The sequence below is a fragment of the Streptomyces sp. NPDC002773 genome, assembly GCF_040295605.1.
GTDB lineage: Bacteria > Actinomycetota > Actinomycetes > Streptomycetales > Streptomycetaceae > Streptomyces.
On sequence record NZ_JBEOVO010000010.1, the window covers coordinates 1 to 115,343 of the forward strand.

Below are 115,343 nucleotides of genomic sequence, written 5' to 3' on the forward strand. Positions count from 1 at the left end.
ATCCGACAGGATCAACTCGGCCTTCGGCCGCCCAGTACGTGCCACCGGCCAAGCTTATACATCTGAACAGAATTCCCGACTCAGAAGACTAGGGCGTGTCGAGGAGGTGGAGGCGGTGGGCCAGGGCGGCGGCCTCGCCGCGGCCGGAGACGCCCAGCTTGGCGAGGATGTTGGAGACGTGGACGCTGGCCGTCTTGGGTGAGATGAACAGTTCCTCGGCGATCTGGCGGTTGGTGCGGCCGGCCGCGACCAGGCCCAGGACGCCCTGTTCCCTGGGGGTGAGACCGAAGGTGTCGTCGGCGGGCTCGGCCGGGCCCTGAGGTTGCTTCTCGGGGGTCAGGGAGAGGCGGGCGCGGGCGGCGAGGAGTTCCACGTCCTCGCGGAGCGGGCGGGCGCCGAGGTCGCCGGCGGCGGCGTGGGCCTCGCGGAGCAGGGCCGTGGCCTCCTCGCGGCGGCCGCCCTCGACGAGCAGGGCGTCGGCGAGGCGGTGGCGGGCGCGGGCCAGCTGGGCGGGGCGTTCCAGCGGTTCGTAGGCGGCGACGACCTCGGCCCAGCCGGCGGCGGACTCGCGGCCCTCGGCGCGGGCGAGCTCCTCGGAGACCTGTCGGGCGTAGGCGGCCCAGACGGGGGCGGGGGCGGCGAGGCCGCGGACGCAGCGGCGGATCGCGGCGAGTGCCTCGGCGCGGCCCTCGTCGGCGGCGGGCAGCCCCCGGCTGTCGGCCTCGGCGGTGACGGCGGTGAGGACGAGCGGCCAGCCGTAGCGGTGGGTGCTGGGCGGGAAGCCGGCCTGTTCGGCGGCGGCCAGCTGGCTGCGGACGTCGGCGACGCGCCCCTCGGCGGCGGCCACGGCGATGTCGACCTGGCCCATGGGCAGGGTGTACTGCGGGATCGGGTCGCGGGTGCCGTAGACGGCGCGGGCGTCGGCGAGGTGGCGGCCGGCCGCGTCGAGTTCGCCGCGGGCGACGGCGAGTTGGGCGAGGCGGAGGGAGGCGGAGCCGCGGGGCTTGGGGCTGGTCGACGAGCGGAGCAGCCGTTCGGCGGCCTCCTCGGTCTCGTCCCAGCGGCCGAGGGAGAAGAGGGACTCGGCCCGGTTGGCCTCGATCCAGCCGACGCTTTCGACGAGGCCGTAGGAGCGGGCGAGGCGGATGCCGGTGTCGGAGAGTTCGACGGCCTCGCGGGAGCGGCCGAGGGCTTCCAGGGAGGAGGCGATGTTGATGTGGGCGCGGGCGGTCTCGGTGTACTGGCCGATGGCCTTGGTCCGTTCCCGTACCGCGTGCATCTCGGCGAGACCGGCCTCGGCGTCGCCCGCCCCGGCCATGAGGGTGCCGAGGGTGAGCCGGGCGTTGAGTTCGGTGGACTCGGCCTTGACGTGCCGGGCGTACTCGACGGCGCGTTCCGCGGCGGCGATGGCCTCGGGGCCGGGGTTGCGGAGCATGCCCCAGCCGGCGGCGCCGACGAGGACCCTGGCGTGGACGGCGGAGGGCGGAAGGCCCTTGACGAGTTCCTGGGCGCGGGCGATCTCCTGCCAGCCGTCGCCCCGGCCGAGGTTGGACTGGAGGCGGGCCTTCTCGGTCCAGAACCAGGCGGCGCGGAGGGGGTCGCTCTCCTCCGCGCTGCCGAGGCGGCGCAGCGCCGTCTTGCCTATCTTCAGGGCGCGTTCGCGGTCGCCGCTGAGGCGGGCGGCGACCGCGGCCTCGGCGAGCAGGTCGAGGTAGCTGAGGGCGGTGGTCTCGGGGTCGCAGCCGCAGGGAGGGTAGGCCTCGGCGTAGTCCATGGGCCGGAGCGAGCGGCGGGTCTCGGCGGGGGCCTCGTCCCAGAGTTCCATGGCCCGTTCGAGGAGGCGGAGCTGTTCGGCGTAGGCGTGGCGCTTGCGGGTCTCGACGGAGGCGCGGAGGACAGCGGGCAGGGCCTTGGCCGGGTCGTGCGCGTGGTACCAGTACGTGGCGAGCCGGGTGGCGCGCTCGTCGGCCCGGACGAGCCCCGGGTCGGCCTCCAGGGCTTCGGCGTAGCGCCGGTTGAGGCGGGAGCGTTCGCCGGGGAGCAGGTCGTCGCTGACGGCCTCGCGGACGAGGGAGTGGCGGAAGCGGTAGCCGTCGCCGTCGGGGACGGCGAGCAGGAGGTTGGCGCCGACGGCGGCCCGGAGCGCCTCGATCAGTTCGTCCTCGGTGAGCCGGGCGACGGCGGCGAGCAGGCCGTACTCGACGGTGGAGCCGCCTTCGGCGACGATCCTGGCGACCCGCTGGGCGTCTTCGGAAAGCATCTCGACCCGGACGAGCAGGAGGTCGCGCAGGGAGTCGCTGAGCTGGCCGGGGGCGCAGCCCGCCTCGTGGGAGACGACGAGTTCCTCGACGAAGAAGGCGTTGCCGTCGGAGCGCTCGAAGACCTCTTCGACGAGGCCCGGGTCGGGTTCGGCGGCGAGGATGCCGGTGAGCTGGCGGTGCACCTCGACGCGGGTGAAGCGGGCGAGTTCGATGCGGCGGATGGTGCGGAGCCGGTCGAGTTCGGCGAGGAGGGGGCGCAGCGGGTGGCGGCGGTGGATGTCGTCGGCGCGGTAGCTGGCGACGACCACGATCCGGCCGCGGCGGAGGGTGCGGAGGAGATAGGTGAGGAGGTGCCGGGTGGAGGCGTCGGCCCAGTGCAGGTCTTCGAGGACGAGCACGATCGTACGGTCGGCGGCGAGCCGTTCCAGGAGTCGTACGGTGAGTTCGAAGAGGCGGGCGGTGGAGTCCTCGTCGGAGGAGTCGTGGCTTCCGGGGTCGCCCAGTTCGGGCAGCAGGCGGGCGAGTTCGCCCTCCTGGCCGTCGGCGGCCTCGGTGAGTTCGTCGGGGAGCCGGCGGCGGAGCGAGCGCAGTGCGGTGGCGAAGGGGGCGAAGGGCAGCCCGTCGGCGCCGAGTTCGACGCAGCCGCCGAGGGCGACGACGGCGCCCCGGCCGTAGGCCGTGTCGAGGAACTCCTCGATCAGCCGGGTCTTGCCGACCCCGGCCTCACCGCCGACGAGCAGGGCCTGGGGCTCTCCCGCGGCCGCGCGGGAGAGCGCCTCGGTGAGGGCGGTGAGTTCGCCGGCGCGGCCGACGAACACGGGGCTGACTGACCTGGTCTCCACGGCGCCGAGCATCGCACAACCGTCCGTACGTTCGCTCATAAGGGGGTCACGCGGCCCGGACGAAACGGCCGCGGCCCTCGCCGCTCACCCGCCCCTCCGGGTCCTGGCTCCCGCTGCGGCGGCCGAAGCGGCGCAGGCCCCGGGCGGAGCCGGCCGACTCGGCGGCCTCGTGGGACAGACGCTGGGCGGCGGCCTCGCGGACGAGCTGGGCGTGGTTCATGCGGTGGAGTTCGTACTCGAACATCGGGATGCTCCCTGGTCTTCTCGGTTTCGGTATCGCTTCCTGCGATGCCTCTACTGTCGTTTCCCAGGGGGTGCGGCCACATCGGGCGAGTTCCGCATGTTCGGCGTACGGGGGGCCTTAGGCGGGGCCTAGGGGGTCCTTAGGCGGTCTCAGGATCCGGCGGTGGGGAGGCTCAGGAACAGGTCGAAGTAGGTACCCGCCGACAGGAGCAGTCCGAGGCCGCCCAGGACGGCGCCGGCGACGGCGACCGCGCGGACCCAGGCGGGGCGCCCAGGAAGGATGAGCACGAGGACGGCGACGAGCAGGGCGACGAGCGCGAAGACGCCGTTCACCAGGGCGGTGCTGTGCCAGGCGTCGCCGTAGATCTCGGAGATCTGCTGGGCCGGGGTGCCCGCTCCGGAGGTCTTGATCTGCCCGATGAGGGTCTCGCGCTCGGAGACGACCTTTCCGGTCCAGGTGCCGGTCAGTGCGACGGCCCCGAGGGCGGCGGAGACCACGGCCGCGGCGGCGCCGCCGATGCCGGCGGAAACGGGGGCGGCGGCCGCCTCCGCTTCCGCCGACAGCTCGTCCTCCGAGTCGTCCGCGTCCTCGTCCTCGTCCTCGTCCGCGTCCGCGTCCGCGTAAGTCTCGTCCGCGTGTGCCTCGTCCGCTCCGGCCGTACCGGGGGCGTCGAGCGGCTCCGCCGCGGTCCCGGCGTCCGCCCCGGCCGCGCTTTCCGCGCTGTCGGCGTTGGCCGCGCTCTCCGCGCTCTCCGCGCTGTCGGCGGGCTTCTCTGTCGTCGTCTTGGTGTCCATGCGGCGCACGCTAGGCGGCGCACATGAGAGGCGCCTTAAGACGCCTCGGCCTTCGCCGCGCGCCACTCCGGGGCGAGGACGGCCCAGAGTTCCGTGTCCGCGCGGGTGCCGCGGTGCGGGTAGTTCTCGCGCAGGACGCCCTCCCGCGTCATGCCCAGTCGGCGGGCGACGGCGATGCTCGGCTCGTTCTTCGCGGAGGCGCGCCATTCGACGCGGTGGATGCCGCGCTCCTCGACCGCCCAGTCGATGATGACCCGGCAGGCCCGGGTGATCAGGCCCTTCCCGGCGGCGGAGGGTTCCAGCCAGCAGCCCGCCTCCGCCCTCCCGGCCGCCACGTCCATGGTCCGGAAGAGGACGCCGCCGACGAGCGTGCCCCCGTCCCAGATGCCGTAGATGCGTCCGGTGTCGGTCGCGGCCTTCTCGGCGTACGAGCGGAGGAAGGAGCGGGCCGAGTCCAGGTCGGTGGCGTAGTCCGGCAGGACGATGTGCTGCCCGATGAAGTCCCGTCCCCGGTCCATGTGGGTCAGGAACTCCTCGGCCTGCCAGGGCTCCAGGGGCCTCAGCTCGGCGCCGTCGTCACCCAGCGGTATCGCGAACATCGTCGTTCCTCTCCTCCACGGCCGGTACCGTCACGCACTGCGTAGGGATCTTCGCACGCGCGTCGGCGGCCTCGCGGCTCTCGGGAGGTTCGATGCTGATCCGGGGCAGCAGCCGGTCGAGCCGGCGCGGCAGCCACCAGTTCGCGCCGCCGAGGAGGTGCATGAGCGCGGGGACGAGGAGGGTGCGGAGTACGAAGGCGTCGAGGGCGACGGCCGCCGCGAGCGCGATGCCGAACATCGCGATGACCCGGTCGCCGGAGAGGACGAAGGCGAGGAAGACGGCGATCATGATGACGGCGGCGGAGTTGATCACGCGGCTGGTCTCGGCCAGGCCGACCCGGACCGCCCGCCGGTTGTCGCCGGTCTCCAGCCACTCCTCGTACATCCGGCTGACCAGGAAGACCTGGTAGTCCATGGAGAGTCCGAAGAGGACGGAGACCATGATCACCGGCAGGAAGGGTTCGATCGGTCCGGCGCTGCCGAGGCCGAGGAGCTCGCTCCCCCAGCCCCACTGGAAGATCGCCACGACCACGCCGAAGGCCCCGGCGACGGCGAGGACGTTCATGGCGGCCGCCTTGAGCGGGATGCCGATCGAGCGGAAGGCGAGCAGGAGCAGCAGGCAGCCGAGTGCGATGACGACCCCGACGAAGAGCGGGAGCTTGCCGATGATGATCTCGGCGAAGTCGTCGTACGAGGCGGTGACGCCGCCGACGTGGACGTCGAGGGAGGTGCCGGCCTCGGCCTTCGGGAGGACGTCCGTACGGAGCCGGTCGACGAGCTCGCTGGTGGCCTTGGACTGGGGCGAGGAGTCGGGGACGACGGTGAGGACGGCGGTGTCGCCCGGGCTGTTGTAGGCGACCGGGGAGACGGAGGCGACCCCGCGGGTGGCGGCGAGCGCGGCCGGCAGCTGGTCGAGGGCGACCCGGTCGTCGGCGCCGTCGAGCCCGGCGACGAGGGTGAGGGGGCCGTTGACGCCGGGCCCGAAGCCGTCGGCGATCAGGTCGTACGCCTTCCGCGTGGTCGCGGTGGCCGGGTTGTTGCCCTGGTCGGAGGTGCCGAGGTGGAGCGAGAACGTGGGCAGCGCCAGGACGCCCATGACGACGACGGCGACAAGCCCGAGGAGCTTCGGGTGCCGCTCGACGAAGGCGGACCAGCGGGCGGCGAAGCCGGTGGGCAGCTCGGGCTGCGGCCCGTGCTCGGCGAGCGTCCGGCGTTCGCGCCGGGACAGGGCGCGCATGCCGATGAAGGAGAGCAGTGCCGGAAGGAAGGTGACGGAGGCGGCGACCGTGAGGACGACGGTGAGGGAGGCGGCGATGGCGACGCCGTTAAGGAAGCCGAGCCGCAGGATCAGCATGCCGAGGAGGGCGATGCAGACGGTGGCCCCGGCGAAGACGACGGCACGGCCGGTGGTGGCGACGGCGGTCTCTGCGGCCTCCGCGACGGACAGGCCGCGTTTCAGGCCTCTGCGGTGCCGGGTGACGATGAAGAGGGCGTAGTCGATGCCGACGCCGAGGCCGACGAGCATGCCCAGCATGGGGGCGAAGTCGGCGACGGTCATCAGATGGCCGAGGAGCACGATCCCGGAGTACGCGATGCCGACGCTGACGAGCGCGGTCGCGATCGGGAGCGCGGAGGCGGCGAGGGAGCCGAAGGCGAGGAAGAGGACGACGGCGGCGACGGCGACGCCGACGACTTCGGCGATGTGCCCGCCGGGGGCCTCGGTGAGGGCGACGGCGCTGCCGCCGAGCTCGACGGAGAGCCCCTCGGCCTCGTTCGCGGCGGCCTTGGCCGTGTCGACGAGGGCGCGTGCCTGCGCCTGGGGGATGTCGTCGGCCTGCTCGCGGAAGGCGACGGTGGCGTAGGCGGTGTGCCCGTCCTCGCTGATCCGGCCCTGGAGGTCGCCGTACGGCGAGACCACGGCGGCGATGCCGGGCAGCCCGGCGACCTCGTCGAGCATGGCGCTGGTCCGCTGCTCGACGGCGTCCGCGCGGACGCTGCCCCGGTCGGTGTGCCAGACGATGGTGACGCTGTCGCCGCCGAGGCCGTCGAAGCCGCGGTCGAGGAGGGCGGTGGCACGGCCGGACTCGGTGCCGGGGACCTCGTAGTCGTTGGAGTACGCGCTGCCGGCGACGGCCGCCGCGGTGCCGACCCCGACGAGGGCGACGAGCCACAGGAGGACGGCGACGAGGCGGTGCGTGACGCACCACCGTGCGATGGCTGCCAAAGGACGTGCTCCCTGGGTGGTTCGTGGCTCTTTCACGGGAACGGCCCGAAAAGAACGCATGACCTACATGGGGCCCACTGTGACAGCCGAACGTGATCGTTTGCCCGTTTCGTGTCGATACTCACAGGCATGCCCGGGGGTTCGGGACGGAAGTCCCGGCCCCCGGGCACAACAGCTCAGCCGGAGACGCTGGCGCGCCCGTTCTCGATGTGCCCCATGAGCCGGCGGCGGAAGCCGCCGGCCGCGGTCACCTCGACGTCGTACCAGCCGTGCGCGTCGGAGGCCGAGTGCACGACGGTACGGGTCTTCCCCGGCTTCACGGTGACGGTACGGGTCCAGTCGGCGAGGTCGTCCTCGTCCACGTACCCGAGCGGCCTCACCGTGAAGGCGAGCGGCGCGGATCCGGTGTTCCGTACGGTGAGATGCAGGTCACGGTCGTGGTGGTCGATCCGCGAGGCGAGCTCGGCGCCGCCCGTCGCGGGGCCCTCGAACTCGCGGCGGAAGCCGTTGGGGCCGGTGATCGTGAAGCGGTAGTGACCGCCCGGTACGGGGACGGTCCACTCCCCCGTACCCCTGACGTCCGTGTGCTGCGGGACGGCGAACTCGCCCGCGTACGGGTAGAGCGCGAAGTGCGCGCTCGCCTTCCCCCGGTTGCTGAGCGCGACCGTCACCGATCCGGCGCCGGTCGTCGCGGACGCGTCCGGCTGGTACGGCAGCGGGCGGGCGCGGCGGACGCCGGGCTCCTGCGCCGGCATCTGCTGGACGGCCGGGGGCTGGGGGCGCCAGCGGCCGGAGAAGGGCGGGATCGGGCCGGGCTGCTCGACCTCGGGCTGCCGGTGGCCGCGCTTGAAGTCGAAGGCGGAGGTGAGGTCGCCGGTGACGGCGCGGCGCCAGGGGGTGATGTTGGGCTCCTGGATGCCCGTGAGCTGCTCCAGGAAGCGGATCACCGAGGTGTGGTCGAAGGTCTCGGAGCAGACGTAGCCGCCGACGGACCAGGGGGAGACGACGAGCAGCGGGACGCGGATGCCGAGGCCGGTGGGCAGCCCCTTCCAGCGCTCGTCCGTGTTGTCCGCGGGCGGGACGGGCGGCGGCACGTGGTCGAAGAAGCCGTCGTTCTCGTCGTAGTTGATCAGGACGACGGTGTGCCGCCAGACGTCCGGGTGGGCGCCGAGGGCGTCGAGCACCTTGTAGACGAGGGTCGCGGAGGCGATCGGCGAGGAGGAGCCGGGGTGCTCGGAGTCGATCGCGGAGGGCACGAGGTACGAGACCTCGGGGAGGGTGCCGGCGGCGACGTCGGCGCGGAAGGCGTCGGCGAGGGTGCCGGACTCGACGCGGCGCAGTCCGCGCTCGAAGAGGGAGCGCTCGGCCTCCGTGAGGGTGGCGACGCCCTCCTCCAGGAGGCCGAGGAGGCGGGTGCGCTCGGCGGCGTCGTCGGTGTCGCGGACGGCGGCGTAGAAGGACTCCATGAAGGTGTGCCCGCCGGTCTTCGCGAGCGCCTTGCGGGCGATCTTCTTGAAGCTGGTGAAGAACTCGATGTTGTTGTCGGTGAAGTTCTCCCACTCCGTGTACGTCTTCCAGCTCCGCCCGGCGGCTTCGAGGCGCTCGGCGTAGGTGGGCCAGCCGTAGCCCGGGTGGGTGCCCTCGGCGTACGCGGCGTTGGTGACGGCCCGGCTGCCGTCGGCCTCGAAGCCGGTCCAGCCGGACCAGAGATGGTTGCGGTTGGGGCTCGTCGAGGTGTGGACGGACGAGTGGTAGGCGTCGCAGATCGTGAAGGTGTCGGCGAGCTCGTAGTGCAGGGGGATGTCCTGCCGGTCGTAGTACGCCATGGTGGCGGCGGTCTTGGCCGAGACCCATCCGTCCATCCAGCCGCCGCGCCAGGCCTTGCCGCCGCCGCTCCAGGAGTGGTCGAGGTCCCCGATGTACTGGAGGTCCTTCTTCTGCGTCTCGGCGGCGCCGCGGATCGGGAAGGGCAGCACGGTCCGGCCGAGCGCGGCGGGCTGCTCGAACACCGGCTTGCCAGAGGGGAGCTCGACGGCGTTGCGGTCGCCGAATCCGCGGACGCCGCGGAGGGTGCCGAAGTAGTGGTCGAAGGAACGGTTCTCCTGCATCAGGACCACCACGTGCCGGACCGCCGACATCCCCCCGGCCGGGGGCTCCGCGGCCATCGCGGCCTGCAACGACGGCGGCAGCAGCGAGCCGGCGGCGGCGACACCGAGGGCGCCTCCGCCCAGGGCGAGGAGCCTTCGGCGGGACAGCTCGGGGGGCAGCTCGCGGGACATCTCGGGGGACTTCGCGGGGGACAAGACCGACCTCCAGTCGACGGCCAATGGTTCGCCTTCGAGCCATTGGGTGGTACGCCGGGGACGGTAGTGAGGCCGGATGACGCGGGGAAGACCCGGTGCGGGCCGGGTGGTGAACGTCCAATACCCGGCGACGGGAGTCCAAGCGCGATCAAGCCGGGTCGATCTTGGTCACGTACCGTCGGTGCGGGTGGAGCTGGGTACCGTGGGAGTACGGAACGTCCCTTGGAGGCACCATGTCCGCCCGGCCCACCGAGCACTCCTCCCGCCCGGCCCAGAGCGGGGCGGACATGCCGCTGCGGACGCTGGGCGACATAAGAGCGGCGCTGCGGGCCGGGCGGGGCTTCCCGGGGGACCGCGAGGACTTCGAGCTCGACCTGACGCGGGCGCTTGAGAACTCGACGGAGACGGACCTCTCGGCGGTGGCGGCGGTGATGGTCGACTACCGGGGGCGGGTGCGGCTCTACTCGGACCCGGAGTTCGATCTGGCCATGCAGGAGGGCGTGGAGCTGGCCATGCGGATCAAGCGAGAGGCCGCCGAGTCGTGAGCGACATCCCTCCGATCGCCGTCGCGGTCGTCAGTCAGCGCGTCTCGGAACGCCTGAAGGAGCTGGGCCATGTGGCCGCCGCAGCGGTCGAAGACCTGCGGCGCGAACTCGAACAGGGCCCCCGGGTCGGGATCCGTCGCGACGGTCCGCAGAACCGCCACGGCGGCGTGGCCTACAAGACGTGGCTGGAGCCACGTCCGGGCATGCCAGGCCTGGCAGTCGCCTACGTCTATGTGGCGACCCCCCTCCCTCCCGTGATGGTCATCATCTCCGTCGTCCCCGACGACTCCCCGGAACCCGCCTGACACCAGGCCCCGCCCGCCCCCGAGCCCCGGTCGAACTCGCACCAGACGAGTTTGCCGGGGTTCCGCTCCCCCACGCCCCAGCGGTCCGCCAGGGCCGCGACGAGGAGGAGGCCGCGGCCGGACTCGTCGGCGGGTTCGCGCAGGGCCGGGACGCCGTCGCCGCTGTCGTGGACCTCGACGCGGAGACCTCCGGCGGTCCGGCAGAGGTGGAGCGCGTAGCCGCGGCCGGGCGGGACGCCGTGGAGAAGGGCGTTGGTGGCGAGCTCGCTCACGCACAGGAGCACGTCGTCCGCACGGGCGTCCAGGTCCCATGCGGCCAGGACCTTGCGCGTGAAGTCCCGGGCAAGTGGGACGGATCGCCGCTCACGACGGAAGAACGCCTGGTGACGGAAGGTGAGTTGATCGGTCATGGTGGCACGGGCCGAACTGCCCTTTCTCGCAATCCAGATCATCCCGAAGAAACGCACCACGCACGCCGGGCTCGACGGCCCCATGGTGCTCATCGAGACACCCGATCACACCCATCTCGCCTACATCGAGGGACAGCGCGTCAGCTTCCTCATCGACGACCCCGACGAGGTCGGCATCCTCCAGCGGAAGTATGGAATGCTGCGATCACAGGCCCTGACGCCGGAAGAGACCATGGGCCTGCTGGATCGTCTGGCAGGAGAGACATGAGCTCGACAGCACTTTCGTGGTTCAAGTCCAGCTACAGCGGCAGCGAGGGCGGCAACTGCCTCGAAGTCGCCTACGACTGGCGCAAGTCCAGCCACAGCGGCGACGAGGGCGGTGCCTGCGTCGAGGTCGCCGCCCACCCCGCCGCCGTGCACGTCCGCGACTCCAAGCTCGCCGACGGCAGCCCCGTCTTCGCCGTCTCCCCCACCGCCTGGAGCGCGTTCGTCGCGGAGGTCTCGTGATAGAGGAGTCGCTGACGGCCCTGGCCGCCGCCGGCGGCGGGGCCGTCGTCGCCGCCATGGCCACGGACGCCTGGCAGGTCACCCGGGACGGGGTCGTCCGGCTGTTCCGAGGGCGGGCCGAGGTCGAGGGGCGGCTCGACGAGGACGCCGCCCTCGTCGCCGGGGCCGAGGACACCGACGAGGCCCGGCAGGCGCTCGTGCCCGCATGGGCGCTGCGGCTGCGCGCCCTCCTCACCGAGCACCCGGAGTACGCCGACGAGCTGCGCGCGCTGATACGGGACACCCCGGGCGGACAGCACTCCGTGCAGCACAACACCGCCCACGACAACGGGCTCGTCTTCGGGGTCCAGCACGGGAACATCGTCTTCCACCAGAGCCCCGAGCCCCGCCCGGACGCGTAGGCCATGACCGCCGAGCAGCACGTCACCGCGCATTCCGGGTACGCGTACGGCGTCATCGGCGCCGACATCCACGTGTTCGGCGACGGTTCGCCGGTCTATCTGCTCCAGAACTGGCGCCGTGCGCCCGCCGCCGACCCGGAGTGGTTACGGGAGTTACCGAGCCGGATGCTCAACTCGCGTTTCGAGGTCGTGCCGTTCACGGGGCGCGATGCCGAGCTGGCCGAGTTACGCGCCTGGCGCGACCGGGGGCCCCGGCTCGCCGTCCGCTGGATGCACGCGCCCGGCGGACAGGGCAAGACGCGCCTCGCCGCCCGATTCGCGGACGAGACCGCCTCCAGGACCGAGGGCGGCGGCTGGAGGGTCGTCGCCGCGACGAACGGCCCCGGATCCGTGCAGCCGCCGCCCGGCAGCCAGGACCTGACGCTCGACGGCCGCGAGGGCGTCCTCCTGGTCGTCGACTACGCGGACCGCTGGCCGCTCACCCACCTCACCTGGCTCTTCAGCAACGCCCTGCTCCACCGGCCCGGGGTACGGGCGCGCGTGCTGCTGCTCGCCCGTACCGCCGACGCCTGGCCCGCCGTCCGCGCATCGCTCGCCAACCTCCAGGCCGGGACGAGCAGCATGCCCCTCGCGGACCTCCCCGACGGCGCCGAGATGTACGGGGCCGCCCGCGACGCCTTCGCCGTACGGTACGGAGTCCCCCCGACCGCGCCCGAGCCCCCGCCCCCGTACGGGCTGACCCTGGCCCTCCACATGGCCGCCCTCGTCTCCGTCGACGCGCAGGCGCACGGGCGCCGCCCGCCCACCGGTCTCGCCGGTCTGAGCGTCTATCTCCTCGACCGGGAACACCTGCACTGGGGCACGCTCTTCGCGCGCGGCGACGGGCGGTACGCGACTCCGCCGCCGGCCATGAACCGGACCGTCTTCGCCGCCGCGCTCACCGGGGCGCTCGACCGGTCCAGCGGGTCGGCCGTCGTGGCGGGACTCGGGACCGGCGAGTCCGCCGGGCCCTCCCCGGGGGCCTCCCCTGGCACCTCCCCCGAGCTCTCCCCCGGCCGGGTCCTCGACGACCACGCCTTCTGCTACCCGGCCGCCGAACCCGAGCGGGACACCGTCCTGGAGCCGCTCCTCCCCGACCGGCTCGCCGAGGACTTCCTCGCCCTCACGCTCCCGGGGCACGGCGCCGACTACCCCGCCATGGACTGGGCCCCGGACGTCACCGCCCGCCTGCTCGGGCCGCACGCCGAGCGCGCCGTCACCTTCCTGGCCGCCGCCGCGCAACGCTGGCCGCACCTCGGACCCCGGCACCTCTACCCGCTCCTCGCCGCCGAGCCCGGCCTCGCGCTCGCCGCCGGTGGTGCCGCCCTGAGCGCGCTCGCCACCCTGGACGACGTACCGATGCCACTCCTCACAGCCGTCGAGGCCCGCTTCCCGGTCCACCGCCAGGTGGACCTCGACGCGGGCATCGCCGCCGTCACGCGCCGGATCGTCGACGGACTGATCGCCCTCGACGACTCTCCCGGCACCCGAGCGACGGGGTACTACCGCCTCAGCTCCCGCCTCCTGAACGCCGGCCTCCTCGACCAGGCCCTGGCGGCGGCCGAACAGGCCCTCGCCGCGCACGAGGAACTCTCCGACGACGTTCCCGCGCTGGCCACCGCGCTCATGCGGTTCGGCCACTGCCTGGCCCTGACCGGGCGGCCCGAGGAGGCGGTGGCAGTGACCGAGGAGTCCGCCGCCCTGTTCGGGCGGCTCGCCGAGGCCGAGCCGGCGGGGTGGGAGGGGATGTACGCGGGGGCCCTCAACGACCTGGGCATCTGGCTGTCCATGCTCGGCCGGGACCACGAGGCCCTGGCCCTGGGCGAGCGGTCGGTCGCCGCCTGGCGCCGGATCGTCGCCGCCGACCCCGTACACGAGGAGCATCTGGCCGGCGCCCTGCACGGTCTCGGCAACTACCTCTCGACGCTCGGCCGTTGGCCGGAGGCCGCCGATGCCACCGGTGAGGCGGTGCGGATCCGGCTGCGGCTGGCCGAGCAGGACCCCGCCGCCCACCGGCCCGACCTCGCCCGCTCGCTCACCAATCACGCCAACCATCTGGCCGCCCAGGGGCGGCGGGCCGAAGCCCTTGAGCTGTCAGGGCAGGCGGTGACCGTCCTGCGCGCCCTCGCCCGCGTCAACGCCGCCGCGCACGAACCGGACCTCGCCCTCGCCCTGAACAGCCTGGGCGTCGACCTCGCGGAGGCCGGACGGATGCCCGAGGCCGTGGACGCGACGGCCGACGCCGTCGCGATCCTGCGCCGACTCGCCTCGGGCAACCTGGCCGCCCACTCCCGAGGGCTCGCGCAGTCGCTGTCGAACCTGGCCCATCTCCTGCTGGACGTGGGCCGCCCGGCCGAGGCCCTGGCCGCCGCCGAGGAGGCCGTCTCCCTCCGCGAGCACCTGTACGCCGAACGACCGGACCCGAACCGGGCGGATCTGGCCCAGACGCTCTCCAACCTGGGCATGTCCCTGGAGGCGGCCGGGCGGCGGGCCGAAGGGCTCGCCGCGACCCGGCGGTCCGTGGAGCTGTACCGCGCGGCGCTCGACGGCAACCCCGCCGCGTACGCCTTCGACCTGGCCCGGGTCCTCAACAACCTGGGACGTTTCCTCGCGCTCGACGGGCGCTGGGAGGAGGCGCTCGCGCCGGTCGTCGAGGCCATCGGCCTCGCCGAGCGGTCCGCCGCCGCCAACCCGCCCGCGTACGGAGAGCTCCTCACCCACCTGCGCCGCACCAGGGACGGCTGTCTGCGGATGCTGGGCCGTCCGGCGGCGCGTTGACCTGAGGCACCCCTGAACGGCAAGCTGACCGTCTGTCAATCACTGTGCCCGGGGGGGAACTTGAGCAACACGGCACACCACATCGGGCCCGACTCCGCTCCTGACCGGTACCGGCTCCTCCGGTCCATCGGCCGGGGCGGCGAGGCCGTGCTCTATCTCGCGGAGATCGAGCTGGCCGGCGGCACCGAACCCGTCGTCGTCAAGGTGCTCGACTCCAAGACGACGATCACGCCCGAGGTCTTCGAGCGGATCAGCCAGAAGTGGAACGAGCAGGCCGAGCTGCTGCGCTTCGTCCACCGGCCCGGCGTCGTCGGTGTACGCGAGCACTTCCAGGGGCCGCCGATCCACCGGCCCGGCGAGTCCGGGACCATCACCGGCCGCGCCCTCGTACTCGTCATGAACCACGTCGACGGACTCGACCTGCGCGACTGGCGGGCCGAACGCACCCTCGCCGCGCCCGGCGAGCGGCGCGAGGTGATGCGGACCCTGGAGCAGCTCGCGGACGTCCTGGACTGGCTGCACTCCGGCAAGGCCACCCCCTCCGGGCGGACCGTCGTCCACGGCGACCTCTCCCCCGGCAACGTCATGGTCGACGAGCACGGGCAGGCGACCCTCGTCGACTTCGGCCTGAGCAAGCTGACCGCCGACCACCAGACGGCCGAGGTGTGGTTCACCCCCGGCTACGCGGCCCCGGAGATCTTCGAGGGCAAGCGCACCCCGAGCACCGACCGCTACGCCTTCGGTGCCATCGCCTACTTCCTGCTCAGCGGGCAGTCCCCGCCGGCCGCGCCCGAGCAGCTGGTCGCCGCGTTCCGCGCGCTGCCGCAGATCGCGGGGCTTCCGGAGGAGCAGCGGGACCGGGTCCTGAGCATCGCCGCCGCCGACGCGGCCCGGCGGCCGCTGTCCCTGTCGGCCTGGGTGAAGGACGTGCGGCACGGGGTGGTGTCCACGACGACCTCGCGCCCGGCGTCCGTCAGGGACGCGGTGCCGCCGGCTCCGTCGGTCCCGCCCGCACAGCCCTCGGTGCCGCCGCGGCCCGCGACCCCGCCGCCTGCCCCGGTGGCGGCGCCGGTCGTGGCCGCGCCCGTCGTGGCACCTCCGGTGGCCGCGCCGCCGGTCGTGGCGCCCCAGCCGGCCACCGAGTCCCGGTCGGCCGCCGAGTCCCAGCCGGTGGCCCCGCCGCCGACCGTCGCCACGCCCGTCGCGGCCCCGGTCGGCGGCTTCGGTCCCCCGGCGTCGGATCCCGGCCGGACCGCTCCCGGCTCCTCCCCCGAGCGGCGCCGCCGCAAGGGCCCGCTGATCGGGGCCGTCGTCGGGATCGTCGTGATCGCCGTCCTCGCGGTGATCGGCGTCCAGCTGCTCGGCGACAAGAACGAGGGCGGGAAGGGAGGCGAGGCAGGGCCGCCCGCCACGAGCGCCTCCGTCGCGCCGGTGACGAACGAGCCCACCACCGACGCTCCGACGGAATCGACGGAGCCCACGGCCACACCGACGACCGACGAACCGACGGCGGAGCCGACCGACGCCCCGGCCACGGACCCGGGCGGGTCCGCGACCCCGACGGACGACCCCGGGACCGTACCGGACGCACCCACCGCCGACCTGACCACCCTCGCCTCCATCAGCGACCCCGACAGCTTCTCCGTCGGCACCGCGAAGATCGACACCAAGGAGTACGGGGCCGCCCTCATCGGCGACTGCTACAACGGCGCCTACGTCGAGTACGACCTCAACCGCGAGTGGACCTGGTTCGACTTCACCGCCGGCATCGACGACGGCTCGAACATCGAGACCGCCCGGATCATCGTCTCCGTGGACGACCAGCCCGCGCTCTTCAACGAGACCGTGGACCTCGGCACACCGATCACCAAGTCGTTGAAGATCGAGGGCGCGCTGCGGCTCCGCCTCAAGGTGGAGGAGACCTGCACCGACGAGGGCAGCGGCGTCATCGCCGCCCCCGTCCTCAGGCGCTGACCCCACCCGCGTACGCGAACGGCCCCGCACCGGAACTCCGGTGCGGGGCCGTCCCCATGACGTACGGGAAGAAGAGGCTCAGCCCTCGCTGACGCCCAGCTTCTCCAGGATCAGGTCCTTGACCTTCGCCGCGTCCGCCTGACCGCGGGTCGCCTTCATGACCGCGCCGACCAGGGCGCCGACCGCCGCGACCTTGCCGCCGCGGATCTTGTCGGCGATGGCCGCGTTGCCCGCGATGGCCTCCTCGACCGCCGCGCCGAGCGCGCCGTCGTCGGAGACGACCTTCAGTCCGCGCTTCTCGACGACCGCGTCCGGGGTGCCCTCGCCGGCGAGGACGCCCTCGATGACCTGACGGGCCAGCTTGTCGTTGAGGTCACCGGAGGCGACCAGGGCCGAGACCCGGGCCACGTCGGCCGGGGTGATGGCCAGCTCTTCGAGGGAGACGCCCTGCTCGTTGGCGTTACGGGCGAGCTCGCCCATCCACCACTTGCGGGCCGAGGCCGCGTCCGCGCCCGCCTCGATCGTGGCGACGATCGCCTCGACCGCGCCCGCGTTGAGGATGGACTGCATGTCCAGCTCGGACACGCCCCACTCCTCGCGCAGCCGGTTGCGGCGCACCCGCGGCAGCTCGGGAAGGCCCTTGCGGAGCTCCTCGACCCACTCGCGGGCAGGGGCCACCGGCACCAGGTCGGGCTCCGGGAAGTACCGGTAGTCCTCGGCGTTGTCCTTGATGCGGCCGGAGGTGGTGGAGCCGTCGTCCTCGTGGAAGTGACGGGTCTCCTGCACGATCGTGCCACCGGAGGAGAGCACGGCCGCGTGGCGCTGGATCTCGAAGCGCGCCGCCCGCTCCACCGAACGGAGCGAGTTGACGTTCTTCGTCTCCGAGCGGGTGCCGAACTTCTCCCGGCCGTGCGGCCGCAGCGACAGGTTCACGTCGCAGCGCATCTGGCCCTTGTCCATGCGCGCGTCGGAGACACCGAGGGCGCGGATCAGCTCGCGCAGCTCGGCGACGTACGCCTTGGCGACCTCGGGGGCCCGCTCGCCCGCGCCCTCGATCGGCTTGGTGACGATCTCGATGAGCGGGATGCCGGCCCGGTTGTAGTCCAGCAGGGAGTGGGACGCGCCGTGGATACGGCCGGTGGCGCCGCCGACGTGCAGCGACTTGCCGGTGTCCTCCTCCATGTGGGCGCGCTCGATCTCCACGCGGAAGATCTCGCCGTCCTCCAGCTGGACGTCCAGGTAGCCGTTGAAGGCGATCGGCTCGTCGTACTGGGAGGTCTGGAAGTTCTTCGGCATGTCCGGATAGAAGTAGTTCTTCCGGGCGAAGCGGCACCAGTCGGCGATCTCGCAGTGCAGCGCGAGGCCGATCTTGATGGCGGACTCGACGCCGATCGCGTTGACGACGGGCAGCGAGCCGGGCATGCCGAGGCAGGTCGGGCAGGTCTGCGAGTTCGGCTCCGCGCCCAGCTCGGTCGAGCAGCCGCAGAACATCTTCGTCTTGGTACCCAGCTCGACATGGACCTCGAGGCCCATGACGGGGTCGTACTCGGCGAGCGCCGCTTCGTACGACAGCAGTTCAGTGACAGTCACGGTGAGACTTTCCCTCTCAGCCCAGCAGGACGTCGTCGTCGCCCAGGCGCTTCAGCTCCCGGTAGAGGATCGCCAGGCCGGTCACGATGGCGGCGGCGGAGACCGCGGCGTCGACGAGCCGCAGCATGTCGCCGTCGCCGCGGGCCAGCTTCGCCTGCTTGGCGACGCTGACGGCGCCGAACGCGGTGGTCGCCAGCGACACGTACACGCCGGTCTTCGACTTCTTGAAGTTCTTGGCCTTCTTTGCCATGGCACTCACAGCGACGGAGCCTCCTCAAGCAGCGGGTGTCCCCACTTTTCCACGAAGGCGGCCTCGACGGCGGCGCCGACCTTGTAGAGCCGGTCGTCCTTCATGGCGGGGGCGATGATCTGCAGGCCGACCGGGAGACCGTCCTCGGGCGCGAGGCCGCAGGGCAGCGACATGGCGGCGTTGCCGGCCAGGTTGGTCGGGATCGTGCACAGGTCCGCGAGGTACATGGCCATCGGGTCGTCGGCGCGCTCGCCGATCGGGAAGGCGGTGGTGGGGGTCGTCGGGGAGACGATCACGTCCACCTGCTCGAAGGCCTGCTCGAACTCACGGGTGATGAGCGTACGGACCTTCTGCGCCGAGCCGTAGTACGCGTCGTAGTAGCCGGAGCTCAGCGCGTACGTACCGAGGATGATGCGGCGCTTGACCTCGTCGCCGAAGCCGGCCTCACGGGTGAGGGCGGTGACGTCCTCGGCCGACCGGGTGCCGTCGTCGCCGACGCGCAGGCCGTAGCGCATGGCGTCGAAGCGGGCCAGGTTGGAGGAGCACTCGGACGGCGCGATCAGGTAGTACGCCGAGAGGGCGAGGTCGAAGGTCGGGCAGTCCAGCTCGACGACCTCGGCGCCCAGCGACTTGAGCAGCTCGACGGACTCGTCGAAGCGCTGCACGACACCGGCCTGGTAGCCCTCGCCGCGGAACTGCTTGACGACGCCGACGCGCATGCCGGCGACCGAGCCGTTGCGCGCGGCCTCGACGACCGGCGGGACCGGGGCGTCGATGGAGGTCGAGTCCAGCGGGTCGTGCCCGGCGATGGCCTCGTGGAGGAGGGCCGCGTCCAGGACCGTACGGGCGCAGGGGCCGCCCTGGTCGAGGGAGGAGGAGAAGGCCACCATGCCGTAGCGGGAGACACCGCCGTAGGTCGGCTTGACGCCGACGGTGCCGGTGACGGCCGCGGGCTGGCGGATGGAGCCGCCGGTGTCCGTGCCGATGGCGAGGGGCGCCTCGTACGCGGCGAGGGCGGCGGACGAGCCGCCGCCGGAGCCGCCGGGGATCCGGGTCAGGTCCCAGGGGTTGCCGGTCGGGCCGTACGCGCTGTTCTCCGTGGAGGAGCCCATCGCGAACTCGTCCATGTTGGTCTTGCCGAGGATGACGACGTCGGCGGCCTTCAGGTTCTTGACCAGGGTCGCGTCGTACGGCGGGATCCAGCCCTCGAGGATCTTCGAGCCCACGGTCGTCGGCATGCCGGCCGTGGTGAAGATGTCCTTGAGCGCGAGCGGCACTCCGGCGAGCGGGCCGAGCTTCTCGCCGCGGGCGCGCTTCTCGTCGACGGCGCGGGCCTGGGCGAGCGCGCCCTCACGGTCGACGTGCAGGAAGGCGTGGACCTTCTCGTCGACGGCCTCGATGCGGGCGAGGTGGGCCTCCGTGACCTCGACGGCGGTCAGTTCGCCGGCGGCGATCTTCCCGGCGATCTCGGCCGCGGTGAGCTTGATGATGTTGTCCGTCATGACTGTTGGTCCTCCCCCAGGATCTGCGGCACCTTGAAACGCTGCTGCTCCTGGGCCGGGGCGCCGGAGAGCGCCTGCTCGGGGGTGAGCGACGGACGGACCTCGTCCGCGCGCATGACATTGGTCAGCGGCAGCGGGTGGGAGGTCGGCGGTACGTCTTGGTCGGCGACCTCGGAGACGCGGGCGACCGCGCCGATGATGTCGTCGAGCTGGCCGGCGAAGTGATCGAGTTCTTCGCCCTTCAGCTCCAGACGCGCCAGCCGTGCGAGGTGGGCGACCTCCTCGCGCGTGATGCCAGGCATGCGGATCCTCACGGGGTGAGCTTGATGGTGTGGCCCCATCCTATGGGGCCGGTGGCGCTGCCCGTGAAACGGTTTGCCCGGCGTCCGGCGCGCGCTACTGGACGACCTGTCCGGAGGGGTGGTCCAGGTCCAGTTCGGCCGCGAGGTCGGCGGGGCGGCGCCAGCCGTGCTCGCCGCGGGCCAGGAGCCAGGCGGTCGCCTCGGCGGGCGGCATCGCGGCGGCCACCAGCCAGCCCTGGACGGCGTCGCAGCCCAGGTCGCGCAGGCGCTCCCAGGTCTCGTCGTCCTCCACGCCCTCGGCGACGACGAGGAGGCCGAGGGAGTGGGCGAGGTCGACCGTGCAGCGGACGATCTCGGCGTCCTCGGTGTCGACGGCGAGCCGGGCGACGAAGGAGCGGTCGATCTTCAGTTCGCTGACGGGCAGCCGGCGCAGATGGACGAGGGAGGAGTAGCCGGTGCCGAAGTCGTCGAGGGACATCTTGACGCCGTGGCCGGTGAGGCCGTTGAGCGTGTCGGCGGCCCGCTGCGGGTCCTCCAGGAGGACGTGCTCCGTTATCTCCAGTTGGAGCGCTCCGGCCGGGACGCCGTGGCGGGCGAGGCGGGCGGCGACGGCGCCCGCGAAGCCGGGGGTGTGCACGTCGCGCGGCGAGACGTTGACGGCGACGGGGACGTCGAGGCCCTGGGCGCGCCAGCGGGCGACCTGGGCGAGGGCGGTCTCCAGGACGTACTCGGTGAGGTGGGGCATCAGGCCGGAGGACTCGGCGATGGCGATGAACTCGTCCGGCGGGACCTTTCCGCGCTCGGGGTGCACCCAGCGGACGAGCGCTTCGAGGCCGGCGACCTGGCCGTCGAACTGGACCTTGGGCTGGTAGTGGAGTTCGACGTCGCCGGCGTCGAGGGCGCGGCGCAGGTCGCCGAGGAGCCCGAGCCGGTCGGGCGTGTTGGAGTCGCGCTTGGACTCGTAGACCTCGACGCCGGTGCGGTCCCGCTTGGCCTGGTACATGGCGACGTCGGCGCGGCGCAGCAGCCCTTCGGCGTCGAGGGCGTGGTCGGGGAAGACGGCGACGCCGGCGCTGGCCTCCAGGACGAGGGTGAGTCCGTCGAGGTCGAGCGGCGAGGAGAGTTCGGCGACGAGGTGGCGGGCGACCCGCTGGGCGCTGGTGGTGGAGTCGGCGATGGGCAGCAGGACGGCGAACTCGTCGCCGCCGAGCCGGGCGGCCTCGGCGCCGCGGGGCAGCGCGAGGCGGAGCCGGTCGGCGATCTGGAGGAGCAGCCGGTCTCCGGCGAGGTGACCGAGGGTGTCGTTGACCGATCGGAAACGGTCGAGGTCGATCAGGACGAGGGCGGCGCGGGCGCCCTCCCCCTCGGCCTCCTCCAGGGCGGTCCAGGCCCGCTCCAGGAGCCACTGGCGGTTGGGGAGCCCGGTGAGCGGGTCGCGCAGCTGCTCCTCGGCGCGGGCGCGGGCGATCCAGAGGGTGGAGTCGAGGGCGATGAGGGGGACGGCGAAGAGCGGCAGCAGGACCGGCCGGGTGGCGGCGACGACGCAGATCAGCGGGGCGATGCCGAGCAGGGCGACGGCGACGAGGCCCTGCCGGAGGAGGGCGGTGCGGGCGATGGTGGGCAGACCGCGGCCCTGGGGGGCGAGCGTGTACCACAGGAGGATGCGGGTCACCACGAGATAGGCCCCCGCGGCGAGCACGACTTCCGGGAGGTCCCCGATGGTCCAGTCGAGGGGCTGCCAGGGCTGTTCGACGGTGGGTACGTCTCCGAAGAGGGCGAGCACGAGGGCGGCGGCGGCGACTCCGATGACGTCGGCGGCGCCGTGCAGCAGGCCCTGCCGCCAGCGGTGCCGGCGGGCGGCGCCGACGAGGGCGACCACGGTCAGCGAGACGAGCCCGGCGGGCACCCAGCCGTACAGGAGCAGCACGGCGAGGGTGAGGGCGGCGCCGGAGCCGGTGCCGCCCCACCAGCGGTCGCGGCCGAGGGCGACCAGATGGCCGACGATGAGGCCGGTGAGGACGGCGAGGGCCCCGCCGGCGACGCCGCCGGGGAAGAGGCCGTGGCCGGTGCTCAGGGCTTGCTGGAGCCCTGCGACGAGCACGACGGCGGCGATGCCCACCACGGCTGCGGGCAGCCGGGAGGTGAAGCCCAGGGGGACCGCACGGCCGGTTGGCCGTGGGACCGGGGCGGCGCTCTCGGTCGGTTCCATTCCCGTCCCTCTCACAGGCGGCGGTGCCGTCGGTGTGCGACGGCCGCGGTGGCGCGGCCGTCCGTCGTCCGGCCGTCCGTCGCACGGCCGCCGTCGGGCGGTCGTGTCTCGTGTCGACGCGGCCTTCGTCCTGTCGACGGGGCCGTTGTCCTGGCGCCACGACCGGCAGGGCCCTCGGGCGGCCGTGCAGGACGAGACGCACGGTCACCACACTAGGCCGCCGAGGGCTTCGACGGGCAGCGCTCTCCTTGTCTTGCCCGAATGCGACCCGGCCACCCGTAACGATCTGGTATGCGCCGAACGGGTGACCTTCGCGGGGAGTCCGGGCTCCTAGCCGGCGACCGGGACGGCGACCTCCCGGGCGGCCTCGGGTCCCTGTTCGAGCAGGACCGCGAAGCCGTCCTCGTCCAGAACCGGAACCTTCAGCTGCATCGCCTTGTCGTACTTCGAACCAGGGTTCTCACCGACCACCACGAAGGCGGTCTTCTTCGAAACGGAACCGGTCACCTTCGCTCCGAGCCGCTGAAGGGACTCTTTTGCGCCATCCCTGGTGAACTTCTCCAGGGTGCCGGTCACCACGACCGTGAGACCTTCCAGCGGACGCGGCCCCACGTCCTCCCCGGCGCCCTCGTCCTCCAGGCTGACCCCGGCCGCACGCCACTTGCGCACGATCTCCCGGTGCCACTCCTCGGCGAACCACTGCTTCACCGCGGTCGCGATGATCCCGCCGACCCCGTCGACGGCCGCCAGCTCCTCCTCGCTCGCCTGCTCGATCCGCTCCAGGGAGCGGAACTCACGGGCCAGCGCCTCGGCCGCGACCGGTCCCACGTGCCGGATCGACAGCCCGTTGATGAAGCGGGCCAGCGGGCGCTCCTTGGCCGCCGCGATGTTCTCCAGCATGGCGAGCGCGTTCTTCTTCGGCTCGCCCTTCTGGTTGGCGAAGACCGTGACGATCTTCTCCTCGCCGGTCTTGGGGTCCCGCTTGGGCAGCCCGCTGCTCGGGTCGAGGACGTACGCCCTGATCGGGAGGAGCCGCTCGATGGTGAGGTCGAAGAGGTCGCCCTCGTCCACGAGCGGGGGCTCGGACGGCTCCAGGGGGCGGGTCAGCGCCGCCGCGGCCACCATCCCGAAGTTCTCGATGTCCAGGCACTGGCGCCCGGCCAGGAAGAAGAGCCGCTCGCGCAGCTGCGCCGGGCAGGTCCGGGCGTTCGGACAGCGGAGGTCGATGTCGCCCTCCTTCATCGGCTTCAGCGCCGTGCCGCACTCCGGGCACTCGGCGGGCATCACGAACTCCCGCTCGCTGCCGTCCCGCAGGTCCGCGACCGGCCCGAGGATCTCCGGGATGACGTCACCGGCCTTGCGCAGCACGACCGTGTCGCCGATCAGGACGCCCTTGGCCTTCACCACCTCCTGGTTGTGGAGGGTGGCGAACTCGACCTCGGAACCGGCCACGGTCACCGGCTCCACCTGCGCGTACGGCGTGACGCGACCGGTCCTGCCGACGCCGACCTTGATGTCGAGCAGCTTGGTGTTGACCTCCTCCGGCGCGTACTTCCAGGCGATGGCCCAGCGCGGGGCGCGCGCGGTGGAGCCGAGCCGGCCCTGGAGCGGGATCTCGTCGAGCTTGACGACGACCCCGTCGATCTCGTGCTCCACGGAGTGCCGGTTCTCCCCGAAGTACGCGATGAACTCCCGTACCTCGTCGAGCGAGCCGACCACCTTGTTGTGCCGGGCGGTGGGCAGGCCCCAGGCGCGCAGCAGCTCGTACGTCTCTGAGAGCAGGCTGATCTCGAAGCCCTCGCGGGCGCCGATGCCGTGCACCACCATGTGGAGCGGACGGGAGGCGGTGACCTTGGGGTCCTTCTGGCGGAGCGAACCCGCCGCCGCGTTCCGCGGGTTGGCGAAGGGCTTGTCGCCGGCCTCCACCAGCCGGGCGTTGAGCTCCTCGAAGGCCTCCATCGGGAAGTAGACCTCGCCGCGGATCTCCACGAGGTCCGGGACGCGGTCCCCGCGCAGCCGGTCCGGGATGTCGGCGATCGTCCGGACGTTGGGCGTGATGTCCTCGCCGGAGCGGCCGTCGCCGCGGGTGGCGGCCCGGACCAGCCGCCCGTGCTCGTACGTGAGGTTGACCGCGAGGCCGTCGACCTTCAGCTCGCACAGGTAGTGGAAGTCGGGGGTGCCGACGTCCCGCGCGATCCGCTCGGCCCAGGCGGCCAGCTCCTCGTCGTCGAAGGCGTTGTCGAGGGAGAGCATCCGCTCGCGGTGCTCGACGGAGGTGAACTCGGTCTCGTACTGTCCCGCGACCTTCTGGGTCGGGGAGTCCGGCGTCCGCAGCTCCGGGTACTCCTCCTCCAGCGCCTCCAGGGCGCGCAGGAGCGTGTCGAACTCGCCGTCGCTGATGACCGGCTGGTCCTTCACGTAGTACCGGAAGCGGTGCTCCTCGACCCGCTCGGCCAGATCGGCGTGCTTCTCCCGTGCCTCGGCGGGCAGGGCCCCCTGTTCGACTGCCACCTTCGTCCGTCCTCCCGTGCCTCTGAACCCGGTCACTCTGGGTTGTCCGCGAGCGATCTCGCCGCCCGGACGCAGTGGGCGAGCGCCGCGCGGGCGTAGGCAGGCGAAGTGCCCGCCAGCCCGCACGTGGGAGTGATGACCACGGACTCCGCGAGAGTCCCCGGATTCAGCCCCAGCCTGCGCCACAACGACCTGACACCCATGACGCTACCGCCCGGGTCTGACAACGGGCCGTCGGTGGACGGCACCACACCGGCGAAGAGCTTGGTGCCGGCCTCCACGGCCTCACCGATCGGCTCCTCGTCACGCTCGGTGAGCAGCCCGAAGTCGAACGAGACGCCGGCGACTCCCGCCCTTCGCAGCAGGGCGAACGGGACGTCCGGGGCACAGGCGTGGACGATCACCGGCCCGTCGTGGACCGCGATCACCTCCCGCAGGGCGCTCTCCACGACCTGCCGGTCGACGGCCCGGTAGGTGCGGTAGCCGCTGGCGGTACGGACGTGGCCGCGCAGGACCGCGGTGAGCGAGGGCTCGTCGAGCTGGAGGACGACCCTGGCCCCCGGGATCCGCTTGCGCACCTCCGCGAGGTGCTCGTGGAGCCCCTCGGCGAGCGAGCCGACCAGGTCGCGGCAGGCGCCCGGGTCCCCGAGCGCCGCTTCGCCGCCGCGCAGCTCCAGGGCGCCGGCGAGCGTCCACGGGCCGACGGCCTGCACCTTGACCGGGCCCTCGTACCCCTGGGTGAACTCCTCCAGGGCGTCCAGGTCCTCGCCCATCCAGGAGCGGGCCCGCTTGGTGTCCCGGCCGGGCCGGTCGCTGATCCGCCAGCCGCTCGGCTCCACGTGCGCGTACATCTCGACGAGCATCCCGAGGGTCCGGCCGATCATGTCGGCGCCGGGGCCGCGGGCGGGCAACTCGGCCAGGAACGGGAAGTCCTCGAAGGACCCGGTGGCGGCCTTGGCGGCCTCACGGGCGTCGCCGCCGGGCAGGGAACCGACGCCGGTGGCGGGGCCCCAGAGCTTCGTGTCGTTCATGTCTACCGCCCCGGACGGACGGTGAGGTCGTTGATCTCGGCGTCGCGCGGCAGGTCGATCGCCGTGAGGATCGCCGTCGCCACCGATTCGGGGTCGATCCACCGGGACGGGTCGTACTCCTTGCCCTCCTGCTGGTGCACCTTGGCCTGCATGGGACTGGCGGTACGGCCCGGGTAGACCGAGGTCACCCGGACCCCATGGGCGTGCTCCTCGTGGCGCAGGGCGTCGGCGAGCGCCTTGAGCCCGTGCTTGGAGGCGGCGTACGCGGCCCACTCGGCGTGTGCGTTGAGCCCGGCGCCCGAGTTCACGAAGACGACGTGGCCCTGCGAGACCCGCAGCTGGGGAAGCAGGTGCCGGGTCAGTTCGGCCGGGGCGACCAGGTTGACGTTCAGCTGGTGGTGCCAGGTCTTCGGGGTGAGGTCCCCGACCGGCCCGAGGTCGACGACGCCCGCGACGTGCAGCAGGCTGTCCACCCGCTCGGGCATGCTCTGGTGCGAGAACGCCCAGGAGAGCCGGTCCGGGTCCGCCAGGTCCCCGACGAGCGTCCGGGCCCCCGGGAACTCCGCGGCGAGCTCCTTGGCCCGCCCCGCGTCGCGCGCGTGCAGCACGAGCTCGTCCCCGCGCGCGTGGAGGCGGCGCGCGACGGCCGCGCCGATGCCGGAACCGGCGCCGGTGATCACATGTGTAGGCATGGGAGCCATGCTCGCATCAGCGGGAGCCGATGTTCTCCTCCAGGTGGGCGAGGGCCGTCGGGGCGTCGTCCGCGAAGAAGACGAGGTCGGTGAGCGGGAGGGGGAGGAAGCCCTCCTCGTTCATGCGGCGGAACTGGGTCTTCAGGCCGTCGTAGAAGCCGGCCGTGTTGAGCAGGACCACCGGCTTGGTGTGCCTGCCGTGCTTCTTCAGCTCCAGGATCTCGGTGGCCTCGTCGAGGGTGCCGGTGCCGCCGACCATGATCACGATCGCATCGGACGTGGCGAGGAGGAGCGCCTTGCGTGCGGCCAGGTCCTTGGTGAAGACCATCTCGTCGGCGTTCGGGCGGGCCTTGTGGGCGAGGAAGTCGACGGAGACGCCGACGAGTCGGCCGCCGGCCTCCTCGACGCCGTCCGCGACGACCTTCATCAGGCCGGTGTCGGAGCCGCCCCAGACCAGGGTGTGGCCCGCCTTGCCGAGGAGACGGGCGAAGTCGCGGGCGGGCGCCGTGTAGCGCTCGTCGAGGTCGGCCGCGGAGAGGAAGACGCAGATGTTCATGCGCTCCACCGTAGGCCCTGACCAGCGGCTTCCAAGTTTCTTACGGAAATCCCGTCCCCCCGCGATGAGTTCCGGTGACGGCCCCGGTCTGCACTGCCATGGACGAGGTGGAGACCGCACTGAGCAGGGTCCGGGGACGGGTCGCGTCACGGGACGGGACGCCGATCGCGTACGAGCGGTACGGGGACGGGCCGCCGCTCGTCCTGGTGAGCGGCGCCCCGGGGACGGCCGCGACCGAGCGGCCGCTCGGCCTGCTGCTCGCCCGGCGCTTCTCGGTGGTGGCGTACGACCGCAGGGGGCTCGGCGGGAGCGGCGACACCGGGCCGTACGCGGTGGAGCGGGAGATCGAGGACCTGGCGGCGGTGGTCGCGGAGGCGGGGGCCGGTGGCGCCCCGCATGAGGGCGTGGCCCTGCACGGGACGGGCACCGGGGGCGTACTCGCGCTCGCCGCCGTGGCCGCCGGGCTGCCGGTGGGGCACCTGTCGGTGTACGAGCCGCCGTACTCCGTGGAGACGGTCCCGGAGGGGCTCCTCGCCGGGGTCCACGCGCGCGTACTGGTGGTCGACGGGGGCGCGAGCCCGGCGGGGACCCGCCGAGCGGCTCGCGCCCTCACGGCGGCCCTCCCCCGCGCCCGGCACCGCACCCTGACGGGCCAGACGCACGAGGTCGCCCCGCATGTGCTCGCCCCGGTCCTGGAGGAGTTCCTGTCCGAGGACCGGGAGACCGTGGAGGCGGCTTGAGGAGGCGTGCGGCTTACGCCCAGGCCTACGCCGTGGCCTCCGCCGTGGCCGTCGTGCGGCGGGTCGTCGTCGCGATCGTGGCCGAGCCCACCACGCGCGTGCCGTCGTACAGGACGATCGCCTGGCCCGGGGCCACGCCCCGGACCGGCTCGTCGAAGGTGACCGTGAGCTCGCCGTCCGCCAGGGACGCCTTCACCTCGGTCTCGCCGCCGTGGGCGCGGAGCTGCGCGGTGTAGCGGCCGGAGCCCTCCGGGGCGGTGCCGCACCAGCGGGGCTTGATCGCGGTCAGGGCCGTGACGTCCAGGGCCTCGACGGGGCCCACCGTGACCGTGTTGTTCACCGGCGAGATGTCGAGGACGTAGCGGGGCTTGCCGTCCGCGGCCGGGTGCCCGATCCGCAGGCCCTTGCGCTGGCCGATGGTGAAGCCGTACGCGCCCTCGTGGGTGCCGACCTTCGTACCGGCCTCGTCGACGATGTCACCGTCCGCCTTGCCCAGACGGGAGGCGAGGAAGCCCTGGGTGTCGCCGTCGGCGATGAAGCAGATGTCGTGGCTGTCGGGCTTCTTCGCGACCGCGAGCCCGCGCCGCTCGGCCTCCGCCCGGATCTCGTCCTTGGTGGTGAGCGTGTCGCCCAGCGGGAACATGGCGTGCGCGAGCTGCTTCTCGTCCAGGACCCCGAGGACGTACGACTGGTCCTTGGCCATGTCGGAGGCCCGGTGGAGCTCCCGGGTGCCGTCCTCCTTCAGGACGACCGTCGCGTAGTGGCCGGTGCAGACCGCGTCGAAGCCGAGGGCGAGCGCCTTGTCGAGCAGCGCCGCGAACTTGATCTTCTCGTTGCAGCGCAGGCACGGGTTGGGGGTGCGGCCGGCCTCGTACTCCGCGACGAAGTCGTCGACGACGTCCTCACGGAACCGCTCGGCGAGGTCCCACACGTAGAACGGGATGCCGATGACGTCGGCGGCCCGGCGGGCGTCCCGGGAGTCCTCGATCGTGCAGCAGCCACGCGCGCCCGTACGGAAGGACTGCGGGTTCGCGGAGAGGGCGAGGTGCACGCCGGTGACGTCGTGACCGGCTTCGGCGGCACGGGCGGCGGCGACGGCGGAGTCCACGCCGCCGGACATGGCGGCAAGTACCCGGAGGGGGCGGGTGTGGGGGCGCGGGGGCGGAGTCTGAGTCATAGCCCTACCAGGGTACGGGTCGGCGGGAACCACGGTCGCGGTAGTAAGCGTTCTCGGTGGCATGGGGAGCAAGCCGAACAAGAAGGTGGGGCGGCGCGCCGTCCTGCTCGGGGGCGGGGTCGCCGTGCTGGGCACGGCGGCGCTGGCCGGGGACGAGCTGGCGCGCGCGTGGTGGCGGCTGCCGGGGATGCAGAAGAAGCGGGTCGAGGGTGAGCTGGACCACCGGGCCGCCGAGTGGACGTCGGCGGCGCGGGCGAACTGGCGGCGGGCCGACCGGCCCGACGACTACCGGATCGACCGGGTCGTGATCCATGTCGTCCAGGGCAGCTACGCGACCGCGCTCAAGGTCTTCAAGAACCCGGGGCACGGGGCCGCCACGCATTACGTCGTCCGCAAGGACGGGCATGTGGCGCAGATGATCCGGGAGCTCGACGTCGGCTTCCACGCCGGGAACCGCGACATGAACGAGCGGAGCATCGGCATCGAGCACGAGGGCTTCGTCGACCGGCCGCAGGACTTCACGGCGGCGATGTACGCGGGGTCGGCGCGGCTCACGGCCGACATATGCGCGCGGTACGGGATACCCGTGGACCGGGAGCACATCATCGGGCACGTGGAGGTCGAGGGTACGGACCACACGGATCCGGGCCCGCACTGGGACTGGGACCGGTATCTGAAGCTGGTGCGGGAGGCGTCGAAGAAGCTCGTGTGAGCGGCTCGGCCGGCCTCAGCTGAGGCCGGCGGTCCTCGCGCGTTCGACGGCAGGGCCGATCGCGGCCGCCACCGCGGCGACGTCCTCCCTGGTGGAGGTGTGGCCCAGGGAGAAGCGCAGGGTGCCCCTGGCCAGGTCCGGATCGGTGCCGGTGGCGAGGAGGACGTGGCTCGGCTGGGCGATGCCGGCGGTGCAGGCGGAGCCGGTGGAGCAGGCGATGCCGGCGGCGTCCAGCAGCAGGAGCAGGGAGTCGCCCTCGCAGCCGGGGAAGGTGAAGTGGGCGTTGGCGGGGAGGCGCTCGACGGGGTCGCCGCCGAGGAGCGCGTCGGGGACGGCTGTACGGACGGCGGTGACGAGTTCGTCGCGCAGCGCGCCGACCTCTCGGGCGAACTCCTCGCGCCGCTCGGCCGCGAGCTGGGCGGCTACGGCGAACGCGGCGACGGCCGGTACGTCGAGGGTGCCGGAGCGGACGTGCCGCTCCTGGCCTCCGCCGTGCAGCACGGGTACGGGGGTGTGCTCGCGGCCCAGGAGCAGGGCGCCGATGCCGTAGGGGCCGCCGATCTTGTGGCCGGAGACGGTCATCGCGGCGAGTCCGGACGCGGCGAAGTCGACCGGGACCTGGCCGACGGCCTGGACGGCGTCGGCGTGCAGCGGCACGCCGAACTCGGCGGCGACGTCGGCGAGTTCACGGACCGGCATGATCGTGCCGATCTCGTTGTTCGCCCACATGACGGTGGCCAGGGCGACGGATTCGGGGTCGCGGGCGATGGCCTCGCGCAGGGCGTCGTGGTGGACGCGGCCGTGGCGGTCGACAGGGAGGTACTCGACGGTGGCGCCCTCGTGGGTGGCGAGCCAGTCGACGGCGTCGAGCACGGCGTGGTGCTCCACCGGGCTGGCCAGGACGCGGGTGCGGCGGGGGTCGGCGTCGCGCCGGGCCCAGTAGAGGCCCTTCACCGCGAGGTTGTCGGCCTCGGTGCCGCCGGAGGTGAAGACGACCTCGCTCGGCCGGGCGCCGAGCGCGGCGGCGAGCGTCTCGCGCCCCTCCTCGACGGTCCGCCGGGCCCGCCGTCCGGGGGCATGCAGAGAGGAGGCGTTGCCCGTGACGGCGAGCTGGGCGGTCATCGCCTCGATCGCCTCGGGCAGCATGGGCGTGGTCGCGGCGTGGTCGAGGTAAGCCATGGTGGATCGATTCTACGAGCCCGCGGCGGCGGGCCCGGCGGGTGGCCGGTTTACGGCGGGGGGAGGGTGCGCCTGGCCGCGCGGGGCGGCGGGGTCGGTGGGGCCGGGGCGCCTGGGCCCGGGCGCCTGGGACCCCGGCGGGCGCCAGGACCGGGAGACCGGCCGACCCGGGAGTCGGCGGACCCGCAAGGGCGGGAGGCCCGCAGGCCCGGGAGTCGGCGGACGCGCAAGACCGACAGGTGCGGGAGTACGGCCGACCCGGGAAACCGCCAGGTCCCGGAGGCCCGCAGGCCCGGGAGGTCGCCTCGCCCGCCTTTTCCTCAGGTGCGTGGTGCGCGGGCCAGTTGGCGGGATTGGGCTACCAGGCGGTCGGCGCTGTCCCAGATTTCCGCGTCCTCCTCCAGGAAACCGCCCGCGAGGTTGCGGGTGGTGATGGAGACCCGCAGCGGGCCCGGGGCCGGGCGGCAGCGGACGTGGGTGGTGAGCTCGACGGTGGGGGTCCAGCCCTTGAGGCCCAGCTCGAAGGAGGTCGGCGGCAGGGCGTCGACCGTCAGGAGCAGCGACAGCGCGTCGGGCTCCCGGCCGTCGGCGAGGCCGAACCAGGCCCGCATCTCACCCTTGCCCGAGGGCGCTCCGACCGCCCAGCCGACGCACGCCGGGTCGAGGCGGAGGTCCAGCCGGTCGGCGATCGCGGAGGAGCCGGGGATCCTCGGAGCCGGGTTGTCGGCGGCACTGAAGCAGTTCTCGATCGGCGCCATCGCCGGCGGCGTCGCCGTGGTGCGGACGTCGTCCGGGAGCGTGTCGAGGTCTCCGTACGAGGCGAGGACCCTGATCCGCTCGACCTCCGTGCCGTCCTCCGCGTACTGGAAGAGCGAGGCCTGTCCCGTGGACAGCGTCCGGCCCGTGCGGACCGTCTCCGTCCTGATCACCGCGGGGCCCGGCACGGACGGCGTGAGGTAGTGCGCCGAGATCGTGAACGGGTCGGGGTGCGGGAGGTGCTCGCCGAGCGCGCGGCCGAGCAGAGCGAGGAGGTAGCCGCCGTTGACCGCGTGGATGATCGTCCAGCCGGCGGAGAGCTCGGCGTCGTACACGCCGGGCTCGCGGACGGTGAGGGCGGTGTCGCGGTCGAACTCGCTCGTCGCGAGGTCCGTCGCCGTGCTCGTCTCGGTGCTCGTGCTCATGTTTTCGACGGTACCCCAGCTTACTACTGAGCGGTAGCTTTTTCCGGTTCCTCGCGGGCGGACGAGCGCCGGTTCCACGCGCGGGGCGCGCGCCAGTGGTAGCGCAGGGCGAGCAGTCGGAGCGCGAAGGCGGTGAGGGCGGCCGCGCCGCTGGTGAACGGATTCAGCATGTCGAAACGGATGCAGAGCACCACCATCGCCGCCCCGACGATCGCCGGGACCGCGTACAGGTCGCGGTCCCAGCGCAGCAGCGACGGCACCTCGTTGGCGAGCACGTCACGCAGGACGCCGCCGCCGACGGCGGTCGCGAGACCGAGCGCGGCGGAGGAGGTGAGGCCGAGGCCGTAGTCGTACGCCTTCGTCGTGCCGGTCACGCAGAAGAGGCCGAGGCCGGCGGCGTCGAAGACGTTGACGGCCCTCTGGGTGCGTTCGACCTGCGGGTGGAGGAAGAAGACGAGGACCGTCGCGATCAGGGGCATGAGGAAGTAGCCGAGATCGGTGAAGGCGGCGGGGGGTACGGCGCCGATGATCAGGTCGCGGAAGAGGCCGCCGCCGAGGGCGGTGACCTCGGCGAGGACGGCGATGCCGAAGACGTCGAAGTTCTTGCGGACGGCGAGGAGGGCGCCGGAGATGGCGAAGACGAAGATGCCGACGAGGTCCAGGGCGTGCTGGACGTCGGGGCTGAACAGGTTGTGGAGCACCGGGTCATTGTCCCGGTCCCCGGGGGGCGCGGGATGCGCCGGGGCGGCGCCCCCGCCGTGTGGGCAATCGTCCCGCAGGGCGTGGGGGTCCCCCGGACGGAGTCTGGGGGACCCCCACGCCCCAGTGGAACAGTTGCCCACAACGAGGGTGGCGGGAGGGGGCGCCCACAGCTGACGTCAGCCCGCGCCCCCGTCGTCCTACGCCTCCGGCTTCCTCGTCAGTGTGAGGTCTGCCGACTCCCTCGCCCCCGGCACCGTCAGGGACTCCGCGTTCTCCGGGTGGTGGCAGGCCACCCGCTGGCCCGGGCGGAGTTCCACCAGGGGCGGTTCCTGGGTGCGGCAGACGTCCGTCGCCTTCCAGCAGCGGGTGTTGAAACGGCAGCCCGGCGGCGGGGCGATCGGGGACGGGACGTCGCCGGTCAGGAGGATGCGGTCGCTCTTCGCGCCCCGCCGGCGCGGGTCCGGGATCGGGACCGCGGACATCAGGGCCCGGGTGTACGGGTGCATCGGGTTCTCGTACAGGGACTTGCGGTCCGCCAGTTCGACGATCTTGCCCAGGTACATGACCGCGATGCGGTCCGAGACGTGCCGGATGACCGATAGGTCGTGGGCGATGATCACGTACGTGAGGCCCAGCTCCTGCTGGAGGTCGTCCAGGAGGTTGACCACCTGCGCCTGGATGGAGACGTCCAGGGCGGAGACCGGCTCGTCCGCGACGACCAGCTTCGGCTTGAGGGCGAGCGCGCGGGCGATGCCGATGCGCTGGCGCTGACCGCCGGAGAACTCGTGCGGGTAGCGGTTGTAGTGCTCGGGGTTGAGGCCCACCAGGCCGAGGAGCCGCTGGACCTCCTTCTTCACACCGCCCTCGGGCTCGACGCCCTGGAGCTTGAAGGGCGCCGAGACGATCGTGCCGACCGTGTGGCGCGGGTTCAGCGACCCGTACGGGTCCTGGAAGATCATCTGGATGTCCCGGCGGAACGGACGCATGCCCGCCACCCCGAGGTGGGAGATGTCCTTGCCCTGGAACTCGACCGTGCCGTCGGTCGGTTCGAGCAGCCGGGTGATGAGCCGGCCCATCGTGGACTTGCCGCAGCCGGACTCGCCGACGACGCCGAGGGTCTCACCGGGCAGGACCTCGAAGTCGATCCCGTCGACCGCCTTGACGGCGCCGGTCTGGCGCTGGAGCAGCCCCTTCTTGATGGGGAAGTGCTTCTTCAGGCCGGTGACCTTGAGCAGAGGTTCCGTGGTGTCGCTCATGTCGCTCACAGTTTCGGCGCAATCTCTTCGGTCCAGATGCGGGTCCGCTCCTCCTGCGGCATGTGGCACGCCGAGAAGTGGCGGTCCCCGGCCGGCGTCAGCTCCGGCCGCTGGGTGCGCGTGACGCCGCCCTTGGGGACGTCCGCGTACGGGCAGCGGGGGTTGAAGGCGCAGCCGCTCGGGATGTTGATGAGGCTGGGCGGGTTGCCCTTGACCGGGATGAGCCGCTCGGTCTGGTCGCGGTCGATCCTCGGCATCGAGCCGAGCAGGCCCCAGGTGTAGGGGTGCTGCGGCTCGTAGAAGACGGACTCGGCCGGTCCGCGCTCGACGCAGCGCCCGCCGTACATCACGAGGATGTCGTCGGCGAGCTCGGCGACGACGCCGAGGTCGTGGGTGATGATGACGACCGCCGAGCCGAACTCCTTCTGGAGGTCCCGCATCAGGTCGAGGATCTGGGCCTGCACGGTGACGTCGAGCGCCGTCGTCGGCTCGTCGGCGATGAGCAGCGACGGGTTGTTGACGAGCGACATGGCGATCATCGCGCGCTGGCGCATGCCGCCGGAGAACTCGTGCGGGTAGTTGTCGAACCGCTTGGCGGGCTCGGGGATGCCGACCCGGTCGAGGAGTTCGACGGCCCGCTTGCGCGCCGTCTTCTTGTCGACGTCGTTGTGGACGCGGTACGCCTCCACGATCTGCTGGCCGACCGTGTAGTACGGGTGCATCGCGGACAGCGGGTCCTGGAAGATCATCGCCATCTCGCGGCCGCGCATCCGGCGGACCTCGTCCGGGTCGGCGGAGAGCAGCTCGCGGCCGTTCAGCCAGATCTCACCGGAGATCTTCGCCTTCTGGCGGCCGTACTGGCCGACCGTGTGCAGGCCCATGATGCCGAGCGAGGTGACCGACTTGCCGGAGCCGGACTCGCCCACGATGCCGAGGGTCTTCCCCTTCTCCAGCTGGAAGCTGAGACCGTCGACCGACTTGACCAGACCGTCGTCGGTCGGGAAGTGGATCTTCAGGTCGCGTACGTCGAGGAAGGCGTCGGACGGGGCGTCCTTCGAGGACGCGACGGGTTCTCCCACCGCCGCGCCGGTCTTCGTCAGCTTGTCCGTCATGCGAGCCTCACTCGGGGGTCGATCACCGCGTACAGCAGGTCCACCACGAGGTTGGCGATGACGACGCACGCGGCGGTGATGAGCGTGACGGCCAGGATGAGCGGCAGGTCGCGCTCGTTGACGCCCCGGATGGCCAGGGCGCCCAGTCCGTGGAGGCTGAACGCGGTCTCGGTCAGGATCGCGCCGCCGACGAGGGCGCCGAGGTCCATGCCAAAGATGGTCAGGATGGGGGTCATGGTGGAGCGCATGGCGTGCTTGCCGAGCACGACCGACTCCGGCAGGCCCTTGGCCCGGGCCGTGCGGATGTAGTCCTCGCCGAGGACCTCCAGCATGGTGGCGCGGGTGAGCCGCGCGTACATCGCCGCGTACAGGAAGGCGAGCGTCACCCAGGGCAGCAGCAGGCCGCCGAACCAGCCGCCGAAGGACTCGGAGAGCGGCACGTACGTGGCGTCGACCCAGCCCAGTTGGGTGCGGAAGACCAGCATCGCCAGCATGGCGGTGAAGAAGATGGGGAGCGAGACGCCCGAGAGCGCCGTGATCATCGCCACGCGGTCGATGATCGTGCCCCGCTTGAGCGCGGAGACGACACCCGTGGAGACGCCCAGGACCAGCCACAGCACGGCGGCGCCGACGACCATGGAGAGGGTGATGGGGAAGGCCTCGACCAGCATCGACCAGACGTCCTGCTCACTGCGGAACGAGTAGCCGAAGCAGGGCGCCGCGCAGTGGATGGTGTCGCCACCACCGGTGTAGTCACGGCCGACGAAGATGCCGGAGACGAAGTGCCAGAACTGCACCAGGAGCGGCTCGTCCAGACCCAGCTTCTGCCGGACGGCCTCGATGGCAGCCGGATCCGCCTGCTTGCCGACGAACATCGCGGCAGGGTCACTGCCGGTCATCTTGGGGATGAGGAAGAAGATGCTGAGCGTCACGAGGGTGACGACGAGCAGCATCGCGACGACTGCGAAGAGCCGTCGGACTATGTATGCAAGCATGCGGTCGGCCGGTCGGCGGCCGGGGGTCCCGATCGGGTCCCCCGGCCGCCGCCCTCGGCCATCACCTGCCCTTCGGACCTGGCGGCGGGTGCTGCGCCGGTGAAGCGGAGCGGATTACTTGACGACGCCGAGCGACGCGTAGTCGTAGCGGCCGTTGTAGGCGTCCGCCGTGTAGACGTTGGTCAGCCGGGAGCTGCGCCAGATGATGTTCTTCTCGTGGGTGAAGGGCAGGTAGACCGCGGCCTCCGAGACCTTGGTGTTGATCTGCTTGTAGAGCTCGCCGGCCTTGACCGGGTCGGTCTCCTTCAGCGCCTGGTCGAACAGGCCGTTGACGGCCTTGTCGTTCAGCTCGGAGAAGTTGTTGTTACCGCTCTGGAGGATGAAGCGGCCGTCGACCAGCGGCTGGAGGAAGCCCTGGCCCGACGGGAAGTCGGCGCCCCAGCCCATGATGATGATGCCGTAGCCCTTGTCCTTGACGACCTTCGGCGAACCGATGATGCCGGAGGTCTGGGCGCCGTCGAACTGGTCGATCTGGGCGTCGATGCCGACGGCCTTCAGCGACTGCTGGAGGGACTCGGCGGTCGCGATCTCGATCTTCTTGTTGTTGCGGACCGCGATGGTGGTCTTGAAGCCGTTCGGCTTACCGCACTTCTTCAGCGCTTCCTTCGCCTTGGCGAGGTCCGGCGCGCCGGCCAGCTTGCCGTACGGGTCGGCCTTCGGGTCGGCACCCTTGACCGCCGGCGGCAGCATGTTGGAGGCGATGTCGCCACCGGCCTGCGGGCCACCACGGGCGGTCTGCAGGGACTTCGAGTCGGCCGCGTAGATGATGGCCTTGCGGCACTCGATGTTGGGGATCACCGTCTGCGGGAAGACCGCGTAGCGGATGAAGCCCGTCTGCGGGTTGTCGACGTTGCCCTTGTGCTTCTGGAGCACCTTCTGGCGGGCGGCGGCGCCGATGCCCGTCGCGTTGATGTCGAGGTCGTACTCGCCCTCGACCAGACGGTTGTCCATGTCGTCGGCGTTCGTGGTGAACGTGACGCTGATCTTGTCCGGCAGCGCCTTGCGGACGGTGTCCGTCTTCGCGTCCCACTTGTCGTTGCGGACGAGCTTGAGGGACTTGTTGGGAGTGTAGGACTCCCACTTGTACGGGCCGGACGAGAACGGCTTCAGGGTGTACTTGGCCTTGGTGTCCTTGTCCTGGCGGACCGGGGAGGCGGCGGGCATGGCCAGCATCTGCAGGAAGTCACCGTTGGCGACCGGCAGCTTGAAGATGATGGTCTTGTCGTCCGGGGTCTCGATCGCCTTCAGGCCGAGCTTGTCCGGGGAGGTGTCCTTGTACGGGCCCTTGTACTCAGCCTTGGGGTCGAGGACCTGCTGGAGGTAGATCGGGCCGCCGGAGAGGACGTCCTGGGCCCAGATGCGCTCGATGCCGTACTTGATGTCCTTGGAGGTGATCGGCTTGCCGTCCTCCCAGGTCACCCCGTCCTTCAGCGTGAAGGTGTAGGTGAGGCCGTCGGCCGAGACCTTGCCGGTGTCGGTGGCGAGGTCGGAGACGAGCTCCGTGGACGCCGCGCCGGGCTCCGCCTTGAAGGTCACCAGCTGGCGCGTGTAGTAGCGGGAGAAGTCCCACATGAAGCCGTAGTAGCCGCGCTGCGGGTCCCAGAAGTCCGCGTCCTGCGAGCCGATGAACTTCAGCTCGCCGCCCTTCTTGTCGGAGGGGTTGGCGATCTTGTTCACCGCGGCGTTGAAGCCGGCCGCGCCGCCCTTGGTCTTGTCACCGTCGTTGCCGGTGCCGCCGCCGCAGGCGGTGGTGACGACCATCGTGGCCGCCGCGAGCAGCGCGCCTGCGGCGATCCTGCGCCTCTGAGAGCTCATCAGACTCATGGGTCTCGCAACCTCCGGGTAGTGGCGGCCGATACGGCGGTCCGCCGATTGGGGTAAGCCTCCTGTCGCCAGCGGCAGGGGCGGGTCTTGCGTGTCGTCGGCGAACGGTCAGCGGGAGCCCTTCGGGTCGAGCGCGTCACGCACGCCGTCGCCGAAGAGGTTGAACGCCAGAACGGTGATGAAGATCGCGAGGCCGGGGATCACCATGAAGAGCGGGTCCGCCTCGTAGGTGGTGATGGCCGTCGACAGCATCTGACCCCAGGAAGCGGTCGGAGGCTTCACACCCGCGCCGAGGAAGCTGAGCGCCGCTTCGGTGAGGATGTTGGTGGGGATCATGAGGGTCGCGTAGACCGTGATCGGGGCGATCAGGTTGGGCAGCAGCTCCCGGCGCAGGATGTAGAGCCGGCCGGCGCCGAGGCTCTGGGCGGCCTCGACGTACTCGCGGTTGCGCAGCGAGAGGGTCTGGCCGCGGACGATGCGGCCCACGTACGGCCAGCCGAAGAAGCCGATGACGACGACGAGGGCGGCGATGCGGACGCCGGAGCCGTCGAGTCCGAGGAGCTCGTTCGGCAGGACGGAGACCAGGGCGATCGTGAAGAGCAGCTGCGGGAAGGCGAGCATCACGTCCATGACCCGGCTGAGGGCCGCGTCGATCCAGCCGCCGAAGTAGCCCGCGATGATGCCGAGGACCGTGCCGAGGACGACGGCGAAGACCGCCGCCAGGAAGGCGACGAGCAGCGAGATCCGGGCGCCGTAGACGATCCGGCTGAAGACGTCGCGGCCGTTGACGGGCTCGACGCCGAAGAGGAACTCGGAGCTGACGCCGCCCCAGGAACCGATGGGGGTGCCGAACAGCGGGTCGATCTGGTCCTCGTGGAACTCGTCCGGCGGGTGGCCGAGGAGTCCGACGATGACCGGCGCGAAGACCGCGACCAGGACCAGGAAGAGGACGACGAAGGCGCCCGCGAGGGCCAGTTTGTCGCGCTTGAGGCGGGTCCAGGCGATCTTCCAGGGCGAGCGGCCCTCGATCGCCTTGCCGGAGGCGCCGGAAGCGCCGGAGTTGTCCGGAGTGCCGGGTGCGTCGGGCGCGGCGTCGGCGGTGGCGGTCGACTCGACCGCACTCGCCTTGTGCAGTGGTGCCGTCATCGTGGTGAGGACCCCTCTCGGCCGCCGGTAGCCGGCCCTTGCCCGCCGCGGGTAGCGGCTCGGTGGAACAACCTGCTGGGCACCGGCTCGATAGGAGCCGAACGCCCGGTGTTCCGGGGAGTCTTCAATGCGCTTGTGATCACCCGCCAGCCCTGACGGGGAATGTTTGCTCAAACGTGATGCGGTGCTGCGACTTCCGTTATCCGGACGCCACGATCACGTGAGCGGACCATCTCGGGGCCTCTGCCCCCTAATCGGACATGTCCCTCAACTGGGCGTTCCGACGTCGGTATTGGGACGAACGACGGCCTCCGGAGCGGACTCCGGAGGCCGGTGGGGCGGTACGCGAGAAGAGGGGCGTCTCAGTATCCGGACGGCGCGGGCGGCGGGTAGCCGTACCCGGGGACGGGCGCGGAGCCGCGCCCCGCGTGCGCCTCGCGGTCGTAGAAGGGCCGCCCGTTCGCCCGCAGCCACAGGGCCACCGGGTCGTACGCGTCCGAGAGGGCGACCGTCGAGACGGGCAGCCCGTCGGGTACGGCTCCGATCGACTGGCGCATCATCGCCCGGACCGTGTCCACGGCCGCGGGGGAGGTGTCGTACAGGTCGAGACCGATGGCGAGGTAGGGGGAGCCGAGCGCGGGCTGCACCCAGCCGCGGCGCAGCGCCCGGACGGCCGGGGTGCGGTGCGCGTTCTGTGTGAGCAGGGCGTAGAACTGCGGGATCTCCAGGGCGGGCTCGGTGACCCGCAGCGGACCCGCGGGCATCCGGTCGAGGCCGGTGGCGATCCGGCGCAGGTCGGCCCAGGGGATGCCGACGCCGCCGCCTGGGGCGTGCGGATTCAGCCAGACGCCCCAGCGGTCGGGGTAGAGGGCGCGGGCGATCTCGCGGCCCGTGACGAGCTCGTGGGCGCGGGTCCAGCCGGAGGCGGAGAGTTCCTGCGCGGAGGTCACACAGGGCGCGTAGCCGAAGCCGTCGACCTCCATGTTCCCGTACTGGGCGTCGGACGCGCCGGGAGAGCCGTGCCAGAGCAGCATCCACAGCTCGCCGTCGGCGAGGGCGTGCAGGAGCTGCTCGTACGCGTCGTAGCGTCCGGGTGCCACCTGGCGCAGCATGTGCTCGACCTGACCAGCCGCAGCAGTGCCTGACGCGCTCACCCTGGGTCCCGCCCCTCTTCCGTTCACCACGTTCGTCCCGCCGATGATTCAGTTCAGCTTAAGCAGGGGGCCGGTCACCCGGCGGCACGCTGGTAGAAGGGGCGCACCCGCTCCAGCATCCAGTCGCCGACCGGGTCCTGCGCCATGTCGAGCAGGATGAGGTTGACCGGCCAGGCGACCTCGACCCGGCCCAGGGCGCGGCCGAGGGCGTCCAGGGGCGCGTTGCGGTCGACGCCGTCCCAGGCGGCGAGCTGGACGCCGACGAAGAGGGCGGGTTCGGTGCCCTCGACGCTGGCGAGGGCACGGCGGGCGCTGGTCACGACACCGGTGGCCTCGAACTCGGCTGAGGCGGCGGCGAGGAAGTCGACGGGGTCGTCCTGCCAGTCGGGCTCGAAGAGGCGGACGCGGCCGCCGGTCGCGGGGCCGTCGAGCGGGGTGCGGCCGACGCGGCAGAGTTCGGCGACGGCGGGCGGGGGCAGCGGGACGCCGACGGTGCCGCCGGGGTTCACGGCGATCCCGAGCTGCGGGGGCAGGCCGCGGGCGAAGTCGCGGGCGGGCGCGACGGCGAAGGACATGTGGGTGCCGACGCAGGCGAGGAACTGCTGCTCGGAGCTGAAGACGGGGACGTAGGCCGCGCCGTCGAGCTCCATGGTGGCGAGGTCGAGGTCGGGGCTCTCGGGTCCGCCGCCGTTGGGCAGCGGGACCCAGACGGGGCTGCGCCCGAGCACCTCGACCAGGCGGCCGCCGGCCGCCGGGTTGCCGAGTGAGGCGGCGAGTACCTCTTCGAGCTCGTTGCTCGGCCACGTCACGTCCACGGTCCCGTATCCCCTTCTCGCACGGCCTGCCGCACCGGCCGCCCGGCAGAACCCTAACGCCGCCTCGGCGCCGCCGTGGCGAAAAGGGTACGGAAGCGAGGGAGCGCCGGGTCGGGCGTGTCCGTCAGGCGGTCTCCCGGAACTCGATCCTCCGCAGGGCGTCCGCCGCGTCCCGGTCGAGCAGGGTGGCGGAGGCGCAGCCGTGCGGGAGGCGGCCGGACTCGGCGGCCTCGACGAGCCGGCCGACGGCCCGCCGGTGCCGGGCGAAGGCATAGGCGGAGACGCCCCGGCCGCGGGCCCGCTGGCCCTCGCGCGCGGTGTCCGGGGGGACGTCGAGGAGGAGCAGGTGCAGGGCGCGGCCGCGCCGGCGGGCCTCGCGGGCGAGCCAGCCGCGCACCCAGGACTGGGTGCCGCAGTCGTGCACGATCACCCCGGCGCCCGAGCGCAGGGCGCGGCGAAGACCGGCGTAGTGCGCGAGCCGGACCAGGGGCCGGTAGAGGGCGTACGGCAGGAGGCGGGGCATGCGGGCCTCCCAGCGCTCGCGGGCGTCCTGGGAGTCGATGCCGGCGCCCGCGGCGGCGCGCTTCATGAGGGTCGACTTGCCGCTGCCGGGCAGTCCTGAGACCACGACGAGGTCGCCGGCCGCGAAGGTGAGGGCGCGGGGGCCCCGGCCGCCGCGCTCGCGGAGGTCCCGCAGGAGCCGGCCGCGGCCGCGGGTCCTGGCGCGGGCCCGCTGGGACGGTATGCCCGTACTCGGCGCGCACGCGCCGCTGTGCTGGATCCTCATCGCTTCTCCCCCTGCCGGGCCTCGGGAGACCCTTGCCCACAAAGTGTAAAGAAACGGTAATGGGACACAAGCGATATGCCCCGCCGAGCTCGCGTGCAATGATGTGCCCGCCAGGCGCGCACAGTCGCCACACAATCGCATATTGGCCGCTCGAATCCGCGCGGGAGAGTTCCGGACCGCCCCGCGTGTCCGGACGCCGAAGGAGCAAGACCCTCCCTTGAATCTCTCAGGCCCCGTACCGCGCGGATGAGGCAGATCTGAAAAGCGGGACACCCTGCTGTGTCCCCACCCAAGGTGCAAGCCGAACTCCCGGCGCCGATCTCCCGGCGACGAGATGCTCTCGGTGAACCTCTCAGGTTCCATGACAGATGGGGAGGACGTCCTCGCCGTCATGTGTTTCGTCACCGATCACGCCCTTGGGACCCGGGAGCCACCCCATGAGCACTGCCCCCCGCCTCACCGCCCTCGATGCCCTGCATCGTTCCCTGGGCGCGACCATGACCGACTTCGCCGGCTGGGACATGCCGCTGCGGTACGGCAGCGAGCGCGACGAGCACGTCGCCGTCCGCACCCGGGCGGGTCTCTTCGACCTCTCCCACATGGGTGAGATCACCGTCACCGGCCCGCAGGCGGTCGAGCTCCTCGACCACGCCCTCGTCGGCAACATCTCCACCGTGGGCAACGGCCGCGCCCGCTACACGATGATCTGCCAGGAGGACGGCGGCATCCTCGACGACCTGATCGTGTACCGGCTCGGCGAGACCGACTACATGGTCGTCGCCAACGCCTCCAACGCCCAGATCGTCCTGGACGCGCTGACCGAGCGCGCGGCCGGCTTCGACGCCGAGGTGCGCGACGACCGTGACGCGTACGCCCTGCTCGCCGTCCAGGGCCCGGAGTCCCCCGGCATCCTGAAGTCGCTCACCGACGCCGACCTGGACGGCCTCAAGTACTACGCCGGCCTGCCCGGCACGGTCGCGGGCGTGCCCGCGCTGATCGCCCGTACCGGCTACACCGGCGAGGACGGCTTCGAGCTGTTCCTGAAGCCCGAGCACGCCGAGGGCGTCTGGAAGGCGCTGACCGAGGCGGGCGAGGGCGTCGGCCTGATCCCCTGCGGTCTGTCCTGCCGCGACACGCTCCGCCTGGAGGCGGGCATGCCGCTGTACGGCCACGAGCTGACCACCGCCCTCACCCCCTTCGACGCGGGCCTCGGCCGGGTCGTGAAGTTCGAGAAGACGACCAACGACGGCGGCTTCGTCGGCCGCAAGGCGCTGGAGGCCGCCGCCGAGCGCGCGGCGACCAACCCGCCGCGCAAGCTCGTCGGCCTGGTCGCCGAGGGCCGCCGGGTCCCCCGCGCGGGCTTCTCCGTCGTCAAGGACGGCGCGGTGATCGGCGAGGTCACCTCCGGCGCCCCGTCGCCGACCCTCGGAAAGCCGATCGCGATGGCGTACGTGGACGCGGCGCACGCCGAGCCCGGCACCCAGGGTGTAGGTGTGGACATCCGCGGCACCCACGAGCCGTACGAGGTCGTCGCGCTGCCCTTCTACAAGCGCCAGAAGTGACGCATCCGTCTCACATCGCGTCTCATCCCGCAAGACCCACGTTCATCAGCACTCCCCCGATCCAGGAGAATCAGGCCATGAGCAACCCCCAGCAGCTGCGTTACACCAAGGAGCACGAGTGGCTGTCGGACGCCGAGGACGGCGTCGCGACCGTCGGCATCACGGAGTACGCGGCCAACGCGCTCGGTGACGTCGTCTTCGCCCAGCTCCCCGCCGTCGGCGACACCGTCACCGCGGGCGAGACCTGCGGCGAGCTGGAGTCGACGAAGTCCGTGAGCGACCTGTACTCCCCCGTCACGGGTGAGATCGTCGCCGCGAACCAGGACGTGGTGGACGACCCGTCCCTGGTGAACACGGCTCCGTTCGAGGGTGGCTGGCTGTTCAAGGTACGTGTCACGGACGAGCCGGACGATCTGCTCTCCGCCGACGCGTACGCCGAGTTCTCCGCCTCCGGGAACTGAGACCGGGCCCGAGACCCCTTAGGGATCGATTCATGTCGCTTCTGAACACTCCCCTCCACGAGCTGGACCCGGACGTCGCCGCCGCCGTCGACGCCGAGCTCCGCCGTCAGCAGTCCACCCTCGAGATGATCGCCTCGGAGAACTTCGCTCCGGTCGCCGTCATGGAGGCGCAGGGCTCCGTCCTCACCAACAAGTACGCCGAGGGCTACCCGGGCCGCCGCTACTACGGTGGCTGCGAGCACGTCGACGTCGCCGAGCAGATCGCGATCGACCGGATCAAGGACCTGTTCGGCGCCGAGTACGCCAACGTCCAGCCGCACTCCGGCGCCTCCGCGAACCAGGCCGCCCTCTTCGCGATCGCCCAGCCCGGCGACACGATCCTGGGCCTCGACCTGGCGCACGGCGGTCACCTCACCCACGGCATGCGCCTGAACTTCTCCGGCAAGCAGTTCAACGTGGTCGCGTACCACGTGGACGAGGCCGGTCTGGTCGACATGGCCGAGGTCGAGCGCCTCGCCAAGGAGCACCGTCCGAAGGTGATCATCGCGGGCTGGTCCGCCTACCCGCGCCAGCTGGACTTCGCCGAGTTCCGCCGGATCGCCGACGAGGTCGAGGCCAAGCTGTGGGTCGACATGGCCCACTTCGCGGGCCTGGTCGCCGCCGGCCTGCACCCGAACCCGGTCGAGTACGCGGACGTGGTGACCTCCACCACGCACAAGACGCTCGGCGGCCCCCGCGGCGGCATCATCCTCGCGAAGAAGGAGTTCGCGAAGAAGCTGAACTCCTCGGTCTTCCCCGGCTTCCAGGGCGGCCCGCTCGAGCACGTGATCGCGGCCAAGGCCGTCTCCTTCAAGGTCGCGGCCACGGAGGAGTTCAAGGAGCGCCAGCAGCGCACCCTGGACGGCGCCCGCATCATCGCCGAGCGCCTGGTCCAGGACGACGTCACCGCCCACGGCGTCTCCGTCCTGTCCGGCGGTACGGACGTCCACCTGCTCCTCGTCGACCTGCGCGACAGCGAGCTGGACGGCCAGCAGGCCGAGGACCGTCTGCACGAGGTCGGCATCACGGTCAACCGCAACGCCGTCCCGAACGACCCGCGCCCGCCGATGGTCACCTCGGGTCTGCGCATCGGTACGCCGGCGCTCGCGACCCGCGGTTTCCAGGCCGAGGACTTCACCGAGGTCGGCGACATCATCGCGGAGACCCTGAAGCCCGGCTTCGACGCCGACAAGGCCGCATCGCTGAAGGCCCGGGTGACGGCGCTCGCCGACAAGCACCCGCTGTACCCCGGCCTGAAGTAGTTTCGTACGATTTAGTTCCGGTTTCGTTCGTACGACACCTCCGGGGCATCGCGCACACTGGACAGTGAGCGCGGTGCCCCACCCCATGTCATCGCGCGGTTCCGCCCGCTTGCCTTCACGCTTTTCTGCTCCACCCCGGCAGACAACGGCGTCTAGCCCCCCACAAGGAGTTCTCCGTGGCCATCTCGGTCTTCGACCTGTTCTCGATCGGCATCGGCCCGTCGAGCTCCCACACGGTGGGCCCGATGCGCGCGGCCCGGATGTTCGCCCGCCGGCTGAAGAACGAGGGCCTGCTCGCCCACACCGCGAAGGTCCGGGCGGAGCTGTACGGCTCGCTCGGCGCCACCGGCCACGGCCACGGCACCCCGAAGGCGGTCCTGCTCGGCCTTGAGGGCAGCTCGCCCCGCACGGTGAACGTGGAGACCGCCGACGACGAGGTCGAGCGGATCAAGTCGAGCGGCCGGATCAACCTCCTCGGCGCCCACGAGATCCCCTTCGACTTCGACGCCGACCTGATACTGCACCGGCGCAAGGCGCTGCCGTACCACGCCAACGGGATGACGATCTTCGCGTACGACGCGGAGGGCGGCCTCGTCCTGGAGAAGACGTACTACTCGGTCGGCGGCGGCTTCGTCGTCGACGAGGACGCGGTCGCCGGCGAGAACCCGATCGTCCCCGACGACACGGCCCTGAAGTACCCCTTCCGTACGGGCGACGAGCTGCTGCGCCTGGCGAAGGAGACGGGCCTTTCGATCTCCGCGATGATGCTGGAGAACGAGAAGGCCTGGCGCACCGAGGACGAGATCCGCGCGGGCCTCCTGGAGATCTGGCGGGTCATGCAGTCCTGCGTCTCGCGCGGCATGTCCCGCGAGGGCATCCTGCCCGGCGGCCTGAAGGTCCGCCGCCGCGCCGCGACCTCCGCCCGCAAGCTCCGCTCCGAGGGCGACCCGGCGGCGCACGCGATGGAGTGGATCACGCTCTACGCGATGGCCGTGAACGAGGAGAACGCGGCGGGCGGCCGGGTGGTCACCGCCCCGACGAACGGCGCGGCCGGCATCATCCCCGCGGTCCTGCACTACTACATGAACTTCGTCCCCGGCGCCGACGACGAGGGCATCGTCCGCTTCATGCTCGCGGCCGGCGCGGTCGGCATGCTCTTCAAGGAGAACGCCTCGATCTCCGGCGCCGAGGTCGGCTGCCAGGGCGAGGTCGGCTCGGCCTGCTCGATGGCGGCGGGCGCCCTCGCCGAGGTCCTCGGCGGCACCCCCGAGCAGGTGGAGAACGCGGCCGAGATCGGCATGGAACACAACCTGGGCCTGACCTGTGACCCGGTCGGCGGCCTGGTCCAGATCCCGTGCATCGAGCGGAACGGCATGGCGGCGGTCAAGGCGGTCACGGCGGCGAAGATGGCGATGCGCGGCGACGGCAGCCACCTGGTCTCCCTCGACAAGGTCATCAAGACGATGAAGGAGACCGGCGCGGACATGAGCGTCAAGTACAAGGAGACGGCGCGCGGCGGCCTCGCGGTGAACATCATCGAGTGCTGAGGTTCTAGGCCCTGACCAGCGCGTTTGTGTCGTTCAGCGAGCGATTCCGCCCTGTGGCCGGGGTCGCGCGTCCCCTCACCCGGCACGTTTGCCGTCCAGGGGCTGGCTCAGGGGCCGATGCCGTGCGGGTCCGGCACCACCGTGAGGAGTGCCGAGACGACGACGATCGCCGCGAGGACGGACACCTCCACGCGCGCGGGTGCCTCGGCGTTCCCGGCGGACATCATCCGCCCCCGGGCGGCGAGCGCGAGCAGGCTCGCCCCGCCGAACAGGACCAGCTTCACCAGGAGGATCCGGCCGTACGCGGTGCTCATGACGGCGTCGAGCGGCAGCTTGCGCAGGGTCGAGACCGTGCCGGTGACCGCGAGAGCGGCGTACACCCAGGCGGCCATCCGGGCGTACCGGGCGAGGACGTCCCGGCCGCCGCCCCGCAGCCGCATGGTGCGGAGCACGTACAGGAGGGTGCCGGCCCAGAGCGAGGCGGCGGTGAGGTGGACGACCGTGAGGGACGTGCCGACAACCGGTTGGTACGTCTCCGGGTGGGCGCGCATCGCCTCGGCACCGACGGCGAGGGCGAGCGGCAGGGCGGCGAGCGCGGGGCGCCGGGAGGCGGCGCAGAGGGCGGCCACGACGAAGGCGTCGGCCGTGACGAGCAGGAGGCGGCCCTCGCGGAGCCCGTACACGACGGTCGGGCCGAGTCCGCTGACCGCTCCGAAGAGCAGCAGGAGCCCGGCCGAGGCGGCCGCGGCGAGGAGGGCGGCGGGGGCGGACCAGGCGCGGGGCCGTGGCCCGTCGCGCGCGAGGCGGCGGCCGGCGAGTTCACCGACGTGTACGGCCAGACCGGTGAAGACCAGCAGCCGCAGCAGCGTGGTGGTGCCGGCCGCGGGTATTCGGAGCTCGCCCGTGCCCGTCTGGGCGAGGCCGCCGCCCAGCAGGGCGACGACCAGGACCGCGACGACGGCGAGGACCGCCGCCGTCAGACGGCTCGGGGTACCGAAGGGTCCGGGAAGCGTCACCGGACGATCGTCACCGAGCCCCGGACGGGCGGCAACTCAGGGTCGCTCCGCCCGTCCGGCCCGGCGGCTCAGGCCTTGCTGTAGTGCGCCCAGAACTCGTCCCACGAGAGGACGCCGTCACCGTTGGCGTCACGCTGCTTGATGAGCACCTCGGCGACCGACTCGGTGACGTTGAAGTCGCCGTGCTGCGCCATGAGGCTCTTGTACTCCGCGGCGGTGATGAAGCCGTCGCCGTCCACGTCGAAATTGTTGAATGCCGTGCGTGCCGACTCGATGTCCGCCACTGCTTCCGCCCCTTCTCGGTGCTTCTCTGACGGGGGTCAGATTAGCTGGCCCGGCGCGGCCGGCCGCGAGCGGTCTCAGGGGCGGGCTACCGGAAGATGCCCGTGTGCCCGAGGGAGTAGCGGCCCGGCTGGGGGTAGACGGCGAGGCCGTGGGGGCCGCCGCCGACCGGGATGCGGGCGAGCTGCTTCCCGGTGGTGGTGTCGATGGCGTACACCTCGGAGTCGTAGCGGCCGGAGAGCCACAGGACCTTGCCGTCGGCGGAGACGCCTCCCATGTCGGGGGAGCCGCCGTCCGGCAGCCACCACTTCTTGGTGAGCTTGTTCTTGGCGAAGTCGAAGACGGAGACGGAGCCCTCGCCGCGGTTGGGAACGTACATCTCGCGTGAGTCCCGGCTGATGTAGAGGCCGTGGCAGCCCTTGCCGGTGGGCAGCAGGGTGGGGGTGGTGAACTTCTCGCCGTCGAGGACCCACATGCCGTGGGCCATCATGTCGGCGACGTAGAACGTCTTGCCGTCGGGGGAGATCTTCACGTCCTGCGGCATGGCGCCTTCGAGGGGCAGTTTCTGCTGGCCGATCACCTCCATCTTCTCGGTGTCGACCTTGAGCAGTTCGCCGGAGAACTCGCAGGAGACGACGAAGTACCGTCCGTCGGCGGAGAAGTCGGCGTGGTTGACGCCGTAGCAGCTGACGGGGACGGTCTTCTTCCGCTCCATGGTGTGGGGGTCGCGGAAGACGAGTTCGCGGTCGAGGGAGGCCATCACGACGGCGTACTTGCCGTTGGGCGTGAAGTAGAGGTTGTAGGGGTCGTGGACCTCGACGGGTTTGCCCGCGACGCCGGTGGCGGGGTCGATGGGGGTGAGCGTGTGGCCCCGGTTGTTGTTGACCCAGAGGGTCTTCATGTCCCAGGAGGGCACGACGTGCTGGGGCTGGATACCGACGGGGATGGTCTCCACGACCTGGTAGGTGGCCGGGTCGATGACGGAGACGGTGTTGGAGTTGGTGTTGGGGACGTAGACGCGGGAGGGGAAGTCCTTGACGACCGGGGAGAGTTTGTTCGGCCGGTCGGCGGCGTAGACGTCGTTCGGGTCGAGCAGCGGCGGCATGCCGGGGAGCCCGGGGGGCGCGGCGGCCGGCTTCTTGACGGGGGCGGCCTTCTTCACGGGGGCGGCTCCGCCCCCGGGGTCGCCGGTGCCGCAGCCGGCGAGGGCGGCGAGGACGGCGGCGGCGAGGAGAAGGGTCCTGGTGCGCTTCGTGGGGTGTGCCATCAGGTCAGCAGCTCCGTGGTGGTGACCGCGCGCAGCCCGCGGCGGTCGAGGTCGGCGAGGAGGAGGGGCAGGGCGACGGCGGTGACCGGGTAGCCGAAGTGCAGGCTGACGACGGAGCCGGCGCGGGCCGTGCCGGTGACGTTGCGGACGACGGCGGCGGCGTCGTGGGTGGTGAAGTCGAGGGAGTCGACGTCGTACGAGAGGACGTGCGGGTATCCGGCGCGGTGGGCGGCGCGCAGGACGGCGGGGGCGGCGTGCTGGGTGCGGGAGGGCCGGAACCAGGTGCCGATGGAGCCGGTGAGCCGGCGGAGCCTGGTGGCGCAGGCCTCGATCTCGGCGTGGGCCCCGGCTTCGGTGAGGGCGTTGACGTCGGTGTGGTGCTGGGTGTGGTTGCCGAGGTCGTGTCCGCCGTCGAGGACGCGCCGGGCCATGTCGGGGTGGGCGTCGAGCCAGCTGCCGACGGCGAGGACGGTGACGCGGGCTCCGGCCTTCTCGGCCTGGGCGAGGAGCGTCCGGGCGAGGGCGGGGTCGCCCTCGCCGTGGAAGGTGAGGGCGACGCGGGGCCGGTCGCGCGGGCCGTGGGCGATCTCCGCGGGCTGTCCGGGGAGGCGCCGGGGGGCGGGTGCCGCCTGGGGCGCGGGGGCGGGACGCCGCGGGGCGGCGGGAGCGGCCGGGCGCTGTGGAGCGGGGGCGGCGGGGCGGGGCTCCGTGCCGCAGGCGGTGGCGAGGGCTCCCGCGAGGGTGGCGGCCGCACCGGCTCGGAGGGCGCTGCGGCGGTCGGTCGGCTTCACGCGACCATTTAAAGGCGCTACCGCCCGATTTATTACGATTGGGCCAATTCAGGACGTTTACGACCCCTGAAGTGGCGTCCAGCATGCGGACGAGCCCGGGAAACAATCGATGAACCGCATAGTCATTCACTGTTTACAAGGCGGGTGCTTCACGTCACCAACGATTCATTCTCCAACTGTCCCGCTTTGCCCCAGATTGCCCCGCTAGGGACTTTTGGCGGCAAGGCCCCCTGTCTGCCATAGTCGGAGCCACGACCCCCATTGACCCGGGCCAGGTCGACCTAGCGGCCGTGGATACACCCCCCCCTTGTCCACGGCGCTCCACACGGAAGCCCCCACGCGCCCCACCACGGCGCACGGGGGCTTCCGTGCGTCCGGGGCGCCGGCGCGGGGTCAGCGGTCGGAGACCCGCATCTCGAACCAGGTCGTCTTGCCGCGCGGCGCCAGGTCCACGCCCCAGCGGTCCGAGAGCTTGTCGACGAGGAAGAGCCCCCGGCCGCTCGTGTCGAGCTCGTGCACCGGCATCAGACAGGGCAGCCCGCGCGAGGGGTCCCGCACCTCGACGCGGATCCAGCCGCGCCGCCGCTGTAACCGCAGTGCGAAGACCCGGGCGCCGGTGTGCCGGACCGCGTTCCCGACGAGTTCGGAGACGAGCAGGACCGCGTGCTCGGCGATCTGCGGGCCGAGCCCCCACTGCCGCAGTACGACGTGCTCGGTGAGTCGGCGGGCCACCCACGCGGACTCGGGGCGGGACGGCAGCCGTACGTCCTCGTCCGCCGGATTACCGTACAACTCCATTGCCCCGGCGGCCTGTTCGTCGTCCGCGGCCGGTGACCACCGCGCTGCGGCCGCGCTTGCGCGCTGCCACGGCTGCTCCCTACCCTCCAGGCCCGCCATGCCCCCCATCATGGCCGTACGGAGGCGTCCGCGGGGGCCGTTCCGACGGAATCGGCCCCCGGAACAACCCGTCAGGCGAACTTCGCCTTGCCCGGGCCCTCTTCGACGAAGCTGCGCATCCCGCGCTCGCGGTCCTCGGTCGCGAACAGAGCCGCGAACCAGGTCCGCTCGATCGCGAGACCGGTGTCGATGTCGGCCTCGAGCCCCTGGTCGATCGCCTCCTTCGCGGCCCGCAGGGCGACCGCCGGGCCCTGCGCCAGCTTCGCGGCCCAGGCGTGCGCCTGCTCGTACACCTCGGCGGCCGGGACGACCCGGTCGACCAGGCCAAGCGTCAGGGCCTCGTCGGCCTTCACCATCCGGCCGGTGAAGATGAGGTCCTTGGCCTTGGAGGGGCCGACCAGGCGGGACAGGCGCTGGGTGCCGCCCGCGCCCGGGATCAGACCGAGCAGGATCTCCGGCTGGCCCAGCCGCGCGTTGTCGGCGGCGATCCGGTAGTCGGCGCAGAGCGCCAGCTCGCAGCCGCCGCCGAGGGCGTACCCGGTGATCGCGGCGACGACGGGCTTGGGGATGCGGGCGACGGCGGTGAAGGAGTCCTGGAGCGCGCGGGACCGCTTGACCATGGCCACGTGGTCCATGACCTGCATCTCCTTGATGTCCGCGCCGGCCGCGAACACCCGCTCGCCGCCGTAGAGGACGACGGCCCGCACGTCGTCGCGGTCGGTCGCCTCCTGGGCCAGCTCGCGCAGCCGGTCCTGGGTGGCGATGTCCAGGGCGTTCATCGGAGGGCGGTCGAGGCGGATCGTGCCGACGCCTTCGGCGACTTCGAGATTCACAGTCATGGGAGGAAGGTTAGTGTCCGTTAACTGGAAAAGGCCCGGTGCTGTTGCTCACAGCACCGGGCCCTCTCACGGGAGATCTAGGCGATCCACTCCGACCAGTCCATGTTCCAGCCGTTGAGGCCGTTCTCCGGCTTGATCTGCTTGTCCTTCGAGTTCTTCACGACGACCACGTCACCGATGATCGAGCGGTCGTAGAACCAGGCGGCCGGCATGGAGCTGTCGCCCGCGCCCCGCGCGTCCTGGAGGCCGACGCAGCCGTGGCTGACGTTGGAGGAGCCGAAGGTGCTCTTCGGGGCCCAGTAGTTGCCGTGCACGAAGGTGCCCGAGGTGGACAGGCGCATGGCGTGCGGCACGTCCTTGATGTCGTACTCGCCGCCGAAGCCGACCGTGGCCCCGTTCATGCGGGTCACCTTGAACTTCTCGCTGATGACCATCTGACCGTTGTACGTGGTCGTCGACGGGGCGCCCGCGGTGATCGGGATCGTCTTGATGATCTTGCCGTCGCGCTCGATCTTCATCGTCTTGGCGCTCGCGTCGACCGTGGAGACCTGACGGCGGCCGATGGTGAAGGTGACCTTCTTCTTCTGCTTGCCGTAGACGCCCGGGCGGCCCTCGACGCCGTCCAGGTTGAGTTCGACGGTCACCTTGGTGCCGGCGGCCCAGTAGTTCTCCGGGCGGAAGTCGAGGCGGTCGTTGCCGAACCAGTGGCCCTCGATCCGTACGGCCGGCACGGCCGTCACCTTGATGGCCTTCTCGACGGCCTCGGGGTCGGTGATGCCCCGGGTGAAGTTGATGGACACCGGCATGCCGACGCCGACGGTCGAACCGTGCTCCGGCGTGTAGTGGCCGATGAAGGTGTTCTTCGGGACCAGGGTGGTGAAGGTGGTGTCCTTCGCCGACTCGCGGCCCTCGGCGTCCTTCGCGACGGCGTGGACCTTGTACTGGGTGCCGCCGGCCAGGTGGGCGGTGGGCGACCAGCTGGCGCCGTCCGCCGCGATCTTGCCCTCGACCGCGGTGCCCTTGGAGTCGGCGACCGTGACCGTGGTCAGCTTGCCCTGCGCCGCGGTGACCTTGAGGGCCCCGCTGGTGGCGACCGAGTCGGCGCCGTCCTTCGGAAGGATCGTCACGACCGCCTGCGAGGCCGCGTTACCCTGCTGGCCGCCGCCCTGGGCCGCGGGCCCCTGTCCCCCCGTACCGCCGCTGCCGCCGGCCGGCTCGCCGCCGCCGCAGGCGGTGAGCACCAGGAGCATCGCTCCCGCCGCCAGGGCCTGCAGCCGGACGCCCCCGCGTCGTCGGCCGCGCCGCCCCCTGGCCCCTACCGATGTCCCCGATATCGGCTGCCCGTTCACTGTGGTCGTCTCCCCTCGCACGGCCTGGCACCGCCACGGCCCCACCCCCGTGCGCATTCACTCGCGCACACGGCGCTAGATAATCACACCGGAGGACACGAAAGATCCTCGTGAATGTCACCGTTCAGTCCCGATCGACCTGGTAGGACGACGGAAGTTCCGGGTGGTGCGGGGGCGACGAGGGGTCAGTGCAGGGCGGAGCCTGCCTTCCATCCGTTCCACTCCATGTTCCAGCCGCCGAGGCCGTTGTCGGGAGCGACCTTCCGGTCCCGGGAGTTGACCACTTCCACCACGTCGCCGATGAGCGTCCGGTCGAAGAACCAGCCCGCGGGCGACTCGGCGCTGCCGCCCTTCTCGTCCCGCAGCCCCACGCAGCCGTGGCTGACGTTGGCGGTGCCGAACGTGCCGGGCGAGGCCCAGTAGTTCCCGTGCAGGAAGGTCCCCGATTCGGTGAGCCGCATGGCGTGCGGCACGTCCTTGATGTCGTACTCGCCGCCGAAGCCGACCGTGCGCCCGTCCATCCGCGTCACGTCGTACAGCTCGGTGACGACCATCTTCCCGTTGTACGTGGTGGTCTTCGGCGCCCCCGCGGTGATCGGCAGGGTCGCCAGGACCGCGCCGTCCCGCCTGACCTCCATGGTGTGCGCGGCGGCGTCGACCAGGGAGACCTGGGAGCGGCCGACGGTGAAGCCGACCGTCTTGCGCTGGATGCCGTACACGCCGGGCGCCCCCTCCACGTCCCGCAGGCCGAGCCGGACGGTGACGCGGGTGCCCGGCTGCCAGTACGCGGCGGGGCGGAAGTCGAGCCGCTCCTTGCCGAACCAGTGGCCGACCACCTCCACGGGCGGCACCGAGGTGATCCGGATGGCCCGTTCGACCGCGGCGCGGTTCTCGATCGGCCTGTTGAAGCCGAAGGAGACGATCATGCCGGTGCCGACGGTGGAACGGTTCTCCGGTTTGAAGTAGCCGATGAAGCGGCTCTCCGGCACCACGGTGGTGAAGGTGGTGTGCCGGGCGGAGCGGCGCCCGTGCGCGTCGAGCGCGACCGCGTCCACGCTGTACTTCGCGGCCAGCGCGAGCCGCGCGTCCGGCCGGGGCCGCCAGCGCAGCCCGTCCGCGGAGATCTCGCCCGCGACCTCGGTCCGCTGGGCGTCCTCGACCTGGACGACGGTCACCCGTTCGAGCCGTCCGCTGTCCACCCTCACCTCGACCGGCCCTTCGGCCTTCACACCCCGGGTGCCGTCCTCCGGGCTGATCCGGATGACGTCACCGGGGGCCCGCGCCTTGCCCGGCAGGGAGAGGTCGATGCCCCGTCCGCCGCCGTCCGCCGTGCAGCCCACGAGGCCCGCCATCAGTCCCGCCACCGCCAGGGCGTACCTCGCCCGCTTCCATACGTGTGTCACGCTCGGCCCAACGACGGCCACCCTCCAGGGGAAACGTGCGTACGGGTCATGTTGGGAGCGGGGCCGTGCGGGCAGAACAGGAGGAGGACACGCGCGGGAGCGGCGGCCGGGACGCCGTCGCTGCCCCGGGCGCGGGCCCGACGAGCCGCGGGAGGCCGGGACGGTGGCGAGCGCAACCGAGCAGGAGGCGGTACCGGAGCATGCCCCGGAGCGGGCCGGACCCCCGGTGTGGCCGGGGGCCCCGACACCCCTGGGCGCCCGCTGCCGGGTCGGCCCCGACGGGGTGGCGGGCACGAACTTCGCGCTGTGGGCGGGTGGGGCGGAGGCGGTGGAGCTGTGCCTCTTCGCGCCGGACGGTACGGAACGCCGGCTGCCCCTCACGGAGCTGACCCACGAGATCTGGCACGGCTTCGTGCCCGGGGTCGAGGCCGGGCAGCGGTACGGCTACCGGGTGCACGGCCGCTGGGACCCGTGGACGGGCGCCCGGTGGAACCCGGCGAAGCTGCTCCTCGACCCGTACGCGCGGGCCGTGGACGGCGACTTCGAGCTGCCTCCCGAGGTGTACGGGCACGTGCGGGACTGGCCGCAGCAGCACGTCGCCGACACCGTGCGCGACGAGCGGGACTCCGCGCCGTACGTCCCGAAGGGGGTCGTCGTCCAGGACGACGACGACTGGGCCGACGACCGCAGACCCAAGACGCCCTGGCAGGACTCCGTCATCTACGAGCTCCACGTCAAGGGCTTCACGCGACTCCACCCGGGCATCCCCGAACGCCTGCGGGGCACGTACGCGGGCCTGGCCCACCCGGCGGCGATCGAGCACCTCGTACAGCTCGGGGTGACGGCGGTGGAACTCCTCCCCGTGCACCAGTTCGCGCACGAGGACCATCTCCTCCGGCGCGGCCTGCGCAACCACTGGGGCTACAACTCGATCGGCTACTTCGCCCCGCACGCCGGCTACTCCTCCTCGGGGACGACCGGGCAGCAGGTCGGCGAGTTCAAGCGGATGGTGCGGGCGCTGCACGCGGCCGGGATCGAGGTCATCCTCGACGTCGTCTACAACCACACGGCGGAGGCGGGCGAACTCGGCCCCACCCTGTCCCTGAAGGGCATCGACAACCGCGGCTACTACCGGCTCCAGTCCGACGCCCGCCGGTACGCCGACTACACGGGCTGCGGCAACACCCTGCACGTCGTGCAGCCGCAGGTCCTGCGCCTCATCACCGACAGCCTCCGCTACTGGGTCACGGAGATGGGTGTGGACGGCTTCCGGTTCGACCTGGCGGCGGCGCTCGCCCGCTCGATGCACGACGTCGACATGCTCTCCCCGTTCCTCGCGGTGATCGCCCAGGACCCGGTGCTCCGCCGGGTCAAACTCATCGCCGAGCCCTGGGACGTGGGCAACGGCGGCTACCAGGTCGGCGCGTTCCCGCCGCTGTGGACCGAGTGGAACGACCGCTACCGGGACGCCGTACGGGACTTCTGGCGCGGGGCCCTGCACGACGTACGGGACCTCGGCTACCGTCTCTCCGGCTCCAGCGACCTGTACGCCTGGGGCGGGCGCCGGCCGTACGCCTCCGTCAACTTCGTCACCGCCCACGACGGCTTCACCCTCCGCGACCTCGTCACGTACGAGCGCAAGCACAACGAGGCCAACGGCGAGGGCAACCGGGACGGCACGAACGACAACCGGTCCTGGAACTGCGGGACGGAGGGCGAGACCGACGACCCCGGGATCACCGCCCTGCGCCTGCGCCAGCAGCGCAACCTCCTCACCACCCTCCTCCTCTCCACCGGCGTCCCGATGCTCGTCGCCGGCGACGAGATGGGCCGCACGCAGGGCGGCAACAACAACGCGTACTGCCAGGACAACGAGACCGGCTGGGTCGACTGGACCCTCCCCGACGACCCCGGCCGGGCCCAACTCCTCGCCCTGACCCGCCGCCTGCTCGCCCTCCGCAACCACCACCCGGTGCTGCGCCGCCGGGCCTTCTTCTCGGGCCGCCCGCAGGGGGCGGACGGGCTGCGGGACCTGGCCTGGTTCACGGCGGACGGCGCCGAGATGACGGAACCCGACTGGTACGCGCCCACGGCCACCCTCGGCCTCTACCTCTCGGGCCGTGACATCCCGGGCCGGGACGAGCGCGGGGAGCAGATCGCCGACGACAGCTTCCTCGCGGTCCTCCACGCGGGCCCGCACCCGCTCGACTTCCGCCTCCCGGGCCCGCCCTGGGCGGAGACGTACGAACTGGTGGTGGACACCTCGCGGGAGGACCAGTCGGGCCCCCCGGGCACGGTCCACCGGGGCGGCGGGACGCTCACGGTCGGGGCCAGGTCGGTGGTGCTGCTGCGGGTCGAGACGACCGGTTGACCAGCTGGGTGCTGCGGAAAAACCGGATGAGGTGTGTCAGTGGTGAACCGTATGGTCGGCCCTGATGCCCGAGAAACCTGTCGCCCCAGAGCCCCCCGTTCCAGACGCCTCCGACCGCTCCGCGGTCCGGACACTGCTCCGTCTCTGGCCGTACGTGCGGCCCGTGCGCGGACGCCTGTTCACGGCCGCGTTCGTCGCGATCGTCGCGTCCTGTCTGTCGCTCGTCATCCCGCTCGTCCTGAAGTGGCTGGTGGACGGGCCCGTGGCGGACCGGGACCCGGGCGGGGTGTGGCTGGGGGCGCTGTACCTGCTGCTGCTCGGGTTCGCCGAGGCGGTGCTCTTCGGGTACCGGCGCTGGCTGGTGGCGCGGCCGCTGTCCGGGGTCGAGGCGCGGATGCGGGCCGACCTGTACGGCAGGCTCCAGCGGCTGCCGATCGCCTTCCACGACCGGTGGGCGTCCGGGCAGCTGCTCTCGCGCGGCACGACCGACCTGATGCTGGTCCGGATGTTCCTGGCCTTCCCGCTGACGTTCCTCCTGGTCAACGGCGTGACGATCCTCGCGGGTTACGTCCTGCTGCTCGCCCAGGACTGGTCCCTCGGCCTGATCCTCCTGACCCCGGTCATCCCCCTGGTGCTGGTCTGCTCGGTCTTCGAGGGCCGGTACGGGGTGGTCGCGCGGCGCGCGCAGGACCAGGTGGGCGATCTGACGACGGTCGTCGAGGAGAGCGTCCTCGGCATCCGGATCATCAAGGGCTTCGGCCGGAACCGCAGCCAGGCCAGGGCCTTCCGTGAGCTCGCCGGCCACCTCCGCGGCACGGAGCTGGTCAAGGCCCGGCTGCTCGCGATGATCTGGGCGGTCATCACCGTCGTACCGGAACTGGCCATCGGGGCGGCGCTCGTCCTCGGCACGGTGCAGGTGGCGGACGGGGACCTGTCGGCGGGCACGCTCGTCGCGTTCCTGTCGACGGCCCTGGCGCTGCGCTGGCCGGTGGAGTCGATCGGCTTCCTGCTCGCGATGAGCCAGGAGGCGGCGACCGCGACGGAACGGTACTTCGAGGTGATGGACACCGAAGAGGAACCGGACAACCCTGGGGTCCCGGGGGCGGACGGCCCCGACGGAGTCCGCTTCGAAGACGTCACGTTCCACTACCCGGACGCCCCCGCGGACTCCCCGCCCGTCCTGGACGGCATCGACCTGCACATCCGCCCCGGCGAGACCCTGGCCCTGGTCGGCGGAACGGGTTCCGGCAAGACCACGCTCACCGCGCTCGTACCGCGGCTGCACGAGGCGTCCGGCGGCCGCATCCTCCTCGACGGCGAGGACATCGCCCTGATGGAACGGGAGCGGCTGCGGGCCCTGGTGTCGATGGCGTTCGAGGAGCCGACGCTGTTCTCGGCGAGCGTCGGCGAGAACGTCCTGATGGGCGCGGGTGACGGGGCCGGGGAACCGGAGCTGCGGCGCGCGCTCGGCGTGGCGCAGGCGGACGGCTTCGTGGACCGACTGCCCGAGGGCACCAAGACCCAGGTCGGCGAGCAGGGCCTGAGCCTCTCCGGCGGTCAGCGGCAGCGGCTCGCCCTGGCGCGGGCGGTCGTCGGCCGCCCCCGTTTCCTGGTCCTCGACGACCCGCTGTCGGCGCTCGACGTGCACACGGAGGCGCGGGTCGAGGCGGCCCTGCGGGAGGTGCTGCGGGAGACGACGGCCCTGGTGGTGGCGCACCGCCCGTCGACGGTGATGCTGGCCGACCGGGTGGCGCTGCTGTCCCGGGGCCGGATCGCGGCCGTGGGCACGCACCAGGAACTGCTGCGTACCAGCGAGGAGTACGCCTGGCTGATGTCCGGCGAAGGCAAGGACGAGGACCGATGAAGGACACCGCACCCACCGAGGAACGTGCCCCGGCCGGGGACCCCTTCGACCGCGACGACCTGCCGGCCCCGCCCGGGGCGACGGGCGCGCTGCTCCGCTCGCTCCTCACGGCACACCGCATCCGCGTCGTGTTCGCCGCGCTGGTCATCCTGGTCAAGGAGGCCGCGATCCAGGCGGGTCCGCTGCTCGTCGCGTACGCCATCGACCGGGGCGTCCCCGCGTTCCGCGAGGGGAACCACGGACCGGTGATCGCGGTCGCGGTGGGCTACGCCCTCTGCGCGACGCTGTCCGGCGCGCTCCAGTACGTCTTCGTACGGGGAGCGGCCCGGATCAACCAGGACGTCCTGCTCGACCTGCGCGGCCGGATCTTCCGCCACGCCCAGGTGCTGAGCGTCGACTTCCACGAGCGCTACACCTCGGGCCGTCTGATCTCCCGCTCGACGACCGACGTCGAATCCCTCCAGGAACTCCTCTCCGAGGGCCTCCAGGAACTGATAGGCGTGGTCCTCTCGTTCCTCTCGATCTCCCTCATCCTCCTCTGGCTGGACCTGGGCATCGGAGCGCTGGCGGTAGCGTCTTTCCTCCCCCTCCACCTCCTCATCCGCCTCTACCGCCGGCGCGCCGGCCGGGTCTACTCGGAACGCTCGACGGCGATCGCGGGCGTGATCGTGAAGTTCGCGGAGACGATGAACGGCATCCGTCCCGTACGGGCGTTCCGCCGGGAGGAGATCAACGACACGGAGTTCGCGGCCCTCAACCACCGCCACGAGCGAAGCAACGGCGACGCGCTCCTGGAGATGGCCCGCTACGTGGTCGGCTCGCGCCTCGTGGCGAACACGGCCGTGGCCGGAATGTGCCTGTGGGGCGCCTACCGAGTGGCCGGGGGCTCCCTCGAACTGGGCGTCCTGGCGGCGGCGGTCCTCTACATGCGCCGCCTGTACGACCCGATCGACCGCCTGGGCATGTTCCTCAACTCGTACGAGTCAGCAGCGGCGTCTCTCACGAAGATCGCGGGCCTACTGGCCCAGGAACCGGGCGTACCGGAAACCACGACTCCCCACCACCTCCCACCCCGCGAGGGCACCCAGGGCCGCGAAGTGACCTTCGACAAGGTCCGCTTCGCCTACCGGACGGGCGGCGAGATCCTGCCCCCCTTCGACCTGACGATCCCACCCGGCCAGACAGTGGCAGTGGTAGGAGCGACGGGCGCGGGCAAATCAACCCTGGCGAAACTCCTGGCCCGCTTCTACGACCCCACGGACGGAGCGGTAAGCCTGGACGGCGTAGACCTCCGAAATCTGGCCACCCCGGAACTCCGCCGAGGAATCGTCATGGTGACGCAGGAGGCGTTCCTCTTCTCGGGCACGGTCGCCGAGAACATCGCCATCGGCCGCCCGGACGCGACCCGCGCACAGATCGAGGAGGCGGCCCGCGCCATCGGGGCGCACGAGTTCATCGCGGGTCTCCCGGACGGCTACGACACGGACGTACGCAAGCGCGGCGGCCGGATCTCGGCGGGCCAGCGCCAACTGGTCGCCTTCGCCCGCGCCCTCCTGGCGGACCCGGCGGTCCTGATCCTCGACGAGGCGACCAGCTCCCTGGACGTACCGGGCGAGCGGGCGGTGCAGCGGGCGATGGACACGATCCTGAAGGGCCGTACAGCCGTAGTGATCGCCCACCGCCTGTCCACGGTCGAAGTGGCGGACCGGGTCCTCGTCATGGAGTCGGGCCGGATCGTCGAGGACGGCACACCCTCAGCCCTGGTCACAGGCGAGGGCCGCTACGCGAACCTCCACCGCGCCTGGCGCGAGAGCCTGGTCGGCTGAGAACGAGACGGCAGTGGGGGACGTGGAGGGGGTCGCGTTCGGGACGTAAAGCGTGATTTGCGGCGCACAAGAGACGCCGCGCTACCAAGGAACCCGCAAGCGCCGTAAATCATGCAGTCCCGAATGCGACCCCCGGAACGGCCCCCACGGACCCCCCACGGGTGTCACCCCCGCGACGCCCCCCGCAGCAGAGCGACAGCAACCCCAGCCGCGACAAGCATCAGCAGGCAGGCCCCGACAGCGGCCCCACCCATGGCCTCGACGAAGGCACCGCGGGCGGCGTCGAGCACGTCCGGGGGCGCCCCCAGCGCGCCCCCCAGCGTCTCCCGGGCGGCGGCCGGCGCGGACGCGGGCATCGCGGCGCTGTACACGGCGGCGCCGATCGACCCGAGGACCGCCATCCCGAGCGCCCCGCCGAGCTCCTGCCCCGATTCGAGGACGGCGGCGGCGGACCCCGCGCGCTCGGGCGGGGCGGCGCCGAGGGCGAGTTCGGTCGCGAGGGTCATCGCGGAGACGAGCCCGGCGGCGTAGACGCAGCCGCCGACGAGGACGACCCACAGCGGCGTGGCGCGGTCGGTCCCGGCGAGCCAGCCGAAGCCGACGGCGGCGACGAGGAACCCGCCGCCCATGATGTACGCCCGGTCGACCCGCCGGGCGAGCGCGGCGGCCGCGGGCGCGGCGACGAGGACGCCGCCTGTGGGGGCGAGGCTCCAGAGCGCGGCTTCGAAGGGGCTCTGGCCGAGGACGGACTGCAGGTACTGGGTGAGGAAGACGGCGAAGCCGACGGTAGCGACCATGGCGAGCAGGTTGACGAGAACGGAGCCGCCGTAGGCCCGCTGCCGGATCAGACCAAGGTCGACCATCGGTTGGCCGAGAAGCGCCTGCCGACGTACGAAAAGGACAGCGAGAAGCACCCCGCCACCGACGCCGAACCCGGCCGACAGATTCCAACCGTCCCCGGCGAGCGACTTGATGCCGTGGATGAGGGGCAGCAGCGCGGCCAGCGAGAGAAGGGAACTGAAGAGATCGAACCGCCCACCGCCCACCCCCTTGGACTCGGGAAGCAAAAGCGGCCCGAGGGCCAGGAGCAACCCCATCGCCGGCAGGTTGACAAGAAAAACGGAGCCCCACCAGAAGTGTTCGAGGAGCGCGCCGCTGACGACGGGCCCGAGCGAGATGCCACTCGCCATGACGGCGGTCCACAGGGTGACGGCCCGGGCGCGCTGGGCGGGGTCGTGGAACAGGTTGCGGATGAGGGCGAGGGTGGACGGCATGAGGCAGGCGCCGGCGACGCCGAGGAGCGCGCGGGCGCCGATGAGGGTGCCGGGGCTGTGGGCGTAGGCGGCGGCGACGGAGGCGAGGCCGAAGAGGGCGGCGCCGCCGAGGAGGAGCCGGCGGCGGCCGACGCGGTCGCCGAGGGCGCCCATGGTGATGAGGAGCCCGGCGAGGACGAAGCCGTACATGTCGAGGATCCACAGCTGCTCGGTGGCGTCGGGGCGCAGGTCGGCGGCGATGGAGGGGATGGCGAAGTAGAGGACGGAGACGTCCATGGAGACGAGGAGCAGGGGCAGCATGAGGACGCCGAGGGCGGCCCATTCGCGGCGGCCGGCTCGGGCGGGTCCTGCGTCGGGTCCTGCGCCGGGTCCGGCGCCGTGCCCGGGGTTCTCGGTGAGTGTCATGCGGGGAGGGAAGCAGGGGAGTCGTGTACGCCGCCACGCGGGCCCTAGTACGCCTGGGCGGCATGCCCCTGAAACCTTGTGTCACCCCCGTGTACGGCGTCCTGGTGCACTAGTACACTCGCCGCCGTGACGAACCGGCCGCCCTACCTCGCCATCGCCGCCGAACTCCGCCGCCGCATCAGGTCGGGCGAGCTAGCCCCGGGCGACCGGGTGCCGTCGACGCGGGCCATCACCCGGGAGTGGGGCGTGGCGATGGCGACGGCCACGAAGGCGCTGGGGGTGCTGCGTCAGGAGGGCCTGGTGCGGGCCGAGCCGGGGGTGGGCACGGTGGTCGTCGCCCCTGCGGGTCCGGACGCGGAGCCGCTGTCGCGGGAGCGGCTGGTGGAGGCGGCGCTGGAACTGGCCGACGCGGAGGGGCTGCACGCGCTGACGATGCGCCGGGCCGCGACGGCGCTCGGGGTGTCGACGATGGCGCTGTACCGCCATGTGCCGGGGAAGGCGGAGCTGGTGCGCCTGATGGCGGACGCGGCGTGCGGGGAGGTGCCGTTGGGGCCGGTGCCGGCGCAGTGGCGGACGGGGCTTGAGCAGGGGGCGCGCTGGCTGCGCGGGGTGTACTCCCGGCACCGGTGGATGGCGCACGCGATGGCCTCGTTCACGCGGCCGGTCGCGACGCCGAACGCGCTGGCGTATCTGGAGTGGGTGCTGAGGTCGCTGCGGGGGACGCCGTTGACGTACGAGGAGAAGCTCCACACGCATCTGCTGGTCTTCGCCTACGTCCAGGGGTTGTCGATGGCCGACGATCTGGAGGAGCAGGCGCGCCAGGACACGGGGATCTCCGACGGCGAGTGGATGGCACAGAACGAGCCACGGCTCGACGCACTCCAGGCGAGTGGCTCGTACACCGAGTTGGACTCGGTGACCAGCGGTGGCGACTTCGGTCTGGACCTGGAAGCGCTCTTCGAATTCGGGCTCAGGCGAATGCTGGACGGTATCGCATCCATGATCGGCGAAACGTCCGGTTAACGAACACCAACGCACGGGCAGCGGACGAATTCCAGCCAACTTCTCGCCACACCCCTGACAGGTCCCCGTCATTCCTGTCAGTCTCTCCCCGGTTCCTCGCATCACCGTTCGCCGCTTCACCCGAACGAGTACCACGTCATCCGAACGTGCTCCACAGCTCTGCTTGCTCCGCCCGGACGGGCCCACCCAGTCCGCCGGTACCCCCCTCGCAAGAAGGAGTCTGCGTGAGATCCACGCCCAGCCGTCGCGCCACCGCGACCGGCGCTCTGATCGCGGCCGCCGCCATGCTCGCCGTGAGCGTCCAGACCGGATCCGCGACCGCGGCCGACGATCCCTGGACCATCGCCCCGAAGGCCCAGCAGGGCACGTCGGCGAACCCCGGCAAGCTCCCGGCCGACCTCACCCCCGCCGAGCGCACCGCGCTCATCAAGGCGGCGGACGCCGACAAGGCCGCCAAGGCCAAGGAACTCGGCCTCGGCGCCCAGGAGAAGCTGGTCGTCCGTGACGTCGTGCAGGACCGCGACGGCACGACCCACACCCGCTACGAGCGCACCTACGCCGGGCTGCCCGTCCTGGGCGGCGACCTGATCGTCGCCGAGAGCAAGGCCGGCGCCACCACGGGCGTCACCAAGTCCTCCCGCGCGGAGCTGAAGAACGTCGACCTCGCGGCCGCCGTCGCCCCGGCCGCCGCCGAGAAGCAGGCCGTCGGCCTCGCCCAGGCGGACGGCTCGAAGAAGACCGCCGCCGAGCGCGCCCCGCGCAAGGTCGTCTGGATGGCCTCGGGCGCCCCCGTCCTCGCGTACGAGACCGTCGTCGGCGGCCTCCAGCACGACGGCACCCCGAACGAGCTGCACGTCGTGACGGACGCGAAGACCGGCGCGAAGCTGTACGAGTGGCAGGCCGTGCACAACGGCACCGGCAACACGCAGTACAGCGGCACGGTCACCCTCGGCACCGCGCCCTCGTACACGCTGACCGACACGGCCCGCGGCAACCACAAGACGTACAACCTCAACCGGGGTACGTCCGGCACCGGGACGCTGTTCTCCGGCCCCGACGACGTCTGGGGCAACGGCACCCCGTCGAACCTGGAGACGGCCGGCGCCGACGCGCACTACGGCGCCGCCCTCACCTGGGACTACTTCAAGAACGTGCACGGCCGCTCCGGCATCCGGGGCGACGGCGTCGGCGCGTACTCCCGGGTCCACTACGGCAACGCGTACGTCAACGCCTTCTGGCAGGACTCCTGCTTCTGCATGACGTACGGCGACGGCGCGGCCAACGCCAAGCCGCTCACCTCCATCGACGTGGCCGCGCACGAGATGACGCACGGCCTGACCTCCGCCACCGCCGGTCTGGTCTACAGCGGCGAGTCCGGCGGCCTCAACGAGGCCACGTCGGACATCATCGCGGCGGCCGTCGAGTTCTACGCCAACAACGCCCAGGACCAGGGCGACTACCTCGTCGGCGAGAAGATCGACATCCGCGGCAACGGCACCCCGCTGCGCTACATGGACAAGCCCAGCAAGGACGGCTCGTCCAAGGACTACTGGTACTCCGGCATCGGCAGCGTCGACGTCCACTACTCCTCGGGCCCGGCCAACCACTGGTACTACCTGCTCTCCGAGGGCAGCGGCACCAAGACCGTCAACGGCGTGAACTACGACTCGCCGACCTCCGACGGTCTGCCCGTCACCGGCATAGGCAGGGACAAGGCCTCGCTGATCTGGTTCAAGGCGCTCACCACCAAGTTCAACTCCTCGACCAACTACGCCGGCGCCCGCACGGGCACCGTCGCGGTGGCCACGGAGCTGTACGGCGCCGGCAGCCCCGAGGTCCTCGCCGTCCAGCACGCCTGGGCCGGCGTCAACGTCGGAACCCGCCCCGGCGGCACCGAGCCGCCCGTGGGCAAGGTCTTCGAGAACACGGCCGACGTGGCCATCCCGGACAACGGCGCCGCGGTGACCTCCACGGTCGACGTCACCGGCATCACCGGCAACGCGCCCTCCACCCTCAAGGTGGACGTGGACATCGTCCACCCCTACAAGGGTGACCTCGTGGTCGACCTCGTCGCCCCCGACGGGTCGGTCTACAACCTGCACAACCGGTCCGGCGGCAGCGCCGACAACATCCTCCAGACCTACACCGTGAACGCCTCGTCCGAGGTCGCCAACGGTGCCTGGAAGCTCCGCGCGCAGGACAAGGCCTCGGCCGACGTCGGCCGCATCAACGCCTTCAAGCTGACCTTCCCGTAAGGCCGGCACGAAGCACACCGGGCGCCCGGAGGGAACGTTCCCTCCGGGCGCCCGCGCGTCCGCGCTCCCCTCCGTAGGCTGGACCGCATGATCAGGGTGCTGCTCGCCGACGACGAGACGATGATCCGCGCCGGGGTGCGGGCCATCCTCACCACCGACCCCGGGATCGAGGTGGTCGCCGAGGCGGGCGACGGCCACGAGGCCGTGGAGCTCGCCCGCAAGCACCGGCCCGACGTCGTCCTCCTGGACATCCGGATGCCCCGGCTCGACGGACTCGGCGCGGCCGAGGAGCTGCGCGGGACCGTGCCGGACGCGGCCGTCGTCATGCTCACCACCTTCTCCGAGGACACGTACATCGCCCGCGCCCTCGGCAGCGGCGTCAGCGGCTTCCTGCTCAAATCCGGTGACCCGCGTGAACTGATCGCGGGCGTCAGGGCCGTGGCCGGGGGCGGCGCGGCCCTCTCCCCCACCGTCGCCCGCCGGGTCATCGACACCCTCGGCGGCGAGCGGTTCACCCGCGCCGCCGACGCGCGGGCCCGCCTCGAACCGCTCACCGGCCGGGAGCGGGAGGTCGTCGCGCTCCTCGGCGCCGGGCTCTCCAACCAGGAGATCGCGGACCGCATGCACGTCGTCGAGGGAACCGTGAAGGCGCATGTGAGCGCCGTCCTCGGCCGCCTCGGCCTGCGCAACCGGGTCCAGCTCGCGGTCCTCGCGTACGAGGCGGGCCTGGTCCCCGGTGCGTGAGCGGCTCTTCGACCTGGGCCTCTGGCTGCTGCTCTGCGTGCCCGTCCTGCTGAGGTCGGACCCGAACGACGGCGGCAGCTGGCTCCAGGTCGCCGTCGGCGTGGCGGTCCTCGCCGGCTGTGTCGCGGTCAGCCGGCGGTGGCCGCTCGTCGCGCTCGGCGCCACGGTCGCGGCGAGCCTGCCCGCGAGCCTGGAGCTGTTCACCCCCTCGTACAGCCTGGCCCTGGTCGCCTTCGGGTACCTCGCGGGCCGGCGCCAGGAGCACACCCGGGCGGCGCTCTGGCTGTTCGGCGCGGTGGCGGGGACGGGCCTCCTGCTCACCTGGGTGACCCGGACGTCCCTCGGGCAGTGGTTCACGCTGCTGCTCGCGCTGGCCCTCGCCGTGGTCGCGCCCTGGCTGATCGGCCGTTACGTACGCCAGTACGACCGGCTCGTGCGCAGCGGGTGGGACCTGGCCGACCGGATGGAACGCGAACAGGCGGTCGTCGCGGACCGGGAGCGGCTGCGGGAACGGTCGCGGATCGCGGGCGACATGCACGACTCCCTCGGCCACGACCTGGCTCTGATCGCGGTCCGCGCCGGCGCTCTTGAGGTCTCCCCCGACCTGGGCCCCGAGCAGCAGCGGGCGGCCGGCGAACTGCGCCGGGCGGCGGCGGACGCGACGGCCCGGCTGCGGGACATCATCGGCGTGCTGCGCGAGGACGACGCCGCCGCCCCCACGAGCCCGCCCGGTGAGACGGTCGAGGAGCTGGCCGCCCGCGCCCGCGCGTCGGGCCTCGCGGTCACGCTGGCCCCGACCCCCGTGCCCACGCTGCCGGGGATGTCGGGCCTCGCGCTGCACCGGGTCGTGCAGGAGGGGCTCACCAACGCGGCGAAGCACGCGCCGGGCGCCGCCGTCTCGGTGACCGTCACCCAGGACCCGGCGGACGTCCGGGTCAGCGTGGTCAGCGGCCCCGGCGCCACCACGGGCGGAGGCACCGGCACCGGCACCGGGCTCGTGGGCCTCGGCGAGCGGGTACGGCTCGCGGGCGGCACCCTCGGTCACCGGGTCACCGCCGACGGCGGCTTCGCCCTGACCGCCGTACTGCCCCGGAATCCCCCCGCGCCGCTGCCCGCCGCGCCCACCTCGGCCCGGGAGCTGGACCGGGCCCGGCGTGAGGTGCGCAAGGGCCTGGCGCGGGCGATCTGGATCCCGCTCGCGCTCCTCGGAGCCCTGGGTGTGCTGATGGCCGGGGTCGCCCTGTGGACGCAGGCCCGGTCGTATCTGGAGCCCGCGGACTACGCCAGGCTCCAGGTCGGGCAGACGCTCACGGAGATCGACGAGGACGCCGAGGACTGGCCCGACCACCCGCTGGACGGCCCCCCGCAGGCGGTGCCGGCCGAGCCGCCCGGGATGGACGAGTGCCGGTACTACCGGTCGACGATGCTCGCCGCGATCCCGGTGTACCGGCTCTGCTTCGTCGGCGGGCACCTCGCCGACAAGGCCGAGGTGCCCTAGGGACCGGCCCCTCTACCTCAGCAGCACCCCCGCCCCCTCCCCCGTCGTCTCCTCCGGCACGGCCACCAGGCCCAGTTCGGCCGGGTGGGCGAGCAGCGGGTGGGAGGGGCGGACGCGGACCGTGCAGCCGAAGGAGCCGGTGCGGTCGAGTTCCAGGGTGCCCGCGTAGGTGAGCCTGCCCTCCAGGTCCGGGCCGCCCGCCGGCTTCAGCGGGACGGCACGGGGGTCGGTGAGGGTGTCGTCGGCGTCGACCCGGCCGGTGACGGCCTGCACCTCGACGTCGTCGGGGCCGAGCGCGCCGAGCGCCACCCGGACCCGGACCACGGGGGTCGCGCCGAGCTCCGCGTCCGCGAGGTCGTCCGCGAGCCCGTCACCCACCTCGACGTGGTCGACGGTCACCTTCGGCCAGGCCTCCCTGACCCGGGCCTTCCAGTCGGCGAGGTCGCGGGCGCGGGCCGGGGTGAGGGCCCGGCGGGCGGTGGCGGCGGGGACGTACAACCGCTCCACGTACTCGCCGACCATGCGGTCGGCGAGCACCTTGGGGCCGAGGTCGGTGAGGGTGCGCCGGACCATCGCCGTCCAGTCGGCGGGCACCCCGTCGGGGCCCCGGTCGTAGAAACGGGGGGCGACCCGGCGTTCGATCAGTTCGTAGAGGGCGGCGGCCTCCAGGTCGTCGCGGCGGTCCTCGTCGGCGGCGGCCGCGCCGTCGGCGGTGGGGATCGCCCAGCCGAAGTCGGGCTCGAACCACTCGTCCCACCAGCCGTCGAGGACGGAGAGGTTGAGGCAGCCGTTGAGGGCGGCCTTCATCCCGCTCGTACCGCAGGCCTCCAGGGGGCGCAGCGGGTTGTTGAGCCAGACGTCGCAGCCGGGGTAGAGCCCGCGGGCCATCGCCATGCCGTAGTCGGGCAGGAAGACGATCCGGTGCCGGACCCGGGGGTCGTCGGCGAAGCGGACGAGTTCCCGCACGAGCCGCTTCCCGCCGTCGTCGGCGGGGTGGGCCTTGCCGGCGACGACGAGCTGCACCGGCCGCTCGGGGTGGAGGAGCAGGGCCCGCAGCCGGTCCTTGTCGCGGAGCATCAGGGTGAGGCGCTTGTACGAGGGGACCCGGCGGGCGAAGCCGATGGTGAGGACGTCGGGGTCGAGGACGGAGTCGGTCCAGCCGAGTTCCGCGTCGGCGGCCCCGCGCTGCCGCCAGGAGGCCCGGAGGCGTTCCCGTACGTCGGTGACGAGCCGTTCGCGGAGGGTGCGGCGCAGCTCCCACAGCTCCCGGTCGGCCGGGTCGGGACCGAGTCGGCCGACCTCGGGGGCGACCCAGGTGGGGGCGTGGACGCCGTTGGTGATGGAGGTGATCGGCACTTCGTCGGCGTCGAAGCCCGGCCAGAGTCCGGCGAACATGGCCCGGCTGACGGCCCCGTGGAGGGTGGAGACTCCGTTGGCGCGCTGGGCGAGGCGCAGTCCCATGGCGGCCATGTTGAAGAGGCCGGGTTCGCCGCCGAGCGGGGTCTCGTCGCCGAGGGCGAGGATCCGGGCGGTGTCGACGCCGGGCAGTTCCCCGTCCTCGCCGAGGTGGCGGGCGACGAGGCTCCGGTCGAAGCGGTCGATGCCGGCCGGGACGGGGGTGTGGGTGGTGAAGACGGTGCCGGCCCTGACGGTCTCCAGGGCGGCGGCGAAGTCGAGCCCCTCGCCCTGGAGTTCGCGGATGCGTTCGAGGCCGAGGAAGCCGGCGTGGCCCTCGTTGGTGTGGAAGACCTCGGGGTCGGGGGTGCCGGTGAGCCGGGTGTACGTACGGACGGCGCGGACGCCGCCGATGCCGAGCAGCATCTCCTGGAGGAGCCGGTGCTCGCTGCCGCCGCCGTACAGCCGGTCGGTGACGCTCCGTTCGCCGGGGGCGTTCTCCTCGACGTCGGAGTCGAGCATGAGGAGCGGGACGCGGCCGACCCGGGCGATCCACAGGTGGGCGTGGAGGCTGCGGCCGCCGGGCAGGGCGAGGGTGATCCGGGCGGGCGCGCCGTCGGCCTCGCGGAGCAGGCTGACCGGCAGCTCGCCGGGGTCGAGGACGGGGTACTGCTCCTGCTGCCAGCCGTCGCGGCCGAGGGACTGCCGGAAGTAGCCGTGCCGGTAGAGCAGGCCGACGCCGATCAGGGGGACGCCGAGGTCGCTCGCGGACTTGAGGTGGTCGCCGGCGAGGATGCCGAGGCCGCCGGAGTACTGGGGGAGGGCGGCGGTGACGCCGAACTCGGGTGAGAAGTAGGCGACGGCGGCCGGGAGGTCGCCGGACTGCCGCTGGTACCAGCGGGGGGCGTGCAGATAGCTGTCGAGGTCCTCGGCGGCGGTGCGCAGCCGGGCCAGGAAGTCCTGGTCGGCGGCGAGCGCGGCGAGCCGGGACGCTTCGAGGGTGCCGAGGGTCCGTACGGGGTCGGCGCCGGGCGCCCCCTCGGGGTCGAGGGAGTCGAAGAGGGCGCGGGTGGGCTCGTGCCAGGACCAGCGCAGGTTGTGCGCGAGGTCGGCGAGGGGTCGAAGGGTGTCGGGGAGGACGGGACGCACGGTGAATCGACGGATTGCCTTCACGTGTTCCACCTTCGCAGGCGAGTACGGAGCGGAGTGGACGCACCACGCTGTGCGTCCGTCGTTCCGCTCCGACGTTAGGGCACGGGCCGCCGCGGGGCCACGGCGCGCGGGGGGCGCGGCGGCGCGGTCAGCCGGTGGCGCGGTCAGCCGGTGGCGGGGAGCGGCACCTCGTACGGGGAGCCCTGGTTCACGGTCCTCGGGTCGAAGGCGCCCGTGGCGGCGTACCGGCCCGCTATGGCGGCGAGTTCCTCGGCGGGGATGACCTCGTGGATGTCGGTGAAGCCCTGCGGGGCGCGCGCGTGCGCGAGGTCGATGACGACCTCGGGTCCGCGCTCCCGGTTGGCGCGTTGGAGCGCGGTGGTGACGGGCCTGCGCTCCCGCTCGTACGCGGCGAGTCCCTCGGCGGGGTCGGGGTGCCGGGCGAGGGCGTGGGCGAGGGCGCGGGCGTCGACGATCGACTGGGTCGCGCCGTTGGAGCCGACGGGGTACATGGCGTGGGCGGCGTCGCCGATGAGGGTGGTGCGGCCGTGGGTCCAGCGGTCGAGGGGCTCGCGGTCGACCATCGGGTACTCGTGCGCGGTGTCGGCGGCGCGCAGGATGTCGGGGACGCTGACGCCGTCGAACTCCCAGCCCGCGTAGTACGGGAGGAACGCCTCCACGGGCACGGGCCGGTTCCAGTCCCCCCGGAGCCGCTCCTCCGGCGAGGCGCAGGTGGGCTCCGCGGGCCTGGCGAGCGCCCAGTTGACCAGGACCTCCCGGGTCTGTCCGGTCGGCCGGCCCATCGGGTACACGACGGCCTTCTGCCGGTCGTCGCCCGCGATGAGCATGAACGCGCCCACGGCCCGCGCCGGCATCCGGGACACCCCGCGCCACACCAGCATCCCGTTCCACGGCGGTCCACCCTCCCCCGGGTGCAGCGCCGCCCGCACCGCCGACCGGATGCCGTCCGCGCCCACCAGGACGTCCGGTTCGAGCGAGGCCCGGCCCCGGACGGCGCCCTCCCGGTGCTCGAGACGCAGCCGCGGCCTGCCGTCGGGGAGCAGTTCCACCCCGCTCACCCGGACCCCGGTGACGAGGGCCGCCGGGCCGAGCCTGGCCCGTACCGCCCCCGCGAGGACCTGCTGGAGGTGCCCGCGGTGGATCGACAGCTGCGGCCAGCGGTAGCCGGCGCCGAGTCCGCGCGGCTCCCTGGATATGAGGCCGCCCGAGCGGTGGTAGTAGCGCAGCTCGCGGGTGCGCAGGGCGCCCGCCTCCAGGGCGTCGAGCAGGCCGAGGGCGTCCAGTTCGCGGACCGCGTTCGGCATGAGGTTGAGTCCGGCGCCGACCGGGCGGATCGCGGGCGCCGCCTCGACGACCGTCACCCGCTCGAAACCGGCGGCGTGCAGGGCGAGCGCGGCGGTGAGTCCTGCGACGCCGCCGCCGGCGATCACCACGTGCGGGCTCTGCCCGTAGCCGGACGGGAAGCCCTGTCCGTACGGGCCGGGGGTGGGGAGGGACATCTCGATTGCTCCTTCGGCGCCGCTACGCGGCCGACGGCCCGACGGGGGCCCCTGCGGGACGGCGCTGCACGGTCGCGCGGCGCACCATGGTCTCGTTCTCCCTGGTCAGGTCCAGGACCGAACGCAGCAGCGCGACCGGGGCCCCGCCGCTGCCCTCCTCGTACAGGCGCACCTCCTCGCTGTACGCCTTGCGGGCGATGCCGAGGTGGCGGGCGCGGAAGGTCTTCAGGAGGCGCAGCACCCGGCCGAGCGCCTCCGCCGAGGCGGTGAGCGCGGGCGGCAGCCGGTCGGCGCCCTCCCAGCTCACGGCCGCCGACAGTTTGCTGACCGCCGACACCCCGCCGCGGTGCCGGGCGCGGAACGCGCGCCAGGCCGGCAGCGCGTACGGCACCGACTCGTCCAGGAAGGCGTCGTAGGCGGGGTCCGGGCGGTCGCACTGCCAGAGGGTCAGGTCGACCAGCCAGAGCGGGACCTGCGCGGCGGCCGGGCCGAGGTAGTCGTGGCCGCCGACCTCGACCTCCTCGAAGTACGGGCGCAGGGTGACCGCGAAGTACTCGGGTGACACCCGCGCCACGGTGAGGTCGATGGAGTCGACCATCGCGCGCACGTGGCGGGCCACCCGGTCGAGGGCCGTGGCGAAGCCCGGGTCGTACGGTTCGAGGCGGGCGAGCCGTCCGCAGTCGTCGAGCGCGGCGACGAGACCGGGGAACACCATCCGTACGGCTTCCTGGAGCAGGGCCTCCGTCGGGTGGCCGGTGTACGAGCGGCGGCGGGCGCCCACCGGGTTCCAGGTCGTGTAGTGGTGGACGGTGTCCCGGGGCACCATGTCGGTGCGGCGGCCCAGGAGTTCGAGGACGGGGAGCGCCTCCGGTACGGCGGCGAGCGGCTGCACGCCGTGACGTTTCAGCGAACCGAGCAGGATGCCGAGGTCCCGCATCGCCGCGAGGGCCCCGTCGACGCTCCACTCGGCCGCCCGGTCCAGGTCCGGCACCAGGGCGCGCAGCGCGACGGTCAGCGCGGCCACGTCGGCGTCCGCGTTCATCGCGGGCACGGCGGCGAGCAGGGCGTCGGCGCCGAGGGGGTCGGCCGCGCGTATGTCCTCGGTCGTGTGAAGCACATCGCCGAACAACAACGGACGCTCCTCTTCTTTTGGGGCTCGGTTCGCCGGAAACACGGCTCACCTGCCGGTGGTCGTGGGCATCGTGCGGTAGGGGTGCGGGGCGGCGTCAGCGCCGGTGCGGGATCCGGTCGTCGGGGGACGGGGACGGGGCCGGGCCCGGTCTCGGCGGGTGGAGGCGTACGGAGAGGAGGGCGGCCGCGGCGGCGAAGGCGGCGCCCGTGAGCAGGGCGGCGCGGTGGCCGGCCGTCTCGGCGGCGGCGCGGGCCGCGTCCACGCTCTCGGTACGGGTGGTGGCGACGGCCACCAGGACGGCGAGGCCGAGGACGGAGCCGAACTGCTGGCTGGTGTTGACGAGTCCGGAGGCGAGTCCGGTCTCCTCGGGCGCGGCCTCCGCCGTCGCCGCCACGTTCGTGGTGACCATGACCAGGGGCAGGGCGGCGCCGATGAGGAGGCTGGGGCCGAGGACGGTGCTCGCGAAGGTGCCGTCGGGGGTGAGCGCGAGGCCGAGCCACAGGGTGCCGGCGCACAGCAGGACGAAGCCGAGGGTCATGGTCCGGTGCAGGCCGATCCGGAAGATGATCCGGCCGGTCTGCGGGGCGACCGCGACGACGACCAGCGAGAGCGGAAGCAGCCCGAGGCCGCCGCCGAGGGGCCCGTATCCGAGGACGCTCTGGAGGTAGAGGCTGACCAGGAAGAACATCGGGAAGAGCGTCGTCTGGGCGAGCGCGGCCAGGACGTTGGCCAGGCGGAGCGCGGGGCGGGCGAGCACCGGGGGCGGGACGAGCGGCGCGGCGGCCCGGGTCTCGACGGCGGCGAAGGCGAGCAGCAGCGCCAGTCCCGCTCCTCCGGCGCCGAGCGTACGGGCGGACAGCCACCCGGCTTCCGCGGCGCCGACGAGCGCGTAGGCGACGAGCCCGAGTCCGGCGGTCGCGGTGAGCGCCCCGGCGAGGTCGAAGCCGCCGTGGCGGGGACGGCCGGTGCGGTCGTCGAGGACCCGGAGGGCGAGGGCGGCGAGCACCGCGGCGAGCAGCACGTTCAGCCAGAACGTGGAGCGCCAGCCGAGGAGGTCGGTGAGGACGCCGCCGAGGACCGTGCCCAGGACTCCGCCGAGGCCGCCCATCGCCGCGAACGCGCCGAGCGCCTTGTGCCGGGCGGGGCCGTCGGGGAAGAGCAGGAGCAGCAGGGCGAAGGCGGAGGCCGCGGCGAGGGCGGCGCCGACGCCCTGGGCGGCGCGGGCGGCGACGAGGACGTCGGCGCCGGGGGCGAGACCACCGGCGGCGGAGGCGGTGGCGAGGAGGCCGAGGCCGCCGAGGAAGACCCGCCGGTGGCCGAGGAGGTCGGCGACGCGGCCGCCGAGGAGGAGCAGGCCGCCGAAGGTGATGAGGTAGGCGTTGGCGACCCAGGAGAGGCCGGCGGAGCCGGAGCCGAGGTCGTCGCCGACGGAGGGCAGCGCCACGTTGACGATCGCGGTGTCCGTGATCAGCAGGAGCTGGGTGGAGGCGAGCAGCGCGAGCGCCCCGCGCCGGGGCCCCGGTGGTGGTGCGGTCACCGGGTCGTCCCCAGGTCGTAGCCGTCGAGGCAGGCCTGCGCGAGGCTCTCGCAGGTCCCGGCGGCCCCGGCCCAGGTCTGCATGGTCAGGTAGACGTGGGGGGCGCCGTGGTAGAAGCGCTCGTACTGCTCGTGGCGTCCCGCGAACTCGGAACCGAGGGCGTCCCAGGCGAGTTTGAGCAGTTTGATCCGGTCCTCCGCGGGGTGGCCGGTGGTGGAGAAGTAGCGGCGGACCAGCGGCCCGAGGTCGGGGTGGAGGAGGTCCCGGCCGCTGGCGGGGAGCTGGACGAGGGCGCCGCCCGCGAGGAGCTTGATGTCCTGGACGGCGCGGGGGTAGAGCTCGCCGGCCATGATCCGCTGGGCGAAGGAGATCTCCTGCCCGGGGCGTACGCCGCCGCGCCCGCCGTCGACCTCCTCGTACGAGGCCTCGGCGGCGAGGACGAACGCCTTGGCCTGGGCGGCCATGCCGAGGAGCCGGCCGACGGCCTGGGTGACGGGCGGCAGTTTCTCCGTGCCGTGGGAGCGGGTGAGGAGGATCGCGAGTCCGGTGAGGAACTCCAGCTTGGTCCAGAAGCGGGTGGCGGACTGGTGGACGAAGTTCAGATAGGCGGGGGTCCCCCACCAGATCGCGCCGGTGGTGGCCGGATCCCGGTAGGTGAGGACCCGTTCCCAGGGCACGAAGACGTTCTCGCAGACCAGCATCGCGTCGTTCTCGTCGTACCGGCTGGAGAGCGGGTGGTCGAAGACGGACCGGGAGCGCCCCTCGTAGGAGGTGCGGGAGATCAGTCTCAGGCCGGGGGTGTCGAGGCGCAGGGAGAAGGTCAGGGCGTGCCCGGTGTCGTCGGCGGCGAGCGGTTCGATGGTGCCGACGAGGATCTCGTCGGCGAAGACCGCGCCGGTGCCGATGGTCTTGGCGCCGCTGACGACGATCCCGCCGTCCCGTTCGGCGACGACCCGCAGGGTGAGGTCGTCGCCGCCGTGGCCGGGGGCGGGGTTGGTGAGGGTGAAGGCGGTGTGCAGGTCGCCCTCGGCGAGCCGGCGGTGGAAGGCGAGGGCGTGCTCGGCGCCGTCGAAGGCCTCGCCGGTGAAGACGGCGGGCGCGGCGGCGAATCCGGCCGCGCCGGCGGCCATGTAGTCGGGGGTACGGCCCAGGAAGCCGTAACTCGCCTCGGCCGTGGTCCGGAAGGCGCGGCGGCGGGCGACGAGGTCCTCGTAGGAGCGGGGTACGGCGTAGGCGCGGCGGACCCCGCCCTGGACGAGGACGGGGTGGTGGACGGGGTCGTCGGCGAGGTCGTAGAGCCCGGCGAAGGAGGCCGCGGTGGCCCGGAAGGCGGGGTGGGCGGTGACGTCCTTGACCCGTTCCCCGTCGAGCCAGATCTCGCGCCCGTCGCGCAGTCCCTCCAGATACTCCTGCCCGGACCTCGTCACCGGTGTATCGCCTCTCCTCGGGTGTCACGGCTTGTGCCGGTCCCGAGACTGTCCGGCGCCACCCGGTCCGGACAATGAACGTCCGTCCAGGGGTCCTTAAGAACCGTCCAGGCGGCCCCGAAGATGTCAGGTCGGTCGACCTGGAGCCGTTCAGGCCGCCCGGGCGCCTCCCGCGCGGTACTCCCCCGGGGTCACCCCGAACCACTTGCGGAAGGCGAGGTGGAAGCCGACGGCGCTCTGGTAGCCGACGCGCGCGGGCACCGCCGACTGCGGGAGGGAGGTCTCGCTGAGCAGCCGTCCCGCCTCCTGCATCCGGCGGGCGGCGAGGTAGCGGGCGGGTGACTCGCCGACCAGGTCGCGGAAGGCGGCGGTGAAAGCGGAGCGGGACATGCCGACCTCGCGGGCGAGGCAGTCGATCGTCCACGGTTCGGCGAACCGGGTCGCCATCATGACGACCGCCCTGCTGATCCCGGGGTGCTGGAGCAGGGGCAGGGAGGCCGGGTTGCCGGCGAGTTCGCGGAGCAGCGGGCGGAGCGCGAGGACGAGGGCCATCTCGAAGGCCCGCAGGGTGATGAGCCGGTCTCCGGGGCCGACGGGCCGGTCGGGGGCGGCGAGCAGCCGGAGGGTGTCGCGGAGCAGCGGCTCGCGGTCGACCTGGGCGCCGTCGAGGACGAGCGCCCAGGGCAGCGAGGTGTAGAGGCCGGTGGCGGCGCTGGCGTCGTAGTGGAGCCCGGCGCAGAGCAGCCGGCTCTCGGGGCCGCTGCCGCCGATGACGATCTCGCCCGAGGTGCCGGGCTGCCGCTCGGGCAGGACGGCCTTGAGCGGGACGCCCTGGCGTTCGGGCCGGTCGGAGAGGCGGTGGGCCGCGCCGGTGGGGAAGACGACGAGGTCTCCGGCGAGCAGGTGGACGGGGGGTTCGTCGTCGGTGGTGATCCAGCAGTCGCCCTCGACGACGTAGTGGAGGACGGCGCAGCTGCGTTCGGCGTCGCCCTCGATGGCCCAGGGTGCGCGGACGTGCCAGCGGCTGTCGAACACCCCGGTGAGCCGGAGGGGTTTGAGCAGTTCGCTCAGCAGGTCTTCCTGCTCGTCGTGCGGTGCGTGACGGTCGGTTCCCACGGTGTCCATGGACGATCCTTCAACTTCCGCCCCGGTTTGTTAATTGAACGGCCAAAGCCGCTCCGGCGAGCCTGGAGGACGCCGACACGGCAGCGGTGACAGCCTATCGAAGGGCCTCAGACACACATGTCCAGTGAGATTCCGATGCGGGTGGCGGTCGTGGGCGCGACCGGGTTCCAGGGCGGCGCGGTGGCCCGCCTGCTGGCCGAGCGGCAGCATCGGGTGCGGACCCTGACCAGGCGGCCCGCGGCCGACCGGCCGCCGCTGCCCGGCGCGTTCTTCGTCGCCGGCGATCTGGGGCGGCCGGAGGACGTGCGGCGGCTCTTCGAGGGGACGACGCACGGGTTCGTCACGATGCCGCTGGTGTACGGGGCCGAGCGGGTGGAGGCGTACGCGCGGAACGTCGCGGAGGCGGCCCTGGAGGCGGGGACGGTCCGTCTGGTCTTCAACGCCAACACCCGGATCCCGCTGAGCCCGACGGAGGTGGCGGCGTTCGAGACGCGGCGGCTCGCCGAGCGGGTGCTGCGGGACAGCGGGGTACCGCTGGTGGTGATCCGGCCGCCGGTGTACCTGGACAACCTGTTCTCGCCGTGGAACGGCCCCGCCCTGGTGGAGGAGGGCGTGCTCGCCTATCCGCTGCCGTCGTCCGCGCGGACGGCGTGGCTCTCGCACCGGGGCCTCGCGGAGGCGGCGCTCGCGGCGCTCACCCGGGAGGGCCTGGAGGGGAGGACCTTCGACATCGGCGGGGACCGCTCCCTGACGGGCGGTGAGCTCGCGGCGGCATTCGGCCGGGGCCTGGGGCGCCCGGTGCGGTACGAGGAGCTGGATCCGGCCGCTTTCGAGCGCGGGCTGGCGCAGCTTCTGGGGCCGGAGACGGCGGCGGGGGTGGCCGGGATCTACCACTACATGGCGAGTGGTGCCGATCCGCTCCTGATGGCGGACGACGACGGGGTGTCGACGGAGGTCCTGGCCCTGGAACCGGCCCCGGTGGAGGAGTGGGTGGCCCGCCAGCCCTGGCAGGTCTGGTCGACGGACGCGGACGAACCGGACGCGGCACCCCAGCGCTGACCGACGGAATCAGGCCCCGCCCCACAAGGGCGGGGTTTCTTCTTGTGCCGGGTCACCGGCTTGCCCGTGGGGCTACGCCCTAGTAGTTAACAAAGAGTCTGGATTGCCCACCCGGGAACCGGGGGAAGGCTCCTGCGGTACGGCCCCGAACCCGTCTCCCCGTGCCCCTTCTTCATCCCTCTGAACCCGCCATCCGAGTGAACGCGGACAGGAGCGGCCATGCCCGCAACCCGCCGGCCGTCGTCGGAGCTAGAAAGAGCGCACCACCACCCGCACCCCCGTAACCCGTCAGGTGATGCTGTGAATCCGCTCATGGGACGCATTCCCGTACTGGACGTCCGCCCGCTGGTCGACTGCGGTCGGCGCCCCGCGAAGGCGGTGGCCGGAGAGTCCTTCGAGGTGACGGCGACCGTCTTCCGCGAGGGCCACGACGCGGTCGCCGCCAATGTCGTGCTGCGCGGCCCCTCGGGCCGCCCCGGCCCCTGGACCCCGATGCGCGAACTGGCGCCGGGCACCGACCGGTGGGGCGCCGTGGTCACCCCCGGGTCCGAGGGCCTCTGGACGTACACCGTCGAGGCGTGGAGCGACCCGGTGGCCACCTGGCGCCACACGGCGAGGATCAAGATCCCGGCCGGGATCGACTCCGAACTGGTCCTCGCCGAGGGCGCCGAGCTGCACGAACGGGCCGCCAAGGGCGTCCCGAAGAAGGGCGGCGGCCGGGAGTCCGTGCTCGCCGCCGCCGACGCGCTGCGCGACACGTCCCGGTCGGCCGCGGCCCGGCTCGCGGCGGCGCTCACGCCCCGGGTCGTCGAGGTCCTCGACCGCCACCCGCTGCGCGAACTCCTTTCCGCGTCCCCCGCGTTGCCGCTCCAGGTGGAGCGGGAGCGCGCCCTGTTCGGCTCCTGGTACGAGTTCTTCCCGCGCTCGGAGGGCGTACGGAAGGTGAAGGGCCGTACGGTTCCGGGGAACTTCCGTACGGCCGCCGAGCGGCTTCCGGCGGTCGCGGCGATGGGCTTCGACGTGGTGTACCTGCCGCCGGTGCACCCGATCGGCGAGACCCACCGCAAGGGCCCCAACAACTCCCTCTCGGCCTCGCCGAGCGATGTGGGCGTGCCGTGGGCGATCGGCTCGCCGGAGGGCGGGCACGACGCTCTCCACCCGGACCTCGGCACCTTCGAGGACTTCGACGCCTTCGTGGCGCGGGCCCGGGAGCTGCGTCTGGAGATCGCCCTGGACTTCGCGCTCCAGTGCTCCCCGGACCACCCGTGGGTGGAGAAGCACCCGGAGTGGTTCCACCACCGTCCGGACGGTTCGATCGCGTACGCGGAGAACCCGCCGAAGAAGTACCAGGACATCTATCCGATCGCGTTCGACAACGACATGGACGGGATCGTCACGGAGACCGTGCGGGTGCTTCGGCACTGGATGGGCCACGGGGTCCGGATCTTCCGGGTCGACAACCCGCACACCAAGCCGGTGGTGTTCTGGGAGCGGGTGATCGGGGAGATCAACCGGGCCGATCCGGACGTGATCTTCCTGGCGGAGGCGTTCACCCGGCCCGCGATGATGCGGACGCTCGGCGCGATCGGTTTCCAGCAGTCGTACACGTACTTCACCTGGCGGAACACCAAGGAGGAGCTCACGGAGTACCTGACGGAGCTGTCCGGGGAGACGGCGGCGCAGATGCGGCCGAACTTCTTCGTGAACACCCCGGACATCCTGCACGCCTACCTCCAGGAGGGCGGGCGTCCGGCGTTCGAGGTGCGGGCGGTGCTCGCGGCGACGCTCTCGCCGACCTGGGGTGTGTACGCCGGGTACGAGCTGTGCGAGAACACCCCGCTGCGGGTCGGCAGCGAGGAGTACCTCGACTCGGAGAAGTACCAACTGCGTCCGCGTGACTGGGAGTCGGCGGAGCGGTCGGGGAAGACGATCACTCCGCTCATCACCGCCCTGAACCGGATCAGGCGCCGTCACCCGGCCCTGCGCCGGTTGCGGAACCTGAGCTTCCACGACACGGACAACGCGCAGGTGATCGCGTACAGCAAGCGCTCCGGTTCGAACACCGTTCTGGTGGTCGTCAACCTCGACCCGCACCACACCCAGGAGGCGACGGTCTCGTTGAACATGCCGGAACTCGGCCTCGACTGGCACGAGACCGTGCCGGTGCGCGACGAGCTCACCGGCGAGACCTATCACTGGGGCAGGGCCAGTTACGTGCGCCTAGAGCCGGGTGTCACGCCCGCGCACGTCCTCGTCCTGCGACCGTCCCCGCAGACCGGAGGGTCACCCACATCATGACTGTCAACGAGCCCGTCCCCGACACCTTCGAGGACACCCCAGCCAAGGACCGTGATCCCGACTGGTTCAAGCGGGCGGTCTTCTACGAGGTCCTCGTCCGGTCCTTCCAGGACAGCAACGGGGACGGCGTCGGAGACCTGAAGGGCATCACGTCCAAACTGGACTACCTCCAGTGGCTGGGCGTGGACTGCCTCTGGCTGCCGCCGTTCTTCAAGTCCCCGCTGCGGGACGGCGGCTACGACGTCGCCGACTACACGTCGGTGCTCCCCGAGTTCGGCGACCTGGCGGACTTCGTCGAGTTCGTCGACTCGGCCCACCAGCGCGGGATGCGCGTGGTCATCGACTTCGTCATGAACCACACGAGCGACCAGCACCCGTGGTTCCAGGAGTCGCGGCGCGACCCGGAAGGCCCGTACGGCGACTACTACGTCTGGGCCGACGACGACAAGCAGTACGCGGACGCCCGGATCATCTTCGTCGACACCGAGTCCTCGAACTGGACCTTCGACCCGGTCCGCAAGCAGTACTACTGGCACCGGTTCTTCTCGCACCAGCCCGACCTCAACTACGAGAACCCGGCCGTGCAGGAGGAGATCCTCTCCGCGCTGAAGTTCTGGCTGGACCTGGGGATCGACGGCTTCCGGCTCGACGCGGTGCCGTACCTGTACCAGCAGGAGGGCACCAACTGCGAGAACCTCCCCGCCACCCACGCCTTCCTCAAGCGGGTCCGCAAGGAGATCGACGACCACTACCCGGACACGGTGCTGCTCGCCGAGGCGAACCAGTGGCCCGAGGACGTCGTCGACTACTTCGGCGACTTCGGCTCGGGTGGCGACGAGTGCCACATGGCCTTCCACTTCCCGGTCATGCCGCGCATCTTCATGGCGGTACGGCGCGAGTCGCGCTACCCGGTCTCGGAAATCCTGGCGAAGACCCCGCAGATCCCCTCCGGCTGCCAGTGGGGCATCTTCCTCCGCAACCACGACGAGCTCACCCTCGAAATGGTCACGGACGAGGAACGGGACTACATGTACGCCGAGTACGCCAAGGACCCGCGGATGCGGGCCAACATCGGCATCCGGCGCCGGCTCGCCCCGCTCCTCGACAACGACCGCAACCAGATGGAGCTGTTCACCGCGCTGCTCTTCTCGCTGCCGGGCTCGCCGGTGCTGTACTACGGCGACGAGATCGGCATGGGCGACAACATCTGGCTGGGAGACCGGGACGGGGTGCGCACCCCGATGCAGTGGACACCCGACCGGAACGCGGGCTTCTCGTCCTGCGACCCGGGGCGGCTCTACCTGCCGACCATCATGGACCCGGTGCACGGCTACCAGGTGACCAACGTCGAGGCGGGGATGGCCTCACCGTCCTCGCTGCTGCACTGGACGAAGCGGATGATCGAGATCCGTAAGCAGAACCGGGCCTTCGGGACGGGCACGTACACCGAACTCCCGTCGTCCAACCCGGCGGTGCTCGCCTTCCTCCGGGAAGACGGTGATGATCTCGTCCTCTGCGTGAACAACTTCTCGCGGTTCGCGCAGCCGACCGAACTGGACCTGCGGAGCTTCGCCGGCAGCCATCCGGTCGAGCTGATCGGCGGGGTGCAGTTCCCGGCCATCGGCCAGCTGCCGTACCTCCTGACCCTTGCGGGACACGGCTTCTACTGGTTCCGTCTCAAGGAGGGCTGACCGCCGGTCAGTTCGGATTCGTCCGGGGTGGGACGGTTTCCCCCGTCCCCCTCTGGGCACTGTGTCCCACACACGTTCCACGTCACGATTCAGGTCCATCCGGGCCTTCTTGCCGGGCCCATACGGATCTTCCCCCTCCGACACGTCCCGCACATCCGGACAGCCCTAGCCGCCATCCGGGACACTCTGCGCATTTGAACGCATACGAAAGCCAACTGCGCGCCCCGGGGAAAGGACGCGACGCCATGCCGGAGACCGCATCCACCACCCGGGCCCCGGACGCCCTCCTTCCGTCCCTCGCTCCCCTGCTCCACGAATGGCTGCCCAGACAGCGCTGGTTCGCGGGCAAGGGCCGCCGGGTCACCGGCTTCACGCTGGAAGCGGCCACCGAGCTGCTGCCCCTGGACGGCGCGGGACCCGGACTCCTCCATCTGCTCGTACGGGTCGAACAGCCGAGCCGCCCGCCCGGCACGCCCACCGACTGCTACCAACTGCTCCTGGGCGTACGGAGTCAGCTCCCGCCCCGCCTCGCGCCCGCCCTGCTCGGGCGGATCCGGCAGGGTCCGCTCGCCGGACGCGCCGTGTACGAAGGGCTGCGCGACCCGCGGCTCGCCGGCCTCGTCTACGAGCGGCTGCGCACCCCGGGCCGGACCGGCCCCCTGCGCTTCCACGCCACGACGGCCCTTCCGGCCGCGCTCGCGCCCCGCGTCCTCGACGCCGAGCAGTCCAACACGTCCCTTGTCTACGGCGATTCGTACATCCTGAAGATCTTCCGCCGGGTCAGCCCCGGCGCCAACCCCGACCTGGAACTGCCGCTCGCCCTCGCCGGAGCCGGCTGCGCCCGGGTCCCCGCGCCGGTCGCCTGGTTCGAGTCGGGGGCCGCGACCCTCGGTGTCCTCCAGCCCTATCTGCGGGACTCGCGGGACGGCTGGCGGCTCGCGCTCGACTCGCTGGCCGACGGACGGGAGTTCACCGCCGAGGCGCGGGACCTCGGCCGGGCCACGGCCGAGGTCCACCTCGCCCTCGCCGAGGCCCTGCCGACCCGGCGGCTCGCCCGGGCCGAGACCGAGCAGCTCGCGGCCGCGATGGACCGGCGGCTGCACTCGGCGGCGCAGGCCGTGCCCGCGCTCCTGCCGCACGTGCCGGGCCTGCGGGCCGTGTTCGCGGCGGCGAGCGGCGCGGCCGGGGGCAGCGCGGTCCAGCGCATCCACGGCGACCTGCACCTGGGGCAGACCCTCAGGGGGGCCGACGGCGGCTGGGCCGTCATCGACTTCGAGGGCGAGCCGGCGAAGCCGCTGGACGAGCGGCGCAGCCCGCAGCCCACGGTCCGCGACGTGGCGGGGATGCTCCGCTCCTTCGACTACGCGGCCCGCACCCACCGCCCCTGGAACGCGGAGTGGGCGGCGCGGTGCCGGGCGGCGTTCTGCGCGGGGTACGCGGAGGCGTCGGGCGCGGACCCCCGGGCGGACCCGGCGCTCCTGCGCGCCTACGAGACGGACAAGGCGGTCTACGAGGTCGTGTACGAGGCCCGCCACCGCCCGGACTGGCTCCCGGTCCCCATGTCCGCGATCGAACGCCTGTCGACAACCCCATGACCCGTTCGGCCGCGTGTCCCGCCCCCGCACCTCGCCGTTGCGCATCAGTACCCCCGTACCCCTTAGGAGGCACCCCCGGTGACCGCCCGCCCCGCAGGCAAGACGGCCCGCAGCAGCACCAAGACCAAGGCCACCAGGACCACGTCCCCGCCACCGCTCGATCCGGGCGACCGGGCCCGGCTGCTCGCCGGTGAGCACCACGACCCGCACGGCGTGCTCGGCGCGCATCCGGTGCGCGGCGGGGTCGTGGTGCGGGTGCTGCGCCCGTGGGCGAAGGAGGTTACCGTCCTCGCCAAGGGCAAGCGCGTGCCGCTGCGCGACGAGGGCGACGGCCTCTTCTCCGGGCTCCTGCCGCTGCTCCGCAAGGTCCCGGCGTACGAGCTCCGCGTCCGCTACGACGGCGACGAGCTCGCCGTGCACGACCCGTACCGCTTCCTGCCGTCCCTCGGCGAGCTGGACCTGCACCTCATCGGCGAGGGCCGGCACGAGGAGCTGTGGACGGCGCTCGGCTCCCACCCGATGACCCACGAGGGGGTGTCCGGCACCCGGTTCGCGGTCTGGGCGCCGAACGCGCGCGGGGTGCGGGTCACCGGTGAGTTCACGCACTGGGACGGCACGGGCCTTCCGATGCGCTCGCTGGGTGCGACGGGCGTGTGGGAGCTGTTCGTGCCGGGGATCGGGGAGGGCGCGGTCTACAAGTACGACATCACGCGCCCCGACGGTACGCACACGCTCCGCGCGGACCCGATGGCCCGCCGTACCGAGTGCCCGCCGAACACCGCGTCGATCGTCACGGCCTCGCACTACACGTGGGACGACGCCGAGTGGATGGAGCGGCGCGGCGCCCGCCCGCACCACGAGGCGCCGCTCTCGGTGTACGAGGTGCACCTGCCGTCGTGGCGGCCGGGGCTCACGTACCGCCAGCTCGCCGAGCAGCTGCCCGCGTACGTCCGCGACCTCGGTTTCACGCATGTGGAGCTGATGCCGGTCACCGAGCATCCCTTCGGCGGCTCCTGGGGCTACCAGGTGACGGGGTTCTACGCGCCGACGGCCCGCATGGGCACCCCGGACGACTTCAGGTTCCTGGTCGACTCGCTGCACCGGGCGGGGATCGGGGTCCTGATGGACTGGGTCCCGGCGCACTTCCCGAAGGACGACTGGGCGCTCGCGGAGTTCGACGGGCGGCCGCTGTACGAGCACGAGGACCCGCGCCGCTCGCACCACCCCGACTGGGGGACCCTGGAGTTCGACTACGGGCGCAAGGAGGTGCGGAACTTCCTGGTGGCGAACGCCGTGTACTGGTGCCAGGAGTTCCACATCGACGGCCTGCGGGTCGACGCGGTCGCCTCGATGCTCTACCTGGACTACTCGCGGGAGCACGGCGAGTGGCTGCCGAACGAGTACGGGGGCCGGGAGAACCTGGACGCGGTGGCCTTCCTCCAGGAGATGAACGCGACCGTGTACCGGCGCTGCCCGGGGATCATCACGTTCGCGGAGGAGTCCACGGCCTGGGACGGGGTGACGCGGGCGACGGACCAGGTGGGGCCGGGCGGTTTCGGCGGTCTGGGTTTCGGCATGAAGTGGAACATGGGCTGGATGCACGACTCCCTGGAGTACGTGCAGAAGGAGCCGGTGCACCGCAAGTACCACCACCACGAGATGACCTTCTCGATGGTGTACGCGTACAGCGAGAACTACATCCTGCCGATCTCGCACGACGAGGTGGTGCACGGCAAGCGGGCCCTGGTGTCGAAGATGCCGGGCGACTGGTGGCAGCAGCGCGCCAACCACCGCGCCTACCTCGGCTTCATGTGGGCCCACCCGGGCAAGCAACTGCTCTACATGGGACAGGAGTTCGCACAGGGAGCGGAGTGGTCGGCGGACCACGGGCCCGACTGGTGGCTGCTCGACCCGGCGTACGGGGCGGAGCCGGACCACCGGGGGGTGCGGGATCTCGTCCGCGACCTGAACACGGTGTACGCGGCGACGCCCTCGCTCTGGGAGCGGGACACCGCCCCCGAGGGTTTCCAGTGGGTGGTCGGGGACGCGGCCGAGGACAACGTCTTCGCCTTCCTCCGCTTCGACGCGGCCGGCTCGCCGCTGCTCGCCGTCTGCAACTTCTCGCCGGTGGTACGGCACGACTACCGGCTCGGGGTGCCGGACGCGGTGGTCGCCTGGACGGAGGTCCTGAACACGGATGACGGGCGGTACGGCGGCGGGGACGTGGTGGGGCGCGACCCGGTGAAGACGGAGACGGTGCCGCACCACGGGCGGGCGGCGAGCATCCGGATGACGCTCCCGCCGCTCGCGACGGTCTGGCTGCGGCCCGCGTGAGCATCGGACGCCCCTGCCCGCCCTGGGTGCGGGCAGGGGCGTCCGGCGTCACGGGCGGGGGCGCGCCGTCGTCGTCCGGATGATGCCGAGCCGCTGGGTCGCCCGGGTCAGCGCCACGTACAGGTCGTTGGTGCCGTGCGCGGCGCCGGCCACGATGGCCTCCGGGTCGACGACGAGGACCGTGTCGAACTCCAGGCCCTTCGCCTGCCGGGGGTCGAGCAGGACCACCGGCCGGGTGAGGTCGGGGGCCGGGCCGTACGCGGCGTCCGGGAGGGCCGCGACCAGCCCGGGGTGCAGCTCCGGCGGGGCGATGACGGCGATCCTGCCCTCGGCGCGCAGCTCGGCCGCCACCGCGTCGGCGGCCTCCTTCACCGGGTCGTCGACCGTCCGGTCCCAGGGTTCCACGCCTGTGGACCGCACCGAGCTCGGCGGCTCGAAGTCCGGGTCGTCGGCCCGCCGCACCTCGGCCGCGACGGCCATGATCTCGGCGGGCGTACGGTAGTTGACGCCGAGCCGTACGAGTTCCCAGCGCTCTTCCACGTACGGGGCGAGGATCCGCTCCCAGGCGCCGACGCCCGCCGGGTCGCCGGTCTGGGCGGGGTCGCCGACCAGGGTCATCGAGCGGTTGGGGCTGCGGCGCATGAGGAGCCGCCAGGCCATCGCGGAGAGCTCCTGGGCCTCGTCGACGATGATGTGCCCGAAGGCCCAGGTGCGGTCGGCGGCGGCGCGTTCGGCGGCGGTGCGGTGGTCGGCCTCCTCGTGCCGCTCGGCGAAGCGTTCGGCGTCGATGATGTCGTGCGCCGAGAGGACCTCGGAGGCGTCCTTGTCCTGCTCCTCCTTGTCCTCGAACTCGTAGGTGCGGGAGGCGTAGGAGACGTCGAGGACGCCCTGCGCGTACTGGATCTGCTTCTGCCGTTCGGCCTCCTCGGCGGCGCGGACGGCCGAGTCGTCCTCGCCGAGGAGTTCGGCGGCCTCGTCGAGGAGCGGTACGTCGGCGGGGGTCCAGGGCCCGCCGGTGCGGCGGATCGCCTCGGCGGCGGCGTCGGGGAGGTGGGTGGGTTCGGTCAGGTAGTCGGCGAGGAAGTCCCCCGGGGTGAGGGCGGGCCAGAGGGTGTCGACCGCCGCGTACACGTCGGGGTTGGCGGCGATGCCCTTGGCGAGCAGGGCGATGTCGTCGGGGCCGAGGAAGTTGGGGCCGCCGTAGGGGTCCGCGCCGATCCGGTCGGCGAGCTGCTCGGCGAGCGCGTCCAGGATCCGGAAGACGAAGTAGGGGCGGGCGAGGTTGTGCGGGAGGGCCGTCTCGCGGGCCTTGTGGCGGGCTTCGAGGGCCATGTCCCAGTCGATGACCAGGTCGCCGTCCTCGTGCGGGACGATCAGCGGTTCGCCGCGCTCGGGGACCTGCTGGCGGTCGCGTACGGCCCCGGCGAGCGCCTCCGCCATGGCGGCCGAGCCCTTGACGGCGGCGGCGCGCGGGGTGTCGGTGCCGGTGGCGCGGACGCCGGGGAACAGCTCGGCGGGGGTGGCGAGGAGGACGCCGGTCTCGCCGAGGGAGGGCAGGACGTTGCCGATGTAGCCGAGGAAGGCCGGGTTGGGTCCGACGATGAGGACGGCCCGCTTGGCGAGCTGCTCGCGGTGGGCGTAGAGGAGGTAGGCGGCGCGGTGCAGGGCGACGGCCGTCTTGCCGGTGCCGGGACCGCCCTCGACGACGAGGACTCCGCGGTGCGGGGAGCGGATGATGGCGTCCTGCTCGGCCTGGATGGTCTGCACGATGTCGTGCATCCGGCCGGTGCGGGCGGCGTCGAGCGCGGCGAGCAGCACCTCGTCGGCGTCGCGGCTCTCGTACCCGGTGCGGGTGGTGTCGCCGAGGTCGAGGACCTCGTCGTGGAGGGCCGTCACGGTGCGGCCGAGGGTGCTGATGTGCCGCCGGCGGGAGAGGCCCATCGGCTCGTACCCGGTGGCGAGGTAGAAGGGGCGGGCGACCTCGGCGCGCCAGTCGACGACGAGCGGGGTGCGGTTCGGGTCGTCCTCGCGGATCCCGAGCCGGCCGATGTGGTGGTCGCGCCCGTCCTTGAAGACGAGACGCCCGAAACAGAGCCCGCTCTCCCCCGCGTTGAACGCGGCCAGCAGCCCGGACTGCTCGGCGACCATGACGTCCCGTTCGAGCCGGCCCTGGTTGCTGCCGGCCCCCGGGGCGCGCAGGGCCTGCTCGACGGCGGCCTCGGCCTGGTCCCTCAGGTCGTCGAGCCGTGCGTAGAGATCGGTGATGAATTGCTGCTCGTTCCGAAATTCCTCGGTTGACAATTCGACTCCCGGCGCGATACAGTGCGTTTATTGAACTTCTTTGTGTCTGTGGTCTTTCCAGACACGGAATCCATTAATATACGCGAGAAAATACCCCGACTGTCAATTCTAGTCGGGGTATTTCCGTATGCCCTGCTGGAGCCCTGCCGGCGAGAGACCACCGGTGCGGAGGACAAGCGGATGCCGCCGGAGGAGACTGGAGGAGCAGGCGGGTGATCCGGCAGGTCGAGGAGCAGCGATGACCGCCTTCGCCCCCCTCATCATGTGCACCCATGTGGTGCCCGGCACGTCCCACGGCGAGGATGTCCGCCTCACCCGCCTTCCCGCCGGGGACATGACGGTCCGCGTCGAGGGCGTCGGTCCGCTCGTCCGGGTCGGGTCCGTCGAGGTCTCCCAGATCTTCCGTCGGCGGATGCGGCGCGACGAGATCGATGAACTGCCCCCGTTCCCGCCCGAGATCAGGGAGTCGGCGCGTCGCCACGCCGTCGTCGAGGACTCCGTGGTCCTCGTGGAAGGCACGGGCACGGAGCCCGTCCCTGTCGGGGGCCACGGCCACGAGGTCAGGGTCCGGCTTGAGTGCGCCGCTCCGGAGACCGCCGCCGCCCAGTGGCACACCGGCCGGATGCTCGTCCTGATGGACGGCGAGCCGGCCGGGGAACTGCCGCTGTACGTGTCCGTCGGCGCGGGTGACCACGTTCCCCTCGTGGAACCGGACCTGATCCGGCTGGGGATGGAACCGGGCGAGACCAAGAGCGCCAACGTCTTCGTCGGCAAGGCCCCTTCCGGGGCGGACCTGCGGGTCTTCCTGGTCGGCGGAGCGCCGACCGTCCGGTCCTCCGAGACCGTCGTGTCCCGCGAGAAGATACTCACCTTCCAGCAGGCGCAACGGCTCGGCCTGCTCGACGGGATGTCGCCGCAGGAGTTGGACCGGGTGCGCGACGAGGGTTACCGCGACTTCCAGGAGGTCGGCCGTGCCACGGGCACGGGCCCGGTGCAGGTGCGGCGCGGCGACCAGGTCCTCGTGCGCGTGAACTTCGTGGCGGCGGAGAACTGGGGCGGTGTCGCGAACTCGGTGCTGAAGCTGATGGCCCCGCAGTGGACACCGGTGAACGTACCGGTCGAGGCGATCGTCGAGGACGTGGCGGTGACGCTGGAGCGGGACACCCTCGCCGTGGGGCAGGGCGGCACTGCCGAACTCGCGGTGACGGTGACGTCGGGCCTGGGCGCCGGCGGAGAGGTGACCTTCGGCATCCAGGGCTGGGACAGCGGCCTGTCGGTGCCGGAGATCCATCTCGTGTACGAGCCCTTCGCCGAGCGTACGGTGAGCCTCCCGCTCCGGGTCGCGCGTACGGCACCCGTGGGGCCGGTGCTGCACGCGAGACTCGCGGCCTCCTTCCACGGCGGGGTCACCATGCGGTACGCCGACCTCCGGGTCGAGGTCCTGCCGGGCGCCACCACCGTGTGGACCAGCCCGCTCACCCTGGACGTCCTGACCGGCGGAAGCGCCCAGCTGACCGTGTCCGTCTCCTCCGACGGCGGCAGCAAGACGGTCCGGCTGACTCCGGCCGCCCTGCCGCCCGGGGTCACCGTCGAGTCCGGGACGCTGGAACTGTCGCCGGGTGACGCCCCGAAGACGTGCCCGCTGCGGCTCGACGTCCACCCCGAGCACGCCCGACCCGCCGCCGGACTGCCGATCGGCATCGACTGGTCGTCGAACGGCGGGGTGCAGCGGGGCACCGCCGTGTCGGAGCTGACGATCAGGCAGCGCCCGGAGTCGCGGACGTTCTCCCTGCCGGTGATCACGCCGGACGGGGTTCCCCTGGGCGGCAGGGTCGAGTACGTCCTCAACAGCGACGGGTCGGCGCGGTTCAAGGGTTTCATGGAGGCCACCGGGCTCCTCTCGTACGAGTTCTGCGTGCGGGGCGTGGTGCGCTCGGCGAACGGCCTGGTGGCGGTGATCGCCCAGGCGTCCGGCTCGGTGTTCGGCTGGGACACGCCCGGTCCCGACCGCCGTGACTGGGACCAGGACGCGAGCGAGGTCGAGATCGCCGCCCGGTGGCCGGACCTGCGGACGGGCACCTTGTCGGTGAGCCGCAGCTCGGAGCTGACGGGACTGATCGGGGGCGTGGCGGACCTGGCGGGCGACGTCCTCGAGTTCGCGGTCACCTCGGCGCTCCTGAGCCCCCTGGGGCCCGCGGGTCACTGCCTCGCCGGGCTGGTCTTCGTCGGCTCGGAACTGGGCGCCCTCTCGAACACGTCGCTGTTCGAGGCGGGCGGCTTGCCGGGGCTGGCGCTCGCCGGCGGTGCGGCCTTCCTCCTCGGGCCGACCATGATCATCCCGGTGTTCGTCGGAGGCGTGCTGATAGGGAACGCGCTGGTGAGGCACCGGAGGCTGCGCCCCACGGAGAAGGCGTCGGCACTGGAGTGCTTCGAGGACACCCTGCCGTGGGACCGGATCCGGCTCACGAACCTTTCGGGGCAGGAGAACCAGGCGTTCGTGACGCCCAGCACCGACGGCACGATCCTCGTCAATCTCGGCGACGCGTACGACAACCCCTCGGAGGGGCTGCTCATGCACGAACTCACGCACGCCTGGCAGGTCGCCCACAAGTCCTTCAAGAGCGAGTACTTCTGGAAGGCGGCGCTGGACAAACTGGGCGGCTCGGCGAGCTACCTCTACGGCCCGCCGGGGCCGCCCTTCCGCTCCTTCGGAATCGAGGCGCAGGCGAGCATCGTCGAGCAGTGGTGGACGGGTGAGACCCACAAGTCGGTCGGCGGAATCCCGCCGGCCATGCTCCCGCCGACGGGCCACAGGCCGCCCCGCAGCACATACGACCCGTACTTCCGCTACATCTCCGACAACATCCGCATGGGAGAGTCCTAGGGGGTGTCTTCCGTTCCGGTCGTTCAAGTCCGTACCGGGCCGCCCGGGAGGTGACCTGGCCGAGCGGTTCAGGCGAGCACGTCCTCCAGCTCCTCCAGGAGGCGGCGCTTCGGGCGGGCTCCGACGATCGACTTCACCGGCTCCCCGGCCCGGAACACCATCATCGTCGGGGTCGCCAGCACCCCGTACCGCACCGTGGTCTCCGGGTTGCGGTCGACGTCGATCTCGACGATCCGCAGCCGCGCCGCCTCCTCCGCGGCGATGGCGGCGAGTACCGGCTTCAGCTGCCGGCACGGTCCGCACCACACCGCGGTGAACTTCACCAGGACCGGCAGCTCGGATCCCAGCACCTCCGCCGCGAAGTCCGCGTCCGTCACCTCGGTCACGCCCTGCGTGGACGTCGTCATCTCCGTCACCCCTCCGTATCCGTGCCCGCTTCGAGTTCGCACCGGGGCTCCGGGCCGTGCGGCAGCTCCGCCTCGGCCCGCAGCAGCTGGGCGCCCATCTGGGCGCGTACCGCCTGGAGCTGTTCGATGAGACCGTCGAGCTCGGCGACCTTCCGCCGGTAGACGGCGATCGACGCGGGACAGGAGTCCCCCGCCGGATGCCCCGCGCGGAGGCAGTCGACGAACGGCCGCGTGTCCTCCAGCTCGAACCCGAAGTCCTGAAGGGTCCTGATCTGCTGGAGGAGTCGCAGGTCGTCCTCGTCGTACGTGCGGTACCCCTGCTCCGTGCGCCGGGCGGTCAGGAGACCCCGGGACTCGTAGTACCGCAGAGTCCGCGTGGTGGTCCCGGCCCGCTCGGCCAGCTCTCCGATGCGCATGTCCCCGACCGTAGGCCTTGACGCCGACGTCAAGGCAAGAGGGCGGCGTGGTGGGGGCGGGGTCAGTCGGGCGGCAGCAGGGGCTTCCGGGTCACCGGGGACGACAGGACGATCGACGTCGTGGTCCGGCCGAGGGCCGAGGTCTGTTCCAGGATCTCCTCCAGGTGGATGGTGCCGGTGACGGCGACCTTGAGGATCCAGCAGTCCTCCCCCACCACGTGGTGGACCTCCAGGACCTCCGGGCGCGCGGTCAGCTCCAGGGTCCTGGGGTGCTTCAGGGTGTAGCCGCCGTGCGGGTTCACCCGGATGAAGGCCTGGATGCCGTAGCCGAGCCGGGCCGGGGAGACATGCGCGCCGTAGCCGGTCACCGCGCCGCTCGCCTCGAGGCGGCGGACCCGCTCGGTGACGGCGGCCGGGCTGAGCCGGACGCGGCGGCCCAGCTCGCTGAGCTTGATGCGGCCGTCGCTCTGCAGGAGGTCCAGGATCCGCCGGTCGACGGCGTCGAAAGCGGCCGCCGAGGTTTCGACGGTGGCGGGACGCGAAGGCCGTGGTTCCTTCGGTACGGCAGCCGGGACTCCCATGTTTCCCCCTTCAGACGGCGACGGATCAACGTAACACTTGTTCCGTGACACAAGGGAGTTGGAATTGATGGACGTTCTGGTCATCGGCGGGAATCGCTATTTCGGAAAGCGGCTCATCGCCCTTCTGCGGGAATCCGGGCATCGGGTCACGATCCTCAACCGGGGCTCTTCGGGCGCGCCCGCGGGAATCGAGCACCTCGTCGCCGACCGGGACGACGAATCCGCGCTCGAATCCGTTCTCGCGGGCCGTTCCTTCGACGTCGTCGTCGACCAGGTCTGCTACACCCCGCGCCAGGCGGAGATCGCCCGGCGCGTGTTCGGCCCGCGCACCGGGCGGTACGTGATGACGTCGACGGTCGAGGTGTACGCGTACGAGGACTCGGCCGTACCGGTCGCCGAGTCCGTCCTCGACCTGGACACGGTCGTCGTCGACACGGGCCTGGCCTGGGACGACCCGGAGTTCCTCGAAGAGCACTACGGGGAGGGGAAGCGGCAGGCGGAGGCGGTGTTCGCGGCGGGGCCGCCCTTCGCGTGGACCTCGGTGCGGGTGGCCCATGTGCTCGGCGGCGAGGACGACTTCACCGGCCGGCTCGACCACTACTCGCGGCGGATCCGGGCGGGCGAGCCGATCGCCGTTCCCGTGGTGAACCGGCCGGCGACCTATGTGTACGTGGAGGAGATCGCCGCGTTCCTCGCGTGGGCGGTCGAGGCGGAATTCACCGGGCCTGTGAACGCCCATTCCCATGGCCCGCTGACCACGGCCGAGATCTGCGCGGAGATCGAGAAGCGGGTGGGCGGCCGGGCGGTCTTCCAGGAGGTTGAGGTCGGCGAGGTCTCACCGTTCTCCTTCGCCCGTTCGTACGCGATGGACAACGCGCGGGCGGGTGAGCTGGGTTATGCCTTCTCGCATTCCTCGGAGTGGCTGCCGCGGGCCGTGTCGGAGACGTTGGGGGTGAAGGCGTGACGCGGGGCCGGATGTTGGGGGGCGTGCGGGTCGGGGCGGTCGGTCTGGGCACGATGCCGCTCTCGATCGAGGGCCGGCCGGACGAGGCCCGGGCCCTCGCCACCGTGCACGCGGCGCTCGACGCGGGCGTCACGCTCCTCGACACCGCCGACTCCTACCACCCGCCGGGCGGCGAACCCGGCGAGGGCGAGCTGCTCGCGGCCCGGGCCCTGGCCGCGTACGGGGGCCGCACCGACGGCATCCTGGTCGCGACCAAGGGCGGCCGCGGCCGCACGGACGACGGCGGCTGGACGGTCGACGGCCGGCCCGAGCACCTGCGGCGGGCGGCGGAGGCGTCGGCGCGACGGCTCGGGGGCGGCTCGATCGGCCTGTACCAGCTGCACAAGCCGGACCCGGCCGTCCCGTACGCCGAATCCCTGGGGGCGATACGGGAGCTGCTGGACGCGGGGACGGTCCGGCTGGCCGGGATCTCGAACGTGGACACCGCGCAGATCCTGCTGGCCCGCGAGATCCTGGGCGACCGGCTGGTCTCCGTACAGAACCGCTACTCGCCCGCGGTTCGGGACAGCGAGCCCGAACTGCGGCTCTGCGCCGAGCTCGGCCTCGCCTTCCTGCCGTGGAGCCCGCTGGGCGGGATCTCGCACAGCTCCCTGGACGGGGCGTCGGCGCGGGAGGAGGACCCCGACTTCGGGGCGTTCCACCGGGTGGCGCGGGCCCGCGGGGTCAGCCCGCAGCGGGTGGCACTCGCCTGGCTGCTCGCCCGCTCGGAGACGGTTCTGCCGATCCCGGGCGCGAGCCGCCCGGAGTCGGCCCGGGACTCGGCGGCGGCGGCCGATCTCGTCCTGACGGGAGGGGAGTTGGCGGAACTGGACGGCCGGTGAGGGGTGACTAGCGGAGGGAGTGCCAGGCGCGCGAAAAGGGCGACCCCGTCGGGGGCCGCCCTTCTCCCGGGGCCCGGATCCGGCTCAAGGCCCGGGACCCGGGGTCTTCAGACGCCCGCGCGGGCCTTCTCCCCGGCGTCGTCGGCCCGCTGGTCCGGGACGGGGGACGCCGGGGCGTGGTCGTCGACGAGGGTCTTCTCGTCGAAGGGGACCTGGCCGGCGAGGACCTCGGAGACCCGCGCCTTGTCGATCTCCTTCGTCCAGGTGCCGACCAGCACCGTCGCGACGGCGTTGCCCGCGAAGTTGGTGAGGGCGCGGGCCTCGCTCATGAAGCGGTCGATGCCGACGATCAGGCCCACCCCGTCGACCAGCTCGGGCCGGTGCGACTGGAGGCCGCCCGCGAGGGTCGCGAGTCCGGCGCCGGTGACACCGGCGGCGCCCTTCGAGGCGATGATCATGAAGACGAGGAGGGAGATCTGCTCGCCGACGGTCAGCGGGTCGCCCATCGCCTCGGCGACGAACAGCGAGGCCATCGTCAGGTAGATCGCGGTGCCGTCGAGGTTGAAGGAGTAGCCGGTCGGCACGGTGATGCCGACGACCGGCTTGCTGACGCCCAGGTGCTCCATCTTCGCGATCAGCCGGGGCAGCGCGGACTCCGACGACGAGGTCGAGAGGATCAGCAGGAACTCGCGGCCCAGGTACTTCAGGAGGGACCAGATGTTGATCCCCGCGACCAGCCTGAGGAGCAGCCCGAGCACGACGAAGACGAAGATCGCGCAGGTCAGGTAGAAGCCGATCATGATGACGGCGAGGGACTTCAGCGCGGCGGCGCCGGTGGCGCCGACGACGGCCGCGATCGCGCCGAACGCGCCGACAGGGGCGGCCCACATGATCATGCCGAGGATGCGGAAGACGAGGCGCTGGATGTGCCCGATCCCCCGCAGGACCGGTTCCCCGGCCGCCCCCATGGCCTGGAGCGCGAATCCGGCGAGCAGGGCGACGAGGAGGGTCTGGAGGACCTCGCCCTCGGTGAAGGCGGAGACGAGGGTCGTCGGGATGATCCCGAGCAGGAAGTCCGGCGTGGACTCGCTCGCGCCCTCGGCCTGCTTGGCACCGGCCTCGGCCAGCTCCTTGGTGAGGTGGAGCCCGGAGCCGGGCTCCAGGAGGTTGCCGACGACCAGGCCGATCGCGAGGGCGACGGTCGACATGACCATGAAGTAGCCGAGCGCGAGACCCCCCACGGCGCCGACCTTCGCGGCCTTCCGGACCGAACCGACTCCGAGCACGATCGTGCAGAAGATGATCGGCGAGATCATCATCTTGATCAGGTTGACGAAGCCGGTGCCCAGCGGCTTGAGCTCGACGGCGACGCCGGGCGCCAGGAAGCCGACCGCGATGCCGAGCAGTACGGCTCCGATGACGGCCAGGTACAGATAGTGGGTGCGGTCCCGTCGTGCGGCCACGGGGTCCTCCTCGTGCTGGGGGTGTCCATGTCCACGTCCCGGTGGACCACCGCGACTATTCATCAGCCTGTGACCGGGGTCACGGTTGCGTACGTTTCGTTCACGACCGAAACGACGGGCGGGCGCCGGGCGGGCATCGGCGCACGTCGGCGGGCATCGCGCGCGGCGACGGAAGCGACGACGGAAGCGACGACGGAAAAGGAACGATTCGGGAACGCCACGCGCCGCCGCACATCCCGGCGTGCACACTTACCCGCATGCGTGTCCGCTTCCCCCTCCCCCACCCCCGCAGCCTGGCCGGCCAGCTCTTCGCGATGCAGGTCGTGCTCGTGGCCGTCGTCGTGGCGGGGTGCGCGGTCTTCGCGTACGTGACGGACCGGGCGCAGGCCGAGGAGACCGCGCGGCGCCAGGCCACCGCGACCGCCGCGGCCGTCGCCGACTCCCCGTCCGTGGTCGCGGCGGCCCGCTCCGCGGACCCGACGGCGGTGCTCCAGCCGTACGCCGAGTCCCTGCGCAGCCACGCGGGTGTCGCGTTCGTGGTGATCATGGCCCCGGACGGCACCCGCTGGACCCACCCCGAGCCCGCGCAGATCGGCCGGACGTACCTCGGGCACATCGAGGAGGCCGCGGCGGGCCGGACGTACTCCGAGACCCACCTGGGGATACTCGGCCCCTCCGTACGGACGGTGGCGCCCGTCTTCGACGACGGCAGGGTCGTCGCGCTGGTCAGCGCGGGCATCACGATCGACACGATCAGCGAGCAGGTACGGGAGCAGGTCACCGCGCTGCTCGGCATGGCGGGCGCGGCGCTCGCGCTCGGCGGGGCGGGGACGTACGTGGTCAACGCGCGGCTGCGTCGCCACACGCACGGCATGAACGCGACGGAGCTGAGCCGGATGCACGACTACCACGAGGCGGCGCTGCACGCGGTCCGCGAAGGGCTCGTGATGCTCGACGGGCGGCGGCGGATCGCCCTCATCAACGACGGGGCGCGGGAGCTGCTCGGCCTGGACGAGGGGGTCGTCGGCCGGCCGGCGGCGGAGCTCGGGCTGCCCGCGACGCTGACGGGTGCGCTGCTGTCCTCGGAGCCGCGGGTGGACGAGACGCATCTGACGGCGGACCGGGTCCTGGTGGTCAACACCCGGCCGGTGGTGGGCGGGGAGCGGCGCGGGACGGTCGTCACGCTCAGGGACCGTACGGAACTCCAGTCACTGTCCGGCGAGTTGGACTCCGAGCGCGGCTTCACGGAGGCGCTGCGCTCGCAGGCCCACGAGGCGGCGAACCGGCTGCACACGGTGGTCTCGCTCATCGAACTGGGGCGGGTGGCCGAGGCGGTGGAGTTCGCGACGGCGGAGCTGGAGCTCGCCCAGGCGCTCACCGACCGGGTCGTGGACGCCGTCGGGGAGCCGGTGCTCGCGGCGCTGCTGCTCGGCAAGGCGGCGCAGGCCAACGAGCGGGGTGTGGAGCTGGTCCTCACCGACGACAGCCGTATCGACGACGGGCTCGTACCGGCGGCCCTGCCGGCCCGGGACCTGGTGACGATCCTGGGCAACCTCATCGACAACGCGGTGGAGGCGGCCGGCGGGACCCCGCACGCCCGCGTGACCGTCACGGTCGCGGCCCGCGCGGGCGACGGCGAGCTGCTGCTCCGGGTCGGCGACAGCGGCCCCGGCGTCCGCCCGGCCGACCGGGACGCGGTCCTGGGCCGCGGCTGGACCACCCGCGGCCCCGGCCGCGGCATCGGCCTGGCCCTGGTGGCCCAGGCAGTCACCCGCGCGTCGGGCACGCTCGCCGTCACGGACGCGGAGGAGGGCGGCGCGGAGTTCACGGTACGGCTGCCCTTGCCGACGCCACCGCCACGGCGGGACGGCAGCCTGCCCGCTGCCGGGGACGCCGGGACGCCGCTGCCGCGACAGGACGGCGCCTCGGCCCTTGCCAGGAACGCCGCCCTGCCCCCGTGGCCCGGGACGCCGAACCGCGGGGCGCCGGAGCCGGGCATGGCCACCGGCCAGGCGGGGAACATCGCGCCGAGCGCGACCGCCGGACGCGTCAGGCCCCCGGGGCCGGGCAGCACCCCCGCCCCCGGCGGACCCGCCGAGCCAGGCACCGCCCCCGCCCCCGACGCGCCCCCCGGCCCACGCCCCACCCCCAGTCCCCGCCCCACCCCCGGAGCCGAGGTGTCCTCGTGAGTGCGCCGGCGTCTCTGCGGGTGCTCGTCGTCGAGGACGATCCCGTCGCCGCCGACGCCCACGCGCTGTACGCGGGGCGGGTCGAGGGCTTCACCGTCGTCGGGGTCGCGCACTCCCGGGCCGCCGCCGTGCGGGTCCTCGACCGGACGCCGGTCGACCTGATCCTGCTCGACCTCTACCTGCCCGACGGCCACGGCCTCCAGCTGCTCCGCGCGCTGCGCGCCGCCGGGCACTCCGCCGACGTCATCGCCGTGACCTCCGCCCGCGACCTCGCGATCGTCCGCGAGGGCGTCTCCCTCGGCGTCGTCCAGTACGTCCTGAAGCCCTTCGCCTTCGCGACCCTCCGGGACCGCCTCGCCCGGTACGCCGAGTTCCGGGCGTCGGCCGGCGAGGCCTCCGGGCAGGACGAGGTGGACCGGGCACTCGCCACCCTCCGGGCCCCGCACCCCGCCACCCTCCCCAAGGGCCTGAGCGCACCCACCCTTGAGGCCGTCACCCGCACCCTCCGGTCCACCCCGGCCGGGCTCACCGCCGCCGAGGCGGGCACGGCCGTCGGGATCTCCCGGATCACCGCCCGCCGCTACCTGGAGCACCTGGTCACGCAGGGTCGTGCCGTACGCGCCCCGCAGTACGGACAGATCGGGCGCCCTGAGCTCCAGTACCGCTGGCTCGAAGGCCACGCCCGCGGTCACTGACTGTTTCCATGATCATCGCGCTCGGTTACCGGCCGGTTCCCACGTTCCTACGACGTTGCACGTTGGGGGAACGCACCGTATCCAGCCGTTACCCTCCGCACCTACCGTTGCCGGGTGCACCAACCCTCACCACCCTTCAACGCCCTGGCCGCCCGCCGACTGCGCGAGGGCCTCGGCATGGCCCCCGATCACGTCGCCTACGGTCTGCGCGCCCAGTACGGCCTCTTCGTCACCCCCGACACCGTCGTCGCGTGGGAACGCGGCCGGGCCGCCCCCGACGAACAGGAGCTCTCCGCCCTCGCCGGCGTCCTGTGGTGCGCCCCCTCCGAGCTGATCGCCGCCGCCACCACCCTGCGCGAGCACCGGCTCACGCGCGGCCTCGCCGCCGATGAGCTCGCCCGGCGGGTGGGCGTCGCCGCCCACGCGTACCAGCGGATGGAGGACGAGGGCCGCTGGCGCGGCACCGAACGCCAGACGGCCGCGCTCGCGGAGGTCCTCGGTCTCGGCCCGCGCGCCCTGATCACCGCGACCGGCGGCGACGAACGCCTCGCCGAGCTGCTCCGCGACGCCGCCACCACCCGCTGGCAGGCGTACGTGAAACCGGCCGTGAAGATGCTGCCGCTGCCCAAGCGGACCCTGGAGTTCGCCCTGCAGCGGCTGCACACGGAGTACCACGCCCGGATGGTGGCGACCAGCAGCTGGGGCGCGTCGGGCGCGACCGGCGACGAGGGGCGCGCGTACCTGGACGGGATAACCGGCCACTTCTGGGCCGCCGTCGGACAGTGACCCCGCCCCCGGGCCGCCGCGCATCAGCGCCGTACAGATCAGAACCGTCGACCGGAGCCGTGGAACCGAGCCGTAGATTGGCTCCGTGAGACGACACATACCCTTCGAACGACTCCACAACTTCCGTGACCTGGGCGGCTATCGGACCGCCGACGGCGGGACCGTGCGGTGGGAGACCCTCTACCGCTCCGACTCCCTCGCCAAGCTCGCGGACGCCGACCCCGCCGACCTGGACCGCTTCCGCGCGCTGCGCGTGGCCACGGTGATCGACCTGCGCTACCCGTGGGAGATCGCCGCCAAGGGCCGCCTGCCGGAGACCTGGGACGTCTCGTGGCACAACCTCTCCATCGAGCACCGCCCGTACGACCAGGCGGAGATCGACCCGGAACTCGACCCGTGGCGCTACCTCGCCGACCGGTTCGCCGAGGTCGCCGAGGACGGCGCGGTGGAACTCCGTACGGCCCTGGAACTCATCGCCGCGTCCGACGGACCGCTCGTCTTCCACTGCGCCTCGGGCAAGGACCGTACGGGTCTGCTCGCCGCCCTCGTCCTCGCCCTCGTCGGGGTCCCCGACGAGGAGATCCACACGGACTTCGCGCTCACCGAACTGGCCACCGAACGACTGATCGCCGACTGGCGCGCGGCGCACCCGGGCCGCGAACTGCGCTGGCCCGGCTACGGCCGTGCGCCCGCCGACGTCATCCGGCTGTTCCTCGCGGACCTGCGCGCCCGGTACGGCTCGGTCGACGCGTACGTCACCGACCACATCGGCCTCGACCCGGCGGTGGTGCCGGCGCTGAGGGCCCGGCTGGTGGAGAGGCCTTAGGGCCGGGCCTGGGGCGGCGCGTCGAGCAGCCGCCCTCAGGGCCGGCGCTCGAAGGAGAACAGCTGGCCCCCCGCGTCCGGCGCGCAGGGCGCCTGGGCCAGCCGCGCCCAGGCGGCCGTGCGGTCACCGACGACGGTGACGCAGCTGCCGGGCGTCGCCGAGCCGACCGGGACGATCCGATGGCCCCGGACGGGAGTGCCGTACGGCTCCAGGGCGAAGGCCTCGACCCGGCTCGGGTCCCCGCACTCGGAGTCCTCGTACGCGGCGTCGGGTATCCGGCCGCCGGAGGGTATGCCGGAGCACCCGGGTCCGAAGTCGGGGTGGTGCGAAACGATCCTCCACCGGCCGGCGGCCACCGCCGCCAGGGAGTAGAGCGGGAAGCCCGCCTCTGCGCACGGCACCTGGTGGACCTGGCCGGTACGGGTGCCCCGCCGCTCCGCGAGGCAGAACTCCGTGCCGGTCACCCGGATCCGTACGTCCCCGGCGGCGGGAGCGGGGGCGGTCGGCGCGGTGGGGGTAGGGGGACGCTGCTGCCCGGCGGGACCGGTGCCGCCGTCCCGGAGGACGGCGACGACGCTGACCCCGGCGAGGACGAGTCCGGCGACCGCGACCGTCGCGACGAGGGCCCGCCGTATCCGGGACGACGTACCCGGCCGGCCGCCCGGAGAAGGGGAAGGCGAGGGGGAGCTGGGCCAGTCGGGCGGCGGGGCGGAGCCCTCGGAGGGACCGGCGGATGTGTCGGGAGGGCCGGCCACCCCCGTATCCGCCGCGTCCGTGCCCGTGCCCGCGTCCGTACCCCCGTCCCCGTCCGTGCCCGGCGCCGAATCCACTGCCAGGTCGGTCGCCGGACCCTCCCCCACCGGTTCGTACCTCCCCCGGCGCGCAAGCTCCCTCCGTACCGTCCGCCAGTCCTCCTCCGCGGCCGGCGCGACCCCGCAGGCGCGGACGAAGGCGAGGAGCAGCTCCTCCCGGGGCAGGGTGGGGCGGGCCAGCATGTTCGCCACGGTGGACCGGGGCAGGACGTCCCCGCGCGCCTCCGCCCGGGCCGTGAGCTCGCGGTAGGTCAGGCCCGACCAGTCCTTGAGTGCCTGGAGGCGCGCGAGGAACTCGGCGGGGGTCCCCGCCCCCCGCGGGTCAGGGGTGTGCTCCCCCGGTGTCATGCGCGGTTCTCCCTTCCGCCGGACAGGGTTGGGACATGTCCGGGACAGGCCCTCAGCCTTGTTGATCTCGCGCTCCGGCTCAAGAGTGGAACTCGGCATTTCCGGGGGGATGCCGGGCACAGCGGAGTGGCCCCGACCGTCCACGGGGGGACGGTCGGGGCCACTCGGGTGCCGCGGGTCCGCCGGAAGGCCCTAGGGCGGGCCAGGCGGATCAGGGACTAGAAGACCGACTCCGCCTCGCGCATGCGGTCCTCCGGGACCGTCTTCAGCCGGGTCACGGCCTCGGCCAGCGGCACCATCTCGACGCCCGTGCCCCGCAGCGCCGTCATCCTGCCGAAGTCGCCGCGGTGCGCGGCCTCCACCGCGTGCCAGCCGAAGCGGGTGGCGAGCACCCTGTCGTACGCGGTCGGCGTGCCACCGCGCTGGACGTGGCCGAGGATGACCGGGCGGGCCTCCTTGCCGAGGCGGCGCTCCAGCTCGACGGCGAGCTGGTTGCCGATGCCCTGGAAGCGCTCGTGGCCGAACTGGTCGATCTCGCCCTTCTGGTACTCCATCGAGCCCTCGGCCGGGTGGGCGCCCTCGGCGACGCAGATGACGGCGAACTTCTTGCCGCGGGCGAAGCGCTCCTCGACCATCTTGACGAGGTCGTCGACCTGGAAGGGCCGCTCGGGCAGGCAGATGCCGTGCGCGCCGCCGGCCATGCCGGACTCCAGGGCGATCCAGCCGGCGTGGCGGCCCATCACCTCGACGACCATCACCCGCTGGTGGGACTCGGCGGTGGTCTTGAGGCGGTCCATGGCCTCGGTGGCGACGCCGACGGCGGTGTCGAAGCCGAAGGTGCGGTCCGTGGAGGAGATGTCGTTGTCGATCGTCTTCGGGACGCCGACGACGGGCATGCCGGCGTCGGAGAGCATCCGGGCGGCGGTCAGGGTGCCTTCGCCGCCGATCGGGATGAGGACGTCGATGCCGTACTCGCGGGCGAGGTCGGACGCGGACTCGGCGGCCTCGGCCAGCCGGTTCCGCTCCAGGCGTGCGGAGCCGAGGATGGTGCCGCCGCGGGCCAGGATGCCGCTGACGGCGTTCAGGTCGAGGGGGCGGTAGTGGCCGTCGAGGAGGCCCTTGAACCCGTCCTCGAAGCCGATGACCTCGTCGCCGTGGCCGGTGAGCGCCCGGTGCACGACCGACCGGATCACTGCGTTCAGGCCGGGGCAGTCGCCGCCTGCGGTGAGGACTCCGATGCGCATCGTGCTCTGTCTCCTGCTCGGTCGCGGTCCGTGTGAGCCACCGCAATTCTCACACGCCGGACCTGGCGGGCGCGCTCGCCGCCGCTCCGCGCGCCCCGCCGGCCGGGCCCGCGGAGGCCTTTCGTCCCGGGCTTCCGGGCCCTTCGTCCGGCGGGCGGCTTAACCATCGGCGGGGGTATTGTCAAGGGGGTAATGCCGCCCTATCGGGCCATTCTGAGGGCACTGGATTGACAGGCGTTGGATTGGCAGGCGCCCGATCCGGCAGGCCCCGGATTGACAGGCAGTCGATGACAGGCACTGGACCGGCGGTGGCGGCAGCACCCCGAGTTCCGCAGGACTGGACAGGAGACCACGGCGTGACGCGCAGCGTGTACGTGACCGGGATCGACCGCGGAGACGGCCGCCAGGTCGTCGAGCTGGGAGTCATGGAGCTCCTCACCCGCCAGGTGGACCGGGTGGGGGTGTTCCGGCCGCTGGTGCACGACGGTCCCGACCGGCTCTTCGACCTGTTGCGCGCCCGCTACCGGCTCTCGCAGGACGCCTCCACGGTCTACGGCATGGACTACCACGAGGCCGCAGCGCTCCAGGCCGAGCGGGGCACCGACGAGCTGGTGTCGCGGCTCGTCGACCGTTTCCACGCCGTCGCCCGCGACTACGAGGTCGTCCTCGTCCTCGGCACCGACTTCGCCGCCACCCAGCTCCCCGACGAGCTGGCGCTCAACGCCCGGCTCGCCAACGAGTTCGGCGCCTCCGTCATACCGGTCGTCGGCGGCAAGGGCCAGTCGGCGGAGTCCGTACGCGCCGAGGCGCGCAACGCCTTCCGTGCGTACGACGTGCTCGGCTGCGACGTCCTCGCGATGGTCGTCAACCGGGTCGCGGGCGAGGACCGGGAGGCCATCGCCGAGCGGCTCACCGCCCGGCTGCCCGTGCCCTGTTACGTCCTGCCGGACGAGCCGGCCCTCGCCGCGCCCACCGTCTCCCAGATCACCCACGCGCTCGGCGCCTCCGTCGTCCTCGGCGACGACGCGGGCCTCGCGCGCGACGCCCTCGACTTCGTCTTCGGCGGCGCCATGCTGCCGAACTTCCTCCACGCGCTGACCCCCGGCTGCCTGGTCGTCACCCCCGGGGACCGGGCCGACCTGGTCGTCGGCGCGCTCGCCGCGCACTCGGCCGGCACCCCGCCGATCGCGGGCGTGCTCCTCACCCTCGACGAGCGGCCCGGCGAGGAGGTCCTGACCCTGGCGGCCCGCCTCGCGCCGGGCACCCCGGTCATCTCCGTACCGGGCAACAGCTTCCCGACCGCCGCCGAACTCTTCGCCCTCGAAGGCAAGCTGAACGCCGCCACCCCCCGCAAGGCGGAGACGGCCCTCGGCCTGTTCGAGCGGCACGTGGACACGGCCGACCTCCTCAAGCGGATCTCGGTCGCCCGCAGCGGCCGGGTCACCCCGATGATGTTCGAGCACGAGCTGATCGAGCAGGCGCGCGCCGACCGGCGCCGGGTGGTGCTCCCGGAGGGCACCGAGGAGCGGGTGCTGCGCGCGGCCGACGTACTGCTGCGCCGTGACGTCTGCGATCTGACGCTGCTCGGCGACGTCGAGACCATCCGCAAGAAGGCCGCCGACCTGGGCATCCCGCTCGCCGACACGCAGGTCATCGACCCCCAGACCTCGGAGCTTCGGGACTCCTTCGCGGAGAAGTACGCGGCGCTGCGCGCCCACAAGGGCGTCACCGTCGAGCTCGCGTACGACGTCGTCTCGGACGTCAACTACTTCGGCACCCTGATGGTGCAGGAGGGCCTGGCCGACGGCATGGTCTCCGGTTCGGTGCACTCCACGGCCGCGACGATCCGCCCGGCCTTCGAGATCATCAAGACGAAGCCGGACGCCTCGATCGTCTCCTCGGTCTTCTTCATGTGCCTCGCCGACAAGGTCCTCGTGTACGGCGACTGCGCGGTCAACCCGGACCCGGACGCGGAGCAGCTCGCGGACATCGCCGCCCAGTCGGCGGCCACCGCGGCCCGTTTCGGCGTCGATCCGCGGATCGCGATGCTGTCGTACTCCACCGGGACCTCGGGCTCCGGCGCGGACGTCGACAAGGTGCGGGAGGCGACCAAGCTGGTCCGCGAGGCACACCCGGAGCTGCGGATCGAGGGTCCGATCCAGTACGACGCGGCCGTGGAGCCCTCGGTCGCGGCCACGAAGCTGCCGGACTCGGAGGTCGCGGGGCAGGCGACCGTCCTGATCTTCCCGGACCTCAACACCGGCAACAACACCTACAAGGCCGTGCAGCGTTCGGCCGGCGCCGTGGCCGTCGGCCCGGTGCTCCAGGGTCTACGGAAGCCGGTGAACGACCTCTCGCGCGGCGCGCTCGTCAGCGACATCGTGAACACGGTCGCCATCACGGCGATCCAGTCCCAGGTCCCCCGGATCCCCCAGACCTCCCAGACCTCCCAGGTCCCCCAGGTCCCCACCCAGGGTCAGGAGCCCACCGCATGACCGCCTCTCGTGTCCTCGTCCTCAACTCCGGCTCCTCGTCGGTGAAGTACCAGCTGCTCGACATGGGCGACGACAGCCGTCTCGCCCAGGGGCTGGTGGAGCGCATCGGCGAGGAGACCTCGCGGCTCGTGCACACCCCGCTCCGAGGCGGCGGAGGGAAGCGGGAGAAGAGCGGCCCGATCGCCGACCACGCGGCCGCGCTGAAGGCCGTCGCCGGGGAGCTCGCGGCCGACGGCCTCGGCCTGGACTCCCCCGACCTCGCGGCGATCGGCCACCGGGTGGTGCACGGCGGGCTGCGGTTCACCGAGCCGACGGTGATCGACGACGAGGTGCTGGCGGAGATCGAGCGGCTGGTGCCGGTGGCGCCGCTGCACAACCCGGCGAACCTCACCGGCATCCGTACGGCGATGGCCCTGCGCCCCGACCTGCCGCAGGTCGCGGTCTTCGACACGGCCTTCCACACGACGATGCCGGAGTCGGCCGCGCGGTACGCGATCGACGTGGCGACGGCGGACGCGTACCGGATCCGGCGGTACGGCTTCCACGGCACCTCGCACGCGTACGTCTCGCGGGAGACGGCGCGGCTGCTCGGCAGGGAGCCGGAGGAGGTGAACGTGATCGTGCTGCACCTGGGGAACGGAGCCTCCGCGTCGGCGGTGCGGGGCGGCCGGTGCGTGGACACCTCGATGGGCCTGACCCCCCTTGAGGGCCTGGTCATGGGCACCCGCTCGGGCGACATCGACCCGGCGGTCACCTTCCACCTGAAGCGGGTGGCGGGCATGGACGAGGACGAGGTCGACGTCCTGCTCAACAAGAAGTCCGGCCTGGTCGGCCTCTGCGGAGACAACGACATGCGGGAGATCCGGCGCCGGATCGACGAGGGCGACGAGCGGGCGGCGCTCGCCTTCGACATCTACGTCCACCGGCTGAAGAAGTACATCGGCGCGTACTACGCGGTGCTCGGCCGGGTGGACGCGGTGGCGTTCACGGCGGGGGTCGGCGAGAACGCGGCCCCGGTGCGGGAGGCTGCGATCGCGGGCCTGGAGGAGCTGGGGCTCGCGGTGGACGCGGGCCTCAATTCCGTACGGTCCGACGAGGCGCGGCTGATCTCGCCGGAGTACGCGCGGGTGGCGGTGGCCGTGGTACCGACGGACGAGGAGTTGGAGATCGCGCGCCAGAGTTACGCGCTCGTTCAGAGCACAGCGGGCTCGAACGAGTGAACGCCTGAGCGGCCCCGCGCCCATTTGTACTTTCCGCCAGACGGAATATTCCGCAGTGAAACAAACCGATAGGATCCGCCTCATGCGCCGTTCCAAAATCGTCTGCACGCTGGGCCCCGCCGTCGACTCGTATGAGCAGCTGAAGGCTCTCATCGAGGCCGGCATGAACGTGGCCCGATTCAACTTCAGCCACGGATCCCAGGCAGAGCACCAGGAGCGGTACGACCGCGTCCGGCAGGTCTCCGCGGACACCGGGCGCGCCGTCGGCGTGCTCGCCGACCTCCAGGGTCCCAAGATCCGCCTCGAGACCTTCGCCGAGGGCCCCGTCGAGCTGGTGCGCGGTGACGAGTTCACCATCACCACCGAGGACGTCCCCGGCGACAAGTCGATCTGCGGCACGACCTACAAGGGTCTGCCCGGCGACGTCTCCAAGGGCGACCAGGTCCTCATCAACGACGGCAACGTCGAACTGCGGGTCGTCGAGGTCGAGGGCCCCCGGGTCAAGACCATCGTCGTCGAGGGCGGTGTCATCTCCGACCACAAGGGCATCAACCTGCCCGGCGCGGCGGTCAACGTCCCCGCCCTGTCCGAGAAGGACGTGGACGACCTCCGCTTCGCCCTGCGGATGGGCTGCGACATGGTCGCGCTCTCCTTCGTCCGCGACGCGAACGACGTCAAGGACGTCCACAAGGTGATGGACGAGGAGGGCCGCCGGGTCCCCGTCATCGCCAAGGTCGAGAAGCCGCAGGCCGTCGAGAACATGGAAGCCGTCGTCGCGGCCTTCGACGCGGTCATGGTGGCCCGTGGCGACCTGGCCGTCGAGTACCCGCTCGAGCGGGTCCCGATGGTGCAGAAGCGTCTCGTCGAGATGTGCCGCCGCAACGCCAAGCCGGTCATCGTCGCCACCCAGATGATGGAGTCGATGATCACCAACTCGCGTCCGACGCGCGCCGAGGCGAGCGACGTCGCCAACGCGATCCTGGACGGCGCGGACGCGGTCATGCTGTCGGCCGAGTCCTCGGTCGGCGCGTACCCGATCGAGACCGTGAAGACGATGTCGAAGATCGTCGCCGCGGCCGAGGAGGAGCTGCTCTCCAAGGGCCTCCAGCCCCTGGTCCCGGGCAAGAAGCCCCGCACCCAGGGCGGCTCCGTCGCCCGCGCGGCCTGCGAGATCGCCGACTTCCTGGGCGGCAAGGCCCTGGTCGCCTTCACCCAGTCCGGTGACACGGCCCGCCGCCTCTCCCGCTACCGCACCCAGCAGCAGATCCTCGCCTTCACGACGGACGAGAACACCCGCAACCAGCTCACCCTGAGCTGGGGCGTCGAGTCCTACCTCGTCCCGTTCGTGGAGACCACGGACGCGATGGTCGACCTCGTGGACGCCGAGCTCCTGAAGCTCCAGCGCTACAACGAGGGCGACACCATGGTCATCACCGCCGGCTCGCCCCCCGGCGTCCCGGGCACGACGAACATGGTCCGCGTCCACCACCTGGGCGGCGGCGAGCGCGCCTGACGGCCGTGCCGCGCCTGACGCGTGACGAAGCCCCCGTCCGGTGGACGGGGGCTTCGCCATGAGGGGTACGGGGATCAGTCGGGCTCGATCGTGTTCCGGAGCTCCGGGACCCTGAGGGTGCCGCCGAACTGGCCGGCCTGCTTCAGCTTCACCTTGGTGAACTCGGCGTAGGGGACGTCCACCGGGGGCGGGGTCTCCGGGCTGAAGGTGACGGGGAAGAGGCCGAAGAGGTTGCCCTTCAGCTCCTCCGTGTACATGGTCACCGTGCCGTTGCGGATGGTCGACTCGTCCTTCTTGCTGGAGCGGACGTGCGCCGTGTACCCGTCGGAGTGGACCGTCATCTGGTGCAGGTCGTGGATGTCCACCTTGGACGCGGTGAACTTCAGCACCTTCTTGATCGTGCCGCCGTAGGTCTTCACCTCCACGATGCCGTGGTACTTCAGGCCGTACAGCTTGAGCCACGAGCTCTCCAGGCGCCACGGCTCGTCCGGGAGCAGCGGGAGGCCGGGCTCCAGCTCGGCCGCCGCCAGCGCCTCGGGGTCGGGCTCGGGGCACGGGAAGCGGGGCTTCGCGCCCTCGGGTATGTCCTCGTCCTTCTTGGCGTCGAGGCCCTTGGCGCTCTCCGGCAGCTCCTCGACCGTGACACCCGCCTTCTCGGCGGCCTTCTCGATCGCGGCCTTCGTCTTCTCGGCGGCCGGGTCGACGGTCGCCTTCGCCTTCGGAGCGGTGGTCGTCGGCTTCGGCGCGTCGGGGGTCGTCGCCGGCTCGGCCGGGGGCTGGGTCGTCGGGGCCGTCGTGGTGGGCGTGACCGTCGGCTCCGGGTCGGGGCCGTCGAACAGGTCCTTGAGCGCGTCACCCACGCCCAGCGGGTCCAGCGGGTTCACCGACTTCGTCGGCGTCGGCGCGGGTGTGGGCGTGGCGGTCGGCGCGGCGGTGGCCTTCGCCCGCTCCTGGGTCTGCTGGGTCGTCGCCTGCCCGGTCTCCGTCGCGGTCGGCGTCGGCGTGGCGGTGGCGCTCGGGGTGGCCGTCGCGGTCGTCGAAGGGGTGGCGGACGGGGTCGCGGACGGGGTCGGCTTCGCCGTCTCGGCGGGCTTCGTCGTCTCGGCGGGCTTCGTCGTCTCCTCGGTCACCGGCTCGTCCGAGCGGGTCACGCAAGGGCCGGGCGCGAAGGGGATGTCCTTGTCGTCGGCGAGGGCGATCTTGGGCGTGAGGCCCATGCCCACGAACACCGCGGTCGGCATGGCGGCCAGCGCCATCGCCTTGCCCGCGGGGCCCTGGATCCTGTTCAGCAGCGACTTGCGCGGGGCCGCGTGCCGCGGGCCACCTTTCGCGAGCGCCGGCTGAGTCTCGTCACCCCGCACTGTTCCTCCCGCCGTTGGCGTCGATCGTCGTTTCGGTCGTGTGGTGCTCCGCCTCGCGCTGCGCCGGGACGCCGGCGGCCAGTACGCCGTCGGCCTCGGCGGAGGTCTTCCGCTCGCCGTCGTCCTCGGCGTCGAGTGCCTCCTCGACGGGTGGCGCGGGCGCCCAGGCGATGGACATGCCGCCGCCGACGAGGGCGAGCAAGTACCCGATGACCAGACCGCCGAAGTTCGACACCGGGATGGAGACCAGCCCCAGGATGATCGACGCCACACCAGCGAAGACGCGCACGATGGAGTGGAACCACATGGTCAGGCCGAGCGTGACCAGCAGGACGCCGATGATCAGCGCGCTGGATCCGGCGGTCGTCTTCATCGCGAGGGTGATATTGCCGAGTCGCATGTCCCCGTAAGGGAGGTAGGCGATCGGCAGACCACCGAGGAGGGTGAACAGTCCGGCCCAGAACGGCCGGGTCTGCCGCCAGACCTTGAACCGATTGTCCTGGTGGACTTCGCGGGAGGCAGGGGACTCGGCGCTCATGGAAACAGCTCCTGGAAGCGGTGTTGCTGAGAAAGAGGTGGAGAGAAGTGGGGCGGGGCCCCGGAGAGTGTGCGGGCCGCCGGGGCGGCCCGCACCTTCAGGGCCTGGTCAGCCCTGGAAGCACTCCTTCGAAGTGCCCCGGTGCAGGGACAGCTTCAGGTCGGGGAGCTTGAAGGTCGCGGCCGTGGTGGCCCAGGCCTTCTGCCTGACCCCGGTCAGTTCGACGGACTTAGCGCGCTGGGCGAAGCCGAATTCCTTGGCCTCGGTGCCGGGCTGGATGCCCTGCCCGCCCTCGTACTTCGGGAGCGAGCCCGCCGCGACGCCGATGTCGATCTGATCGAACTTTGCGTCGGCCTCGAGGTAGGAGACGTCGAGGTACAGCTCCTCTGCCAGGACCTTGTCCTCGTCCCTGCCGGACTTGGCGGCCTTGGCGCCGGCCTCCAGGCGGAGGGTGATGTCACCGAGACCCAGAACCGGCGTAACGACCGACTGGCACATGTTGGTGATCTTGGCCGTGTTGAAGCCGGAGACCGCGACAGGGGCCCCGAACTTCTCGCCCTCCAGGGTGTGCCCCTTGGCCACGCTGCCGTACTGGACGAACTCGGTGCCCTCGAGCCTGTCAGTGGAGACCTTGAACTCCTGGCCGGAGATGGCGAAGGACGCGGCCAGCGCGCCCTGAGCCAGCCCGACACCGATCGCGGCCGTCGCGACCACACTCGGGACCATGACGACGGCGAACCGCTTCCATCTGGTTCCGCCACGAACCTGGGACTGCATGAGAATTCCTCCTTCTCGGACGTACATCTCCGGAAGGGCCGGGGGCCCGTCCCGGGATGGGAGAAGAGCTACGTCCTCGGGAAGGAGAGCGCCGAGGCATCAGGCGGCGCGATGCGCGTCCGAAATCACCGGCGATCACCCCCGAGCGACAACCATGGGCCACGCCTTTGAGCGCGGCCTGATCGGACAGGCCCCGTTCGGTGAGATCGGGAACCCCCCTGTCCACGACCGGTGCCGGAACACCGGTCCGCCCGGTGGGGACCTTCGCCGCGGTCCCGGTGGTTGCCGGGGTGGTGCGGTTCGGACCGAGCGTCGCCGATCGTGGTCCATTCCGCGCCGTGACACAAGGGGGCTCGTTACTGACTGGTAACGGACGAGTAACCGGGCCATGGCGGCATGGGACCGAACGGGCACAGAGGGTACGTTCGCGTGCGCGGGAATGTCGGGAGATCGCCGTATGAATACGGACAGAAGACGGGGGCCGACTTACTGCAAGTAACAGCAGCCGTGATTACCAAGATTTGGTAAATCACGGCTGCCATTTGTCACTGCGCTGCCAATTCGGGCCGGGCAGGCCTCAGAACAGCACGCGGGCGAGCGCCTGGCGCGCGGCCGTGACCCTCGGGTCGTCCACTCCGATCACCTCGAACAGTTCCAGGAGCCGCAGCCGCGCCGCGTCCCGGTCCTCGCCCGCCGTGCGGCGCACGGTCTCCACGAGGCGCCCGAAGGCGTCCTGCACGTGGCCGCCCACCAGATCGAGGTCGGCGGCGGCGATCTGGGCGGTGACGTTCGCCGGGTTCTCCGCGGCGTCCTTGCGGACGGCGGCCGGGTCCAGGTCCTGCACCCGGGCGAGCAGTTCGGCCTGGGCCAGGCCGAGCTTGGCCTCCGGGTGGGCCGGGTCGTCGGCGAGCACGTTCTTGTACGCCTGGACCGCGCCGGCCAGGTCACCCGCGTCGAGCGCGGACAGGGCCGCTTCGAGGAGCGCGTCGTACGGGCCGGCGGGAAGCTCGGTCGGCGAACCGCCCTCGGAGGCGCCCGCGTCGACGGCGATCCCGGTGAGACCGAAGCGCTCCTCGCCGATCTGGATCAGCTGGTCGAGGGTCTCGCGGATCTGGGCCTCGGGCACCGCGCCCTGGAAGAGCGGCAGCGCCTGGCCGGCGACCACCGCGAAAACGGCCGGAATTCCCTGGATGCCGAACTGCTGCATCAGCATCTGGTTGGCGTCGACGTCGATCTTCGCGAGGAGGAAGCGGCCGTTGTACTCGACGGCGAGCCGTTCGAGGAGCGGGCCGAGCTGCTTGCACGGCTCGCACCACTCGGCCCAGAAGTCGAGGACGACCGGGACCTCGGCGGAGCGCTGGAGCACATCGCGCTCAAAGCCCGCCTCGTCTACATCGATCACCAGGGCGGACGGCGACACCGCCGCGGAGCCACCCTGTCGTGCGGCTTCGGCGCGCACCTGCTCCGCCTTCGCCTTGGCCTCTCCGGCCGCCTTCACCGCGGCGAGATCGACGACGCCGCTCATGGACATGTTTCGGGGCTGCATGCGTACATCCTCCCCCTTCCGCGCGCGTAACCGGTAAGCCATGGCTGAACCGTGCCGTCCGCACGTCTCCCGCCGGTGTGCGAGACGTGGGGCGACACGGTTCTCGTCGTCGCTTCGCACCGGGTCCCCACCCGGCGCAGTGGTTGTCGCTCAGGCCGCTCAATGCCTTTCGCTACAGGTCGTAGCGTAACTGGAGGCGGGGGCCCGAGGGGAGCCCCCCGTCGTGAACTGCCTCACACGCCCCGCCCCTGGCGCCGTACGTACCGGCGGGTATGGTCGACGTCCATGTCGTCCATGCCGCCGATGTGTAGCCGCACCCGCCCGAGCGGCCGTACCGGGCGTCCCCGCTCCACCGAGGCCGACGCGGCCATCCTGGAGGCGACCCGCGCGGCCCTGGTCGAGCTGGGCTGGTCCAAGCTCACGATGGGAGACGTCGCCGGGCGCGCCGGGGTTGCGAAGACGACCCTCTATCGCCGCTGGGCCAACAAGAACGAGCTCGTGGTGGACGCCGTCGCCGTCCTCTTCGACGAACTCGAACTGCCCGACCGGGGTTCCCTCCAGGCGGACATCGAGAACGTCGTCCTCCAGTTCGCGGCCCTCCTGGAACGCCCCGAGACCAAGACGGCCCTGATGGCGGTCGTGGCCGAGTCGACCCGCGACGAGCCGCTGCGCGAGCGGATACGCACCTCGATCGTCGACCGGCAGAAGCGGCTCGTCCTGGAGGGCCGGATCCGGGCGCAGCGGCGCGGCGAGCTTCCGGCGGACCGCGACCCGGCCGCGGTGGACGCCACCGACGACCTGATCTTCGACGTGATCGCGGGCGCGGTCGTGCACCGCGCCCTGGTGAGCGCGGAGCCGGTGGACGAGCCGTGGGTGGCGCGCCTCTCCGCGCTCCTGGTGGGCGGCCTGGGGGCGCTCGCCCACTGAAGGCCACGTACGCGTCAGGGGCGGTACGGGAGTTCCCGTACCGCCCCTGAAGTCCGTCAGGTCCGTGACCGCCGGATCAGAAGCCGGGCGGCTCCGTGTAGACGCCCCACTCGTCCCTGAGGGCGTCGCAGATCTCGCCGAGCGTGGCCTCGGCCCGTACGGCGTCCAGCATCGGGGCGATCATGTTCGAGCCGTCCTTGGCCGCCGCGAGCATGGCGTCGAGGGCGGCGCGGACCTCGGCGTCGTCGCGGCGGGCCTTGCGCGCGCCGAGGGTCTGGACCTGGTCCCGCTCGACCTCGTGGCTGACCCGCAGGATCTCCAGGTCGCCGGTGACGGATCCGTGGGCGCAGTTGACGCCGACGACCCGCTTGTCGCCCTTCTCCAGGGACCGCTGGTACTGGAAGGCGGACTCGGCGATCTCGCCGGTGAACCAGCCGTCCTCGATGCCGCGGAGGATGCCGGAGGTGATCGGGCCGATCGGGTGCTGACCGTCCGGGTGGGCGCGGCGGCCGCGCTCCCGGATCTGGTCGAAGATCTTCTCGGCGTCGGCCTCGATGCGGTCGGTGAGCTGCTCGACGTACCAGGAGCCGCCCAGCGGGTCGGCCACGTTGGCGACGCCGGTCTCCTCCATCAGGACCTGCTGGGTGCGCAGGGCGATCTCGGCGGCCTGCGCGCTGGGGAGCGCGAGGGTCTCGTCGAGGGCGTTGGTGTGGAGGGAGTTGGTGCCGCCGAGGACGGCGGAGAGGGCCTCGACCGCGGTGCGTACGACGTTGTTGTAGGGCTGCTGGGCGGTGAGGGAGACGCCGGCGGTCTGGGTGTGGAAGCGGAGCCACTGCGCCTTGTCGGTCTTCGCGCCGTAGACCTCCTTCATCCAGCGGGCCCAGATGCGGCGGGCGGCGCGGAACTTGGCGATCTCCTCGAAGAAGTCGAGGTGGGCATCGAAGAAGAAGGAGAGGCCGGGGGCGAAGACGTCGACGTCGAGGCCGCGGGAGAGGCCGAGCTCCACGTAGCCGAAGCCGTCCGCGAGGGTGTACGCGAGTTCCTGCGCGGCCGTCGCCCCGGCCTCGCGGATGTGGTAGCCGGAGACGGAGAGCGGCTTGTACGCGGGGATGCCCTGCGCGCAGTGCTCCATCAGGTCGCCGATGAGGCGCAGATGGGGCTCGGGTTCGAAGAGCCACTCCTTCTGCGCGATGTACTCCTTGAAGATGTCGGTCTGGAGGGTGCCGTTGAGGACGGCCGGGTCGACGCCCTGGCGTTCGGCGGCGACCAGGTACATGCAGAAGACGGGGACGGCGGGGCCGGAGATCGTCATCGAGGTGGTGACGTCGCCGAGCGGGATGTCCTGGAAGAGGACCTCCATGTCGGCGGCGGAGTCGATGGCGACGCCGCAGTGGCCGACCTCGCCGAGGGAGCGGGGGTCGTCGGAGTCGCGGCCCATGAGGGTGGGCATGTCGAAGGCGACGGAGAGGCCGCCGCCGCCGGCGGCCAGGATCATCTTGTACCGCTCGTTGGTCTGCTCGGCGTTGCCGAAGCCGGCGAACTGGCGGATGGTCCAGGTCCGGCCCCGGTAGCCGGTCGCGTGCAGGCCCCGGGTGAAGGGGTACTCGCCGGGCCAGCCGATGCGCTCGAACCCCTCGTACGTGTCCCCCGGCCGGGGCCCGTAGACGGGCTCGACCGGGTCCCCGGAGAGCGTCGTGAAGTCGGCGTCGCGCTTGCGGGCCTTGTCGTAACGGGCCTGCCAGCGACGGCGGCCTTCCTCGATCGCGTCAGCGTCCATGCTTCAAATTTACTAGGACGTCCTAGTAAATGTCGATGGCAAAGCCCCGCACATCGGTGCGGGGCCCGGGGTTACGCCTTGGCCGGAGCCGGCTGCGCGCCGCTGACCAGCGGAAGCGTCTCGGCGGCGACCTTGCGCTCGACGAAGAACGCGGCGAACGGGATCGTGCCGCTCACCAGGATCCACAGGAGCTTGCCGAACGGCCAGCGGGCCTTGGAGCCCAGGTCGAAGGCGAAGACCAGGTAGATGATGTAGAGGACACCGTGGGCCTGGGAGACCGCGAAGGTCACGTCCTCGCCCATGTCGAACCCGTACTTGAAGACCATGCAGGTGCACAGCACGAGCAGCATGACGGCGGTCACGTACGCCATGACGCGGTAACGGGTCAACACACTGGATTTCATGCCGTCGAGCGTAACGGCACGTTCCGGGCGATCTTCGCG

General features: G+C 72.2%; 91 protein-coding genes, 1 pseudogene and 2 riboswitches. Of the genes and pseudogenes, 36 read left to right on the forward strand and 56 right to left on the reverse strand.

Features of this window, described 5'->3' with window-relative positions; all coding sequences use genetic code 11:
* Window positions 1-88: 88 nt before the first annotated feature.
* From ABT034_RS14955 to ABT034_RS14980, 6 genes are all read right to left on the reverse strand, one after another.
* A complete protein-coding gene (locus ABT034_RS14955) occupies window positions 89-3,142 on the reverse strand; it encodes a helix-turn-helix transcriptional regulator (RefSeq protein WP_351215053.1) in 3,054 nt (1,017 codons plus the stop codon).
* A gap of 7 nt (window positions 3,143-3,149) precedes the next feature.
* Window positions 3,150-3,347, reverse strand: a complete 198-nt coding sequence (locus ABT034_RS14960) for a hypothetical protein (protein ID WP_351215055.1) — start codon at window positions 3,345-3,347, stop codon at window positions 3,150-3,152.
* A 149-nt stretch (window positions 3,348-3,496) separates the two neighbouring features.
* Window positions 3,497-4,141 (reverse strand): hypothetical protein, encoded by a 645-nt coding sequence (locus ABT034_RS14965; protein WP_351215057.1) that lies wholly within the window; start codon window positions 4,139-4,141, stop codon window positions 3,497-3,499.
* Between the two features lie 35 nt (window positions 4,142-4,176).
* Window positions 4,177-4,740, reverse strand: coding sequence for a GNAT family N-acetyltransferase (locus ABT034_RS14970; protein WP_351215059.1), 564 nt, complete (start codon window positions 4,738-4,740; stop codon window positions 4,177-4,179).
* The gene (locus tag ABT034_RS14975) at window positions 4,718-6,964 is read right to left on the reverse strand and encodes an MMPL family transporter (RefSeq protein WP_351215061.1); all 2,247 of its coding nucleotides are present in this window, start codon (window positions 6,962-6,964) and stop codon (window positions 4,718-4,720) included. The genes ABT034_RS14970 and ABT034_RS14975 overlap by 23 nt, the downstream gene beginning before the upstream one ends.
* Before the next feature lie 176 nt (window positions 6,965-7,140).
* Window positions 7,141-9,243, reverse strand: coding sequence for a phosphocholine-specific phospholipase C (locus ABT034_RS14980; RefSeq protein ID WP_502972938.1), 2,103 nt, complete (start codon window positions 9,241-9,243; stop codon window positions 7,141-7,143).
* Window positions 9,244-9,500: 257 nt separating this feature from the next.
* On the opposite strand from ABT034_RS14980, the gene ABT034_RS14985 reads away from it, so the two are divergent.
* Together ABT034_RS14985 and ABT034_RS14990 are read left to right on the forward strand one after the other, a co-directional pair.
* On the forward strand, window positions 9,501-9,812 hold the full coding sequence (locus ABT034_RS14985; RefSeq protein ID WP_351215063.1) for a DUF6247 family protein: 312 nt from the start codon (window positions 9,501-9,503) through the stop codon (window positions 9,810-9,812).
* Window positions 9,809-10,117 carry a hypothetical protein gene (locus tag ABT034_RS14990; protein WP_351215065.1) on the forward strand — a complete coding sequence of 103 codons (309 nt, stop codon included), beginning with the start codon at window positions 9,809-9,811 and terminating at the stop codon, window positions 10,115-10,117. Before ABT034_RS14985 ends, ABT034_RS14990 begins: the two co-directional genes overlap by 4 nt.
* On the opposite strand, the gene ABT034_RS14995 is transcribed toward ABT034_RS14990, so the two are convergent.
* Complete coding sequence (locus tag ABT034_RS14995; RefSeq protein WP_351215067.1) at window positions 10,042-10,527, reverse strand: ATP-binding protein; 486 nt, start codon at window positions 10,525-10,527, stop codon at window positions 10,042-10,044. The two genes, ABT034_RS14990 and ABT034_RS14995, sit on opposite strands and share 76 nt — an antisense overlap.
* 10 nt (window positions 10,528-10,537) lie before the next feature.
* Between ABT034_RS14995 and ABT034_RS15000 the strand changes: the two are divergent.
* The 5 genes and pseudogenes from ABT034_RS15000 to ABT034_RS15020 all read left to right on the forward strand — a co-directional run.
* Window positions 10,538-10,795 (forward strand): annotated as a pseudogene (locus ABT034_RS15000) (Scr1 family TA system antitoxin-like transcriptional regulator); the annotation flags it as partial.
* A complete protein-coding gene (locus ABT034_RS15005; protein WP_351215069.1) occupies window positions 10,792-11,034 on the forward strand; it encodes a DUF397 domain-containing protein in 243 nt (80 codons plus the stop codon). The pseudogene ABT034_RS15000 and the gene ABT034_RS15005, both read left to right, overlap by 4 nt.
* Window positions 11,031-11,435, forward strand: a complete 405-nt coding sequence (locus tag ABT034_RS15010; RefSeq protein WP_351215071.1) for a hypothetical protein — start codon at window positions 11,031-11,033, stop codon at window positions 11,433-11,435. Before ABT034_RS15005 ends, ABT034_RS15010 begins: the two co-directional genes overlap by 4 nt.
* 3 nt (window positions 11,436-11,438) lie before the next feature.
* On the forward strand, window positions 11,439-14,252 hold the full coding sequence (locus ABT034_RS15015) for a tetratricopeptide repeat protein (RefSeq protein WP_351215073.1): 2,814 nt from the start codon (window positions 11,439-11,441) through the stop codon (window positions 14,250-14,252).
* A 60-nt stretch (window positions 14,253-14,312) separates the two neighbouring features.
* Complete coding sequence (locus ABT034_RS15020; protein ID WP_351215075.1) at window positions 14,313-16,226, forward strand: protein kinase domain-containing protein; 1,914 nt, start codon at window positions 14,313-14,315, stop codon at window positions 16,224-16,226.
* 78 nt (window positions 16,227-16,304) lie between these two features.
* On the opposite strand, the gene gatB is transcribed toward ABT034_RS15020, so the two are convergent.
* From gatB to ABT034_RS15065, 9 genes are all read right to left on the reverse strand, one after another.
* On the reverse strand, window positions 16,305-17,816 hold the full coding sequence (gatB, locus tag ABT034_RS15025) for an Asp-tRNA(Asn)/Glu-tRNA(Gln) amidotransferase subunit GatB (RefSeq protein WP_351215077.1): 1,512 nt from the start codon (window positions 17,814-17,816) through the stop codon (window positions 16,305-16,307).
* 16 nt (window positions 17,817-17,832) lie between these two features.
* Window positions 17,833-18,066 carry a hypothetical protein gene (locus ABT034_RS15030; RefSeq protein ID WP_351215396.1) on the reverse strand — a complete coding sequence of 78 codons (234 nt, stop codon included), beginning with the start codon at window positions 18,064-18,066 and terminating at the stop codon, window positions 17,833-17,835.
* A 5-nt stretch (window positions 18,067-18,071) separates the two neighbouring features.
* Window positions 18,072-19,568 (reverse strand): Asp-tRNA(Asn)/Glu-tRNA(Gln) amidotransferase subunit GatA, encoded by a 1,497-nt coding sequence (gene gatA / locus ABT034_RS15035; protein ID WP_351215079.1) that lies wholly within the window; start codon window positions 19,566-19,568, stop codon window positions 18,072-18,074.
* Window positions 19,565-19,870, reverse strand: coding sequence for an Asp-tRNA(Asn)/Glu-tRNA(Gln) amidotransferase subunit GatC (gene gatC, locus ABT034_RS15040; protein ID WP_351215081.1), 306 nt, complete (start codon window positions 19,868-19,870; stop codon window positions 19,565-19,567). Before gatC ends, gatA begins: the two co-directional genes overlap by 4 nt.
* A gap of 94 nt (window positions 19,871-19,964) precedes the next feature.
* On the reverse strand, window positions 19,965-22,079 hold the full coding sequence (locus ABT034_RS15045; protein ID WP_351215083.1) for a putative bifunctional diguanylate cyclase/phosphodiesterase: 2,115 nt from the start codon (window positions 22,077-22,079) through the stop codon (window positions 19,965-19,967).
* Window positions 22,080-22,409: 330 nt separating this feature from the next.
* A complete protein-coding gene (gene ligA / locus ABT034_RS15050) occupies window positions 22,410-24,590 on the reverse strand; it encodes an NAD-dependent DNA ligase LigA (protein WP_351215085.1) in 2,181 nt (726 codons plus the stop codon).
* 32 nt (window positions 24,591-24,622) lie between these two features.
* The gene (locus ABT034_RS15055) at window positions 24,623-25,621 is read right to left on the reverse strand and encodes a methionine synthase (protein WP_351215087.1); all 999 of its coding nucleotides are present in this window, start codon (window positions 25,619-25,621) and stop codon (window positions 24,623-24,625) included.
* 2 nt (window positions 25,622-25,623) lie between these two features.
* Window positions 25,624-26,322: an SDR family oxidoreductase gene (locus ABT034_RS15060; protein ID WP_351215090.1), complete on the reverse strand. Its 699-nt coding sequence runs from the start codon at window positions 26,320-26,322 to the stop codon at window positions 25,624-25,626.
* A 7-nt stretch (window positions 26,323-26,329) separates the two neighbouring features.
* Window positions 26,330-26,869, reverse strand: a complete 540-nt coding sequence (locus tag ABT034_RS15065) for an LOG family protein (RefSeq protein ID WP_351215092.1) — start codon at window positions 26,867-26,869, stop codon at window positions 26,330-26,332.
* A gap of 98 nt (window positions 26,870-26,967) precedes the next feature.
* On the opposite strand from ABT034_RS15065, the gene ABT034_RS15070 reads away from it, so the two are divergent.
* Window positions 26,968-27,609: an alpha/beta fold hydrolase gene (locus ABT034_RS15070; protein WP_351215094.1), complete on the forward strand. Its 642-nt coding sequence runs from the start codon at window positions 26,968-26,970 to the stop codon at window positions 27,607-27,609.
* A gap of 25 nt (window positions 27,610-27,634) precedes the next feature.
* Here the strand turns inward: ABT034_RS15070 and mnmA are convergent, their stop codons facing one another.
* Window positions 27,635-28,786, reverse strand: coding sequence for a tRNA 2-thiouridine(34) synthase MnmA (mnmA, locus tag ABT034_RS15075; protein ID WP_351215096.1), 1,152 nt, complete (start codon window positions 28,784-28,786; stop codon window positions 27,635-27,637).
* A 61-nt stretch (window positions 28,787-28,847) separates the two neighbouring features.
* On the opposite strand from mnmA, the gene ABT034_RS15080 reads away from it, so the two are divergent.
* Window positions 28,848-29,498, forward strand: a complete 651-nt coding sequence (locus ABT034_RS15080) for an N-acetylmuramoyl-L-alanine amidase (protein ID WP_351215098.1) — start codon at window positions 28,848-28,850, stop codon at window positions 29,496-29,498.
* A 15-nt stretch (window positions 29,499-29,513) separates the two neighbouring features.
* On the opposite strand, the gene ABT034_RS15085 is transcribed toward ABT034_RS15080, so the two are convergent.
* The 11 genes from ABT034_RS15085 to ABT034_RS15135 form a co-directional block, all read right to left on the reverse strand.
* Window positions 29,514-30,677 (reverse strand): cysteine desulfurase family protein, encoded by a 1,164-nt coding sequence (locus ABT034_RS15085; RefSeq protein WP_351215100.1) that lies wholly within the window; start codon window positions 30,675-30,677, stop codon window positions 29,514-29,516.
* A gap of 320 nt (window positions 30,678-30,997) precedes the next feature.
* Window positions 30,998-31,858, reverse strand: a complete 861-nt coding sequence (locus ABT034_RS15090) for a thioesterase family protein (protein ID WP_351215102.1) — start codon at window positions 31,856-31,858, stop codon at window positions 30,998-31,000.
* A 23-nt stretch (window positions 31,859-31,881) separates the two neighbouring features.
* On the reverse strand, window positions 31,882-32,559 hold the full coding sequence (locus ABT034_RS15095; RefSeq protein WP_351215104.1) for a trimeric intracellular cation channel family protein: 678 nt from the start codon (window positions 32,557-32,559) through the stop codon (window positions 31,882-31,884).
* A 198-nt stretch (window positions 32,560-32,757) separates the two neighbouring features.
* The gene (locus ABT034_RS15100; RefSeq protein WP_351215106.1) at window positions 32,758-33,816 is read right to left on the reverse strand and encodes an ABC transporter ATP-binding protein; all 1,059 of its coding nucleotides are present in this window, start codon (window positions 33,814-33,816) and stop codon (window positions 32,758-32,760) included.
* 5 nt (window positions 33,817-33,821) lie between these two features.
* Window positions 33,822-34,928: an ABC transporter ATP-binding protein gene (locus ABT034_RS15105; RefSeq protein ID WP_351215108.1), complete on the reverse strand. Its 1,107-nt coding sequence runs from the start codon at window positions 34,926-34,928 to the stop codon at window positions 33,822-33,824.
* Complete coding sequence (locus ABT034_RS15110; RefSeq protein ID WP_351215110.1) at window positions 34,925-35,923, reverse strand: ABC transporter permease; 999 nt, start codon at window positions 35,921-35,923, stop codon at window positions 34,925-34,927. Before ABT034_RS15110 ends, ABT034_RS15105 begins: the two co-directional genes overlap by 4 nt.
* Before the next feature lie 114 nt (window positions 35,924-36,037).
* A complete protein-coding gene (locus ABT034_RS15115) occupies window positions 36,038-37,807 on the reverse strand; it encodes an ABC transporter substrate-binding protein (protein WP_351215112.1) in 1,770 nt (589 codons plus the stop codon).
* A gap of 108 nt (window positions 37,808-37,915) precedes the next feature.
* The gene (locus ABT034_RS15120; protein ID WP_351215114.1) at window positions 37,916-38,953 is read right to left on the reverse strand and encodes an ABC transporter permease; all 1,038 of its coding nucleotides are present in this window, start codon (window positions 38,951-38,953) and stop codon (window positions 37,916-37,918) included.
* A 362-nt stretch (window positions 38,954-39,315) separates the two neighbouring features.
* The gene (locus tag ABT034_RS15125) at window positions 39,316-40,107 is read right to left on the reverse strand and encodes an enhanced serine sensitivity protein SseB C-terminal domain-containing protein (protein ID WP_351215116.1); all 792 of its coding nucleotides are present in this window, start codon (window positions 40,105-40,107) and stop codon (window positions 39,316-39,318) included.
* A gap of 74 nt (window positions 40,108-40,181) precedes the next feature.
* Window positions 40,182-40,922, reverse strand: coding sequence for an enhanced serine sensitivity protein SseB (locus ABT034_RS15130; RefSeq protein ID WP_351215118.1), 741 nt, complete (start codon window positions 40,920-40,922; stop codon window positions 40,182-40,184).
* A gap of 124 nt (window positions 40,923-41,046) precedes the next feature.
* Window positions 41,047-41,709: an AAA family ATPase gene (locus tag ABT034_RS15135; protein ID WP_351215120.1), complete on the reverse strand. Its 663-nt coding sequence runs from the start codon at window positions 41,707-41,709 to the stop codon at window positions 41,047-41,049.
* 151 nt (window positions 41,710-41,860) lie between these two features.
* A riboswitch (glycine riboswitch) is annotated at window positions 41,861-41,960 on the forward strand.
* Between the two features lies 1 nt (window position 41,961).
* Window positions 41,962-42,087: riboswitch (glycine riboswitch) on the forward strand.
* 59 nt (window positions 42,088-42,146) lie between these two features.
* Between ABT034_RS15135 and gcvT the strand changes: the two genes are divergently transcribed.
* The 4 genes from gcvT to ABT034_RS15155 all read left to right on the forward strand — a co-directional run bounded on the left by gcvT (window position 42,147) and on the right by ABT034_RS15155 (window position 46,580).
* Complete coding sequence (gcvT, locus tag ABT034_RS15140) at window positions 42,147-43,271, forward strand: glycine cleavage system aminomethyltransferase GcvT (protein WP_351215122.1); 1,125 nt, start codon at window positions 42,147-42,149, stop codon at window positions 43,269-43,271.
* A gap of 77 nt (window positions 43,272-43,348) precedes the next feature.
* Complete coding sequence (gene gcvH / locus ABT034_RS15145; protein ID WP_351215124.1) at window positions 43,349-43,732, forward strand: glycine cleavage system protein GcvH; 384 nt, start codon at window positions 43,349-43,351, stop codon at window positions 43,730-43,732.
* Between the two features lie 32 nt (window positions 43,733-43,764).
* Window positions 43,765-45,033, forward strand: coding sequence for a serine hydroxymethyltransferase (gene glyA / locus ABT034_RS15150; RefSeq protein ID WP_351215126.1), 1,269 nt, complete (start codon window positions 43,765-43,767; stop codon window positions 45,031-45,033).
* A 176-nt stretch (window positions 45,034-45,209) separates the two neighbouring features.
* Entirely contained in the window at window positions 45,210-46,580 is a 1,371-nt protein-coding gene (locus tag ABT034_RS15155; protein ID WP_351215128.1) for an L-serine ammonia-lyase, read from the forward strand.
* 107 nt (window positions 46,581-46,687) lie between these two features.
* Here ABT034_RS15155 and ABT034_RS15160 read toward each other — a convergent pair whose 3' ends face one another.
* From ABT034_RS15160 to ABT034_RS15195, 8 genes are all read right to left on the reverse strand, one after another.
* Entirely contained in the window at window positions 46,688-47,596 is a 909-nt protein-coding gene (locus ABT034_RS15160) for a CopD family protein (protein ID WP_351215130.1), read from the reverse strand.
* A 68-nt stretch (window positions 47,597-47,664) separates the two neighbouring features.
* Complete coding sequence (locus tag ABT034_RS15165; protein ID WP_351215132.1) at window positions 47,665-47,880, reverse strand: EF-hand domain-containing protein; 216 nt, start codon at window positions 47,878-47,880, stop codon at window positions 47,665-47,667.
* Window positions 47,881-47,966: 86 nt separating this feature from the next.
* Window positions 47,967-49,145, reverse strand: a complete 1,179-nt coding sequence (locus tag ABT034_RS15170; RefSeq protein ID WP_351215134.1) for a YncE family protein — start codon at window positions 49,143-49,145, stop codon at window positions 47,967-47,969.
* On the reverse strand, window positions 49,145-49,936 hold the full coding sequence (locus tag ABT034_RS15175) for a polysaccharide deacetylase family protein (protein WP_351215136.1): 792 nt from the start codon (window positions 49,934-49,936) through the stop codon (window positions 49,145-49,147). Before ABT034_RS15175 ends, ABT034_RS15170 begins: the two co-directional genes overlap by 1 nt.
* A gap of 393 nt (window positions 49,937-50,329) precedes the next feature.
* The gene (locus ABT034_RS15180; RefSeq protein ID WP_351215138.1) at window positions 50,330-50,833 is read right to left on the reverse strand and encodes an ATP-binding protein; all 504 of its coding nucleotides are present in this window, start codon (window positions 50,831-50,833) and stop codon (window positions 50,330-50,332) included.
* Window positions 50,834-50,904: 71 nt separating this feature from the next.
* Complete coding sequence (locus tag ABT034_RS15185; RefSeq protein ID WP_351215140.1) at window positions 50,905-51,672, reverse strand: enoyl-CoA hydratase/isomerase family protein; 768 nt, start codon at window positions 51,670-51,672, stop codon at window positions 50,905-50,907.
* A gap of 77 nt (window positions 51,673-51,749) precedes the next feature.
* Window positions 51,750-53,021: a L,D-transpeptidase gene (locus ABT034_RS15190; RefSeq protein ID WP_351215142.1), complete on the reverse strand. Its 1,272-nt coding sequence runs from the start codon at window positions 53,019-53,021 to the stop codon at window positions 51,750-51,752.
* A gap of 185 nt (window positions 53,022-53,206) precedes the next feature.
* Entirely contained in the window at window positions 53,207-54,445 is a 1,239-nt protein-coding gene (locus ABT034_RS15195; protein WP_351215144.1) for a L,D-transpeptidase, read from the reverse strand.
* Between the two features lie 142 nt (window positions 54,446-54,587).
* Between ABT034_RS15195 and glgX the strand changes: the two genes are divergently transcribed.
* The 3 genes from glgX to ABT034_RS15210 all read left to right on the forward strand — a co-directional run bounded on the left by glgX (window position 54,588) and on the right by ABT034_RS15210 (window position 60,485).
* Window positions 54,588-56,795 carry a glycogen debranching protein GlgX gene (gene glgX / locus ABT034_RS15200; protein WP_351215146.1) on the forward strand — a complete coding sequence of 736 codons (2,208 nt, stop codon included), beginning with the start codon at window positions 54,588-54,590 and terminating at the stop codon, window positions 56,793-56,795.
* 64 nt (window positions 56,796-56,859) lie between these two features.
* Complete coding sequence (locus tag ABT034_RS15205) at window positions 56,860-58,659, forward strand: ABC transporter ATP-binding protein (protein WP_351215148.1); 1,800 nt, start codon at window positions 56,860-56,862, stop codon at window positions 58,657-58,659.
* Window positions 58,656-60,485 (forward strand): ABC transporter ATP-binding protein, encoded by a 1,830-nt coding sequence (locus tag ABT034_RS15210; protein ID WP_351215150.1) that lies wholly within the window; start codon window positions 58,656-58,658, stop codon window positions 60,483-60,485. The genes ABT034_RS15205 and ABT034_RS15210 overlap by 4 nt, the downstream gene beginning before the upstream one ends.
* Before the next feature lie 164 nt (window positions 60,486-60,649).
* Here the strand turns inward: ABT034_RS15210 and ABT034_RS15215 are convergent, their stop codons facing one another.
* A complete protein-coding gene (locus tag ABT034_RS15215) occupies window positions 60,650-62,164 on the reverse strand; it encodes an MFS transporter (RefSeq protein ID WP_351215152.1) in 1,515 nt (504 codons plus the stop codon).
* 126 nt (window positions 62,165-62,290) lie between these two features.
* Here ABT034_RS15215 and ABT034_RS15220 point away from each other — a divergent pair, with 126 nt between their 5' ends.
* The 4 genes from ABT034_RS15220 (at window position 62,291) to ABT034_RS15235 (ending at window position 67,684) form a co-directional block, all read left to right on the forward strand.
* A complete protein-coding gene (locus ABT034_RS15220; RefSeq protein ID WP_351215154.1) occupies window positions 62,291-63,187 on the forward strand; it encodes a TetR/AcrR family transcriptional regulator C-terminal domain-containing protein in 897 nt (298 codons plus the stop codon).
* Window positions 63,188-63,411: 224 nt separating this feature from the next.
* The gene (locus ABT034_RS15225; RefSeq protein WP_351215156.1) at window positions 63,412-65,442 is read left to right on the forward strand and encodes a M4 family metallopeptidase; all 2,031 of its coding nucleotides are present in this window, start codon (window positions 63,412-63,414) and stop codon (window positions 65,440-65,442) included.
* 87 nt (window positions 65,443-65,529) lie between these two features.
* On the forward strand, window positions 65,530-66,186 hold the full coding sequence (locus tag ABT034_RS15230; protein ID WP_351215158.1) for a response regulator: 657 nt from the start codon (window positions 65,530-65,532) through the stop codon (window positions 66,184-66,186).
* Window positions 66,179-67,684, forward strand: a complete 1,506-nt coding sequence (locus ABT034_RS15235) for a sensor histidine kinase (protein ID WP_351215159.1) — start codon at window positions 66,179-66,181, stop codon at window positions 67,682-67,684. Before ABT034_RS15230 ends, ABT034_RS15235 begins: the two co-directional genes overlap by 8 nt.
* A gap of 12 nt (window positions 67,685-67,696) precedes the next feature.
* On the opposite strand, the gene glgP is transcribed toward ABT034_RS15235, so the two are convergent.
* From glgP to ABT034_RS15265, 6 genes are all read right to left on the reverse strand, one after another.
* The gene (gene glgP / locus ABT034_RS15240) at window positions 67,697-70,252 is read right to left on the reverse strand and encodes an alpha-glucan family phosphorylase (protein WP_351215161.1); all 2,556 of its coding nucleotides are present in this window, start codon (window positions 70,250-70,252) and stop codon (window positions 67,697-67,699) included.
* Between the two features lie 143 nt (window positions 70,253-70,395).
* Window positions 70,396-71,751: an FAD-dependent monooxygenase gene (locus ABT034_RS15245; RefSeq protein ID WP_351215163.1), complete on the reverse strand. Its 1,356-nt coding sequence runs from the start codon at window positions 71,749-71,751 to the stop codon at window positions 70,396-70,398.
* Window positions 71,752-71,773: 22 nt separating this feature from the next.
* Window positions 71,774-72,880, reverse strand: coding sequence for a monodechloroaminopyrrolnitrin synthase PrnB family protein (locus tag ABT034_RS15250; protein ID WP_502972939.1), 1,107 nt, complete (start codon window positions 72,878-72,880; stop codon window positions 71,774-71,776).
* 97 nt (window positions 72,881-72,977) lie between these two features.
* Window positions 72,978-74,420 (reverse strand): MFS transporter, encoded by a 1,443-nt coding sequence (locus tag ABT034_RS15255; RefSeq protein ID WP_351215167.1) that lies wholly within the window; start codon window positions 74,418-74,420, stop codon window positions 72,978-72,980.
* On the reverse strand, window positions 74,417-75,847 hold the full coding sequence (locus tag ABT034_RS15260) for a 4-hydroxyphenylacetate 3-hydroxylase family protein (RefSeq protein WP_351215169.1): 1,431 nt from the start codon (window positions 75,845-75,847) through the stop codon (window positions 74,417-74,419). The genes ABT034_RS15255 and ABT034_RS15260 overlap by 4 nt, the downstream gene beginning before the upstream one ends.
* A 150-nt stretch (window positions 75,848-75,997) precedes the next feature.
* Window positions 75,998-76,972 (reverse strand): AraC family transcriptional regulator, encoded by a 975-nt coding sequence (locus ABT034_RS15265; RefSeq protein WP_351215171.1) that lies wholly within the window; start codon window positions 76,970-76,972, stop codon window positions 75,998-76,000.
* 117 nt (window positions 76,973-77,089) lie between these two features.
* Between ABT034_RS15265 and ABT034_RS15270 the strand changes: the two genes are divergently transcribed.
* The 5 genes from ABT034_RS15270 (at window position 77,090) to glgB (ending at window position 85,949) form a co-directional block, all read left to right on the forward strand.
* A complete protein-coding gene (locus tag ABT034_RS15270; RefSeq protein WP_351215173.1) occupies window positions 77,090-78,031 on the forward strand; it encodes an SDR family oxidoreductase in 942 nt (313 codons plus the stop codon).
* Between the two features lie 312 nt (window positions 78,032-78,343).
* Window positions 78,344-80,329: an alpha-1,4-glucan--maltose-1-phosphate maltosyltransferase gene (locus ABT034_RS15275; RefSeq protein WP_351215175.1), complete on the forward strand. Its 1,986-nt coding sequence runs from the start codon at window positions 78,344-78,346 to the stop codon at window positions 80,327-80,329.
* Complete coding sequence (gene treS / locus ABT034_RS15280; RefSeq protein ID WP_351215177.1) at window positions 80,326-82,020, forward strand: maltose alpha-D-glucosyltransferase; 1,695 nt, start codon at window positions 80,326-80,328, stop codon at window positions 82,018-82,020. The genes ABT034_RS15275 and treS overlap by 4 nt, the downstream gene beginning before the upstream one ends.
* Before the next feature lie 245 nt (window positions 82,021-82,265).
* Entirely contained in the window at window positions 82,266-83,615 is a 1,350-nt protein-coding gene (locus tag ABT034_RS15285; protein WP_351215179.1) for a maltokinase N-terminal cap-like domain-containing protein, read from the forward strand.
* A gap of 78 nt (window positions 83,616-83,693) precedes the next feature.
* Window positions 83,694-85,949 (forward strand): 1,4-alpha-glucan branching enzyme, encoded by a 2,256-nt coding sequence (gene glgB, locus ABT034_RS15290; RefSeq protein WP_351215181.1) that lies wholly within the window; start codon window positions 83,694-83,696, stop codon window positions 85,947-85,949.
* A gap of 48 nt (window positions 85,950-85,997) precedes the next feature.
* On the opposite strand, the gene ABT034_RS15295 is transcribed toward glgB, so the two are convergent.
* A complete protein-coding gene (locus ABT034_RS15295; RefSeq protein WP_351215183.1) occupies window positions 85,998-88,250 on the reverse strand; it encodes a HelD family protein in 2,253 nt (750 codons plus the stop codon).
* Between the two features lie 238 nt (window positions 88,251-88,488).
* On the opposite strand from ABT034_RS15295, the gene ABT034_RS15300 reads away from it, so the two are divergent.
* Complete coding sequence (locus ABT034_RS15300) at window positions 88,489-91,134, forward strand: hypothetical protein (protein ID WP_351215185.1); 2,646 nt, start codon at window positions 88,489-88,491, stop codon at window positions 91,132-91,134.
* Window positions 91,135-91,202: 68 nt separating this feature from the next.
* Here the strand turns inward: ABT034_RS15300 and ABT034_RS15305 are convergent, their stop codons facing one another.
* The 3 genes from ABT034_RS15305 to ABT034_RS15315 form a co-directional block, all read right to left on the reverse strand.
* Window positions 91,203-91,541, reverse strand: coding sequence for a thioredoxin family protein (locus ABT034_RS15305; RefSeq protein ID WP_351215187.1), 339 nt, complete (start codon window positions 91,539-91,541; stop codon window positions 91,203-91,205).
* 5 nt (window positions 91,542-91,546) lie between these two features.
* Window positions 91,547-91,957 carry a MerR family transcriptional regulator gene (locus ABT034_RS15310; RefSeq protein ID WP_351215189.1) on the reverse strand — a complete coding sequence of 137 codons (411 nt, stop codon included), beginning with the start codon at window positions 91,955-91,957 and terminating at the stop codon, window positions 91,547-91,549.
* Between the two features lie 62 nt (window positions 91,958-92,019).
* On the reverse strand, window positions 92,020-92,538 hold the full coding sequence (locus tag ABT034_RS15315; protein WP_351215191.1) for an Lrp/AsnC family transcriptional regulator: 519 nt from the start codon (window positions 92,536-92,538) through the stop codon (window positions 92,020-92,022).
* Between the two features lie 67 nt (window positions 92,539-92,605).
* Here ABT034_RS15315 and ABT034_RS15320 point away from each other — a divergent pair, with 67 nt between their 5' ends.
* Window positions 92,606-93,502 (forward strand): NAD-dependent epimerase/dehydratase family protein, encoded by an 897-nt coding sequence (locus ABT034_RS15320; protein ID WP_351215193.1) that lies wholly within the window; start codon window positions 92,606-92,608, stop codon window positions 93,500-93,502.
* A gap of 11 nt (window positions 93,503-93,513) precedes the next feature.
* Complete coding sequence (locus ABT034_RS15325; RefSeq protein WP_351215195.1) at window positions 93,514-94,383, forward strand: aldo/keto reductase; 870 nt, start codon at window positions 93,514-93,516, stop codon at window positions 94,381-94,383.
* Window positions 94,384-94,490: 107 nt separating this feature from the next.
* Here ABT034_RS15325 and ABT034_RS15330 read toward each other — a convergent pair whose 3' ends face one another.
* Window positions 94,491-95,909, reverse strand: coding sequence for a cation:dicarboxylate symporter family transporter (locus tag ABT034_RS15330; RefSeq protein ID WP_502972927.1), 1,419 nt, complete (start codon window positions 95,907-95,909; stop codon window positions 94,491-94,493).
* 194 nt (window positions 95,910-96,103) lie between these two features.
* On the opposite strand from ABT034_RS15330, the gene ABT034_RS15335 reads away from it, so the two are divergent.
* From ABT034_RS15335 to ABT034_RS15350, 4 genes are all read left to right on the forward strand, one after another.
* The gene (locus ABT034_RS15335) at window positions 96,104-98,035 is read left to right on the forward strand and encodes a sensor histidine kinase (RefSeq protein WP_351215199.1); all 1,932 of its coding nucleotides are present in this window, start codon (window positions 96,104-96,106) and stop codon (window positions 98,033-98,035) included.
* Window positions 98,032-98,730: a response regulator gene (locus tag ABT034_RS15340; protein WP_351215201.1), complete on the forward strand. Its 699-nt coding sequence runs from the start codon at window positions 98,032-98,034 to the stop codon at window positions 98,728-98,730. The genes ABT034_RS15335 and ABT034_RS15340 overlap by 4 nt, the downstream gene beginning before the upstream one ends.
* A gap of 177 nt (window positions 98,731-98,907) precedes the next feature.
* The gene (locus ABT034_RS15345; RefSeq protein ID WP_351215398.1) at window positions 98,908-99,516 is read left to right on the forward strand and encodes a helix-turn-helix transcriptional regulator; all 609 of its coding nucleotides are present in this window, start codon (window positions 98,908-98,910) and stop codon (window positions 99,514-99,516) included.
* 85 nt (window positions 99,517-99,601) lie between these two features.
* Window positions 99,602-100,342: a tyrosine-protein phosphatase gene (locus tag ABT034_RS15350; protein WP_351215203.1), complete on the forward strand. Its 741-nt coding sequence runs from the start codon at window positions 99,602-99,604 to the stop codon at window positions 100,340-100,342.
* 35 nt (window positions 100,343-100,377) lie between these two features.
* Here the strand turns inward: ABT034_RS15350 and ABT034_RS15355 are convergent, their stop codons facing one another.
* Both ABT034_RS15355 and ABT034_RS15360 read right to left on the reverse strand, forming a co-directional pair.
* Window positions 100,378-101,502 (reverse strand): hypothetical protein, encoded by a 1,125-nt coding sequence (locus ABT034_RS15355; protein WP_351215205.1) that lies wholly within the window; start codon window positions 101,500-101,502, stop codon window positions 100,378-100,380.
* Between the two features lie 218 nt (window positions 101,503-101,720).
* Entirely contained in the window at window positions 101,721-102,746 is a 1,026-nt protein-coding gene (locus ABT034_RS15360; protein WP_351215207.1) for an ATP-dependent 6-phosphofructokinase, read from the reverse strand.
* A 356-nt stretch (window positions 102,747-103,102) separates the two neighbouring features.
* Here ABT034_RS15360 and pta point away from each other — a divergent pair, with 356 nt between their 5' ends.
* From pta to pyk, 3 genes are all read left to right on the forward strand, one after another.
* Window positions 103,103-105,241, forward strand: a complete 2,139-nt coding sequence (gene pta, locus ABT034_RS15365) for a phosphate acetyltransferase (protein ID WP_351215209.1) — start codon at window positions 103,103-103,105, stop codon at window positions 105,239-105,241.
* The gene (locus ABT034_RS15370; RefSeq protein WP_351215211.1) at window positions 105,238-106,461 is read left to right on the forward strand and encodes an acetate kinase; all 1,224 of its coding nucleotides are present in this window, start codon (window positions 105,238-105,240) and stop codon (window positions 106,459-106,461) included. The genes pta and ABT034_RS15370 overlap by 4 nt, the downstream gene beginning before the upstream one ends.
* A gap of 82 nt (window positions 106,462-106,543) precedes the next feature.
* A complete protein-coding gene (pyk, locus tag ABT034_RS15375; protein ID WP_351215213.1) occupies window positions 106,544-107,974 on the forward strand; it encodes a pyruvate kinase in 1,431 nt (476 codons plus the stop codon).
* 74 nt (window positions 107,975-108,048) lie between these two features.
* Here the strand turns inward: pyk and ABT034_RS15380 are convergent, their stop codons facing one another.
* From ABT034_RS15380 to ABT034_RS15395, 4 genes are all read right to left on the reverse strand, one after another.
* Window positions 108,049-109,335 (reverse strand): hypothetical protein, encoded by a 1,287-nt coding sequence (locus tag ABT034_RS15380; RefSeq protein WP_351215215.1) that lies wholly within the window; start codon window positions 109,333-109,335, stop codon window positions 108,049-108,051.
* Window positions 109,325-109,873, reverse strand: a complete 549-nt coding sequence (locus ABT034_RS15385; protein WP_351215217.1) for a DUF6114 domain-containing protein — start codon at window positions 109,871-109,873, stop codon at window positions 109,325-109,327. The genes ABT034_RS15380 and ABT034_RS15385 overlap by 11 nt, the downstream gene beginning before the upstream one ends.
* A gap of 108 nt (window positions 109,874-109,981) precedes the next feature.
* Window positions 109,982-110,650 carry a DUF6230 family protein gene (locus ABT034_RS15390; RefSeq protein WP_351215219.1) on the reverse strand — a complete coding sequence of 223 codons (669 nt, stop codon included), beginning with the start codon at window positions 110,648-110,650 and terminating at the stop codon, window positions 109,982-109,984.
* Between the two features lie 577 nt (window positions 110,651-111,227).
* Window positions 111,228-112,196 carry a tetratricopeptide repeat protein gene (locus tag ABT034_RS15395; RefSeq protein WP_351215221.1) on the reverse strand — a complete coding sequence of 323 codons (969 nt, stop codon included), beginning with the start codon at window positions 112,194-112,196 and terminating at the stop codon, window positions 111,228-111,230.
* A gap of 303 nt (window positions 112,197-112,499) precedes the next feature.
* On the opposite strand from ABT034_RS15395, the gene ABT034_RS15400 reads away from it, so the two are divergent.
* Window positions 112,500-113,123 carry a TetR/AcrR family transcriptional regulator gene (locus tag ABT034_RS15400; RefSeq protein WP_351215400.1) on the forward strand — a complete coding sequence of 208 codons (624 nt, stop codon included), beginning with the start codon at window positions 112,500-112,502 and terminating at the stop codon, window positions 113,121-113,123.
* Window positions 113,124-113,199: 76 nt separating this feature from the next.
* Here the strand turns inward: ABT034_RS15400 and icmA are convergent, their stop codons facing one another.
* Together icmA and ABT034_RS15410 are read right to left on the reverse strand one after the other, a co-directional pair.
* Window positions 113,200-114,900 (reverse strand): coenzyme B12-dependent isobutyryl-CoA mutase large subunit, encoded by a 1,701-nt coding sequence (gene icmA, locus ABT034_RS15405; RefSeq protein ID WP_351215223.1) that lies wholly within the window; start codon window positions 114,898-114,900, stop codon window positions 113,200-113,202.
* A 71-nt stretch (window positions 114,901-114,971) separates the two neighbouring features.
* Window positions 114,972-115,304, reverse strand: coding sequence for a DUF3817 domain-containing protein (locus ABT034_RS15410; protein WP_351215225.1), 333 nt, complete (start codon window positions 115,302-115,304; stop codon window positions 114,972-114,974).
* Window positions 115,305-115,343 lie beyond the last annotated feature (39 nt).

Bases quoted from the DNA above. Each gene is read 5' to 3' on its own strand.
- ABT034_RS15030 (WP_351215396.1), bottom strand. From the start codon at position 18,066: ATGGCAAAGAAGGCCAAGAACTTCAAGAAGTCGAAGACCGGCGTGTAC.
- ABT034_RS14985 (WP_351215063.1), top strand. From the start codon at position 9,501: ATGTCCGCCCGGCCCACCGAGCACTCCTCCCGCCCGGCCCAGAGCGGG.
- ABT034_RS14965 (WP_351215057.1), bottom strand. From the start codon at position 4,141: ATGGACACCAAGACGACGACAGAGAAGCCCGCCGACAGCGCGGAGAGC.
- ABT034_RS15180 (WP_351215138.1), bottom strand. From the start codon at position 50,833: ATGGCGGGCCTGGAGGGTAGGGAGCAGCCGTGGCAGCGCGCAAGCGCG.
- ABT034_RS15090 (WP_351215102.1), bottom strand. From the start codon at position 31,858: ATGAGCACGAGCACCGAGACGAGCACGGCGACGGACCTCGCGACGAGC.
- ABT034_RS15275 (WP_351215175.1), top strand. From the start codon at position 78,344: ATGGGACGCATTCCCGTACTGGACGTCCGCCCGCTGGTCGACTGCGGT.
- ABT034_RS15345 (WP_351215398.1), top strand. From the start codon at position 98,908: ATGGCCCCCGATCACGTCGCCTACGGTCTGCGCGCCCAGTACGGCCTC.
- ABT034_RS15245 (WP_351215163.1), bottom strand. From the start codon at position 71,751: ATGTCCCTCCCCACCCCCGGCCCGTACGGACAGGGCTTCCCGTCCGGC.
- gatA (WP_351215079.1), bottom strand. From the start codon at position 19,568: ATGACGGACAACATCATCAAGCTCACCGCGGCCGAGATCGCCGGGAAG.
- ABT034_RS15385 (WP_351215217.1), bottom strand. From the start codon at position 109,873: ATGAGCGCCGAGTCCCCTGCCTCCCGCGAAGTCCACCAGGACAATCGG.
- ABT034_RS15305 (WP_351215187.1), bottom strand. From the start codon at position 91,541: ATGACGACGTCCACGCAGGGCGTGACCGAGGTGACGGACGCGGACTTC.
- ABT034_RS15115 (WP_351215112.1), bottom strand. From the start codon at position 37,807: ATGAGTCTGATGAGCTCTCAGAGGCGCAGGATCGCCGCAGGCGCGCTG.
- ABT034_RS15055 (WP_351215087.1), bottom strand. From the start codon at position 25,621: ATGAACGACACGAAGCTCTGGGGCCCCGCCACCGGCGTCGGTTCCCTG.
- pyk (WP_351215213.1), top strand. From the start codon at position 106,544: ATGCGCCGTTCCAAAATCGTCTGCACGCTGGGCCCCGCCGTCGACTCG.
- ABT034_RS15310 (WP_351215189.1), bottom strand. From the start codon at position 91,957: ATGCGCATCGGAGAGCTGGCCGAGCGGGCCGGGACCACCACGCGGACT.
- ABT034_RS15005 (WP_351215069.1), top strand. From the start codon at position 10,792: ATGAGCTCGACAGCACTTTCGTGGTTCAAGTCCAGCTACAGCGGCAGC.
- mnmA (WP_351215096.1), bottom strand. From the start codon at position 28,786: ATGACTCAGACTCCGCCCCCGCGCCCCCACACCCGCCCCCTCCGGGTA.
- ABT034_RS15410 (WP_351215225.1), bottom strand. From the start codon at position 115,304: ATGAAATCCAGTGTGTTGACCCGTTACCGCGTCATGGCGTACGTGACC.
- ABT034_RS14955 (WP_351215053.1), bottom strand. From the start codon at position 3,142: ATGAGCGAACGTACGGACGGTTGTGCGATGCTCGGCGCCGTGGAGACC.
- ABT034_RS15080 (WP_351215098.1), top strand. From the start codon at position 28,848: ATGGGGAGCAAGCCGAACAAGAAGGTGGGGCGGCGCGCCGTCCTGCTC.
- ABT034_RS15185 (WP_351215140.1), bottom strand. From the start codon at position 51,672: ATGACTGTGAATCTCGAAGTCGCCGAAGGCGTCGGCACGATCCGCCTC.
- gcvH (WP_351215124.1), top strand. From the start codon at position 43,349: ATGAGCAACCCCCAGCAGCTGCGTTACACCAAGGAGCACGAGTGGCTG.
- ABT034_RS15230 (WP_351215158.1), top strand. From the start codon at position 65,530: ATGATCAGGGTGCTGCTCGCCGACGACGAGACGATGATCCGCGCCGGG.
- ABT034_RS15045 (WP_351215083.1), bottom strand. From the start codon at position 22,079: ATGGAACCGACCGAGAGCGCCGCCCCGGTCCCACGGCCAACCGGCCGT.
- ABT034_RS15320 (WP_351215193.1), top strand. From the start codon at position 92,606: ATGGACGTTCTGGTCATCGGCGGGAATCGCTATTTCGGAAAGCGGCTC.
- ABT034_RS15065 (WP_351215092.1), bottom strand. From the start codon at position 26,869: ATGAACATCTGCGTCTTCCTCTCCGCGGCCGACCTCGACGAGCGCTAC.
- ABT034_RS15135 (WP_351215120.1), bottom strand. From the start codon at position 41,709: ATGAGGATCCAGCACAGCGGCGCGTGCGCGCCGAGTACGGGCATACCG.
- ABT034_RS15110 (WP_351215110.1), bottom strand. From the start codon at position 35,923: ATGCTTGCATACATAGTCCGACGGCTCTTCGCAGTCGTCGCGATGCTG.
- glyA (WP_351215126.1), top strand. From the start codon at position 43,765: ATGTCGCTTCTGAACACTCCCCTCCACGAGCTGGACCCGGACGTCGCC.
- ABT034_RS15400 (WP_351215400.1), top strand. From the start codon at position 112,500: ATGTGTAGCCGCACCCGCCCGAGCGGCCGTACCGGGCGTCCCCGCTCC.
- ABT034_RS15085 (WP_351215100.1), bottom strand. From the start codon at position 30,677: ATGGCTTACCTCGACCACGCCGCGACCACGCCCATGCTGCCCGAGGCG.
- ABT034_RS15335 (WP_351215199.1), top strand. From the start codon at position 96,104: ATGCGTGTCCGCTTCCCCCTCCCCCACCCCCGCAGCCTGGCCGGCCAG.
- ABT034_RS15105 (WP_351215108.1), bottom strand. From the start codon at position 34,928: ATGACGGACAAGCTGACGAAGACCGGCGCGGCGGTGGGAGAACCCGTC.
- ABT034_RS15210 (WP_351215150.1), top strand. From the start codon at position 58,656: ATGAAGGACACCGCACCCACCGAGGAACGTGCCCCGGCCGGGGACCCC.
- ABT034_RS15100 (WP_351215106.1), bottom strand. From the start codon at position 33,816: ATGAGCGACACCACGGAACCTCTGCTCAAGGTCACCGGCCTGAAGAAG.
- ABT034_RS15355 (WP_351215205.1), bottom strand. From the start codon at position 101,502: ATGACACCGGGGGAGCACACCCCTGACCCGCGGGGGGCGGGGACCCCC.
- ABT034_RS15370 (WP_351215211.1), top strand. From the start codon at position 105,238: ATGACCGCCTCTCGTGTCCTCGTCCTCAACTCCGGCTCCTCGTCGGTG.
- ABT034_RS15395 (WP_351215221.1), bottom strand. From the start codon at position 112,196: ATGCAGCCCCGAAACATGTCCATGAGCGGCGTCGTCGATCTCGCCGCG.
- ABT034_RS15205 (WP_351215148.1), top strand. From the start codon at position 56,860: ATGCCCGAGAAACCTGTCGCCCCAGAGCCCCCCGTTCCAGACGCCTCC.
- gcvT (WP_351215122.1), top strand. From the start codon at position 42,147: ATGAGCACTGCCCCCCGCCTCACCGCCCTCGATGCCCTGCATCGTTCC.
- ABT034_RS15300 (WP_351215185.1), top strand. From the start codon at position 88,489: ATGACCGCCTTCGCCCCCCTCATCATGTGCACCCATGTGGTGCCCGGC.
- ABT034_RS14960 (WP_351215055.1), bottom strand. From the start codon at position 3,347: ATGTTCGAGTACGAACTCCACCGCATGAACCACGCCCAGCTCGTCCGC.
- ABT034_RS15315 (WP_351215191.1), bottom strand. From the start codon at position 92,538: ATGGGAGTCCCGGCTGCCGTACCGAAGGAACCACGGCCTTCGCGTCCC.
- ABT034_RS15120 (WP_351215114.1), bottom strand. From the start codon at position 38,953: ATGACGGCACCACTGCACAAGGCGAGTGCGGTCGAGTCGACCGCCACC.
- gatC (WP_351215081.1), bottom strand. From the start codon at position 19,870: ATGCCTGGCATCACGCGCGAGGAGGTCGCCCACCTCGCACGGCTGGCG.
- ABT034_RS14995 (WP_351215067.1), bottom strand. From the start codon at position 10,527: ATGACCGATCAACTCACCTTCCGTCACCAGGCGTTCTTCCGTCGTGAG.
- treS (WP_351215177.1), top strand. From the start codon at position 80,326: ATGACTGTCAACGAGCCCGTCCCCGACACCTTCGAGGACACCCCAGCC.
- ABT034_RS15285 (WP_351215179.1), top strand. From the start codon at position 82,266: ATGCCGGAGACCGCATCCACCACCCGGGCCCCGGACGCCCTCCTTCCG.
- ABT034_RS15060 (WP_351215090.1), bottom strand. From the start codon at position 26,322: ATGGCTCCCATGCCTACACATGTGATCACCGGCGCCGGTTCCGGCATC.
- ABT034_RS14970 (WP_351215059.1), bottom strand. From the start codon at position 4,740: ATGTTCGCGATACCGCTGGGTGACGACGGCGCCGAGCTGAGGCCCCTG.
- ABT034_RS15330 (WP_502972927.1), bottom strand. From the start codon at position 95,909: ATGAATAGTCGCGGTGGTCCACCGGGACGTGGACATGGACACCCCCAG.
- ABT034_RS15015 (WP_351215073.1), top strand. From the start codon at position 11,439: ATGACCGCCGAGCAGCACGTCACCGCGCATTCCGGGTACGCGTACGGC.
- ABT034_RS15265 (WP_351215171.1), bottom strand. From the start codon at position 76,972: ATGGACACCGTGGGAACCGACCGTCACGCACCGCACGACGAGCAGGAA.
- ABT034_RS15360 (WP_351215207.1), bottom strand. From the start codon at position 102,746: ATGCGCATCGGAGTCCTCACCGCAGGCGGCGACTGCCCCGGCCTGAAC.
- ABT034_RS15070 (WP_351215094.1), top strand. From the start codon at position 26,968: ATGGACGAGGTGGAGACCGCACTGAGCAGGGTCCGGGGACGGGTCGCG.
- ABT034_RS15270 (WP_351215173.1), top strand. From the start codon at position 77,090: ATGTCCAGTGAGATTCCGATGCGGGTGGCGGTCGTGGGCGCGACCGGG.
- ABT034_RS15215 (WP_351215152.1), bottom strand. From the start codon at position 62,164: ATGACACTCACCGAGAACCCCGGGCACGGCGCCGGACCCGGCGCAGGA.
- ABT034_RS15325 (WP_351215195.1), top strand. From the start codon at position 93,514: ATGTTGGGGGGCGTGCGGGTCGGGGCGGTCGGTCTGGGCACGATGCCG.
- ABT034_RS14980 (WP_502972938.1), bottom strand. From the start codon at position 9,243: ATGTCCCGCGAGCTGCCCCCCGAGCTGTCCCGCCGAAGGCTCCTCGCC.
- ABT034_RS15390 (WP_351215219.1), bottom strand. From the start codon at position 110,650: ATGCAGTCCCAGGTTCGTGGCGGAACCAGATGGAAGCGGTTCGCCGTC.
- ABT034_RS15170 (WP_351215134.1), bottom strand. From the start codon at position 49,145: ATGGCACACCCCACGAAGCGCACCAGGACCCTTCTCCTCGCCGCCGCC.
- icmA (WP_351215223.1), bottom strand. From the start codon at position 114,900: ATGGACGCTGACGCGATCGAGGAAGGCCGCCGTCGCTGGCAGGCCCGT.